Below are 115,343 nucleotides of genomic sequence, written 5' to 3'. Positions count from 1 at the left end.
GAGTAAAACTAACCTGCATAACGGCCTAATTGCAAAGGCTTTTTCTTACCTATAGGCTTTGATTATAGACAATAGGGCTATCTATTATTGTTACTATGTAATATATCGAGCCAGAAAGTTGCTCATCTATTTATGAATATCATTTAATTTTAAGGGTAACAGGTGGTATTTAACACAAGTTTATTTAGTTGATGAGGGGGGATATCTAGGGCTATAAGCAGTAATAACTGTACCATTTATCAATCTATTTTTCATTATCCTTGCTATATATCCTAACGTTTTCTAACGCAATTAAAATGTTACCCTAAACCGATGAAATTTAAAATTCACCATATAGAGCGTGGGCATAGACCGTTTAGGTTGTGCTTTTATTGCGGCTCCTTTAAAATAAAGTTGATCAGTGATTTATCATTGGTCTTGCCTCTTCTAGCGTTTGGTCGCGCTAGCAGAATACTCGGTTAGCTTTGGTCGGCGACCCGAGGTAAAGAAACCCATTTAGGTGGGTTTTTTTACGCCTATCAATCAACGCTTGTCAGCCCTAACTGGCTGGTCTTGCCTCTTACGTTAGCCTAACTCTTTTCCCTAGGTAGGCTGATTTTTAGGTTTGAACACTTATCTAAATACTTGCTGTGTTTGTATTAGTAGAAATAATATTAGCATCGATATTTTTATCATTCAATAGCATTGCTAATTTCTCTGGGCGATAAAAAACCGAAAATATTAGCGATAGTATTTAATTGATTGTTTTGGTTAAGCAAAATCAACCATTTTTATTGGAAGAGACTTTATGACTTTACCTATTACGCGTAAATCATGCATCTCAGCTTCTTCAATATAAAAAGTTTCATAGGCAGGATTATCAGATTTGACCGCAAGCTTCCGGCCTTTAACTCGCTGTAATCGTTTTATGAATAGGGAGCTTTCAAAACTAAATACATAGACGCCATCCCCATCAAAAAAGTCACTGTGTGTATCAACGAAAACAACATCCCTAGGATTAATTGCCGGAGACATGCTATCGCCGCTGATATTAATCATCTCAATTCCTTTAAGACTTTTACGACCAAATAACTCAAAAATTTTTTCGGAAGAGAATTCTATTGATTTTATGGTGTCAGGGAAGTCATTATTAATAAAACCACCGGGACCTGCTTTTGCATATATATCCATTAATCTCAATGTGTTGTGATCGCTTCTAATCGATTGTTGTGGGTGAGTGGTATCTTCACTTCTATTTGTTGACCTGACGTAATCGAGTAAAATTTTTAATTCGGGGTTGATATCTTCAGGCTTAACACGAAGTAAAGCGGCAAATTTTAATGTGGTATCTGTATTTAACGCAGTACGGCCATTGAGATACTGGCTGACGGCTCCTTGCGTAGAAAAGCCAAGTGCCTCAGCTGCTTTTTCTTGAGTTAAGCTGAGAGATTCACGTTTGCTTTCCCAGATATTACGTAAATTTTGGGCTGCTATTTTGTCTGATTCTGAAATTTTTCTATTCATATCATCTATTTTATTTGTATTGCTAATATTATGCCACTAGTATTGCTATTATTTTTCGTCATTAGTACTGCTAATGTTGAATCGTTAAGTAAAAAAGGAGCTAACAAATAAGATTAAATATTTACCTAAAAAATAACAGTAACTTAATCAGTCTGAATTTGCTCAAACCATTGGCGTGATACAGGGCTATATCAGCTAAGTCATCAAAGGTAACTCCATTCCAAAATGTTGTAAAGGCATTGGCTGGGCATCAAAAACAAGCGGGTTATTAGACCACTTTCTTTATAACCCGAAGTGAGGTGATTTGATTTATCTTTTAATCGTTTAATACATCGCTTAAAAGTTGAAATATATGCACTTGGAAAAAAGAAAATCGCTCCCATCATATGGTTATATATTTTATAACGGATATAAGGCCGTCTTGTCATAAGGTTATTAGATGTCGTTAGTTGGAGTGAAAATGAAAAAATCGGTTTATAAAGCAAGTGGTTTATGGAACCAAGAATCTTTCATAACTCTTTTTGTCGCAACAAGCGAAAAAGATGTACTTTCAACAATCGTATTTTGGGCAAATCTTGGTGGCGCTCGAGTCGATGAGCTATCTATCGAGCGTTATTGCTCAGTGCATTAACCAAACTAAGATGAAGTGGCAGGCCAATGACAAAAAACAGTAACAGAACGTAAAGCTGAATAACGTAAGCGGCAAAAAGAATCAGGCATTACTGAGGCTGAGTTATTTCTTGGTAAGCAGGGGGGTAAAAATGCTTCAAAGAAATTGTGCATTACGTAGAGCCAGTAGAGAGCCTTGTAAGAATGCGAATTTGATTCGAATGGATGACATACTGTGATGCTATTCGGCTCTAAACGAAACAATAGGATATCTAAGTTGTTATCATAGACGACTGTGGAATAGGTAGGTTAAACACACAAAACACTGTTTATTTAAACAGTGTTTTGTGTATAATCCATTTATTGGCTTGAACACCCAATCTAAATACTCGCTGTGTCTACTGAGAGAAAAAGTATGGCACAGTATAGCTTTATCAAAATATCTAACGGCTCTCTTGTTTCGGCTTCCCGCCCAGCAAGGGAATTCATGCACGTCAAAATCAAGTGTGGTGGTGTGCTTTCGGCTGATTTCAAGAAAGACCGCGATTCACGACGCCATCGCAACTACTCCGCAATACTCAATTTAGGGGATAAATATTGGCAGCCAATTGGCGACAATACTCCAATTGATAAATTCTTTAATGCTCTCCGTTATTGGTTAGTAGAACAATTGGGCCATTATGAAACCTTTGAAATGTCTGATGGCAGCCTACGCCGTATCACCCAATTAATCAGTTTTACCAAAATGAACGACCTAGCTTTTGGTGAACTCTACAAAGCCACCCTCGATGTACTTTGGAACTGTATTTTATTTCGTAAAATTCCCACCCAACAGGTTGCTGAAAATGTGGCAGCTCAGTTATTAGATTTTATTTAGAGGCAAGACCAATGAAACTCGAAAATGCACTGAAAAACTTTCACCCCAAATCACCGATATTTAGCGATACTGCGAGCAGTACATCACCCGACCGTTTAACTGGAACGGACATCATAGCTGCTATGGGGATGATTGATCCTCAGGCTAAGTTTGGCATGACGGCTTTTCTCGCTAAAAATGATGTCAGCGAAGAGGATAAAATTTCTACCATAGAAGCCTTGACGCAATATGCGAAAAAACAGACCCCAAAGCTGGTAGCAAAAGCTGCAGGTAAAAAACTAGGTCATTGTTTAATCATATTGGCCAAAATCGCATTTGAGGACTACGCTCGTTCGGCAGGTTCCGTTTTCCCATGTTCAACCTGTAGCGGCAAAGGGATGATTGATAAACAAGTCACTACAACAAAATATTCAACAAGAGACGCTGTCTTTTCCTCCTTTACCAAGGACAAGCCCAAACGATATACAAATACTGAGCGTGAGATCGTGGAAACTGAAAAAGTGATTTGCCAGTCATGTAAGGGAAAAGGCCAGTTAACACAGCGCTGTCGATGCAAGGGGCGGGGGAAAGTACTGGATGAAGCACAAACAGAACGACAGGGCGTCCCAGTATTCAAAGATTGCCCACGGTGTGCAGGCCTCGGTTTTAAGCGCGTTCCCTCATCTGTCGCATATAATGCAATAAAGCACTTGGTACCAGAGCTTAACGAAAGAACATGGCGCCGAAATTGGAAACCGTTTTATGAAACATTGGCCAGCAAATGTTTCATTGAGGAAAGTATTGCAGAGCAGGCGTTTAGCAAAGCGATAAAATAAACTGATCAAATAAACAGTAAAAAGCTTGCATTTTGTCCGAAGCTGGTTTATTATTTTTCCACAATGGACATTCTATACCTAATTAAGTAAATCGATGTCTCATTTTACCAATTCAAAACCTCGCGATTGCGGGGTTTTTTTATATCTAAAAACCTCAACAAGTGTTTCGTTTTCTTAAGAGTAGAACCTCACTTCGGCAGGGTTTTATTTTGTGATCTTCTGTGGTTTAGCACGATAAGTGAGGTTTTAAGTGAAAGTCTGCATTATAGGCATTTCTGGCGCAGGGAAAACAACGTTAGCTAAAAAATTAGCCATTGAACTGAATGTCCCTACTTATGCGTATGATGATATATATTGGAATAAAAGGAGTGGAGAATATATTAAAAATACTCCTGAGATAATTAATTCACTTGTTTCTGCCATAAAATCGGAAAGAGATTGGATAGTTGAAGGCGCGTATGATCGTCGGATGCTCCCATTCTTTGAAGACTGCTCTTTGATTATTAGATTGAAGATCCCATATCGGATATGTGTGTTAAGAATAATAAAGCGTTACCTACTTGCAAAAATAACAAAAACAAGACATAAGGAAACGATTCTAAATACCATTGAATTACTTCGCTTTGCAAAGCGATTTGATAACCAATTAAATGTTTTTTTTGATTCAAACCCAGCTGTTATGCATAAGATAGTTGAAGTTAATAACACTAAGCAGTGTTCACTAGAAATTAAAAAACATTTAAATGAAACTTCATAATTTAAAGGGGACAGTGATGCCATTTTCTATGTTTAACCGACTAATATGTAAGGTAACCCTTACAAGTTCAGTGATCTAGTCTTGTGGATAGCTTATATTCAAGAGGTCGCCTAGTGCGGCTTTTTTTGTCTATAGTAAAAAGCTAATTTCTAGTTAATTTTTTATGGATAAAATAGCAATTCTTAAATTAAGCTAAAATTGAGTGGGTTAAATTTTTTATTCTAATAGTTAGTTTTTAATTGATATTAAGATTCATGCCTTTTAATTTATTAAATGTAATAATTTCCTTTCTTGTTTATTTAAAAAAAGGATGTTTTTATTGTGAGTATTTTCAAATTTAAAAAAATAATGGCTATCACTATCTTTTCTTGCTCATTTTCAAGCTTTGCTGCAAATCCACCGTTACAATTTCACATTCACGGTTCTTTTGAAGAGGTTGTTCCTCCGTGTAATTTGACAAGCGAGTCGAGCTTTAATTTGGGTTTTGATACCATTCCAACATATGTAAATATTGGATACGAAACGCAAGCCGAGTTTGTCAGAGTAAGTTATCAATGTATGCAGGATGTTAATGTTAAAGTTTATTTTTCTGATGCTGCCCATAAACTTTCTAGTGCAGCATATCAAACGACAGCGAGCCATATTGGGGTTAAAACTAAAATAAATGGTCAAATATTAAATCCCAATGAAAAACTAGAGTTTAAGTCTAAAGCAGGAGCATCAGAAATCCCAGTTGAAGTTAGTTTAATAAGGCTAGCAGAAACACAAGGTAATGGTGGTAGTTATGACTTTAATTTAACGGGTATTATTGAGACAGAGTATAACTAATATTTTAATTAGTATATTGTGTGCTGCTTTTCTATTAAATTCTTCAAGGTCACTTAGGTGGCCTTTTTTATTAACTCAACCTCAGGCACTCCGTAGGGGGTGAAATCATGCGTATGGATAAATACAGCAACGCAGCCTACGGCAGTGCTGGGCTTACAGCATTCTTTGCAAGTCTATCACTTTATGAGTGGGGCTTTATTATCGGGATGGCGTTTAGCATTATTCTTGGTCTTATTACCTTTTTTATGAATCGACGAGAGCAGCGAAAGCGAACACGTTTATTTGAAGAACTCGTTAATAAAACTGACCCACAAAACCCCTCAGCCACTGCACGAAAAGCTGCCGAACTTATGGCGAAAGCGCCTAAGGATATCTAATGTCACTCAAACAAAAACTCACTGTGCTTGTTGGTGCAGGGGCTTCGGCTATCGGTTTAGCCGTGATTGCGCATTATGAGGGGGTTAGATATGAGCCCTACGAGGATGTTATTGGTGTACTGACGGTCTGCTATGGGCACACAGGGAAAGATATTGTTCCCAATAAAACTTATACCAAAGAAGAATGCAATGAGCTGTTAGAGCTGGATTTTATGAGAACCAAATTACAGGTAGACCGCCTAGTTAAAGTCCCTGTTGATGAGCATACAAAAGCCGCGCTTTATTCATTTGCTTTTAATGTTGGCACTGGCGCATTTGCTAAGTCGACCATGTTGAAAAAGCTTAACGCAGGTGACCAATACGGTGCTTGTGAAGAACTAAAAAGATGGGTTTACGCGGGGGGCAAGGTATGGCGCGGGTTAGTGAACCGCAGAGAAGCGGAGGCTGCAATATGTCATGGAAACCTGTAGTCGCTGCAATTTGCATTGTGCTATTTGCGATAGCAATGATTGCGTTCGGTGCTTATCGTCTAACAGACAACACATGCAGTATTGATAAAGCCAGTTTAGAAAAACGCTGCCAAAAAGCTATCGACCACTATAAAGGTCAGCAAGTTAATTATTAGTCTTCTCTATGGTAACCGCCATGAATAAAGTCAGAGCATTGTTATTTATCGCTGCATGGGTAGCCATATGGGGAATGTGGAAACAACACGAAAGGATAGGTGAGCTAAACACCAAAAATGCTGAACTACTCGTTGAACTAGCTGAGCAAGTTAAAATAAATGAAGATTACCAAGAGCGCGTTCAAGCGCTTCATAAACTCGATACTAAACATATCCAAGAGCTAACAAATGCAAATGCTGAAATTGATAAGTTGCGTATTGCTGCTGAGCGCAATCCTGAGCGGGTGTACATCAGAGCCAGTTGTCCGAAAGTCGAAACCAATTCCACCTCCCGCGTGGATGATGGAACAACCGCCAGACCTACTGACTCCGCTAATGTGACGTTTAAACGTTCTCTCTTCCCTGATACAGCGGCCATTAGTGCGTTGTATCCTAATCTCCACCGCATATAAGGTTTTTACTATGCCAATTAAACAAACACGATACGTTGATATTGCATCGGCGGTCATTGGTGCGTCTGCTGTTCCGATGCGCAAACTGACTGCACGTTTATTTTCCACCAACCCGAAAATTCCTACGGGTAAAGTATTGGAATTTACCAGTGGCCAAGTCGATGAGCTATTAGGTATTGATGCGCCAGAGGCTCACTTTGCGCGGCAATATTTTAGCTATGTCAGCCCTGCACCAGTCAGTAAACCCAAAGAATTACAAATTGCCGCCTATGAGCCAGTAGGGCGTGCGCCTACGCTCTTTGGTGCAAAAGCGGCCGCATTAGTGGATTTAAAAATCATTACCGATGGCACGCTATCGGTCACGATAGGGGCTGTAACTAAAAGCTATAAAGATATTGATTTATCAGAAGCAAAATCGTATTCGGATATCGCGTCTACAATTCAAAGCAAGCTTAATGCTGAGAGTGAACCGCAGTTTTCCAGTAGCTATCTGACGTTTAATGCACTGGAAAGCGCGTTTGAACTCAGTGGCGGTGTTCAGGAAAGTGCATCGATAAGTGTCGAGTATTCTGCGCTGGCTGAAGCCATGGGGCTTTCTTCCGGTACGGCATCGGAGGGGAATCCCGCGCAAACGCCTTTAGAGGCTTTCATTGTTGCCGAGCAAGTTTCAGATTCGTTTGGTAGCGCGACATTCCTTGACGAAATGCCATTAGAACAAGCGGTTGCTTTAGCTCAGTATGTTTCGGGTGAAAACGTCAAGTACCAGTTACACCTTAATGTTAGTAAAAATAAGGTTGAAGATTTTAGTGCAGCCTTGATGGGAACGGCTTCTGTTGGGTTAAACCTCAAAACGGATGATAGTTTCTTTATCCAAGCCCTACCCATGGCAGTTATGGCGGCAACGGATTACGACCGCACTAATGCGACGACAAATTACATGTTCCGCCAGTTTAGTATTGCGTTTCCTGCCCAAGTCACTACCGATAAAGATGCGGATCGCTACGATAAGCTTCGTGTGAACTACTACGGTCAAACCGCGGTTGCTGGTTCACAGATTCGCTTTTATCAACGTGGTTTTCTGTGTGGCGGGCCATCGAACCCGCTGGATATGAGTGTGCATGCCAATGAGCAGTGGTTAAAAGCTTATATTGCGCAGCAATGGTTTAGTGTGTTACTCGCGACTCGCGGTGTACCAGCCAACAAAGATGGTGAAGCTCGTGCACTGATGGTTATTGCAGGGGCTGTTACTAAGGCATTGGATAACGGCACAATTTTAGCGGGTAAAACGCTGACTGAAGTACAAATATTGGCGATTGCTGATGCGTCTGGGGATGACCTTGCATGGTATGACGTGCAGGACAAAGGTTATTGGTACAACGCACAGATTGTTGAAAGTACAGGGGAAAATGGTTTACCTGAATACGTCATGAAATACGTGCTGATTTACGGAAAGGGTGATTGGGTACGTAAAGTCGAAGGCTCACATAACTTAGTATAAGGAATTGATAATGAGTGATATTTCTGCAACAGGCTTGAGTTTCACTATTCAAGCGAGCAAAACCTTTCCTGCGGGAATTTTAATTACCTCTTTTGCGGATGATGCCGACCCGTTAGATTTACCGGCGGTGGATATTGCACAAACGGGTATGGATATTAATGGCAACTTGGTGAGCTGGTCTGCCCCGACCCCACAAACGGTCACCATCAACGTATTAGCGGGTAGTGAAGAAGACCAAAACCTGTCTATTTTGTTCGAGGCCAACATCGCCAAAAAAGGTCGTCGCCATGCAGGGGATGTCATTACTTTTGTCGCATCTTATGGTGATGGTTCAACGGTGACAGCGCGTAACGGCAAAATTACGAACGGTAGTCGTGGCAACTCAGCCGCCTCGGCAGGGCGTTTGAAATCCAAAGCCTATACCTTTGTGTTTCAGGATTTTGACAGTACACGCGTACGTTAATTTTTCATCCATTTATGGCGGGGAATCCCGCCTTTTTTATCGGTATTTACCATGTTAATAAAGCCTAAAGAAGTGGCCATCAAAGATGTTGATGGCGTTGAAAAAATTTTTGTGATTAGTCGGTTACCTGCTACGGTTGGTCGTGAAATCCTAGCCAAATACCCATTATCTAATGCCCCTAAAATTGGTGACTATGAGGTCAGCAAAGAAGCCATGTTAAAAATGATGGCTTATGTGTGTGTAGTTATCGATGATGAGGAAATTCTGCTTAAAACCCAAACATTGATTGATAACCATATACCTGATGGTGAGTCGTTGATCCGCCTAGAGTTGGAAATGCTGAAATATAACACCAGTTTTTTCGGCAACGACGGGAGTCAAGGTTTCCTCCATTACCTACTCAGCAAGGTAAGTGGTTCACTCCCGTCGATTATAAAAACGCTGATGGCTTCTTTGCCGTCATCATCAGCGAGCGACTCGCCACCTTCACCGAACTCAAAAACTCAGTAGATTTAGAAGAAGCACTGGATCTGTGGGAAATTGCTATCACGAATCGTTATAACGAAGCTTTAGCAACATCACAGAAATGAGTGATATGACTTTAAAGTTCTCCATAGTGTGCTTTACTTAATATGTCATTAACTTATTGGTGAATATATGAAAAAGTCTATTGCAGTATTAGCGGCTATCGTATTACTTTCTGGTTGTAAAGTGGATGTGGTGGCTAAAGTTAATACGGACGATCTTCTTTCCTTAGATCACAAAATAGTGCAGGGAAATATTAATGTAGAGGTTCCTTCATGTAATGACTTTGAGGATTCGAGAAAAGAGTCTAAGAGCTTAATCCAGATAAAGGAAAAGCTTCCCACTATATTTAAAACCGTTGAATTTAAAGAATGTTATAAGCAGAAGTTTAATTCTTATGCTAGTTTTTCTGTACCAGTTGGTATTGGTAGTTTTGTTGGGGAAGCAAAAACAGTAGATACTGAAATTTATGTTTTCTCTAATAAAATTACTTATGCAGGTATTGTTTTAGACGATGATGCAGCAAAGAGATTAGCAAGTGCAAAGAAAACCTCTCCTGGCGAATTAAATCTTGCGATGACGCTGGTTTTGGAAAAAGGGAAACAACCCATTCCGAACATTGCAGCAATTGGTGTATATATGACCGGTATAGAGTCTAAAAATTCACCGATCTCAATAGGCAGAGTTAAAATTGAAGCCAAAGAGATTAAACTCAGATTATCAGATGTTTCTAATTCGATGATTGAAAGTGGCAAGATTACGTCAGTTTTAGTGAAGGCAGAGTATTTAGAACAACTGCTCACACAATTGAAGGAATAATTGCCATATATAACAATTTAAACCGCCTCTCAGGCGGTTTTTTTATGTCTAAAAAAGGTGATTTATGTCGTTAATGGATACGTTTGTTCAAGTCTTTGAGTTTGATACAAAGCAAGCGGATAGTGCCTTTGAAAAAATCCGGCGTTCTACGGATGACATTATCGCCGATATGAAACGAGTCAGCGAAAATGCAAAAGGCGGGATCGCTTCGTTAACCGATTTTCTTTCCCAAGTAACTTTGTCACTGCAAGTGGGGGCGCAGAGTGCAAAAGTAGAGCTCCACCTTGATGCGCCTAAAAAAGAAATGGTGGCCTATTTGGATGAAATGAAAAACTATCTTGAATATGTCAAATCACTTCATCAATCAAATGTGCTTTCTATTGAAAACAACAAGAAATTGGTCACCGGCATACAAGCGTTGGAATCTAATATTCAACGCACGGAAGGTTCATTGGCTGATAAGGTCATGGTGACGAGTAAGGCGGCAAACGAAGCGAAAAATCTTGCTAATAACAATGATCAGCTTGCTAAATCAGCCGATGGTGTGGCGAACCATTATGATAAAGCAGCCCACTCACTATCTGGGTTTTTAGGCAAAATAGCCAATATGTTTGGGGGGGGATTAACCATTAGTCATATTGCCTCCTTTATTCAGTCGGCTGCTGAAGACATTAATTTATTATCGCAATCAGCAGATGCATTAAATTTGCCCGTTGAAGTGGTTGATGCTTTTGGCAAGGTAGTCACGTCGATGGGAGGAGATGCACAAGGGGCCCGCGATACCTTGATGGATATGTCTAACAGTATCCGTGTAGCCTTACAAGATACGTCGTCGGGCAAAGCTGAGGTATTTAACAGTTTAAAAATCAGCTTAAAAGATATGCAAGGTGATTCTATTGATGCGATGGAAGGGGTGTATCGTTTATCAGATGCCGTACAAGGACTGAGCAAAAAAGAAGCCATATTGCGCATTAAAGAAGTCGGTATTACCGATAATAAAATCATTGAATCCATCTTAAAAGGGCGGACTGAACTCGAAGCATTAACCAAAAAGCAAAAAGAAAATGGCGTCGTAACTAAGGAATTAGTATTACAAGCGCAAAAATACAAGCAAGTGACTGGCGGGTTAAAAACGGTATTTAATAGTGTGATGGTCAGCATTATGAATGCGGCTTTACCTGCACTTACCCAAGTGCTTGCTTGGGGAGAAGCTTTTGTAGATTTTTGCCGTGACAATCAAGGTTTTGTTACGGGGTTTTTTATTGCCATTGGTACCGCAGCATCTGCCGCAGGAATATCAACATTAGCCGCTATGTGGCCTATCTTAGCGATTAGCGCAGTTGTCGTGCTCCTTGCCGCTGCCTTCGCACTGGTTTATGACGATATCATGAATTTTATTGACGGTAATGATTCCATGATAGGTCGCATATTGGATAAATACCCTGCCTTAAAAACGGTGATTATGGCGTTATGGGAAGCCTTTAAAGCGTATTTTGACTTTATTATTGCTGTCTCTAACGCAGTTTCCGATGCGGCTGTTACTGCCTTTAATTTGATTATTGGTGGTGTTAAACAACTGTGGACATGGCTTAATGAATTTATTGATGGGCTTTCAGTCTGGGGTAAGGCGTTTGAAGATGTGTTTGATACTGCTTCTGATGCCGTTGTCGGGATTTTTAAATGGCTTTGGGCTCAAATTAAGCAGTACCTTGGCTGGATCAATGACGGTCTTGATGCCATTAAAAAAGGTTGGAGCACAGTTAAAGGTTGGTTTGGTTTTGATGATGCCGAAGTCACCCAAACGGTTGAACGTAAAATGTCAGCGGACGGTACGATTGAACACCGACTGCCAGAATCGCCTCAGTTATCGGAAGAGGATGCGATGAAACTGCTGCAAGGGGCAAATCACTACATAAGTAGCATTTCATCTAATCCACTAAACTCAATGACCAGTCAGGCTATAAATAACACATCCAACTCGACCAATGAAACTAACATCTCAATTGGTGAGATTAAAGTGGAAACACAAGCTACAGATGCTCAAGGTATGGCGAGAGATAGCAAGGATGCTATTGCCTCTCATTGCCAAGACCTTGGTCATCAAATGAATTCGGGGCTAGGCAAATGATCACTGAAGTTAAAATATTCAATACAGATAATTTCACGGCATTATTTGAAACGGTTAATCCAATGCAAATTAATGTGAGCGATGGACATAAAGCAACACAGTTTGCGGTTGAATCAGGAGAAACGCGCAGTGACCATATTGTGGAGCAACCCGTTGAGATTAGCATGGATCTCATACTGACTGGCGAGATGAAAAGCACCTTTGAAATCATGCAGCAAGCTTATGATAAACATCAATTAGTGGGGGTTCAGACTCGCGTTAAAACTTATCAACCCATGCTGTTAGTCAATTTCAATCACACTGAAATTCCAGATATGGCAGACGCAATTAAGCTCACTTTACGTTTTACTGAGTGGCGAACGGTTGAGCCTGAGTATGGGGATTTACCGCCACGAAAAGTGACTAAAAAAGAGCAATCTAGCACAGTAAATCGAGGGAAAGTTCAAACGGTCACAGTATCTGACCAAAAGAAAAAATCGACAGCGGCAAAAATGGTCGACGGTGATTTAAAACTAGGGGGAGGATAATGCAAGAAATTCCATTAAATACTGTACCGAATCAACGCGTACGCATTAGCCTTAGCGGAGAGGAATGGGAACTCACTTTCAAGGTGGCACGAAATACAATCTGTTGTGATATTAAACGCAATGATGTCGTTTTATTGCGAGGCATTCGAGCTATACCTAATCAACCTTTGATCCCTTATCGCTATCTATCTGCTGGCGGCAATTTTGTGTTTATCACTGATAATGATGAATACCCGTGGTGGGAACAGTTTGGAAAATCTCACTATCTGGTGTGGTGGGGGAATGACGATGATTGATTTACGCCGTATTCGTATCGGCATTGAAGTCAATGAGCGACTACAGTGGTATGAAGGGCTGCGTATTCGTGCTAATGGCACCAAGTATGCTAATTCGTTACAAAATGAATGTACGGTGAATATTGACGGATTGAATGCGGATACGCGCAATATGTTACTTACGGAAACCAGCCCATATGCTAAAGCGAAAAAACCACACCGATTAATTTTAGAAGCAGGGCGCGTTAGTACGGGGGTATTTCGCATTTATGTCGGGGATATCGTCAGCGCAGAAATTGCCTCTCCGCCAGAGGTAACTCTCACCTTAAAAGCGAAAACTAACAATGGTAACGCACGGGATATCGTGTCTTCATCGGCCGGTGCCATGAGCAAAATGAGTGAACTAGCCAAGAATATCGCCCAAGATTGTGGCGTTAAATTGGATTTCCAGGCTACCGATAAGAATATTGCTAATTGGTATTTTTGTGGCTCCGCGTTAAAGCAAGTGGAGCGGTTACAAGATGCCGCGAATGTTAAAGCGTTTATTGATGATGACACTCTCTATGTGAAAGATAGGGATAAAGCATTAAACGGCCGTCTGCGTATTCTCAATCAAAAAACAGGCATGGTAGGTATTCCTAAAGCTAATGAAAAAGGCGTCGATGTCACTTATTTGATTGATAGTGGCTCCATATTGGGGGGAATGTTACGCCTTGAAAGTCAGTTTAACCCTGCTTTAAACGGTGATTATATTATTGAGCAACTCAAGTTCGATATTGCTTCCCATGACGACCCTTTCTTTTATCAAGCGATCTGCAAAAGAGTATAAACCATGAACCAACCAAATAATGATATTGCTAGCGAAGGCAGCTTGGCAGGGCAGTTTATGGCTGCGTTTCGTAACTTATTGATGAATATTGATGACATGCTACCGGCTACAGTGGTGAGTTATAACGATAAAACCAATCGAGCTGTTATCAAACCGTTAGTGATGATGGTTTCTACCGAGGGGAAAAAAATTGGGCGTGCTTCGGTAGCGAACATCCCGGTTTTCCGCTTTGGAGGAGGAGGTTTTTTTATCCGAATGCCCATTAAAGCAGGGGATTTTGGTTGGCTCAAAGCCAATGACCGCGATATCAGCTTAGTCTTTCAACGGGGCGGTTTAGAAGATGAACCGAATACAGCGCGCTTACATACTTTTAGTGATGCTATGTTTTATCCGGACACACTTAAAGGCTGGCTGATTGATGGAAAAAATACCGATGCGCTAGTCATTCAGTCTATGGATGGCTCAGTATGTTTGTCATTACATGAAGGAAAAGCTGTATTAGATTCACCCATTTTTGAGGTTAATGTGCCTGAAACCACCTTTAACGGTAATGTCACGATCAATGGTAACCAGGCGGTGAATGGAAACAGCGACTCAAACGGTGGCACGATGAAACATAATGGTAAGGATATTGGCTCAACGCATAAACATAGTGGTATTCAAAGCGGTAATAGCAACACAGGAGCCCCAATATGATGACCTTCGATGTTAACGACAATAACGATATTTATATTGGCAGTAGTGGCGACTTAGCGATAGCAAACGCTGAAAAAGCAACGCAAAACCGTTGCGAGCATTACGCCAAAGCGATACGCGGTGAAATGTTACATAAGCTAAATTCGGGGCTCCCGTATTGGAAAACAACCTTTGGGCGGCAAGTGGACGTGCCTTTGTTTGAGTCTGCTTTTCGCAGCCGAATGGGGGAACTGGATGATGTGACCTCCGTGGTGTCATTTTCGGCAGTGATGGCGGATAACACATTGAATTATACCGCGGTGATCCAAACTATTTATGGGGAGATAACACTTAATGGCTGATTATCAATATATTACATCACAAGGTGTCATTGTGCCTGATACCAGCACTTTACGTGATGAGGTCGAAAATGAATTTAAAAACCTCTTTGGTCAACAACTCGATGTGTCACCTGAAACGCCGCAAGGTGCACTTATCACCATGGAAGTTGAGAATCGGGATGCAATCGCACGAAATAATGCCGAGCTAGCCAATCAAATTAACCCTGATTTAGCCGGTGGTATATTTCTCGATGCAATATGGGCGTTAATGGGCGGTCAGCGTTTTGATGCGACCCATTCATTTTTGACACAGGTTAAATTCACCGGTACTGCCGACACCTTGATCCCTAAAGGGTCGCAAGCAGCAACGCTGAGTGGTGATTTATTTGAAACCACCAACACTCTGATTATTGGTAAGGATGGCACTATTACAGGGGATATGCGCGCCATTAAAACGGGGGCGATTGAGTGTGGGATTGGGCAACTGAATAAAGTGGCTAGCTCCGTATTAGGTTGGGAAACCGTTTATAACCCGAGTAATGCAATACTGGGGAGAAATGCGGAATCAGACTTACAGGCAAGGCGGCGGCGTAAGCAGACATTAGCTAAGAACACGGTCAGCGTGGGTGAAGCGATTACCTCTGCATTATATGAACTAGAAGGTGTGCGTTCCCTTGCTTATAGAGAAAATCATACCAGTCAGCCGATGGTTTTTGAGGGGATCACCCTAGTGCCTCATAGTATTTATGTGTGTGTTGAAGGGGGAGATAAAGATGCGATTGCTCGTTCGCTATTACGTACAAAAACGCTAGGAGCAGCTTTTAATGGCAATGAAGAAGTTAATGTTTTAGACACAATCAGCGGCCAAACTTATCCCGTTAAGTTTGATCGGGCGAAAGAGATTGTGTTGTTTTGTCGTGTGACAGTAAAAAAAGCTACCGTTGATGCACAAACCATTATCCCAGCTGCGGTTGAGTCATGGGCTAATGGGGATATCGATGGTGAGGGGGGTTTAGTGGTTGGGCGAGATGTTTCGCCATTTGAAATATCAGCGGGTATTAATGCGGTTGAGCCTCGCTTATTTATTACGCATGTTGAGCTTTCAACCGATGGCAAAGCTTGGTCATCGAATAACTATAAAATAAATATGAATGAGGTGGCAAGAATCAAACGCAGTGCAGTACAAGTGGTGATGGTATGACGAAAATCCAATCGTTTGATTTCCATTCAGATTTATTGCGTGCCATTCTTTGGCAGTATGAAGATGCTGAAAATCTTAAGGCATTAGCACAATATAAAGCGAATTACTTTGAACGTGCGACAACGCAGTTTTGGAGTGGTTGGTATCGTGATGTGTTCAATATTGATACCGCTAATGAGTTAGGTTTAAATATTTGGGCACGTATTCTTGATGTACCACTGGGGATTGATGTTTCTCCTAGTGATATAACGAAAATTGGTTTTGGTTTTGGCAAAAAGAAAGCCAATTTTAACGCTAATTTTCGGCGTAATACCGATTACACCTTATCCCTGACAGTTGAGCAAAAGCGTCTGGTTGTGCGTATGCGTTATTTTAACCTGACGCGAAGCCCAACGGTTACCAATATAAATCAGTTCCTTAAACAGTTTTTCTGGCAAGCAGATAGCAAAGTGTTCGTGCTAGACCCGCTGGATATGAGTTATCTGTATTATGTGTTTAGTTTCAATCCTGACGAACGTTTACGGGTGCTTCTTGAAAATTTTGACCTAATGCCTCGCCCATCTGGGGTTGGGGTTAAATATCGTATCGTGACGAAGAAATCGTTCGGTCACGGCCAACATCGTAAAAACTTCCTCAGTAGTAATTTCGGAGCATAAAATCCATGACAAAAATATTTAAAATCCCCTTTGCAACACAAGGGGACAGAACTTCTATTCCTGATGATGTACAAGCGGATGGCGCAGTATCTTACACGCAGGGCTATAGTTATGATTATGAGCGCGACCAAATAACGGACCCTGCGGCGAAAGATATTGAACGTGAAAAGATGAACGGTATGTTTCACGATATTACGGAGGCGATTGGTGAGCTGCAAAGTTTGGGGCTGCCTAAATGGGCAGCAGAAGCTAAACCATACCCGATCCGCGCCATTGTTTATCATAAAAATAAGGCATGGCAGTCGAAAGTTGAGAATAATAGCAATGAACCAGCTGCTGGAGCAGCATGGCATGAATTAAAAGCAGATTTAACTGCCAGCGATATCAATGTTTATAATAAAACCGAATCCGACAAGCGTTTCCAGCCATTAGGTAATTATCTTCCTGCTGGTTATAGCTATTCAAAAGTGGAGTCCGATACTCTTTATCAACCTAAAGGTAACTATGCCCCTGCTGGGAACTACGCACTTAAGGGGGAAAGCTACACCAAAGCAGAAGCAGATGGGCGATATCAACCCAAAGGCAGTTATCAGCCTGCGGGGGATTATGCGACGAATAGTGCTTTAACTAACGGCCTAAATACTAAGCTTAATATCAGCAGTGTTGTTCAGGCAACGGGCAGTTCAACAACGGCGGTCATGAGTCAAAAAGCAGTGACTGACGCCTTACAAAATGCGGTTAATCTTAATACAATTTACCCAGTTGGTATTGTGGTGTGGTTTGCTCAAAATAAAAACCCAAATACATTATTTCCTGGCACGAAGTGGCAATATATTGGTGAAAATAAAACGATTCGATTAGCCAATTCGAGTGGTAATAACGTGTTAAGTAGTGGTGGTAGTGATTCGATTAAGTTAACGGAAGCACAATTACCTGCACATAATCATAGCTTCTCAGCAACAACCAGTAGTTTTGATTATGGGACGAAAACGACAAACTCGAATGGTAATCACAATCATAGTGTTATTGCAGATGATGCAGGTTCGGGATCAGGTAATTTCGGGCGGGGTAATAACAATCGACGAGCCATTAATCAATCTGCGATGGGATTAGCTGGCGCTCATACGCATACAGTCGCGATTGGTGCTCACAATCACACTCTATCAGGTACAACAGGTAATAAAGGTAGTGCTGCTGTAATTACAGTAACCAACGCCTATATTATGTTAATGGGGTGGTATCGTATCTCATAAGTAATTATTGAAGCTAAAGTGGCGCAGTCAGTGCCACTTTTTGATTGCTGTTTATATAAATCAATTAGTTGACTAAATAATTCTAATCATTCACTGTTAATTTTAGATACAAATACATTTGTATCAACTATGAACTTAAAACTGTCGTAATTGTATTCTGAACAAATATTAATATGGGATGCTCTATCACATGTAAGGAATCAATGATTAAAAACGTATAAAATTTAGTATACTTTCTTCTATTAGAGAATATTGTGCGATATTTTAAAATAGCCTGAATATTTCATCTTTATATAATATTAATTTTTTTCATCATAGTGCATCCAGTCGTTAATATTATTTTCTACTTCCCACTCCTTAATTTTACGTATTATTGACTATTAATCGAGATATAAATGATTAATTCAGTGTTTGTCTTATTGTTTTAATTACTTTAATACAGTGAAATACCGTTGCCAAATACAAGGAGATATTATGTATATTAATTTTGCTTATGATATGGTAAACATAGGTTGGTTAACATTTATTATCTTTATGCCTATAGACCCTGTTTTTTCCTATTCTGCGCTATTGGAAATAACGACACTCTCGGTAAAGTAACCTTATTATAATCGGTTAGATAGAGATTGAGGTAACAACAATAATCACATATAAAGCAGCTATGACCAAAACAGCACCAATGATTGTCCTAGCAAAAAGGCAGCTAAGGCTGGTTGGCGGCGATTTAGGGAGTAGCGCTGAAAAACTCCAATAAGCAAGAACGAGTAATAAAAAAGCAAAAAACAAAAGATAAGTAATGGTGAATGCCACTTTGAGTCCCCTTAAATTTAATATGATTAAGTCTAAGGTATTTGGGGTTTATATGCGATAAGAAAAAATGCAGAAAATTGATGGTAATAATATAACTCGCAAAATTTAATATTTAAGCAAGTTGGTTTAAATTATTTTGAATGTCAACATTTCCTATCTTACTTATAAGATGCCAGTAAGCCTGTTCGTTATTAACGTATAACATTAACATGTTCTTGTTTGACCTGCCTCTCAGGCTGATCAGCCAATTGCATAGAGATGGGAACTGAAATGTTGAAATCCAGCAGCCAAGCTAGTTTAATACTACTATTCGGCTGCCCTTCATTAATCACACAGTACTCAACTGATCCAGAATAGAAATAAATACTATGTAAAACTTTGAGGCTCTTCTAAATTAAACTGTGATTGTCCTTTAGATTTTGCAGACTTAAAGTGAAAGATCCCAAAAAAGCTGACTTTCCTCAGACGCATGACCAATCTTTCGTATTAGGGAAAAAGGAATCGAGTTACTCTCATCGAGAGTCTTTCCGATAATATTAGCAGCATTTAGGTAGTCATATCTCAGTCCAAAGCTGGCCACCATAGTAGGTTCCGCTGAGTGAGTACGATCTAAGAGTGCTTGATTGAACTCGATAAACTGAACGAGCGTGGCACCTGCGGCTTTTAATCCAGTGAAAATAGAATCAAACAGTTCCGGATGGAGTGCTCGTGTAAACACTGCGATAGTCTGGCCCTTAAGATCCGCAGGCTTCAGATTATTGACCTTCGCGAGGGGATGATTGGCAGACATCAGTAGTTCAAGCTTGAGCTCACAGAGTAACATTGTCTCAATTTCAGAATGGTGTACTTCACCCAACACAAAAGCAAGGTCTAAACCCCCCTTCAGAACCCGATCAATCAGCCCTGAGCTCCAGCCAATATCGAGTTCAACACTGATATCGGGATAAATTAACGCAAATTGTTCGACCAGCTCTTGTCTGCGAACAATGTGGTTGCCGTAAGGAGGAGAACCAAGCCTAAGGTGACGCTCATCTCGATGTTGCAATTGGGACGCAAGAGCTTCGGTCAGCATCATTGATGCGTGTACGCCGCGTGCTGCTTGAAGTAGCTCGTAGCCCTGTTTGGTTAAGGCAATATTACGTGTGTTCCGAGTAAATAGGGGAAACCCTAACTGCTCCTCAAACTTTTTCAATCGGGCAGACAGCCACGGTTGAGCTACATGTAAACGCTCAGCTGCTCGAGTGAATGAACCTTCCTCAGCGATTATCGCAAACTGCACCACAAGGCGCGGATCAAGCTTCATTGAGCAATTCCTCATTTATATCGCAGAGATCTGCATGTTGTAGCGTAATGTTTAATGACCGTCGCATTTTAACTAAATCCTATTGGAATTATAACGAAATCTTAACCGCTATACTGTTAGCATGTATATTGTTATTTATACGAAATTTGACTTAATTACGAGAAAATTCGTCTTAGACATGGCTTCTTGATAGAGGGATACTTCCATCGAAATCTGTACTAATCCACTACTGGTAAATTGGTTTGGCGTACGGCCACAATTGTTAGCATTAGTGTGAAATAAACAAATTTGGAGGAATGCATGGACACGAAACAGAGGTTCGACCAACTTAAGAATACGGAACGCCTCAATGACGAAATTCTGTTTGAATTCTTTGATTCGCTTTCACCCGTTTCTACAGATGAAGTTCTGGGGCGCTGGAAAGGCGGTGATTTCAATACAGGGCACTGGTGCAATCGTGCTCTGATAGAAAGGAAATGGTACGGAAAGTGGTATCGTAGCAAGATGGACGCAGTGCCACTTATCTGTTATGACGACCAAAATCGCCTATTTTCAAGTCAGGCAATGAAGGGTGAAGCCTCGCTTTGGGATGTAGAATTCCGTGGAAAAGTCTCGACTACCATGATCTACGATGGTGTGCCTATCTTCGATCATTTACGTAAAGTTGATGAAAACACACTGCTCGGCGTCATGGATGGTAAATCGTTGGAGGGCTCCCCTGATATTGTTGATAACGGCAAGTACTACTTTTTCTATCTTGAAAAGGTAGATAGTTTCCCAGTCGAATACGTGGAAGAGTGAAAAACTGTTTATGTGGGCAAACGCGGCTATTGCTCGCCGCGAACAAGCTCAAAAGCAGTGTTGAGTGATTTGAAATTTGGATAGGAGAATCCATGATGAAAGCCGCTGTACTCAATACGCCTAACGGGCTCTTTTCGATTGAGAATATTGAGATTGACCACCCGAAAGGGCGCGAGGTTCTGGTGGAGGTCAAAGCATCTGGCCTTTGCCATACGGACTTACATATTGCAGAGAATAACTACGGCTTTCCGCTGCCAGCCGTACTAGGGCATGAACTAGCTGGAATTGTCAAAGAGATAGGCCCTGAGGTCAGAGAGTTCGCTATTGGTGACCATGTGGTTGGTTCTCTGGTTCAATATTGCGGCCATTGCGAAGCCTGCTTGGACGGACGAACTTACCAATGCGAACATCCTGAGGAAACTATGCGAGGTGCAGGGGAGGGACAGCGTCTAACCCTTAATGGTGAGCCAGTTTTACCGATGTTTGGTACTGCTGCTTTTGCAGAATTCACTTTGGTACATGAGAATCAGCTGGCCAAGGTTCCCAAAGAGTTACCTTTTCCTCAAGCTTCAGTTCTAGGCTGCGGTTGCGTAACAGGAGCCGGAGCTGCGATTAACACCGCTGCGATCAGACCAGGAGATACGGTCGCTGTGATTGGTGTTGGTGGCGTGGGTCTTAACGTCATCTCTGGCGCACGGCTTGCTGGAGCTACACGTATTATTGCCATTGATACTCAACCGGCTAAAGAGGAACTCGCTCGTCGGTTTGGTGCGACTGATTTCGTATTGGCGGGAGATGGTGATCATGTTGAAACGGTTCGTACCATGACGAATGGCGGAGTTTTACATGCTTTCGAGGTGGTAGGTGCAAAATCTACCATTGAGCAGTCTGTCAAGATGTTAAGAAAGGGAGGTACTACCTATGTGATTGGTATGCCGAAGCCAGATAACCCCATTAGTGTTGATGCCTTGGAGGACGTGTTGCTTAATCAGGCAACTATTAAAGGGGTTTACATGGGGTCTTCGAATATTAAGCATGATATTCCTATGTATGCCAATCTTTATTTACAAGGACGTTTTAACTTGGATGACCTCATTTCCAAACAGATCGATATCGATGAAATTAACGAAGCTTATCAGGAGCTTAAAAATGGCGGCATTGCACGAAGTGTAATCACCCGCTTCTGACCCAACTCATAAGGAAGCCGCATCATAGATTTCAGTCAAACGGATACATCCTGTACCTTTATTGGCAATGAGATTGTTATTTTAGGGGGCTTGTAAGGGCAATGTAAATCACGGCTTCTAGCCTGTGTTTATAAGACCTTTAAAACACTCTGAAAAACTTAAAATCACATAAAATCATGCAGTAAGGTATTATCTTACTGCATGAAATATTAAGGTGCCCTTCATGAATAATCACCACTTCGCGATAGGGATTTCATTGGCTTTGGGCATAGGTACACTATCAGCACAAGCTCAATCATCCGATGATAATGTGATAGTGACAACGATGATAGTGACAAAGCCAACTGGTTGTGTTGGCCCGGAGAAAAGGCGACGTCTGTAGATCTGATATGTGCTGTACACCACGGTTACCAAGACTGATGGTTCAACAACTATCGAAAACGTTAAAGTAAATCCCAACGCACCGATAGGTTATTTTTATGTCTATTTATACCGTCTTGCCTGCTATCTAGTTTAACGAGCGTCACCTTCCTCTAATCTAAGAATTTTTGTTTTAAATTCTAAAATTACCTTGTTATACCGAGGCACTTATTTGTTATTTTATAGTATTCTTGAACAATTACCTTTGCGTCTATAATAATGGGTTTTAATTTGGCATAGTTATTAATAATAGCAATTTAATTCTAAATTTAAATTGAGTAATTTTAATTTAGTCATTTTTAGATATTCATTTATGTATTTTTCGTATATGGCTAACGGATTGTTTTTGTGTTGCTAGTTTAAGGAAATAGCTACATATAATCGCAAATATACCACCAATCAATGTTTCCATTATTCTTTCAAGTAAAAGATGGTAATCGATATGGTTAAAGTAAATTGACATTTCTATTAAGGATAAAACAAGTCCTGTAAGGCAAAATGTGCCAAAAACGTTGTTTTTTTTGCTGTTACTTATTGGGATTAGAAAAGCAAATAGATATATCAAAGCAAAGCCAACATACGGCATAAAGGCAGTAAAATTAAACGTAAAATATAAAATAAAAACAACAAGTAATGTGCCAATAACTCGATCTCTAGTTAACTTAATGATGTTAGTTAATTTAGGATTTAACACAAATATATATGTCAGTGGTGCCCAGAAGAAATGGTCAATATTAATTGCTCTAGAGGTCAAAACACATAAAAGCAACCCAAAAGAATAGATTAGTGATTGAAAAATAAGGCTATATGATAATTTGTCTTTTTTTAGTGATATATACTTTTTTATTTGGAACATCGTAATTTTTTTACGGTTACTGATGGTGTAGCAAAATACAAGAGTTATGATTGTTCCTATCAGCAAGCCTATTACTAGGCCATCAAAGCTCGATTTGTTGAGTGTCGCCCCTATGATATAAAAAATCATGAAGTATTTAAATGACATATCCAATGAGGAGTCTATATTGTAAAACTGGTAGTAAATAAAAGGTGCTATGAAGAGAATTACCAAAAATAGGCTGCCGAAACCCAAAAAATAGCCTAAGGCAGATCCTATAAAGACAAAAAAAGAACACAGTAGTGAATAGGTGATATTTTTATATTGGCTAGCTTTATTAAATATCGTGTAGCCATGCAGGGTTGAGAGTGAACTCCATAGTGTTGCATCAATGCCAGCAATGTAATAAGTAATAATAAAACTTACTACGAGGCATAATGTGAAATAAAAGCTCTCTAAAAAATTAATCATAGATTTACCTAGTTACTAAATGAAAAAGCAAGGGCTCAGTTTGCTCGATGTTCAAATTATGACTAAATCAAAAAACACATGAAAAGAGCCTGTTAAAAGGTATAGTACTATATTTTCTATTATTTCCAATAAATAGCGTAAATACTTTTTTCATACACTATAGTTTTCACTCTTCAGTTTCAATGAGAATAATTGAATTACTGATATTTTATGAGAGATGTGTTTTTGGAGCACGTATTCAATTCGGTGAACAGTCTGTAAGATAGATATATTTATGCTCAAAGTCGATGTAAAATGCGCATTTTGCCAATCAACGCATCTAGTTAAAAAACATGGATAGCGAATTGTTGAGCATCAATGCTATCGCTGCCAAGCCTGCGCCAAAGATTCCAAGTAGATTATGAATATCGGGCTTGCCAATCTGGGAAAAAGGATAAAATTATTGACCTCACGGTGAATAATGCAGGTATTTGTGATACTGCCAGAACCCCCCAGCATATTTATTGAACGCGAACACGATCTATTATGATGGTCTACATATTGAATGCATGACCGTTTTTAGGGTGTAGATGCTCTAAATCATTACAACTTTTTTGTAATTTTAAAATCGTACCCGTGTTAACAACAATTTTAAATTTTTCAAATTGTTGTTTGAATTTTCCGTCGGGTTTCTAAATAGCCCGCCTCGCCCGTTAGGATGAGGTAATATTTTATGTGGAGGTGAGTATATTAATTGACAAGCATCTTTTTATGAATATACGGATATGATGATTCTGTATTTAAATAGTAGAAGTATTCCCGTATAAAGATCCCGTATCGCTGATAGTGTGCGAAATAGATTCCCGCCATCATTGAGAGGTCATTGAGATTTTTTGAAATCTTCTATGCGCTGGCGGAGTCTGAATTAGGCTTGTAGTACATTGATTATAAAATAATAAAATCCAATTCAACTTTTAATTTGGGCCTATTGTTGGGCCTAAAGTTTATTTTACTTTTTTGATGGCAGGCTCAAAATTTCGCTTGCCATCTTAACATATAGTAAGAGATTAATGAGAATTTTGTAGATTCAGTGTTTATATTCTCTTTACTGTATTAGCTATAAATTTCCTTGACTAAAGGTAATAACCCTAATGCTGTTAGTTGAATCTCTATCTCATTGGCTTTTTTGATATCCTCTTTATCTGAACCATCGAATACGTGGTCAGTACTGATAATCAGTGTGCCACTATTTTTATCATTTTCAATATCGATAAGTTGAGTCGCCATAGGTAATTGTTCTGGTATTATTTTTTTATTCAGAAAAAGCATCCAACCAACAGGTAATCTGTCAGGGAATACATTTTTTTATTGTATCTATATTTATTCGTATCAATTCGTATGCAAATTATTCTATATGCATCTAAATAATAATTTAGTGCATTAACTATAGCTGCTTGGCTAGGTACATTAATATTACGTAGCTTAAACTCTAGATTATATATCAGCCCACAACTGGTATATTTTATATCTAATGCTTTGTTTTCATTAGCCCATATAGATTCTGCCCAATCAAAATAAGGAATATTCTTCAATAAATCGGTTGGTGTATATTGGTTAAAAGCTTTCTTTTGTAATGCTTTTTCTAAAGTATCGCCTGTTAAATACCATGCGTCTTCATTTTCATGAGTGATCGACTCACAGGTTAAAATCATATGACTAAAAATATCAATTAATAGGGGGATTGACATTTCTTCATGTAGCTCGATATCTAATTTAATTGATAAATTCATAACTACCTCAAAATTATGGTGAAAAGTGTGTTCGTACTTGTGGTAATGGTTCTAATAATTCCTCACAAAGCTCAAACATTTTTTTATGTGAAAAATGCCAATCAATAAATGACCTTTTTTTAAACTGGCTAAAGCATAACCAATTTTGTTCTCCGGCTTGCTTAAGGATTTTATTATGCTCACCCATAAATATATTTGGCTCGCCTTGGCTATTGAAGAAAAAATCATAATTATCTTTCGTTTCAATAAAGTTACATTCACTGGGCACCCAACCGTCAAACTCCACTAAAGGATTTTTGGTTCTTGTTGGAACTGGGATTGTGCACTTCCATTCATCAATATATTTAAGTTGTCCTTCTGGAGAATCAGCCGTTACTATCACCGTATTACATATTCTCGCCTGATACTCATAAGCATTTGGAGAACGTGTATTGGTTATATAATTTTTATGAGGGATAATATAAGGGATAGCAGGACAGTCTTTGCACCCTTTACTAGCTTCAATTGCGGCAACGCCAATCGATGAACCAGCAACGGCTCCTGTCACTGATCCTTGTCCACTCCCTCGTTGACCATTTACACCGTCGTCATCTATCCCTCCACCAATCGCAATACTTTCATTACCCCATTCATCATCACTGCTTCCTGACGAAGAGGGAAAGCCGATTTTTGAGGCTTCTTGAGTCACTGCGGCTAGACCGCCCAGAGTCATTAACCCTGCGCCGGCAACTATTAATGGAATTGGCATGTTAAGTTCTCCATTCAATTAATTTCATGGCTATCCGTAAAAAATCTTGATACTGCTGCTCTGGCACGCGATTTTTTTCCTCAAGCATATTTCTAATTTCTGGCTTTAAATGAAAGTCGGGACAGCAAGCCTCGTAAAATAAAAATGACCTAATTAATGGCTCTTGAGTGAAACCGAGGGAGATAACATATTGAAATGCGGATTCTAAACGTTTATTCAATGTTTCGATGTTCTGGAGCTTATCCAAATGATGTTGATAAAAATCAGCACTCACTTGAACCACATAATCACTCTGTTCAATACTTTGAATTTTCTTTAATTGTTCTTCGCTAAACTGCATTTAACCCGCCTCCTTGTAATGCATAAAATCGTCCTTCAAAACGGTAATACCATGCAATGAGCGGCGTGGTTATTTCATGGAATTGTCCGGTTGTTAGAACTTGAGGCATATTGTGGGTTACACGAGGATCATAAAAGCGAAATAAAGAGGTTTTACCATCAGGCAAACTCACATTAAGCCGTTCAGAGAAGTGAGTCGACAATTTCTCAATTGATGAGTCACTGACTAGCCATGATAGTGCCGGCGATTCAGTTTCTAATTGAATTAAATCGGTCAGGAAATCACCTCGTTTGGTCACGTCAATTATCCATGGACCCGCCCATGCGATTTCCGAATCTGGACGTTGTTTAAAGAGTGGACTAGCGGTTCCATAACGACTCTGAAGTTCTTGACCAAAGTAACGTTCATATTGCAGACCACAGATTAAACAATAATGCTTTGCATCAGGATAGCGTTCAAAATAGTTAAAAATAGGATGCAGATTATGCATTTATGATTATCCTTCTCGAACAACTAGCATTTGCCCAGACTCAGCTGCTTTCATTAAGCAACTAATACAAATTTTATTTGTTAAAGCTGGAAAGATAGTTGAAGCTGTTTCCGGAGAGGCTGACCCACTTTCATCGCTATAGCAATCATGAATTGAATTAATAAATCGTGCATGACAAGGGCAGGAGCTAAAGCTTTCAAGTGTTCCAGCGTGTTTCCTATCTTCAAGCCATACACTATTTACACCCCCGAGAATTCGGTATGCTCCAGAATGTTTACCGCAACTGACCATATCACCTTCACGAGCACCAGCAACACCATACCATTGCATGGTATTGTCTCCTGTTAATATTTGTCCTCCGCAGGTTGTTCTATCGCCAACCCGCAAAAAATATCCTATAGCCATAATTTGTCCCTACGATAAAATTTATGCCAGCATTATTTTATACTTAAGTGAGATTTACAATACAAAGAATAAAACCTAACAAAATTAATTGGTTTTTATTACGTTATTATCATAAATAATTAGGGTTAGAGTAATGGTAGATATATGGTAAACAAAGATGGCAGATCATACAGTCTGCCACACGTTATTTTGGTAGAAAGCTAAAAAATAATTATTTTCCCCCAGCCACTGACATCTTCGCTAACTCTGGATTGTTCGCCTGAAAGATCGATAGCGGCAATTCAACCTTACGCTCGTTCTGATCTTCCACCGCTTTAACCACTTGAAACTCAGCAACATCCTCACACGGAATTTCCAATCCTGCAAAGGTAGCACGCGTTGCGCTAGAATCGCCGAAAGGTTCAACTTCCAGTACTGTATCCCCTAATACTTTACCTTTTCCATCTTTCATTCGCAGCGTGAGTTCAAGTGCGCCAAATTCGGCGTGGTCTAGAACCATATGGTTACCTCCATTATCGAGGGTAAATGAATAACCACAGTAGCCTTGGTTAATAAAGTTTGAGCTGGTATGTGTGATGCTTGCATAACGCTGTCGCTGTTGTTCTTCAGCCAAGCTAAATGTACTGACTGCCAATAAACTCATCGCAAATAGGCTTTTTATCTTATTCATTACGTTACCTTTTGTTATCTTGTATCGTCTTCGCTACCGCAAGTAACGGTAGCGAGAATGTCATTTATTGTTGGTTGGTTTGCAATCCACCTTTAGTACGGTCTTTTTCTTTCCAGCGCGGTCGGTTCTTACCTGAGAACTCTTTTTGCATACTCCAATATCCAATGGGGTAACGGGCTACAATCGTCCCGCCAACACCAATATCGACCGAAGAGTACTGACCATTATTAATCGTCCCTTTTTGGACATAGGCGTTAGGGCTACAAGTGCCCGTATCGCGTTGTTGCCAGTTTCCGTCAGTTCTTGCCACGATATAAAAATCACCAAATGCGCAACCTGACGCGGATTTATGATTCAGTACAGCAACATAATGCTTGGTTGAGCCCACAATCCTACAGGTACTGTTTTGGTTTCCACACACTTGCCATAAGGTTTTACCGCCATCGCCTTTATATTCCCAAATGGTATTTTTAGGGGGGGTGGCTGGTGGCAGAGGCGGGTGATGTCATCAACCACAGTGAGGCAAATACAGTTACAACTACATATCTTTTCATTATAAATTCCTATCAACATAAATAGAAACGTCAGATTGACGCTTGATGAACACCGTCTAATGGGTGCTTGGTTTTCCCTGATATGGTGTATTCGATGGTTATCTGGTGAGTTGTGAGTAAGGTATCCACAATAAAATTACAGACCATGTTTAATGTTATGGCTGATGGTTTAACCGCACTGAAATCCAGTGACGAAATCGTCGATGAAGATAAAAGGCAATGCCGCTGGCGATAAGTAAATCAACCAGCAATATCGTGGTGGCGATACTTTCAGTAAAACCGTATAGCCAACCTGATGACATGATAATCAGTAGGCTAGAAAGGGCTAATCCGATAATGATGGTAGAGATAATGGCAATTAATTTGGGGTTGAAATGGATTTTATAATCAATCCCCTTAAAGGCACTTAAAACCCACAAGCCTAATTGCGCCAAGAGTTGTGGAATAACCAACGCCAAGAGATATAAAACGAAGTACATCAATGTGATCCCATATGGGTTCATGATGAGGGCGATAAGTTGGATATGTGTTAGCAATACGCCAGTGATCCAAAGGCATAACAAGATACTGATAACGATAGCTATTCGTTCTAAACCCAATTGTAAGTGTGAAACGGTGTTCATATTTTTAAGCTTCCTTATGTGATGATGAATTCACGATGTGAGGGTTATTTTGAATAGGCATGATCCATTCGTGACCGCAATCGCGGCACATCCAGCCCGTACCCCATGCAATGATGTCTTGCTCAGAAGAACAGTGAGGGCAATGTGTGGGATGCGATGCTGGTGGGGTTAATAGCGTCATGGTCGGCTCCTTTCTTTGTGGGATGGAAGAGAGGTAAGTACTTGTGATATCAATCTAAAATGCGGTAATGCCGCGATAAAACTGTTTTGTTGTGACAGCTGCATCACTGTATGTTTCGGTGTGAAAGGGATATTGAGCGGCTGAACCTGTTGGATATCCTCCAACAACAAGACATGCACTTGCTGATGATATTCAGCCAATAAATACCATTGGCCTTCACGGTAAATCAGTTGATAAGGTTGTAGTGGATTAAAACGACGTTCAGGCGTAAGCAGGCTAATAGATTGCTTACTGGTAATGGCATACACCAATTGATAGAAATGGTCGGCATGCAAAGCCGAAATCTTATGGGCGTGATGCCAAATCAAACAAGGTGCATGGGGTTGTTGGGTTAACAGTAATTCCAGTAAGCGACTGTCTAGCCCCGGAAACAATCGCGTCATTCCAATCTGTTTCACAAAGGTCAGAACATCTTTGTCTCGATAAGCTTTTAGCGTATTGATAGGTAAGCGATAACAACCTTGCCGACCTTCTACCCCCAGATAAGCCAAACGTTCACGTAAATCGCGCTGTAACGTGCGTTCAGAAACATTGAACTCTTGGGCTAAACATGAGAGCACAAGGCTTTCACCCGCCATTAAACGGGCAATCAGTGCAGAGAGTCGCACAGCCATGCGGTCATATTTTCGGTTGGTCTGAAACATAACGTATTGTTCTCAATAACGGACGTTAGGAAATTAAGAAGTAAGGAAGTTTAACTTAGGGGATTGACAGGTTATGTCTGTTGGGAAAAATTCTCATTAGGCATTTTAATGAAAAATCACTATAAGTAATTCATTGATAAATAAGGTTATGCTGTTTATTTAAACGATAAGAAAGCAAGGCGTAGCGACACAACCTGTCAGGGCGGGAAAATTAGTTGGGTTGGCGAGTGGCTAGTTGGTTAAATAAGGTATCCGCCATCACCCACAGGGCTTTATTGAGTTTGATATCGCCATCAATTCCATTCACCGAACGAGTACGAGCGCGTTTACCTTTTGCAGTTCTGCCTGATAATCCCCCTTTAATCAAGTTCTCTTGTAAACGTTGGTACACCGTCCAAAGGTCTTCTTTCTTATCTTCAAAGCGTCGAGGCTGTAGAATTTGCTCTCGCGTGACGGGCTGGAACTCTTCACCAAAGCGGTAAGTCAACGCTGCTTCAGCAAAGGCTTGCTGAGCGGGCGGAGGTAGCAATAACGACTGCATATTTTCGCGTTTTTCAGCGACCTGCTCAAACGTATCGAGTACCTCATAGGCTCCTTCAATCACTTTACCCACCACATCCCCTTTATGGGGGATACGTACTTCCCCTAATACATCACCGCACACCAAACCGTTGGAGCACACGGCTCTAAAGAGTCCCGGCAATATCTGATAACTGCTTGAGCCATCATGGCTATTGAGCAAAATAATTTCAGGGACTTGTACGTCCGTGATTTGGTCATGACGACGCAACCTCAACATATGCTTTGTGTGCTCTCGACGGCTGATATCACGTACCCGAGTTTGGCAAGCAAAGAATGGATAAAAGCCTTCTTTTTGCAGGCTGTCTAACAAGCTGATGGTAGGAATGTAAATATAGCGTTCACTGCGTGAATCGTGTTTTTCTTCAGAAAATACGCTCGGTACAGTACGGAATAATTCTTCAATGGTCAGTGGACGGTCACGGCGAATACTGTTGGCAGAGCCAAAACGCGAAGCTAATAAACTCATGATAGACTCCTGATTAATCAATTAAATGGAAAATGGCAGCGGATTCGGGATATTGTGAAGCGTAGTCACGCAGCTGATAAAAGCGGTCGCATATCACTTCGCTTTCTGTTTGGAATGACCAGAGGCTGTACAGGATAAGGCATACGGCAATGCCTGCCGCCTCTTGGCTCACGGTGGCTTCATTGCCGTTGTGCATGTTGAATAAGGTTAAGGTGTCTACGTTGAGGTCGGGGTAAATAAAAGCACCACCATTACTGAGCGTGCCGTACTCCCAATAACCGCTACGGTATTCATCGCAGAATTGGCCCATCGTGGTAAAGATCACCACTTCAAAGGTAGCCCAGCCATTCACTGTACCAAAATGGTTGAACCAAAAATCAAGGCGTTGTTCATCAGGGACTAATTCCATTGTGATAGTAGATTCAGTTGTGTTGCTCATAAGTTGTAGCTCCAATAAAAAGAAATAAAAAAGCGCCAATCCCGTTAAGGACTGGCGCTGAGAGTGATAAATAATGAGTTAACGTAAGAAGTTAAAAGAACAGGCTCCACAGGGATTTAGCAACGGAAACGATGCTGTTTTTGACAGTGCTGAACGTATGTTTTATCAGTGGAGGTAATGGAATGATATCAATTAAGGTATCGACAATATCGCTGACACATTGCCCAAAATCGTTACGTGCAGAATTTTCCACAGATTGAGTCCGGTAAGTGTTGTTCAGCTGCCTAGTGACACCGCTACTGGCTTTCGCCGGTAACGCCTGTATTAATTGCTCTGCTAGTTCAGCGAGTTGATAGTTTTCGACCGCAGAAACTGTCATCACAGGGTGGTGAGGCTTAAAGGCTGTTATCATGGCTTGTTGCTTCAATTCTAAGTTAGCAGCTTGTTCACGGGATGGCTGGTGGCACAGTTCATCCCACTGGCGACAGGGCTCTATTTTGTCGACCTGATTCAATACAAACAGAAATCGTTCAGATTGGTAGCCACATTGCTCCGTAAGAAAGCGATAACACTGTTCATCAGAAGACCATGCCCTATCATCGGCTTTGAGTATCCAGATGATGAAGTCCAGTTCTGGTAATAAGTTGCGGTAGAGCTGGTGGTACTCTTTATCTCGCTCAAGGCTTTCCCCCACGCCGGGTAAATCAACAAAGATGAGTGTATGGTTGTTCATCGTCATACTGAAGCTCTTAGCCTGCCGTGTGCAGCCTGAAACATCACTCACAGGTGATAATGACGATTGAAATAGTGCATTGATCAGACTGGATTTGCCAGCACCTGTTTTACCCATTAGGCCGATGGTGGGGGAATAGTTGATTAGGTGGTTTAGTCGGTTGAAAAAAGAGGTTTGGAATAAATGAGGTAGAACAGATAATGTGGATTTAAAGTGAGAGTCTTGAGGCATATTACTCCTTGAAATAAAAGAAAATTATAGCTATTCAAGGATATAATATATATCTGAGATTTATTGAAATAATGCTAAGTTATAAAAAGGGACTGGCAACGATCAGTCCTAGTTTCGAACTGTCTGTAATTAACTCAATAAATAATGATTTATTGTAGTCAGCAATTTGCCCTCACTCGCCAAGACGGGAAATTGATTATAGAGCTGGCTGACAGGATGTGAGGTAGGTCAGAGAAGCTCTGTATGAGCTGCTGTTTTATTATTTATTAAATAATAATAAGTTCTCCATATTGTTCGAAAGATGCCTTTACATCGTAATTTCGAGTGTACACATTAACAATATGCCTTAAATAGTTTTTAAGCTCCCAATTAGTCGCCTCTACCGTTTCTTCATTTTCATCATATTGATAAACACGGTTAGGGGTATCAGAAGCAGTTAAAACAAAAAAATACTGTGTATAGCTTTCTACTGAGATAAAAAATGATTTTTGTTTCATCAAATCATATCTCTGAGCTGAGGGAAGCTCATATCGTAGAGCATCTTGATATAATACATTCCCCCTAACTGTTTGCCCATTTCTATAGAAAATAAGAGAGTCATCACCGAATAAACCCCCACTACAACGGCCAATAGCTGAGAGGAAATCATATAATTGTCCTTTTACTTCAATATCATATAATCGCTCAATTTTCTGGATCTCATCAACTGAATAACCTCGCATGTAGTTAGTATTGATCGGCAATTCTGGATAAACAGAATGTAGGTATTCAATTAGTTCATTGTTTATCATTCATTTTCTCCTGTAGAACTCCGGTCAGTTTCGTTCAGCATTTAAGGTACTACTTTGCGATTAGCGATGGTTACTATGTTTTTCGTTTCTTGATGACTGACTTTAAGGGTATGAAGTGGTCAATAAAATTTAGCTATATCTTATTGGTCTCGGTATCACTATATGTACTAGCCTACGACAGGCCGTACAGTGGTATGGGAACACAAAGTTATGATCTACAACATTTATGGCTTAAAGTCTGGATCTTCGTCATCATCATCCCAAAACGGGTGGGGTTCCATATAATCGCCGTTTTCAATGACTGAACACCATCCAAAATCGCTATAAAAAACGAAGAGATCAGCTACTCTGTATACACCTTTACTAATGCGATGTAATGTTATTAACGATGGTTCATTATAGATATAATTACCACCAACTCGGGCTATAACTCTTTGTTCGAATAATCTTTTATCATACTCACTCACTTCTCCAATAATTTTTGTTGATTCAATTTCAAAAACAATTTCAAATTTATTAGATACTTGTATGTGGCAAGGTATTTTTTCCTGTTGTTCTAGTTTACTAAACAATAAGTTATCTGGAAATTCGATTTGCAAAATCATTCCTAACATCATTTAAGCTTTTTTCTCCCTTCAACTCGACCTTTTCTGTATGCATCTATTTTTTACTAAAAATTCCTGCCATTACTTGAACTGACCCCAATTTAATTTTCCAATAATCACTTTTTAGTACTCGGTGACATTGTTATAAATGCATTATTGATTTACCCAGTCATTCATTTTGAATTGGATAGCTCAAGAAACATTCAGTGTAGCAAGTTTAAGTCAATGTGGCCTTCCTACTGACGAAAGGCCTAATCATATTAAATGATAACCATCATCTAAGCTTTTTCGCTCATTTCAATGGCATCTCGAAACATAGTATCCAGTATTTCAGTTGATTCTAATAGCGTCTCAAGGGCATTTCTCAGCGGAGAAAAAACATCATCTTCTACTGGGAATTCACCATTGAGTCCCCAACAATCCTCAAGTAATTTTAAATCAATTATAATGGGGAGAAAATAGTTACCCTTTCCTTGATCCTCGAAGCCCATTTTTATTAGCTTTTTTTATCTTCGTTATATTTTTTAGAAATTGAATTACTATAACTAGTCAGCTTTCTAGCCCCTCCGAAATGCGCGGCATTCAATTTAAATTCGAAACCAAAATTCCCTTGCTCGATTCCCTGACCTGTCAGAACGGCTAAGGTATAGTCGAGTTCTTCATCAACAGTTGTTCTCGTCCCAAACCAATATCTATAGTTTTCATTTTCAATGACCCAATCATTCTTCGCTAGCCAGCAATACTGTTTATTTTCATAATCGGCATCACCTGCCAACTTATTGTTTTTGATAAATCTGTCGATACACTTATCAAAACTTTTCCAGAAAGCAGGTTCTATATGTTGATCAAAATAAACAACTGCTTCGTTAAACATTTTCAGTTGTGAAAGAAGTTGTTTGCCCGCTTGGCGTTCTGCATCACTGTATTTATTCATATCTATTCCGTTACGTTAAAATTGACGAATTCGATTAAGAAAGCAAAACACGGCATATGCCGCCATTTGGCGTGACGGAGAGTAGCTATCAGCAGAAATGAATTCGTTATAGTGCGATTGCAAGGGATCTTCCAAACTACTAGCGAGTTGACGCCATGATAAACATGGTACATCTTCAGATTTAAAGTCTTTACCACGGGTCTGTGATTCTTTTCCTTGTGGCGTTAAAAAGACAACAGCCCATGGGCGTGGTATGGCTCGTTTTTTTGCTTCCCTACAGTATCGGGCTATTTGTTCCGGCTGTTCATTGGCATCAATTTTTACTTCAATGAATAGAAGAAAATTATCTGCGTCGATTTCTATATCAACACGATTGGTGCAATCGCCAGTTGGATTGGTTTCAACTTGCACTCGACAATAGCAATGATAATCTTCTGGAATATCATTTCTGTTGTGCCGTATCGTCTGTAGGAATGTTTGCAGCGGTAATCTACCGAAACCATGGGTTCCCTCAGGATCAAGAAGCCAAGCAAGGATGGCAGTGTTGCGAACTTCTTTACGTTCAAGGCCTGCGACTTCCCATGGATCAAAAGACAAAGCACGATGTTGTACTAATTTCAGTGGTTCAGAAAGTTGGTTGAAAAACTGAGTTAGCTCCGCAGTATTAATATCTATTTTGGAGCGATTTCTTTCTCTAGACCAATCGATATTTTTTGGCCATTGCTTAAAAAAATCTGGAAGCCAACTTGCCAGAGATGAATTGCGATGTTCCGTTAAGTTATCCATTCGGAATAATTCCTGTTGATGACTTGTGTATTTCAGAGTAATGAACGCTAAGGTTAATACTTCTGCTTACTTCTACAATCGATTATGCCAGTAAATAGATAGCTGGTCTGGAGTATGGGTAACAAATTGAACTAAGTACCCCAGTCAACACGATATTGCTATACAAGAATATAAGTAACTATAATCAGCTGGGTTGTCATTAAGTTAGGGAAATAATTAAGGTTCCTATGGAATATCAATTCAAATCATACAGTCAGGGTAACAAGAACAAAATAATTTCTGTTTACTGGGGCGTTGTTCTTGTTGTCATTTGGATAGCGTTCATGTATTGGTCAATAATATTAGGCCATAGAACAGTTATGTTTGAATGGTTTCCTCAATGGACTATTTCTATTACGTTTGCTGCTATTGTAAGTGTAATCGGTGGAGTTTGGAGCATTTTACGCCGCCCGCTAAAGCATGCATTTAAAAACGTTCTTCAGTCTGGATTTATGGCTCTTGTATTCATCGTTCCTGCGTTTGATGTGCTGACGTATTTACTAACAAACAAAACCATTCGCTACCAAACAGAATATGAAATTACATCACCGGGCCCCAGTACTAGCCGATTTAGCCGATGTGACCACGGTATATGGATCAAAGAAACCTATACAGGTCGTTGGAAATTACTTTGCATTAGCAATCCAAAATCGAAAACCAAAGAAAACACAGGTATGGTATGGGTTACAACAAAAACGGGCCCTATCGGCGCATACATTGTTGATTATCAGTTCTCCCCTTTGAATATTTAACTATGATTTATCTTTATGCTAATGCGGTTCTGAACAACTGTGACTAGATGGTTTTAGCGTGTATTACCTTGCATGGAAGTGAACATTATCAACTATGGATAACGGGAGGGATTATGTTACAACAAGATAGCCTTAAACAGGATGTTATTGCATCTGTAAAAAAATCATTAAATGTTGAACATTTTTACCACAGAATTAGACCTGATATTTCGCCATTCATTAGTGCAACGTCGAAGTTATTACTCAAAAACCTTGATGAGTGGGAACGTCTAATTCGTTGGCAGATTGATGCATTTCTCCTGCAAAATAACGCTCTACTGACTAAAGTTAATAGCCAATTAATTGGCTCTCTCAGATGGCTGGATTTATGTAATGCTGATGGCTTCAAGCGAGAGCGAGCACTAAAGATACTGACGGGTGGTGCACCAAACAGTTTTTTACTTGCGTTGATGTTTCGAAAACTGAATGACTGGGTGCCTGAAGTCAGAGTTGCTGCACGTAATGCATTGCCATTAATTGCGGAAAAAACAGATCCAGAGATTATCGTTGATGTCTTATTTATCATGCTTCCCTATTGGAACTCGTGGGGAAGGATAGGGGATGATGAAAAACAAATTCTATTGAGTATTATTGCAATGAATAAGGTTGCAGAATCTCTTAAAAATCGACTGATATTATCTACTTCAGGACCCGCTGCGACCATATTTGCACAGTCTGGGCGTGTTGATGTATTAGATAAATTTCTGACTGAAATTGCTGAATTATCGGTGCAGCCTGCCTTGCGAGCTAAAGCCTATCGTTGCTTATTAGAAAGCAAATTTGTTTGGGCTGAAGGATGTGAATTTAAATGGATAGACAAAAGGTATGGCATACGGCAACGAATTCCTGTTTTAAGGGAAAGAAGAATAGAGACTAAAATTCCTTTTATTGAGTATTTAAGAATGGCGGCAATTGATCGTTCTCCTATGGTTCGCCGTATTGCTGGAGAAATGCTAATCAAGCAGTTAGAAAATATTGGGGATGATGCGTTTAAATTAGCAGAATTGCTGGCATCCGATAAAACAGCCGCAGTAGCAGAACGAGGTCTGTTTGCATTAAAAGATTTAGCTAAGTAGATATAAATATATAACCATGTTCCAGTGGCGATTTAAATCGCCACCAAACCTATTCATAATTATTTCTGGCTATAGCTAATACTCCGTGAATTGCATTGTAGTGTTTTTAGCGTTTTGTCGTTAAGCAACTTAGCCTATTCATTAATGCAGTTCGGTCTAGTTCAAACGTTAATGAATTTTGATTTAAGCAATACCTACTGTTAGCTGGGTAGTGGACTAATGAGACAGTGGCTATTCAGTATTAGCTCCACCGCTTGAATAGTCTATTAGTATCGATATGTTGTATAGGTGGCCCGAAGGCCACCATAAGTATTATTAATACTGGCTACGTCCTAAACTACGACGCACAGGGCTGTACTGCTTGGAGTATTCTTTTGCTAAATAACTCAAACGTTTCATGACTAATTGGTAATCGTCAGAAAATGATGATGAAAGTTTATTTAAGCAATATCGGCAGTTTTCCGGGTAGTGTACTAATGTGCCTGTATCAAAAGAAGGATCAAATTCGAGCTGTAATGCATTGTACCAAGCTGTGGTGATCATGGTCCGTAAACTAGGCTCGGACAAATTGTAGTCCCCTAAGTGGTAGTATGCGTCTTTATTGAAGACTAAAAATACATGGTAGTGAGGGAATGTCGCGGTTGCAATTTCTTTTACCCACATATAACGCATGTTGTTTTCAAAAGTACGTTTACCTTGAAGCTTTTTACGGTGTTGATCGTGCTTAAGTTTAGCCTTTAAGGAATCAGTAAATCGGGATATAGGACTTCCTTCTAAATAAGGGAAACATGTCGGCATATCTCCATTATCGATAATAGGCGGAAAGTGAAGGTCAACTCGTATTACAGTGATACGAGAGTATTCCTTTAAAGCATAATTCAATGTATCAGCAATGCATTCTAGATAAAATTTATTATATTCATTTTTAGACATGAGTATTCCCTAGAGTAATATTAACTTACCCTTTAATATGATTAAAGTAATATAGGGATAGGGCAAAGGAGCTGCGTTATCCCTTTTTGTATAATTTAGCTAATAAGGTTTAAAATGGTTTTTTATTAAATTAGATATCGTCTCCTTGGTGGTTTTTTATGTAATGCATCCCTACTGTATTTTTATTATTTGCTAGTTATAATAGATGGTATATATAATACCTATCCAACACGAAAACTATATTTAGAGTCGCACTGTAACTGCATTTCCTATTAATTAATGACTCTGGAGTTAGCCCTATTCGAAAATATCTTTATTCCAGTGTCGCTTTATAGTTGAAAGACTAATATTAAGTTTATTTGCTATCTCCTGCTGTTTATATCCTTTGCACTTCAGCTCGTAAATATAATACTTATACTTACTTCCTGCTGGTCGACCTAATGACTTATTTTGGGATAACGAAATATAATGTCGCCTGCTTAGTTTTAGTGCTTCATAGCTTTCTTCTAAATCATTTAATAGATTCAGTACGTCTAGCAAGAAAAACTTCTGTTCAAATATATTCGTGATAGACTGATTAAGGATGATAACAGCCATACCAAGTTCGTGGCATCGAGATAAAATCTGTGCAGCCTGCTGAGTATTATTTCCTATATCATAGAGACTCCTTGTTATTAAAGTGTCTTCTGGTGTTAAAATATGGTCAATATGCTCCATAAGTTGTGGTGGAGGAAGTTTCACATCAAGCAATGATTGACGTTCAATGATAATATTATCCTTAACCTCAGGGCAAAACGTGACAATTTCCTGTGTGTATTGCTCAAGATTTGCTAAGGCGTCACTGTCATCATGTCTTACTCGGATATATGCATAATGGCTCATTTTATTCCCTTAGGTATCAAAAAACGTATTAATGACCTGTTATAGTGGGTTTATGATTATGGTGTTTGAGCTTGTGTCTATTCTTCTGTTGGCATTGTTCCTATCAATAACTCCAATTAGAATGCACTGATGATTTGTGTGATAAATGGGTATAAAAGCCTCATAGGTATGTTTTAACTGTACCTTACTTTTCTTTATCGCTTCTTCAGTGCCAAAGAAAACAATATCATTCATCGGTATGTTAATGATCCCATTAAAGTCAAAAACATAATTTTTATACTCAGTGTTTTTAATTAAAATCGTATTTGATAATCCACCTGCTTTATGTAGCTTATAGTGAACATGCCTATCAGTATAAATAAAGATAGCCTTCTTAATATTTGGTTCGCTAATGTAGTGTTCTAGTTCTTCTTGAATGCTTATTTTTTCTTTGATACCAACTTTAGGACTTTTAAATGCATGAGGATAAGCATGTTGATCAATAATGACACCTTTTTCTATTATGTGCGTTTGCCATATATCTAAAAGATGTTCAGCTAAAGAAAATGTAGATGCTTTTCCTTGATAATTCATTGAAGATTTATCTGGGGAAAATAATTTACTTTCAAGCTCATTAGTTAATTGAGTGTATTGGTTTATCTCTGAAAGTAATGGGCAAGCACTCTTTAATATACTAGATATTAAAGATGAACGTGAAGTTTTATGCTTACAGCAGTACTCATCTATCTGTTTTAAACTGTTTTCATTTTTTACAGTAATAGTTATCCGTTGAGACATGATAATTATCCTCTCTTAAGTTTTGTATAAATAATTTTTAACGTTATTGAATAGTCAATATTCGATATTTTAGGCCTGTTTTGGTTTTACTTCTTTAACTTCTTCACAATAATAAACATTCTCAATAAAACATTAGTATCGTTAATGATAAAATAATGACTAGCTAGGTTGACTCTCGTTGAAGTAACCAATCGTTGATTTCGGATTCGATCCAACCAACAGATTGCTTCCCTAATTTTTTTTGTTTAGGAAACGTTGGGTCATACCTTGGTGATGTTGGGTTGATCCAGTCATAGATGGTGGAACGACCGATACCAATACGTTCGATTACAGTGGGTAGTCGAAGAATCATGATATTGGATTGATTCATAGTGTGATTTCCTCTTTAAATTGAAGTGCTGTCTCGATGGGGAACAGTCTAGTAAAAATAAGAGGACGTAAATATACAGGAAACAAAATTATTCTTGTTTAAGAAAGACATAATTTTTATTGAGGTGTTAATTGATTGATAATAAAGAAGTGTTTTATCAGGCGCGAGTTTTTGTTGAAGCGAAACAGTGGCAGCTACATGACGAAATTTACAAAAAAGGGTGGCGAGGTTTAAGCGCAACGTCGAAAGAAAATGCAATAGACATGTTACAAATGAAAGATCCGAGAGTTTCTGAAACTGCAAATGAGCTCTATGAGAAAATAATGAAGAGTTCGAATCCATACAAACGTCTAGAAAAATACCTATCAACTGATCATGTAGAATTAACTAGAGTGCATTATGGTTCTAATGTATATCTTTTAAATACCATATTTTGGTCCTGCGTTACCTTTCATCTCGCAGTAAAGTTTCATAAGTTAAATCGCTCTACTGAGTTTGAAGTAATGGCGATGCAGTGCTTACTTAAAAGCCTGGAGATAGTTAGCGAAAGTTTTGGTTTAGGTGTTTATAGCTATTACAGTAAAGATTTAAATCGATTGAGGATGCAGCGTAGTGATGCTGCTAAAGAGGGGCGTAAGGCTCGAACCAACTTACTGAATCGGATAAAAAAAGAAGCAAGTGATTTACTTTATCTACATCAACCGCCTGATAAAAAATGGAAAAGTAAAACTGAAGCAGCTCAAGAAATTGAAGGTAAACTATGGAGTTTTATCCAAGAATTGGAAGAGAACGGTGAAAAAACAGATCTTGTTTGTGAGAGTTTAGATAAGACGATTGTACGATGGTCTAAAAAAGAAGGTGAAGTAAAATTAGCAATGGAAAAAACAGTTCAGATAAGAAAAAACTCAAATTCAAAGAAAGAAACAAAGAAAATTACAAAGGTTACCGCGGCTAGATAAAGTCTACTTTGTAGCCATGCTGTTATGCTATTGGTTTAGTTCTGGTTTTTCTGAACCAATAGTGTTACGACAGTTAGGCTGATCATAAATTTATTAGTCTTTACTGTGATTGTTCTACTCATTCTATACCTTATACATGCACTATTAGCTCAACTCGATATAATAGTTTCACTTCCGGCAATTTAAGTGCCAATATTTTCGTTAAAAAGTCTAAGCCATGGCAATTTTTGATATTGAAAAAGATGAATTACTTGGGTTATCTGATGTTCAGTTAGAAGAACTAATCGCTCGTCTTTCAGAGGCCGAAGTAGCAGCACATGGTCATAGTCCTGCTAGGGTAAATTGGTCTGGATCAATCAATGCTCCAGATGATGGTATTGATATTCATGTTAATGTTCCTGTAGGGCAATTAACTACAGGGTTTATTGAAAGACCGAATACAATCCTTCAATCAAAAAAACATTCAATGCCGAAGACTGCTATTACAAAAGAAATGGTTATTGATGGTGAATTATCATCAACGATTTCTTTATTAGCCGCACAAGGGGGAAGTTACATTATTGTCAGCTTAGCTGATGATTGCTCTCCTCCAATGCTAAAAGACCGTATTGAAGCCATGCAGGATGCAGCGAGCAGAGATCCTAATGGCAGTAATTTGCATTTAAACTTCTATGACCGTTCTAAGCTAGCTCAGTGGGTACGCCAACATTCGTCAGTGATGTTATGGGTGAAAAGGAAGTTGGGGCGAGGATACTCTGGCTGGCAGCCGTATGGGGCATGGAGCAATCCACCGCAAGGAGCTGAAGATACTATAATTTTCGCACAAGGTGTGAAGATCTCATTGCCATCAGGAAAAGGTCAGAATCTTAGTATTGAAGATGCAATCGGACCGATGAGAGACCTTGTACGAACGACTAATAAAGCAATTCGTATTACTGGGTTATCTGGGGTAGGAAAAACGCGTATCGTACAGGCACTTTTTGATGAAACTGTAGATACAGTTGGAACAGATGCTCTTAATAGAACAATTGCTGTTTATGTTGATACTGGTGCTGAACCAGAGCCGTCGGCTACAGTCATGTTGGAGAGGCTTATTTCTGAAAACCGACATTCAATTATGATCCTTGATAATTGTCCGTCAGACCTCCATGCAGATTTGGCTAAAAGGGTTTCTACTGCATGTGACAATGTAAAACTCATTACTATTGAGTACGATATTAGGGATGATAAGCCACAGACCACAGAGGTAATTCACATAGAGACAGTTGGATCCGAAGTCGCTGAAAAATTACTGCTCCGTCGTTTTCCTAATATAGGCCAGAATAATGCCCGTAGGATTGCAGAGTTTGCAGATGGTAATGCAAGAGTCTCTTTGGCAATAGCGGAGAGGGTGGAAGAGGGGGAAAGTTTGGCTCAACTATCTGACGCTCAATTGTTTAACCGTTTATTCGATCAGCGTAATCACCAAAATGATGATTTAAGGGAGCAAGCTGAAATATTATCTTTAGCATATTCATTTTCGATTTCTGATCTTGATGTTGGGGAAAGTGAATTAGAAGTATTGGGCTCTCTTTCTGGGTATTCTAAAAACCAATTATTCCGTACAGTCAAAAATTAATAGATAGGCATATTGTACAAAAAAGAGCTCATTGGCGAGCTATTTTACCTCATGCTATTGCGAACAGATTAGCATCATCAGCACTTGATAGCATCCCCACCGAACAGCTTAGGGCAACCTTTGAAGCATCGAACAATCAACGTTTATTAATGTCATTTGCTCATCGGTTAGGATTGTTACATGACCATCCTGTAGCCATCGAGATTGCTGAAGGTTGGTTACAACCTGAAGGACTGTTAGGGAAAATTCTAGAGCTAGATGATTCGCAAATAAGAATGTTGGAATATATCGCTCCAGTGGCGCCTGATACGTTATTGAACCGAATTCAGGTAGAACTCACTAACTCTAATTTCAACGAGTTAAAGCGCTATGACTCTCGTCGAACAACGACTATCAAACTACTGCAAGCATTAGCTTATGAGCCTAGAAACTTTGTGCAATGTGCTAAATTGTTAATTCGAATTGCAGATAATGAAAAAGAAAGTAATAACCACGATGATGCAGGGCAAAAGCTCACTAAATTCTTTCAGGCATATTTATCAGGCACTCATGCTTCTATAGAGCAGCGTATTGAGATTATGAATGAATGCCTTACTTCAGATATCGTTGCTCGTAGATCTTTAGGGCTTAAAATGCTTTCAACTGCTCTTGATGGTGGTTTATGGTCAGGTATTGGGTTGTATGAATTTGGTGCTAAGCCTAGAGATTTTGGATTCGAACCTGACTACGATGAACTGGTCGAGTGGCGTCATACTTTTATTAATTTTGCATTACAATTAGGGATTTCAAGTGATCTTGAGTTGAAAAACTGTGCCCGACAAATTCTGGCGAATCAGTTTAGAGGAATGTGGTTTCAAGAAGCAATGAGAGAAATACTTATCGATGTAGCTCGTAAATTGCATAATGACTCTCCTTGGGGAGAAGGTTGGAAGGCGATCCGTTCAGTTATTTATTTTGATTACTTTAAGAGCCAAGATAGTCAAAATTTAAAACAGATACCAGATAATCTCGTAGCCTTAGAGAAAGAGTTAGAGCCTAATAGCTTAATTTCAAAAACAATAACATTTGTTTTCAGTGGAGGGCGGGATTATTGGGCTCTTGATAATGATTTTAATCATAGTTCTGGAGATAAATATACTGACGCTCGAAAACGGCTTGACGCTAATGCTCAACGACTAGGTGAACTTTTTGCTATTTCAAGTCATAAGCTTTATGAGCTAGGTTCTAATTTGTTTTCTTCAGAGTGGATGCCTTATCGAGCTGCGTTTGGGAAAGGGTTAGCTAAAGGAACGTGCGACCAAAGAGTCTATTGGCAGCAACTTATTGACGAATTGGAACTACATCTTGACCTTAATAAAAATTTTTCAGTTTTGAGTGGCTTCATTGAAGAAGTTGATTTTGTAAATAAGGAATTGGCACAGGAGATACTGGATCAATGTGCACAACATAGTGATCTTAGAAAAGTATTGGTCGATTTACATCCTTGGAAGGGATTCGCTATAAATGATTTTAATCGCTGTATTGCAATTTTAAATGATTCAGACATTAGCCCATTCATGTATGGAGCGATCTTGTGGGCTGCTAAATACGCTGATTTACCTAGTGAGTGTATTCTTAATCTTACTTTAAGGCTTTTAAATAAACCAAATGGTGATGATGTAGTTTTAGATGGCCTTAGCATGAGGTTACATGACACAGATGAAGTAATCGATACTCTTGGTGCTGAATTTAGATTACTTGGTCTGAAAGCGGGAATATCGCGACTTAAGGGGAATGATAATGACTCTGGCGGTATGAGCGATTATAACATGGAGCATGTGATTAATGCTGCTTTACGTTTTGATGGTAACGAATCGGAAAAACTAGAGTGGTTAAATACTATTTTTGATGTAATTGACAATAGCTATGGTTGTCTTTACTCATTTGAAAATGTTATTGGGAAGACAGCTTCACTGATGCCAGAAGAATTTCTTAGTCGTGTTTTTGAGGGAACAGATAGGCAAAAACAGTCACGATTATATTTTATCCGTAGTGATGATAGGAATGGATCTGTTCTTGAAAAGATAGATAAGAATGTACTACTTGAATGGTGCTGTGACAAAAATGATAGCAGTATATTTGCGGCTGTAGCGACGGGCATAAACCTTTGGGTAAAAGATGAGATTACATCAGCAACGATCTTGTCTGAGGTGGCAATCAAATTATTAGAACTAGCACCTGAACCAAAAATTGTTTTAGAAGCTTTTGCTGCGCGTACAGCTCCTTCTAGTTGGTCTGGTAGTCTGGCAAATATAATGCAATCTAGAGCAGATGCAATTAGCCAGCTAATTACCCATGAGCGTACCGACATTTCTATAGCTACAAAGTCGGTAAATGAAAACCTGACTCGATGGATAGAGAATGAAAGAGTCCGTGAACGTAAGGATACTGAAGGACGTGAACAGCGATTTGAATAAACAGGATATAGAAAGAGTTGACTAAGACATTTTGTATAGTGTTTGTTCTTCGGTCGAGTTACTTAGTTCAATGGGTGTAATGAAAATTGCTCAAGACAAATATACTGACTCAGATTATCAGGCAAATAAATGCAGGTATGAAGTAATGATAAGTCAGAGCATGTAGTCAGTAATTGGGTAAGCGATTTACTGGACTTGTATTAGTTTATATTCGAGCAGCGTAGTACATACTAAAAACTGGCGGTCAGCTTTGAGCGGACATTAGTTTTGTAATAGTGATATCTTGACAATTGAAGAGAGTTCCATACAAGCCATTGATAATTTTTGTCTTAAGATTAAACTAATCACATATATCATTAATAATATTTCAGGGAACATAAGATGGCTTTGGAAGCAGGGGGTTATGCCGAAAAATTTGGCAATAGATATGAAGCTAACTGGGTGGCCTACCAACTGCTTCGCCTACTTGAAGAAAAAATTCATTGGATTACGATCGAACCTATTGGAGCTGACGAAGTTGGTGTTGATGTAATAATTGGTACGCTTCAAAATCAAACAGAGCATCATCAATGTAAAGCTGGCGTAGGTAATAACGAACATTGGACCTTATCTCAACTCAATGAATCCAATGTTTTTAACAATGCCCTATTTCAAATTGAACGTGGAATCACCGAGTTTCATCTTATCTCCCCCCTACCCAGTAAAAAAATGAGTGATCTCAGTGATAGTGCGCTTAATAGCAACATGATTCCAGATGATTTTATGAAGTACCAAATTAAAGTTAGCCAAGAACGTGAAAAAGACTTTAATGCCATTTGTAGTTATTTGAAATTGGATGTAAATATTCCTTCGGATATAAACAGAGCCATTCATTTTCTTCAAAAATTCAAGATTACCCCTTATATCATTAATCGTTATACTCAATATGAGCTTGAAGATAAAGCTTCTATGTTATTTTTAGATAATCCAGTAAAGCTACTCAGTTTTCTTAAAAATTATCCAGTCGAGTTTAACAAACTAAGGAAGAAAATAACCTTATCTGAGTTATTAGCAGATTTAAAAACGAGTGGTTTTGAACAAAAGATTGCACCCGAGGATCATAGAATTTCAACTGTGCTTGATATTCTTTCTACCGAGTTTGAAGAATCAATCAAACCTTTCCTTATTTGCAACACATTAATTCCGAGAAATGAATTAAATTCTATTACTAACTCAATTGAATACAATGCAGTAACCTTAATTAAGGCAGAAGCAGGAAGAGGAAAAAGTGCTTTACTTTTGGAATTGCATAACCATTTAAAAGCTAACAATATCATTTCGGTTCCTGTGAGATTAGATAGAAGACGCCCTGAACATAACATAAATGAGTTTGGAAAATCTTTAGGGTTTCCTTATTCTCCTGTTCATAGCTTAAATAAGTTTACATCACAACAAAAAATAGTGTTTATTCTTGATCAACTCGATGCCATAAGATGGACTGCATCACACTCAAATAATGCGTTAAATATCTGCCGAGAAGTCGTTAATCAAGTTATTAACGCAAGAAAAGAAGGAAAAGATATAAGTATTGTTTTAGCATCGAGAAATTTTGACTTAAATGAAGATATTGCCTTATCCAGTTGGTTAGAAAGTATTAACAACGATCGTTTAGATATCGAATTAACTCTTTTAGATGAAAACACAATAACCCCGTTAGTTTCACCTTATGAAACTTATGCTTATTTAGCGGAAGAAAAAAAAGAGATACTTAAAATCCCTTTATGGTTGGGTATTTACTTATCTATTGCTCAGCGTACTCAAACTGCCCCTCAATTTAATAATAAATTAGAGCTAGTCAAAAATTTTTGGGAGGATAGGCTAAATCAAATCAATCAGTGTGGAATAACAGAACAAGAAGCGACATTTCTTATTGACGAAGTTGTAACATTGATGATTCATCAATCACAATTATCAATTTCTGAAAATGTACTATCAACAGGAACGAAAAAACAGGTTGAGGCACTAATTTCTATTGGGTTACTCAGCAAGCAAAATCAAAGAATTAGCTTTCGACATCAAGCTTTATTCGATTATCAAGTAGGTGCCAAATTTTTTAAAGCTGGAAGTGAATCACCAGAAGGTCTCTTGGCAGTAATTGGTTCTTATGAGGAACAAACGCTAACAAAAAGAGAGCACCTCAAATATGCTTTAAATATGCTATTAGACTCGGGGCAAGCTGCATTTTGTCACTGTGTTGAAGTCATCTTATTCAATGATAATATTAGGTTCCATCTAAAATATTTAGTCTTAAACTCAATTAAAGAAATTAACAGTATCAAAAAACCCGCAAAATTACTTATTGATAAAATCATCACAGCCCCTCTGCTTTTTAGAAAGTTCCTCACGATAAGTTGCTATTCAAATATTGCTATTATTCGCCACCTTAGTGAAAACCAGAATATTTTAAAATGGCTACATAGTAACGATGATAATTTAATTAACCTTACTATCAATTTACTCCGTTCTATAGCCACAATTGAGCCCAAATTAATTACCAAAGAGCTATCGGCCTTCGTTGGGCAATCGGAGCAGTGGAATCAAAGGGTATACTCTGCATTACCATGGGACATTAAAGATGATACGGATGATATCTTTGAACTTCGGAAGAGATTACTTAATTTAGGTTGTACAGCAAGTTATATTGATTGGAAGTCATTGAGCAAAACACATCCATTACGTGCACTCTTTTTCATTGAATTAATATTGGAACATTATAGAAACGTTATCTGTGAATATCCATACTCCTCTAATATAAAAAATATTAATAAGATAACTCATCGTGACGGTTGGACTGATGATGATCTTAAAGAGGTTAAAAGGTTGGCAGTAGTAGCACCAACACAAACGATTGACCGTTTTCTTAAATATATAGATAGTGTTTTTAGTTCAAAACAGAATGAATATGCCATTAATCAATGGTTTGATCGATCTAGGCATATCAATTATCATGATGTAAGTAGTATTCGAAATGGACTCTTTACACTTATTGTGGCGGCAGGGCAACAGTTAGAGGCTCGCCCTGACACATTGCTAGATCTTATGACACCTTATATGGAAAAATCAAATGCTGTCATAACACATTTGGTTGCGACACTGTTATTGAATTTACCAAACCAATATGCAGATTTGGTCATAAGTTGGCTATTGGCTTCTCCGACAATCCGTTTAGCCTGTGGCAATGAATATATTGAACCTGTCTGGGTTTTACCAGGAAAACTCATAACTAAATTTTCCCCTCATTGTTCTAATGAGTTATTTATTCAACTAGAAAAAACAATTTATTTTTTTCCTTCTACAAAAAAAATCGAGCAGATAAAGTGGCGATTAGAAGATAGAAGAAGAGGAGTGTATTATAGTTATTGGGGGGAGTTGCAATATTTTCTATTACCAACATTAGATTGTCAACGCATATTGAGTGAATCAAAAAATTTAATGTCAATACTTTTGCGAAAATTTAGCTCATATACTGAGGCTGATTTTTGCCTTATTGATAATTATACAGGAGGACACATTATTTCGCCGTTACCTGACGGCAATAAACTTTCCAATAAAACATGGCGCAAGCTAATATTAACACCGGAGTTTAGATTTTCGCCTCATAAGTTAACTCAAGTCAGTGATGATGTTGCTTCTCAAGCCAATATTAGGTCGTTTGCTCGTGATTTACAGTCGAGTGTGATAAATGAACCTGTTCGTTTTGCTCAATTTGCGCTTTCATTACCTCAAACCATTCATAAAGAGTATATTGATGCTTTTTTTTATGGCCTAGCCGAGGCAAATAATAAACAAGTAAACGATAGTGATAAAGAATCTAAGGAAACTTGTCCTATAGAATTAATAGAGAAAGTGATTCTTCATTTCAATAATAAAGATTGCGAGTATTCTCTGGTTAGATTATTAAGCAGTAGATCTGTTAGTTGGTCTAGACAGATTATTGATATACTAGTAAATCTCGCAAAATATTCAACTAATCCTGAAACTGATCAATTAACTGTTTGGGATCCTAAAAAAGGAAAAATGACGGATCTCGCTGATGCTAACTCATTGCTTAGCACAACAATTAATTGCGTTCGAGGTATTGCTTACCGAGGGATTGCTGATATTTTTTGGAACAACGAAATATTTGCATTAGACAATCTTGAACTAGTCGATTGTGCAATTAATGATGAACATCCTTCAGTAAAAATCGCTGCTATTTTTCTTTTAATTCCATTACTAAATTATCATAATCATTACGCCCATGAAAAATTTATTGAGCTGTGTTACCAAGATCTACGTATGACATGTGGGCATGGTGCTTATCATTTCTTTAATCAAGGTTTTGAAGGAAAGCATCAATCACAATATATAGATTTAGTGCTATCAATGCTAAACTCATCCTATGATGAAGTAAAGAAACAAGCCGCTATACAAATATATGCTCGCTGGTTTTTTAATGATCTATTTGAGGAACAACTTAACACGATATTTCAAGGTGATAATATTCTAAAACAAGGATATGCATCTGTCGTTTGTCAGTTTCTTCGAGAAGATAAATACAATGATAAGATCGATAGAATAGAGTGTGCCTATCAATTATTAATCAATGATGATAATGATGAAATACTAAGAGAAATAGGAGTATGTGTTGGACATGAAAGCTATTGGCTCAAACCTAACGCAGATAAATTATTTAATCTTTTTGTTACATCAAAGTCTGTTAAGCATTCGTTATATCAACTATTTGATTCATTAGAAAAATATCCCAAAAATTTATCTAACTTAAGCGACCCTATTTTACGATTAGTAAAAAATATCACGGGCAATTACAGTGTAAATGATCAACCACTAAGAATGGATGTTCAAGAGTCAAGTCTACTTGCCGTTCTACAAAAATTATATGATGAAGCCACAGAAGACCAAGATAAAGAGGCTCTTAATATCTGTTTAGATATCTGGGATACATTACTGCAATCTGAAATGTATTCAGCTATTGGAGCAATAAATATACTAGATGGAGGTCTGCTTAGTTAAAGATGAATTAAACTCACTATGATTATAGCTTAGCTAGTAAGGTCATCTTGCTGTCTGTGCCAACTATGCTGATTTATCTGTACTATTTTATTTCACTACTGATTTAGTTTTGAGTCTTATATGGGTTCTGGTACAGAAGTGGGGTTTTGCTCAAAATATTTGACTTACTGTTTAGTAAATTTTTAAGAGTAAGCTCTATCTCATTTTCTATCCAAGAGTTTTTTCAATGAAATCAGATTCATTTATCAGACTTCGGCATAAGCTCATAACATTTATTTAAGACTATGACTTACTATTGACGCATAGCTATAGCTATGCGTCAATAGTGCCTGCCCAAATTTGAGCCGATACACATAAACTACCCAACTAGCGATATTCCCCTTATCCCGCCTTCTATAATACTTCCCTTGTCAGCTTCTTCAATAAAATCAGCCCACCATTGCATCATTGGGCGTCTTTGCTCTAAGTAATCACTGCGGTTATAGGCACGTCTCACTTCGTTTTTATCAACGTGGGCGAGGGCGGCTTCGATAACATCGGGTGGGAAACCTTGTTCATTGAGTGCGGTACTGGCAATTGAGCGTAGACCATGAGAAACCAAGACACCACCGAATCCAGCGCGTTTTAATGCTGCATTGACGGTTTGGCTATTCATCGGTTGGGTAGGCTTGATTCGGCTAGGAAAGATAAACTCACGATTACCACTTAATGGTTTCATTAGCTCTAAAATAGCTAAAGCAGCGTCAGATAACGGAACAGTGTGCTCACGGTTCATTTTCATTCTAGCAGCGGGGATCTTCCATTCCTTGGTTTCAAAGTTGATTTCGTCCCAACGGGCTTCAGCGGCTTCGGCAGGGCGGGAAATGGTAAGTAGCTGCCACATAAACAAACATCTGGTAGGCAATATAATATTAGCTGTACGCATTGTTTGCATGAGTTGCGGTAATTGCTCAGGGCGAATACTTGGCATATTCTTTTTCTTGGGCTTTTCAAAAGCTTTACCAATGTTGATACTTGGAACGGCATCAATTAAGCCAGTGTTTTGAGCATAGATCATCACTTCGTTGATTCGCTGGCAAAGGCGACGAACGGTTTCTAATGCACCTCTAGCTTGAACCGGTTGTATTGCTTGAACCAATATATGGGCTTTGATATCGGTAACGCTGATATCACCTATAGTGGGAAACACATCTCGTTCAAGTGAACGCCAAATATCGTTACCATAGTCTTCTGTTACAGTGGACTTCTTCACTTCCCACCAACGTTCAGCGACAAGTTGAAAGGTATTGGTTTTGGCCTCTTGAGAGTTCCTTATTTGATCTTTTTGGTATTCTTGAGGATCAATATCTTTTGCCAGTAATGAGCGAGACTCTGCTCTAAGTTTTCTAGCATCTGAAAGTGTGACAGCAGGGTAAGCCCCAAAGCTTTGTTTAGTCCTTTGTTTTGTATAAGGGCGGTAGTAACGGAATTGCCATAACTTGCTTCCGCTAGATTTGATTAGCAGTGTGAGTCCATCACCATCATACAGCTGATAGTCCTTGTCCTGCGGTTTAGCTGCTTTGATTTCGGTATCGGTTAATGGCTTAGTTTTTCTTGCCATGAAAAATCTCCATGCGTTTAGGCCCAACAAAGATGTTAGTTCTTTTCGTTGGGCCTATCAATGGGCCTAAAGGAATTAGCTTGGGTGGGATAAAATAGGACAGCGCAGGATATAAAAAAGCCCGCAACTCATTGAGTTAGCGGGCTTTTCAGTCTTCTTTGGACGTCCTTAGAAGATAATTTGGTGGAGCTGGCTTGAAGCTCCTCCCCAATGTAACTATTTGATTCTTCTATCTATGTCGATGAAGTTAATGTCACAATAGTGTGGCACAGAATAAAGAAAAATCAACTAATAGGTTTTACAACATGAGTACAATGCGGGTGGTCAGGAATTTTAGGAGTGTTATCCCCCCATACACCATTTTCATAAGAAGAAACGAGTAAATTTAGTAAGTGACTAATATCGTGTGATTTTCCAGCAAGAATTTGTGAGCAATTTGATGAAGCATCCTCATTCCTTGATGGCGGAACATAGCATTCTGTTCTTCCTTTACTTAATTCCATTTCCATAATGGATTGATTATAAAATCGGCTTAATTGTGTTCTCACTAGGCGTTCCGCCCAGCCTTTTGCAAAAACTCTATTATTATCAGGATAATTAGATGTATAGCGTTCAAGCTCTGACTCAGTAGTTGCAATAGCATCCGCTAAAGTTGATTGACCATTAACTAAATTAGTCAGTATTACTCTAAATTTATCTAACCGTCCTGATCCTTCTGTCACTTTTCCTACAATATTCTTTGTTTTAATTAATGAGATGATATGGTTTCTTAGTTCTACGTTATTTTTCAATGCACTAGGTATTTCTTCAAAGTCAGAGGCGTACATAATCATATTCAATTCCTTTTTGTAATTTAGTTAACTATCAGGATTTTGTTTGTAATACTCATTCAATCCGTCAGTGTAACCTTGATAATAGGCAACTTTCGGGCTTCTATGGCGAACTTGACCCGCTTGGCTTTCCAATATTGAATCTATTGCATCAGATGCGCTTGGGTCACCATTCTTAATACCTGCGTCATAACCTAATTCATAAGCACAGCCAGCACACCTATGTCTGAATGGATGGCTTTGATCTTCAGGAAGTGCTGCAAATAGGTTGTTATAGCGATGAGGTTTTTGACATGTGGACATAATTAAACCTTGAATTTATGATGAGTGTATATGGTTTAATTGGGGGAATATTGTTAGTTTCAAGGTCAAGTTAGCATCAACTTAAGTAATATTTTGAAAGTGTGATCTATATCGTTTTTGATGTGTAAAGAAGTTATTGGATATGAGTTTAACTCCCACTTAAGGAACTGAACTCATCGTGAGGGAAAATAGATAGTAAGCTGCACGTTGTTAGTTATTAATTCATCACCGTAGCTTTGATATTGGCTATTTCTTCATTAGTTAACATATTTTGCTGTTTTAGCTTAGCTATTTCAGCAAGAAATGTCAGGTGATCATCATTTATGTTCTTGCCAGTAATGCTTTTGATTAACTTGCCTTTCTGATGGTTAAATTCTTCTTCACTCAACATGTCAGCATTTCTTAGTGAGGTCAGCTTTGTTAGTGTTGATATGAACTCTTCTGGGTCAAACAGCCTTTCTTTGTCTTTATGCTTTTCTGTAAGGTAAATCATACTAATAGAGCCAATGATTGAAGCAATTATGACATAGATGCCCGTTGCTCCATGGTAGATTAAATAGTCCCTATAGCGTGAATGCCTTTCAATATCAAACAAGTTCATGGTCACAAATGGGGTTGCAGCTAATAACATGATAATTAACAGAAATAGCATTGTAGATTTGTTATGTGGCTTTTTACCTTTAGTTAGCGTTTTAACGCCAATACTAATGCAGATCGGAGTAGCAATCACTAGGATATAGAGTAGTGTGTCATTGATTTTGAACATGTAATACAGAGAGATAGCGACACCAACGATAATGTATAATACTCCTTGGAATTTCCCTGTTGTTGACTCGATATTATCAGCAAATGCCTGACTGAAACATGCTGAAATACACAGTGAAGTAATGAACAGTGAGATTCTGGCAAATGTCGCGTTACTATTGGAGTAATAAGGGTCGAAGCTATGAACCCCTATTATTTGTTGGATATAGAATATTGAGCCGATAGCAGCTAAGCAGGTAATGATTACCCATAGTTTTGATGCTTTGTTCATTTAGTTGACCCCTATTGATATTTTCTTGCCTTACATGGCACCCATACATTGCTATCACTTATGAAGAATGCAGGGATAGTATGAATTATCAGTACCTTGGCGGATACTTGACTATCAGCGAATACAAGCGTTGTTCGGTCGTGTTTATCATTCTCGGTTTTTATGAGTGGTAACTTATAAATTCCCTCAATTGAAAGCAGCATGTCTTTATCTAATGTTGCATGAATGCCGTTTTCACATTGCAACCACATGCTAATTGGGGCTGGAAGTGCCAGCCCGTAAGCGCTATAGAGCAAAACTAGACAGAATATGATTTTCTTCATCGCTTACTTTCCAGTAAATCAGGGCGATTTGTCCTGATGATGCGGTAAATGCTTGTAATCCCAACGCCTAGCTGGCGGGATATGGCGGGTTTAGTTAACCCTTGCTCAAGCAGCTCGATAATTTCATCGGTTTTTTCTCTGGCAGTGGGCTTCCGCCCCTTGTATCTCCCCTTTAGTTTAGCCAGTGCGATACCTTCGGCTTGACGCTCAAGCATTATTTCACGTTCGAAGGTTGCAATTGCACCAATCATGGTTAGCATAAGTTTGCCCGTAGGCGTTCCTGTATCGATCCCTAGGTTCATTATCTGTAGTCGGACATGTTTAGCATCCAAATACTCGGAGATCTCCAGCAGATGCTTTGTGTTGCGTGCTAGACGGTCTAACTTGGTAACTTTGACCGTGTCACCATCACGCACGTATTCCAGCATTGCTGTGAGTTCTGGGCGGTCATCTTTCGCACCGCTGATGATTTCTTTAAAAACCTTCTCGCAGTCCTGTAAAGCGTTGAGCTGAGCGTCAAGGCTTTGACCACGGGTTGATACTCTGGCGTATCCGATAATTGCCATTGTTGTTCTCCATTCGACCCAATAGACCATGCTAAGCTGTACGACAGACCAAATATGTCGAACTAGCCCTGAGGCAGGACTTTGAGCTGCATTTTGCTGTTTATCTAGATTCATGCACTTGATGCATGAACAGTGGTAGGGGGAAAGTGTTAGGTATTTGCGTTAGTTGAACAGTAATCCGTAAACGCTCGAAAGGTTGCGGTAAGAAAGGTTATCGCTGCTTGTTTTAATGCTTGAAGTAGTAAAGCCCAAACCATTTGTAGCCTCCATGACCCCTGATTAGTTGAATCGTACATAATTTAACCTTAGTAGTGTGAATGTACTTTCCTTGTACCTTTACTGGTTGATTTTGTTGAGAGCTTCACGGTTTCTTGCGTTGGGAATGCTTATGGCTGTGCAATTTTGGGCTAGAGGGGATCTTAGTGAATACTTTGATGGTATCAACCAAATCGAAGGAAAGCATATACTTAAGATCGGGAAAATGAGTATATAGATAGATAGGGAGGGAGTTGACTATATAGGGTATATGTTTCAGTTGTAAGTGTGTTGAAACGTAGAATTTTGAAGAAAGCCGCATCGTGGCGGCGATCTTCTTGCAACATTTAGCTACGACATCGACGGTTTAAGGTTGACTGGCTTATGTTGATACTTCTTTCCCCTGAATATTCAATTTGCAGCCGATTAAGAATGCCTTTGATCTCCTTCATATACTGCTTTGGATGCAGGAGCAAGAAAGCGTATGGGTTATGATTGATCTTGTAGGCTCTTTTTGAAGATTCACGGGTAATTTTTAACCTTGATGTCGAACGTGATTCTACTGCATGGCGAATGCATTTTGCATAGAAGGTTGATAGGCTGCAAATTTCTTGTGTTTGCCTTACCGCATTTAGCCAAATGCCAGATTCGCTATGTTTGACCCGAAAGTAAGTCATTTCAGGATGATATTTCTTAAACCAGCGGTCTCTTATGGGGTCATTATGTTGATAGTATGCTTTCTTTTCGTGAGCAGCTTCATCAAATTCAATGACATACTCATAAAGTTTATCAGTTACTAGCTTAATATGGATATCGGTACGGTATCGCCCTATGGTTTTTTGAGGCGTAATCGTACACGTACCTTCATTAGGATAAATTTCATGTAGAATTTCCGTTAGCTGAGCATAAAACGCATCTTCGAACTTAGAGCGATACGCTTTGACTGGAAGGCATGTTTGCGTATGCTCTTCTATCTTTTCTATCGCCTTCTGATATCGACCACTTTTAGAATTATATGTGAGCAATACCAAGGCTTCTTCGGCTGTTACGGTATCATCTGACGTTAAACTGTCGAAAATTTCAGGGCGACATAGCTGTTTAACCTCGTCTGGAGCCTTAGCCGCCTGTTCTCGAAGTCTATCAATCCACTGTTGCGGGCGTTGTCTATCGGGTTCAACATACTGATAGAGGTCTCTAATCTTTATTTTGCCATCACGGAAATTGGGTCGATATCTTAAATAGCCTTGTCGCATCAGTTATTGCCCCCATTCCATCTGTAACGCCTTATTTTGTTATGTGGTAACAGCGAAATTATAAAGCATAAAGAATTGTCAGCTTGTGACTTTGTTTCAGTGGAAGATATCGAATGTTTCATAAGGCTTTACCTGAGCAATAATGGCAGAAAAATCAACTTTGTTTACGAGTTCATGCATGGCTTGTTGTTCCTTTGGTAAGGCTTTACCGTAAGAACTGGTTTGATGCCCCATAATCTTATTCAAATATTCATCAGACGGGTGCAGTGCGAGCAGCTTATCTCTAAAGTAATGACGAAAACTATAGAGTGTGACGTGCTCAGGGAGCGATTGACGGTCTCGTAAATTACGGTTGAACCATTCACCGGGCTTGGTGGCAAAAGAGTCCTGAATGAGCGTAATTTCAGGGAACAGACGTGTATCTTCACGGTGTGTGCCTGCTTTATCGTTCACAAATACCAAGAAGCCTAAGTCAATAAGTTGTTGATGGATAGGGATGTAGCGTTTGGCATTCGGTGTTTTCAACCGCTGCTTTTCATATCGGTTATCCACACGAATACACCAAATGTCATTTACCTTTTCAATGTCATTAATGAACAACTGGCAAGCTTCACCGGGACGCATGCCGGTAAATAAACACAATAGCGGTAACCAAAAGTGGTAAGGCTGTTGTATCTTCTTGGTTTTGACGCCTTTATGCATCGTAAACAGGGGATGCTGAAAAACTTGTATGGCTTCCTCGTCAGTGATGACGGCTCTATCGTCTTTATGGTTAACGCGTGGAGCCGGAAGCGGTTCTTGAGGGATAGGATTGCGGGCTAAATACCCTAATTTCACTGTCCAATCAAAAAACAGGGATACTTTTTGCAGGTGTGAATTCGCCGTTTTTACAGATATGGTTGGAACATTGGGGTATTTTTTTATGATTTCACTTAGTGGTTGAGCCTGCATCTCCTTTGCTGTAACGCCGCTCGGGAGAGTCTTCAAGCACTCTCGGAAGTGTCTACCTTGCTCGGGTGTAATCGTATCAACAAGCACATCACCAAAGTAGCTAATCGCTAAGGAGAGGGCGTGAGCATACTTGGTTTTGGTCTTTTGGCTGTGTTTTTTTTCCTGATTTTCTTCTTTATATTCGCTAATCAGTTTAGATAGGGGGTAACGTGGCTTATCATTAATGATTGATTCAACCTCAAAGGCTGTGGGGCAGTTAACCAGTCAGGTGTTGGGTTTGATAAATACGTATTGAGTCGTTGATAGTGCTGCAAAGAGGCTTGGTCAACCATAAGAGCCAGTTGTTGATAGTCTTGTTCGGTTAAATTAGAGGTGACATCCAATTGTTGCCCTTGGATTTCATCTAATAAGGTGGCGGCTATTCTCTGGTTTTTGGCATTATCCCGATACTCTTTCTTAATAATCCGTTTGTGATGAAACTCGATAAGCCCTGTAGAGACGTGCTGTAAATCATTGAGTTCATCGATGCCCTTATCAAGGTTGCCATGAAAATCATCCATTTCACGCTGCCACCATCTGTTGACTAATAACTTGAGTTGCTGCTGAAAAAAGGCAATGTGTTCCTTGGTCATTTTCGGGCTTCCTGAATATTGGACTTGCCAGTGATTATATTGACTATTGAGGATTAAGGCTAATGATCGAGCTGCATGCAGTTGCTTAGTTTTGAGGCTTAAACGGATGTCATAGCGGGTGTTTGTGGTCGGGATGGTTTTACGAAACCACCACGTATTAGCACGTTGGTAAAGGTAGTGGGGGAGTTTTAATGTCGTCATGCGGTACATTCCTGCGGCACAATTTCGACATGATAGAAAGAAAAACGACCTGAAACTTGTTAAGAATCAGGCCGTTAGATAGTGGTGGAGCTGGCGGGAGTTGAACCCGCGTCCGAAATTTCTACATCCTCGGTACTACATGCTTAGTCTAGTCTTTAAATTCATTTGCCAGCTGCGGACAGACACGCCACTAACAAACTATCCTGATTAAGTTTAACGCTGCAACCCCAGGCAAGGCATTCACGCGATCTCTTTTGGGTTTGACCTCTCTTGATCCCCGTCCTAAGAGCGGAGGCTAGGGAGAGAGGGCTCTAAGCAGGTTATTAAGCTGCTAGTGCGTAGTTTTCGTCGTTTGCGACTATTTTTTTGCGGCTTTTTACGAGGCCAACCGCCCCTCGGCATGCACCTTGGGTTTCGCAAATCCCGTCGAATCCAGAATCAGCCCCAAGTTGTTGAGCACAGTATAACAGAAAATTATCCTATAAAGCTAGAACTTAGCGATTAGAATGTTTCATTATACGTGCTTTATCGAGTTGCCATTCACGATCTTTGATATCAGAACGTTTATCATGGGCTTTTTTACCCCTTGCAACACCAATTTTGACTTTACACCATGCATTTTTCCAATAGAGGGAAAGTGCAATAACGGTATACCCTTCACGATTAACTTTGCCGTAAAGTGTGTCTAATTCACGTTGATTCAGAAGTAGTTTTCGGCTACGGGTTGGATCACACACTACATGGGATGATGCAACAGTAAGTGGTGTAAAGTTTGCACCAAATAAGTAGGCTTCACCGTCACGTAAAAGCACGTAGCTATCACCAATATTGGCTTTGCCAGCGCGTAGTGATTTAACTTCCCAACCTTGTAGGGACAAACCCGCCTCGAACTCCTCTTCGATAGAATATTCGTGGCGAGCACGCTTGTTCATAGCAATTGTTGCTGAACCGGGTTTATATGGTTTTTTCTTTGTCATAGTGCAATCATTATACTGTAAGCTGAGTTGAAAGAAATCTTTCTAAGCTGATATTTTTCTGATTGTGCAAATCTTGCCCTGTATGGGTTTTGTTTTTTGTTTAACCAGTCAATGATGGTATTATATGCTCAGTTTTTGGGGATAGGAATTGATATGCCACAGATTAGTCGCTCTGCGTTAGTCCCTTTCAGCGCAGAACAAATGTATAAACTCGTCAATGACGTTATTTCATACCCAAGTTTTTTGCCTGGGTGTGTAGGTAGCCGAATTATTAGCCACAGTTCTGATGAAATGACAGCTTCAGTTGAAGTGTCAAAAGCGGGGATCAGCAAAACCTTTATTACTAAAAATGTACTTGAGGATAACAAGTGTATTCACATGCAGTTGGTCGAAGGGCCATTTAGCAAGTTATCTGGAGGGTGGAAATTTATTCCTTTAAGTGCTGATGCATGCAAAATCGAATTTCATCTTGATTTTGAATTTACTAATAAATTAATAGAGTTAGCATTCGGTAAAATTTTTAAGGAATTGGCGAACAACATGGTTCAAGCCTTTACTTTAAGAGCTAAGGATGTTTACAGTGTCTGAGCTTAGTATCGAAGTAACCTATGCATTGCCGGAAAAACAATTTTTGTTATCAGTGAAGGTTGCTGATGGTACAACAATTGAGGATGCAATAATTGCCTCTGGAATTCTTGCGTTGCGTGATGATATCGATTTAAAGAAAAATAAAGTGGGTATTTATAGCCGCCCTGCAAAGTTGACAGATAAAGTGCAAGATGGTGATCGGATTGAAATTTACCGGCCTTTAATTGCAGACCCGAAAGAATTACGTCGAAAGCGCGCTGAAAAATCTAAAGAAACAAAAAATAGTTGATAGAGCTAATATGATTTTGATGAACCGAGCGATAGCTCGGTTTTTTTGTTATGTAGACTTAATATCTTCAAATTGCTTTGGAAATAAGAGTGGTATAACAATGTTCATTCAAAATAACTACCTGTTCAAATATGTAGTTAATGATACAGGTAGATAGTTTCATAAAGCCCTAACTATATGATTAGTCAGCTGACTTGGTCTCGGATGCTTTAGTTTCAGCGGCTTCCATTGACTCTTGGGCTGCAAGGTTTTTCTCATTTTTGATATCAGTTAAAATACCATTGCGATCAAAAATTAGAGTTAAAGTCTCTTGCTGAACTGGGTCATGCCCGAGCTCTTGGCGGAAAACATAATACCAAGTCTGAGTACCAAACGGGTCGGATAACATTGGTGTGCCCAAAGTGTAAGCGACCTGTTGCTGTGTCATTCCTTTTTGGATCTTGGCAACATCTTTCGCTGTGAGGTAATTACCTTGGTTAATGTCAGGGTGATAGACAAGACGTTCCATCATTGAACAGCCCGTAGACATTAATGCGAGTGATAGTGCAGCAGCAGTTAACAATTTATAACGCATGGATATCTCATTCCTTTTGGAGTCAGAACATCAATGATAATCGACATTGATACATTTTAAAACCTTCCTTATCGACTCTAAGACCACATGAGCGTAAAAAAGTTGTCAAAAATTACGCTGCGAGTAATTCTTTTGCATTTGCCAGTGTATTTTTTGTGACTTCTGAACCGGCAAGAAGTCGGGCAAGTTCTTGTAACCTTGATTTTTTGTCCAGTAATTGCATATGTGTTTCAGTTTCTACGCCATTGGTTTCTTTACTGACATAAAAATGATGATGACCACAACCAGCAACTTGCGGTAGATGGGTTACACACATAACCTGCGTCGACTCACCTAATTCACGTAATAATTTACCAACAATCGCTGCTGTTGGCCCACTGATACCAACATCGACTTCATCAAAAATTAAGGCTGGGGTGTCCATTTTTTTAGCGGTAATAACTTGGATAGCTAATGCTATGCGTGATAATTCACCGCCGGATGCAACTTTACTTAAAGCTTGATGAGGCTGACCGGGGTTAGTCGTAACATTGAATTCAATCTTACAAGCACCGTCGATTTGCAACTGTTCCGGAACAAATTTTACATTAATAGTAAACAGGCCGTGGGGCATAGATAGTTGGTGCATGCTATTGGTAATTAATGAACTTAACTCTTGGGCATAATGCAGGCGCATGTGGTGTAAGCGCTTAGCGCAAGCTAATGCTTTTTGGTGATCATTAATAACTTGAGCATTTAATGCTTCACAATCTTCATTTTGATTGGAAATTTGTTCTTGCTCCTTTAGTAACTGTTGAAATAGTTCTGGTAGTGCTTCAGGAGTAACATGATGTTTACGCGCTAGGCTAATTTGTTTAGAAATGCGTTGTTCAAGTTCAAACAAGCGATTGGGGTCAAGTTCGTACTGATCGCAATAATGTTTTATTTCATCACTGACTTCACTGACTTGGATTGAAGCCTCTTCGAGCATATCCAGTAACCCTGAAAACTTAGGATTGAGAGTGACTAATTCAGATAACTCATTTTTTGCCATGCTCAACAGGCCCATCACGTTGGCTTCATCATTGTCTGATAATATTTGAGCCGCAGTTTGCCCAAGCGTTAAAAACTGACCATAATTTGCTAATTGTTTATATTCTTGGTCAATTTCTTCAAATTCCCCTTGGATGGGCATAAATTCATTTAATTCTTTCAAATGATATTCTAATAGCTGCTGACGAGCTTCATATTCTTGCATTTGTTTTTGAAAAATGGCCAATTGCTGGCAAGAGTTATGCCAAACCTGCCAAGCTTGTTTCATTTGCGAGAGTAGTTCTTGTTGATTTGCATAGGCATCTAGTAGTGATTTTTGGTGAGTATTATCAAGTAATAATTGATGAGCGTGCTGACCATGGATTTGGATTAGTAAAGCACCGAGTTCCCTAAGCTGCGAAAGAGGTACGGATATGCCATTAATAAAGCCACGGGAGCGGCCATCAGAAGATATTGTACGGCGTAATAGGCACTCATTTTGGTTATCAAGTTGATGTTCAGCTAACCAATTTGCGGCCATTTTTGCATCTGCAAGGGAGAAGCGGGCGCACAAATCTGCACGTTGAGTGCCAGAGCGTACCATATTGGCTTCCCCACGTTCCCCTAAACACAGGCCGAGCGCATCAATAGCGATAGATTTACCCGCACCTGTTTCACCTGTGATGGTGGTCATGCCATTACGAAAATCAATTTCTAATTCACGAACGATAGCAAAATTATTGATGGTTAATTGAGTAAGCATCTGCGCTCTCCTGTAAAAATACACACCTGTGTTTTCATACAGTTTAAACTGTTTTTTTATACAGTAAAGAGGTAGCGCAAAAAAATTAAAAAGTTTTTTTAGCCCATCCTAATTTTGAACTTAACGTATTGAAATAGTTATAGTCTTGGGGGTGAACTAGGTTAAGGTTTTTATTACTGCGTTTAATTATAACCTCTTCACCATCTTGAATTGGCAGCATAATTTGGCTGTCACAACTGACTTCATAGTCGATATTTGTGCGTAAAAACTTTAAACGGATACTGCTATCACTACTAATAACGAGTGGCCGTGATGATAGGGTATGAGGGAACATAGGGACTAAGACAATGGCGTCTAAATTAGGCGTTAAAATAGGGCCTCCCGCAGAAAGTGAATAGGCGGTAGAGCCAGTTGGAGTTGCAATGATTAAGCCATCAGAGCGCTGAGAGAATGCGAACTTTTCATCAATATAGACTTCAAATTCGATCATATGAGCGACTTTACCTGGGTGCAGAACAATTTCGTTGATTGCAGTACTTTTCCGTGATTTTTGATTACTTTTGATAACCTGAGCTTCTAATAGAAAACGTTTTTCTTCGCGATATTCACCTTCAAGGACCCGAGAAAGCTGCTGTAAGGCATTATCAGGGTCGAGGTCAGTTAAAAAACCGAGGTTACCCCGGTTTACGCCGATAACTTTATTATTATAGCGGGATAAAATGCGAGCAGCACCCAGCATGTTGCCATCACCCCCAACGACGACGACGAGGTCTGCTTGTTGGCCGATATCGGTTAATGACCCTGTATTGGCATTAGCCAGCTTCAGATCTTTGGCAACTTGTTTATCAATAATTGCATGGTAATTTTTTGAAATTAGCCAATGATAAATTAATTCATGAGTTGCCAATGCTTCCGGATGCCTTGGGTGCCCGACAATGCCTATCGTTTTAAATTGTGATTGTGGTGTATTATTGCCCTTTCGCATACTTTTTTGGCCTCTCATTGTATGACTTCCCTTGAATCCCTGTATTAGATCCCCATAATACTCTCATATAGGGGATTAATGCTAAATACGCGGAGATATTCATGAGTAGTAAAGACCAAAACATGCATGATGAGCAAGCTTTTGAGCAAAATGAATCACAAAAAGTTCAACAAGAGCAAGAAGCTGAAGTTCAGCAAGCTGATGAAATGCAAGCAAACGAAGAAGCGTTAGCAGCGCGTATTGCTGAGCTTGAGCAACAGCTTGAAGCATCAAGAAAAACTGAGCGTGAAGCCATGTTGCGCGCCCATGCTGAAATCGAAAACATTCGTCGTCGGACGGAACAAGATATCGAAAAGGCGCACAAATTTGCTCTTGAAAAATTTTCTAATGAACTATTACCAGTTATTGATAATTTAGAGCGTGCTATTGATGCGGCAGACCGTGACAATGAACAATCTAAAGCAATGGTAGAAGGGTTAGATTTAACGCTGAAAACATTCTTAGATGCAGTGGCGAAATTTGGCATTGAACCAGTAGGCGAAGCGAATGTACCGTTTAACCCTGAGGTTCATCAAGCAATGACGATGATAGAATCGCCTGATCATCAAGCAGGTCATGTTATTGATGTGATGCAAAAAGGCTACACGTTAAATAACCGTCTATTAAGACCAGCAATGGTCATCGTGTCGAAATAACGATAATGATAATTAAATGGGATGCACAGGCATCCCATTTAATTACTAGTATTATTGAAAATCAATTGTTTGATTTTATTGTTTTCTTGTTCTGCTTTTCTAGCCCATTACATCGTATTTTATTCGTTGATGACTGGGTTCCAGTCAATAGGTGTTTTGCCTTCCCGTTCTAAGATGGTATTTGTTTGGGAAAAATGTCCGCAACCTAAAAAACCACGGTGCGCTGAAAGTGGCGATGGATGTGGGGCTTTAAGGACGTGATGGCGCTTAGTATTAATTATTTTGCCTTTTTTCTGTGCGTGGGCGCCCCATAATAGAAAAATGACCCCCTGAGTATTTTCATTAATAGCTTCAATAACTTTATCTGTAAAGGTTTCCCAGCCTAGATGAGCATGGGAATGTGCATTACCTTGCTCTACCGTCAGTACGGTATTGAGTAATAAGACACCTTGCTTAGCCCAACTCAGTAGATAGCCATGATCAGGGCGTTGAAAACCAGCGATATCTTTCTCCAGTTCTTTATACATATTAACTAAAGAAGGTGGCGGTTTTACCCCTGGGAGTACCGAAAAAGATAGGCCATGGGCTTGACCAGGTCCGTGATAGGGGTCTTGACCTAAGATAACCACTTTGATGTCGGCAAGTTCTGTATAACGAAAAGCATTAAAAACATCATCTTGTGGTGGATAGATAACTTTACCTTTTTTACGTTGATCAGCAACGTAAGCAAGTGTTTCCTTGAAGTAAGGCTTGGATTTTTCTGGGCCAATGACATCGTGCCATGTGATAGGTTCTGACATGAAGTATTCCATAATAATGAATCTATGACAGTCCAATTTATAACTGAACCAGTTGATACCCTAAGCTTACTGGTTCATAGGCAAGAGATAAAGCCCTGATATTGATTATAGTATTTAAAATATTTTTTAAAGTTTATGAAAAAAATTAAAAAACAAACGGATTAATTTTGATTTAAATCATAAAGTTGAACTGATCTGTTTAGTTACTGCGCGAAATAATTGATAAATATCAAAGAAACTCAGGGGTTCAACTGGTATAAAATGACTATATACATTGGTTAGACCAAATATCCAATTGCTAGTTTTTATAAGATTGATGGTTAATGCAGTTTCGGTTAATAAAAACCGATTGCAATCAAGTTCGAACGTGGAGGTCGACATGATTACTGGTATTCAAATTACTAAAACAGATAATGCAGCATTATTAAATTCTTTCTGGTTACTTGATAACGAGAAAAATGAGGCTCGTTGTGTTTGTGCAAAAGCGGATTATAACGAAGGCCAAATCGTCGCGAAAGACGAATTAGGTGCTTTTGAGTATCGTGAAGTCCCTTTGGAGATGAAGCCAACAGTTCGTGTCGAAGGTGGCCAGCACTTAAATGTGAATGTTTTAAGCCGTGAAACATTAGAAGATGCGGTTAAAAACCCAGAAAAATACCCACAATTAACCATCCGTGTATCAGGTTATGCAGTACGTTTTAACTCATTAACCCCTGAACAACAGCGTGATGTTATTACCCGTACTTTTACTGAAAGCTTATAATAAAATTTAGTATAACTACGTTAAATACTGTGTAATAAATTCTAAAGCCATTGTTATCAATGGCTTTTTATTTGCGACTAATAAAGTAGATTATTTCTCTCCTTGGCTATTTGTATTCCAATATTCTTCCAACACAATATATTTGTTAGGAGGAATTTATGCCTTTTTTAACGCCAGAAACGATATCCTCTAGAGATGAGCTTTCTCTTGCTCAAGAAAGTTTAGATATATATTTACAACATCAGCATGTAGAAAATCAGCCTTGCGGGGGAAATTTGTGGCCCCCAAAAATATTAAAAAATGACTTTTTAGGTCGGGATGCACAGCCGAAAGACTATATATTAGCGTTACTTTCACAGGGGGCTTACAATAAAAATTGGCAGACAATACAAGAGATTGAAAGATTAGATGATAGTGAATTGAATAAACTGGGAATAAGTGCTGAATTATTAAGTGATAAGCAGACAGGGTTCCAAGCTAATATTTGTCGGTTTCATGATTTATATATTCTTTGTTTTAGTGGTAGCAATGATATCAGCGATTTTTATGCAAATATCCGCCAAGGAATTGGTTTGTATGAATCTCAATATTTTCAAGCCGTGAGTTTAATGAATGTTTTATCAAATGCAGTTAATGGAAATACAATCTGTACAGGGCATTCATTAGGTGGAGGGCTATCGTCTATTGCAGCATTGGCAAGCAATTCTCCTTGTATTGCATTTAGCCCAGCAGGGCTATCTAAGAGCACTGTTAATAAAGTCGGCATAGATTACCACATGGCTGAAAAAGTGGCTCAGGAAGGACTAATACGTTTTTATACTGTGCAGTATGACTGGCTTGATTCATTACAAAATTCTTTACCAATCCCTTCTGCGTTGGGAAATTGTATTAAAATGCCTTATAGCGAACAGAGTTCTTGGAAAAATTGGCTACCACACCGTTTATTAACAAGAAGTTTTATTGCACATACAATGGTTAAAATTATTAAAATGATGTGTATGCATAAACCGTGGAATAATTGGAATGCCCTTACTGGAGAATATAATAAAATACAAGAAATACCATTAACTGTATTCCCTAACCCTGAAGAACAACAAGTATTAAATTGGCAAGAAGGGTGTAAGAAAGCGATTAAAGCAGGGGATATTAATGAGTTTTCAGCTATTTTAGTTCGACATCATAAACCTAGCGATATTGACTTTTTAGCTCGGCAATCAGTTAGTGCAATGAATGGGCAATTTATGCAAGTTTTAATTGAATCTCAATATGGGCAATTAATTAAAAGTATGCAATCAAAAGAACAAAAAAGTATTTTGCATTTAGCTGCACAAAACGGCCAAGTCATGCAATCTCAAATCTTATTAAAGAATGGTGTAACGGTAAATATTAGGGATAGTTTAGGCAATACTCCCTTACATGATGCAGTGAATAGCCATGCACTTGAGGTGGCAGAGTTATTGTTAGCAAATGGAGCTGATTGGCGAGTTAAAAACAATCAAGGCTTAGACTGCAAAGACATTCTCAATAATCATATTATTAAACCAGAATTGTTAACCCATGAGGGAAAATTTATGCGTGAAAAAGTGTTTAATATGATGAAATAATAAAAAAACGGGTCGAAACCCGTTTTTATTTACTTAGTTTGCTCAGGTGTTGTCGGTGCAATTGGAGCACGGCGTTTCCCAATATTTTTCTTATCGCGATGGCGTACTTTTTCTTTCTTTTTAGTTTGTTCTTCTTTTTTCTTTTCCTTGCGTTTTGCAAGGACTTTCTTCGACGGTTTAGGCTTATTCAGCATTGCCTCTGAAGGGGCTTTCGTGGTCGGACGCAAAGAGTCAACAACACGAATTTTAATTTGGTCTTCAATATAGCGAGTTATTTTACCCAGCAGTGGAAAGTCGTGAGCTTCAACTAAGGAAATTGCAACCCCTTTGCGGCCTGCGCGACCCGTACGACCAATTCGATGTAAATACACATCAGCTGTACGTGGTAAGTCAAAGTTGAACACATGGCTGACGTTATCGATATCTAAACCACGGGAAGCTACATCGGTTGCAACTAATACTTTAACTTGGCCATCAACTAAACGGCGAACAGCTTCGTTACGTTTAGTTTGCGGCATTTCACCTTCAAGGTAACATGGTTCAATACCTGCTTCACGCAGCCATTGAACGACTTCACGTAAGCGTTCGCGTTTACGAACAAACACAATCGCTTTTGTTACCTCTTCTTGTTTTAACAAGTGGCATAGTAAAGCTGTTTTATGTTCTAGTGTGTCGGCTCGGTAATGAAATTGTTGAATTTTTTTGCGTTCGCGACGAGAAGGGTCTGCATCAATTTCAATGGGTTCTTCTAATAACCTTTCTGCAAAATCACGGATTGCTTCGCCTTCCAGAGTTGCAGAGAAGAGCATAGTTTGTTTGCGCCAGCGCGTTTCACCAGCAATGGTTTCGATATCATTCGCAAACCCCATATCTAACATGCGGTCTGCTTCATCAAGGATTAAAATTTCAACGGCCCGGCAGTCAAAGTTTTCTTCTTTGATATATTGGAGTAAGCGACCTGTTGTGGCGACAACGATATCTTGATTTTCGCTGAAAACCTCAGCATGGTTCATATAAGCGACACCACCAGTAATCGTTGCAATATCTAGGTGATTATGTGCGCATAATTCTTTTGCTTGTTCAGCAACTTGCATGGCTAATTCACGAGTTGGTGTAACAACCAGAACTCGAGGTGGCCCTGATTTTTTTCTTGGAAAATCAAGTAAATGTTGAATCGCAGGGATTAAAAATGCGGCGGTTTTACCTGTTCCAGTAGGGGCTGAACCTAAAACGTCTCGGCCATCCATTGCAGCAGGAATAGCCGCGGCTTGAATAGCCGTTGGGCGTTGATAGCCTTTATCCGAAAGCGCATTAATTAGGCTTTCGTCAAGTTCAAGTTCAGAAAAAGTGGATGCAGTCATGATATACCTCTATTTGGGGCGCTGATTATAAACAGGTTAGCAAAATTGTTCACCTGAAAAATCAGCTTTCCTCAATTGTAACTGTTTTTAAAGTAGACAGGGAGTGATATATCAATGAAAGTAGGTAGGGTTTAGGCTGGATAACACCATTGAAAAGGGAGGAGAACCTCCCTTTCGAAATGATTAGCTAAACATATTAATAAGCCAAGTATGGTAAGGTATCCCGACTAAATCAATGAGTACTGCACCACTCAATGGGACAATCATAAAGGCTTTCATGGAAACATGTTTATAACGCTCACAAACGGAAGACATGTTAGCCATCGCATTTGGCGTAGCTCCCAGCCCGTGGCCCATTAAACCAGCACACATCACGGCGGCATCGTAATTCTTACCTAGCAGTCTAAAAATAACAAAGACAACTAATAACGTTAATATAATAACTTGCGCTAATAGGATGGTAAATAATGGTAGTGCAACTGTTTTCAACTCCCAAATTTTTAATGACATCATCGCCATTGTTAAAAATAAGCCAAGGGAGACTTCTGATATCAGGTCAACCGATTTTTGGTTGATGCGGAATAATTCAACTTGGTCGTTAATATTGCGGATAACAATAGCGATGATCATTGCGCCTACATAACTCGGTAATGAAAAGCCTGTTGCCTTAGTAAATTGTGCCGAGGCGAATTGACCAATTACCATGATCCCCAGTACTAACGCGAGCATTTTTAAAAAAGCATGGGCATCGATAGATTCGATTTTCCCTGCGATGGTTTCAGGTATTTGAACTCGTTCTACATTTTCATCAGCTTGAATGCGAACGTTAAATTTCTTGATCAAAAATGAAGCGACTGGCCCACCGAGTAGACTTCCCGTTATTAAACCGAAAGTTGCGGCGGCAATAGCGGCGACTGTCGCTGATTGCACCCCTAAGCTTTCTGCCATACCACCAAAAGCAGCCGCACCACCGTGCCCTCCTGTTAGAGAAACACCGCCAGCCATAATGCCGATAACAGGTTCAACACCTAATAAATGGGCAAGCCCTGCACCGAAAGTGTCTTGGAAGATAACCACAAACCAGCAGATGAAAAGATAGATAAATAGTAACCGACCACCACTTTTCAAAATACGGAAGCTACCGTCAATCCCAATAGTGGTAAAGAAGGCAACCATTAAAAAGGTTTGTAAGCTGGTATCAAAATTAATCTCGGCTAGATTGAATGATTTAAGTCCCCAGATAATCAAACTAACCAGAAAACCGCCAATAACAGGGGAGGGAATACAAAAACGTTGTAGCCAATCAATACGTTTTTTTAAGTGGATCCCCATCAATAGGCAGATTACTGTTAGAAATAGGGTGGAGAGCGTGTCGAGGTGTAGAATCATATTTTTCCCTTTTTAACTGTTGTCTTTCACGCTACAGCGTTGTTAGCCGCGCTCCGCTACCCTAGTCACATACTTTTGTATGCTCCTAGGGATAACGTCACTTGCCGCCTAGCTGTAACGGGAAATTCAATAGTTAAAAACCATTAAGATATTGCGCTACAGCTAATTTGATAATCAATTTCAAAGCTATTTTTATTGTGGTGCTCGAAAGTAAGTTATCTTAACAGCGTGAGAAACAGTGTATTTATCAGTCGAATTGTTGTGTTGTTTTATTAGAATAAATATTGGTAAATCAAATAAGCTGCGAGTTTGGCGGTATGGTTATCAATATCAAACTCAGGGTTACATTCTGCGATATCAAAAACGGCAATTTTTTGGCTACTTTTGATAATGGCAAATAGTTCATCAAAAATTTCAGTAGAAATACCTTTCGGTGCTGGTGCACTAACGCCTGGCGCAATGGCAGCAGAAAATACATCTAAATCGACGGTGACATATAAATAGTCGACATCGTCAATGAATTTTTTAATTTTTTCAATTGCTTGAGGTAGCTTGGTATAAGCTAATTCTTTATCGCGGATATATTGGCAACCTAACGTATCAGCGGTATCGAATAGGACTTTTGTATTGCCATGATCTGCGATGCCTAAGCATAAGTATTTGAAAGGACGTTGGTATTGCTGACATAACATGGCAGATTGCAAAAATGGCGTGCCGGAAGTGGCAATAGGGGCTTCGCGTAAATCGAAATGCGCATCAAAGTTAATAATACCAATTGTTTTACCCGCTTGATATTGTTCAACATAGTCAAACAGGCCTTGGAAGCTGGCAAATGCCACTTCGTGACCACCACCTAGGACGATAGGTTTTTGGTTAGCAGATAATATAGCTACTAATTCATCAGATAGACGGCGTTGTGCGGCTTCGAGATCACCGTCATCACAGCTAATTGTCCCGTTATCTTTGATGGCAAGTGGTTGATGAATTGGCAACCCTGCAAGTTGGCTGCGAATAGCATTTGGACCCGCTTTGGCCCCCTGACGGCCTTTATTACGTCTAACGCCTTCATCGGACGCAAAACCAATTAAGGCAAATTTAGCAGGAGCGTGTTGGTTAATGACCTGATGGATGCGCAAATGTTCTTGTGTTTCACCATCTGTGCGCCCTTGCCATTGGAAAGCTTGTGTCATAGTTACTCCAGGTTAATTAATTTAGTAATGTTATGGGCTGTTTGGCAAGTATGCGTAATAAATTCATCGACGCGATGAGTGGAACGGAATTCAGGCGCCATAACTGAAATTACAGCTAAAACATCATTTCCTTTGAAAATAGGGGCAGAAACCCCCAATACGCCCTCGTCAATTTCACTGATAGACACGCCATAGCCTTGTTTTTGTATCTGCAGTAGGTCTTGTTGTAATTTAAATTTACTTTGCTCATGTGCTAATTGTTTCGCGTGTGTTTCAAATACATGGGTTTGGTATTGTTCATGACGAAAGGCCAGTAACGTTTTTGCACTTGCTCCTTTTATTAAGGTATTACCACGACCAATAATAAAAGAGCAGCGTAAGGCCTGTTCACTTTCAATCATGTCTACACAAATAGTTTCCCGTAAGTTTGAAGTAATTATCGCCACGGTTTCTTGCGTTTTTTTCGCTAGCTTTTGTAGCTCTTGTTTAGAAGCTCCCATCAATAAACTGTGGTGATAGTATTTTTCTTGGTTTTTGATACTCTGCGAACCGACACAATAAGTGCCATATTGTTTTGCATAAGAGACAAATTCCCAGTTTATGAGAATTGCCAGCAACCGATAAACTGTCGATAATGGGATGCCTAATGCAGATGAGATAGCCTGAGGCGTCACCGGAGATGCACTGGTTGTGATATATGACAAGATGTCTAGGGTTCGATTTATACTATTCATTGCATCTCCTTTTTTTGAACTTAGCAGTAAAAAAAATTCGTCTCAAATATTATTCTCATAATATAAGAATAATATTGTAGCGAATAGGTTAAATTATCATTTTTATTTGCTCAAAATGAGTACGATAGAATAAATATTGTCCAATTAGAGTGTTTGCATGTGTGAACTAAAACAAAATTACCGCAAAGGTGGGTTTACTTTTAAACAGTTTTTTGTCGCACATGACCGATGTGCAATGAAAGTGGGGACTGATGGCGTGTTGCTGGGGGCTTGGGCACCCGTAAAAGGGGTTAGAGCAGCTTTAGATATTGGCAGTGGTAGTGGCTTGATAGCCCTGATGTTAGCCCAAAGAAACCCAACATTGCGTGTTGATGCCGTCGAATTAGACCATGAGGCAGCGGCGCAAGCACAAGAAAACTTTAATGAATCACCTTGGGCGGAACGCTTACATATAATTAACCAAGATATTATTACTTATAGCCAGCATTCGCAGACTCAGTATGACTTGATTGTGAGTAACCCGCCTTATTTTGAACCTGCGGTCGCATGCCGTGATAAAAAACGAGACCAAGCAAGGTATACATGTGCTTTAACCCATGATGTATTGCTAAAAAGTGCGAAGTCCTGTCTTGCTCCCCATGGGCTGTTTTGTTTAGTCTTACCATACGAAGTTGGGGAGAGATTGCAGGATATGGCAGGGAAATCTGGCTGGTTTACAGCTTTTCGCGTCGATATTAGCGATAAACCTAAAACTGGTTATCACCGTATGCTGCTGGGTATTCAATTACAGGAAGCATCGGTACAACAAACATCTTTAGCGCTAAAAAATGAAAATAATGAATATACCGAAGCATTTCGTAAACTTATTCAGCCATTTTATTTAAAGTACTAAGCTATATACCGTGAAGCTAGCTAAAGAAAAGCCGACACCAGTGCCGGCTTTGTGACCCTCTATTCAGGTATTAAAACGGTAGGCCCTGAATTTGGTGATGGGTCTGGATAATCAAGTGTATAGTGTAACCCACGGCTTTCTTTGCGCTCTAGCGCGCAACGTACCATTAATTCAGCAACTTGAACGAGGTTTCGTAATTCCAGTAAATTATTTGAAATACGGAAATTCGCATAGTAATCATGGATTTCTTGCTGTAATAGATGAATACGACGTAAGGCGCGCTCAAGGCGTTTGGTGGTTCTAACGATCCCCATATAATCCCACATAAATAGGCGTAATTCATGCCAGTTATGTTGGATTACAACCTGTTCATCCGAATTATGCACTCGGCTTTCATCCCATTCAGGCAAATAAGGGATCTCATCGATCTGTTTTATGGTTTTATTGATGTTTTCTGCTGCTGACCAGCCATATACAAGGCATTCTAAGAGTGAATTTGAGGCCATACGGTTTGCACCGTGTAAACCGGTGTAACTCACTTCCCCTATAGCATATAAGTTGGTGATATCGGTCATACCCATTTTGTCCACAATGACGCCACCACAAGTATAATGAGCCGCAGGCACAATTGGGATTGGCTCTTTTGTGAGATCTAACCCTAGAGTCATTAGTTTCGCATAAATGGTTGGGAAGTGGTTTTTTATGAAATCATCAGGCTTATGGCTGATATCCAAATACATGCAATCAGCACCAAGGCGCTTCATTTCATGGTCAATTGCCCGAGCAACAATATCACGAGGAGCAAGTTCGCATCGCTCGTCATAATCTGGCATAAAACGACTACCATCAGGGCGTTTTAAATAAGCCCCTTCTCCGCGCAATGCTTCTGTTAGTAAAAAATTACGTGCTTGCGGGTGGAATAAACAGGTTGGGTGGAACTGGTTAAATTCAAGGTTAGCAACACGGCAGCCGGCTCTCCATGCCATTGCGATGCCATCGCCAGAAGAAATATCAGGGTTTGTCGTGTATTGATAAACTTTAGCAGCACCTCCCGTTGCTAACACAACTGTTTTTGCTCGGATTGTTTCGACTTGTTCTTTTTGGCGGTTCCAGACGTAGGCACCTAAAATACGAGAAGAGTTGGCTGGATTAGAAAGGATAAGGTCAACGGCGTTATAGCGTTCTTTAATATGTATATTAGGGTGGGCAATGGCAAGATCGACTAAAGTTGTTTCAACTTCCTTACCTGTGGCATCCGCATGATGTAAGATCCGCCGATGGCTATGACCCCCTTCACGGGTTAAATGATATTGTGTTTCGCCGCTTTCGGTGATTTCGGTGTCAAATAAAACACCTTGGTCGATCAGCCACTGAACACAATGCTTAGCGTTTGAGGCAATAAATTCAACCGCTTCTTTTTGGCAAATACCCGCACCAGCGATGAGGGTATCTTCAACATGAGATTCAATACTGTCGGTATCATCAAAAACGGCGGCAATACCACCTTGTGCGTAGTAGGAAGCCCCTTCACTGAGGTTGCTTTTGCTGAGAATAGTCACTTGATGAAAGGGGGCGAGCCGTAAGGCAGCTGAAAGTCCTGCGACACCACTCCCAATGATTAAGATATCAGTGTAATGCTGTGTGGATGCGTTCATAAGTGTTTGCGTGTATATAATAGTATGTATTGAGTTTTTTATGTTAGCCTATTGGATTGTCTATTGCTATTGATGGATTGCTGTTTAGTAAACATGTATTGACCTAAGTCTATTTACATATTCAAATTGGTTTCGTGTGGTGGTAATAGTATTTATTTACAAAATTCGTATGCTGTATTCATGAGAGACGGAAATGTTATATACAGTTGTTTTAATGAAGATCTTTTAGGATCATCGAAACAGCAACGTTGGCCGTTTTGTAAATTATTGACTATTTTTTTAGATTTAATTGAACTTCAACTAGTTCTACTACTCAAAGTAGTGCTTGCTTTAGGAAGGGAGAACATGATCAAGTTAACATATTATCAGCCTGAATTCGGGAGATACTTCCTGGAATGAGCGAGCAATTAACTGACCAGATATTGGTTGAGAAGGTGCAAAAAGGCGATCAACAAGCTTTCAACTTACTGGTAATAAAATATCAGCATAAAGTTGCAAGTCTAGTCTCTCGCTATGTGCCGCAGGCCGACGTCCCTGACGTGGCTCAGGAGTCATTTATAAAAGCGTATCGTGCCATCGGGTCATTTCGTGGTGATAGCGCATTTTACACTTGGCTTTATCGTATTGCGGTTAATACGGCTAAAAATTATTTAGTTGCTCAAGATAGGCGTCCACCCGCGTCAGATCTCGAAGCGAGTGATGCAGAAAACTTTGAAACCGCTGGTGCTTTAAAAGAAATTTCGAACCCAGAGAACTTAATGTTGTCTGATGAATTAAAGAAAGTCGTTTTTAAAACCATCGAATCATTGCCAGAAGATTTAAGAATGGCAATTACGCTTCGCGAACTAGATGGTTTGAGCTATGAAGAAATCGCAGAAATTATGGATTGTCCTGTTGGCACTGTACGTTCGCGTATTTTTAGAGCAAGAGAAGCGATTGATAATAAAGTACAACCTCTGATTCAACAGTATTAGTATTGTTAAATCAGTCAATTAACTATAATTGTGATGCAATTAACTGAAGGTAATTGGGCATGCAAAGAGAGAAACTTTCCGCAATGATGGATGGCGAAGTTCTAGATTTAGAACTAGTAAACGCCATTTCACGTGATTCAACGTTAAAGCAACGTTGGGAGAGCTATCATCTTATTCGTGATACTCTACGTAACGAAACTAGCGAGGTCATGCATTTTGATATTGCTAGTAAAGTTGCGGCAGCACTAGAGAATGAAGCTGTGCGTATTAATCCTCAGGTAGTTGTTGAATCGCAGCCTGAACCTGCGACTTGGGGAAGCTTCCCATTCTGGGGCAAAATTCGTCCTTGGGCGAGCCAATTAACCCAAATTGGTGTGGCAGCTTGTGTTTCACTGGCTGTGATTGTTGGTGTTCAACAATATAATCAAAGTGATGCTGTTGATTCACCAGTTGATGAGCCTATGTTTAACACAATTCCAGTAGGAAGTGGTGCGCCAGTAAGCTTAAATATATCTGATAATCAACTGTTTGGTAACGAGCAACAACTGCAACAAGTTGAGCAGCAAAATCAACGTATTAATGCAATGTTGCAGCAGTATGAAATTGAAAGACGCTCAATGTTGAATCAGAATCAGCAATATCAAGAACCTGCACAAGCTGCGTCTTCAGCAGGAGTTAAATTGCAATAATGAATAAATGGTTATCCGTCATCTGCCTGACGGGCAGCCTGATTGTTTCTAATCAAGCTTCGGCATCTGAACAAGATGCCGATGTTCTTTTTAAAGAAATGGGAAATGCTGCCCAAGCTCTCTCTTATGAAATGTCATTTGTGACATTTAACCCTCAATCAATTACTCCTGTACGTTATCGCCATACTATTATTGATGGTAAGCCTGTTTCTCAGATGATCCAGATGGATTCGTCACGACGTGAAATTGTGCAAAAAGGTGACAGCATTAGCTATTTTGAGCCAGGGTTTGATGCATTTAGCTTAAATGGCAAAAATATTGTTGATAACTTACCTTCGGTAATTTTTGCTAATTATCAACAAATTAAACCGTATTATAATTTTATTGATGCAGGGCGCACTCATATTGGTGACCGACCTGCATTAGTGATCCGCATAATATCGAAAGACAATTCACGTTTTAACTATGTAGTATTGATCGATGAAGAAACGAAATTACCATTACGTATCGATCTTCTCGATAATAATAGTCAAACACTTGAACAATTTCGTGTGATCTCAACGGTACTCGATAGCAAAACAGTGAAAGATTCGTTGCTTACCTTGAGCAAGGTAAATATGCCGCCTTTATTGATTTCGCCCAAAAATGGCAATCCCTCATTTAAGTGGCAAATCGGTATGTTGCCACCAGGCTTCGAAGAAATATCGCGCTCTTCACGTAAATTAGCTGAAGACGATATAGTCGAAACGGCGATGTTTAGTGATGGTCTATTTACCTTTTCTGTTAATGTGACAAAATCTGCAAAAGGCCCGTTGTTAGATCAACCCTTACAAAATGGGCGTCGGACAATTTATACGATGGCGCAAAAACAACATGTGGTCACTATCATCGGTGAATTACCGTTGGCAACCGCACAAGTCGTGGCGGGTAGTATTCAGTTCCGGGAGTAAGTTATGGTAAAAGAGTGGGCAACAGTAGTCCGTTGGCAAAACGGTAGGGCGTTATTGCGCTATGGTTCTTCATCTGGCTGTGGAAGTTGCGGTGCTCGTAAAACCTGTGGTTCTTACGCATTAAGTAAAATAGGGCCAAATACGGAACATGAATTAGAAATTGCGATTGAACAGCCACTGGTGGTAGGGCAAAAGATTGAGGTCGGTATTCCAGAAGGTAGCTTGATCCGCTCTGCACTATTAGTTTATTTAACGCCTATTTTAGGGTTATTTATTTTTGCAGGTCTAGCGCAATCATTTAGCTTAGAACAGTTTTGGATAGCTATGTCTGGTGTGGCTGGTGGTGTAATTGGCTTTTTTATAGCACGTAAGTTGGCGTCAAAATGGCGTGATGACGAAGCTTTTCAACCTGTGGTTTTACAAATTGGGTTACCTCCGACAGAGCTTTCGATACAAGTTAATTGCTAAATTTCAATGGCTTGTATTCGAAATATAAATTGGTACTATCACTAAAAAGGGAAACATGTAGTTTCCCTTTTGCGGTTTAAAGCTTATTAATAAATGGATGATTAGCAATTCATTGGCTTTTTAGATTATTTTGAGCAGGAATGAAAATAGTATAAGCACGGTGGTATAAAACAGTATATTTTACAGGGGAGTTAGCGATAAATTACGATAACTAACTTATTAACCTTATACAGGTTTACAGTTGTTTTACATTGAATCTTTGTGTTAGTGGGTTCTTGTATGTAAAATGCTGCTAATTAACAATCTTGTGATAATCATAGCATTTTAGTTTTGTCGCGATATTTGCACAAAGCTGATTTTGTAAGGCAATTTAAAAGAAGATATTACCTTGAAAATCAATAACATAAGAAACTTTTCTATCATTGCTCATATCGACCATGGTAAGTCTACCTTATCAGATCGTATTATTCAGATTTGTGGTGGTTTAACAGATCGTGAAATGGCGGCGCAGGTTTTAGACTCAATGGATTTAGAACGTGAGCGTGGGATCACCATTAAAGCACAGAGTGTTACACTCGATTATACCGCTGCGGATGGTGAAACATACCAATTAAATTTCATTGACACACCTGGCCACGTTGACTTCTCTTATGAAGTATCACGCTCATTAGCAGCATGTGAAGGTGCCCTGTTAGTGGTTGATGCAGGGCAGGGGGTTGAAGCTCAAACACTTGCAAACTGTTATACCGCTATTGAGATGGACCTAGAAGTTGTTCCTGTTTTGAACAAAATCGACTTGCCTGCGGCAGACCCTGAGCGTGTTGCGGATGAAATAGAAGATATCGTGGGGCTCGATGCACATGATGCTGTTCGCTGTTCAGCAAAAACAGGGATTGGCGTTCAAGATGTGATTGAGCGTCTGGTTAAAGAGATCCCCCCACCAGAAGGTGATGCGGATGCGCCTTTACAAGCCTTAATCATTGACTCATGGTTTGATAACTATTTAGGTGTTGTTTCATTGATCCGTATTAAAAACGGCTCCTTGAAAAAAGGCGATAAAATCAAAGTCATGAGTACAGGTCAAGTGTATAACGCTGACCGCCTTGGTATTTTTACACCGAAGCGAATTGACCGCGATGTATTAAATTGTGGTGAAGTAGGCTGGTTAGTATGTGCGATTAAGGATATCACTGGGGCACCAGTAGGTGATACTTTAACAGGTGCTCGTAATCCTGCTGAAAAAGCGCTGCCTGGCTTTAAAAAAGTAAAACCACAGGTTTATGCAGGTTTATTCCCTGTAAGCTCTGATGACTATGAAGCTTTCCGTGACGCCCTTGGTAAACTTAGCCTGAATGATGCATCATTATTCTATGAGCCAGAAACGTCTACGGCACTCGGTTTTGGTTTCCGTTGTGGTTTCCTTGGCTTATTACACATGGAAATCATCCAAGAGCGTTTAGAGCGTGAATACGACCTTGACCTGATTACTACTGCACCAACGGTAGTGTATGAAGTAAAACAAACCAACGGTGAAATTGTGTATGTAGATAGCCCTTCGAAGCTACCTGCATTGAATAATATTGAAGAACTGCGTGAGCCAATTGCAGAATGTCACATGCTGATGCCTAAAGAGTATTTAGGTAATGTGATTACATTGTGTGTTGAGAAACGTGGTGTTCAGACCAATATGGTCTATCATGGTAATCAAGTATCGCTTACTTATGATATTCCAATGTCTGAAGTTGTTCTGGACTTCTTCGATCGTTTGAAATCAACCTCTCGTGGTTATGCATCGTTGGATTACGCATTTAAACGTTTCCAACCATCGGATATGGTGCGGGTCGATGTTCTTATTAACAACGAACGTGTTGATGCCCTCGCCTTGATTACTCACCGCGGAAATTCACAACATCGTGGGCGTGAACTTGTCGAAAAAATGAAAGAACTAATACCTCGCCAACAATTTGATATTGCGATTCAGGCGGCGATTGGTAACCATATTATTGCTCGTTCTACAGTTAAACAACTACGTAAAAACGTGCTTGCCAAGTGTTATGGCGGTGACGTTAGCCGTAAGAAGAAACTGTTACAGAAGCAAAAGGATGGTAAGAAGCGGATGAAACAAGTAGGTAATGTTGAATTACCACAAGAAGCGTTTCTTGCTATATTGCATGTTGGTAAAGACAACTAAGTTTACAAGGAGACTCAATGGCTAACACCTTTGCCTTGATCCTAACACTGGCAACATTAATCACAGGGATTATATGGTGTTTAGACAAGTTTAAATTTGCACCTGCTCGTAAAGCGAAGCTAAAGCAATTACAGGATGCGACTAACGGTGCAGTGAGTGAAGCGGATGTTGCGAATGCAGTTCGCCGTCCTTCATGGCTTGAAACAGGGTCATCTATTTTCCCTGTGTTAGCTATTGTGCTGGTTGTCCGCTCATTTATTTATGAGCCATTCCAAATACCTTCAGGGTCAATGATGCCAACTTTATTAGTTGGCGACTTTATGTTGGTTGAGAAATTTGCTTATGGGCTAAAAGACCCAATTACGCAGACGACATTAATCGAAACTGGTAAACCTAAACGTGGTGATATTGCGGTATTTAAATACCCGAAAGATCCAAATGTTGATTTTGTAAAACGTGTGATTGGTATGCCTGGGGATAAAATCGTTTATAACCCAGATGCGAAAGAACTGACTATTTACCCAAATTGTGCTGATAACAAGTGCACGGAAAAACTCCCTATTACTTATGGTCCATTGGCACCGAGTGAATGGACGATGTTTTTTGATGTTGATTCTGTTGTTGACAGCCAAAAGGGTAATTATGAAATCCCATTGGACGAAGCATTACCTAGAAATGCACTGCGCCAGTATGAGCGTAGCGAAAAATTAGGCACCGTTGAGCATCAAATCCTAATTATTCGCCAAGCTATTACTGAAGCAAGGTATTTGCAACCGGGTATGCCAAAGAATGAATGGATTGTGCCTGAAAAGCATTATTTTATGATGGGTGACAATAGGGACAACAGTTCAGATAGCCGTATGTGGGGCTTTGTTCCTGAAGAAAACCTAGTTGGTCGAGCTGTGTTTATTTGGTTAAGTTTGGATAAACAAGAAAACGAATGGCCTACAGGTATTCGCTTTAGCCGAATTGGTCCACTATAATCTTATTAATTGGATCTGCCAAACGGTGGTTGTGCGGGTTTTCATTTGAAAATCCGCATAATCCGAAGCATTATTATTTTACCCAGTGTACAATATAGTTTAATTAATATTATTGGCTCTCCAATTATTAACCCTCCTTTATAATGCATGGTAACTAATGGTATTTTATAATTAGTTCTACTGAGCTGTATAAAATGTGGGTTGACTCGGGAGTCAGTGCAAACGCAACAGTTTTGTAAAATGGCTTATTTTACAGGTCTGTTGCGTGTGCTTTTTTATCAAATAAAAATGGTTGGGCGCACATGAACCCCTCTTTACTAGAAAGATTACAGCGTAAGCTTGGTTATCAATTCAATCAAAATGAGTTATTAATCCAAGCCTTAACACATAGAAGCGCAAGCAGCAAACACAATGAGCGCCTAGAATTTCTAGGGGACTCAATATTAAGTTTTGTTATTGCAAATGACTTATATCATCGTTTCCCTAAAGTGGATGAAGGTGATATGAGCCGAATGCGAGCAACACTTGTGCGTGGAAATACATTAGCGGAAATTGCCCGTGAATTTGAACTCGGTGAATGCTTGCGTTTAGGGCCGGGGGAATTAAAAAGCGGTGGGTTTCGTCGCGAATCTATCCTTGCTGATACTGTTGAAGCACTGATCGGTGGTATTTTTTTAGATAGTGATATTCAAACGATCGAAAGAATTATTTTAGATTGGTATCAAAGTAGACTGGATGAAATCAGTCCGGGTGATAAACAAAAAGACCCGAAAACAAGGTTACAAGAATATCTGCAAGGGCGTCATTTACCATTACCTAACTATCTAGTTGTTCAGGTAAAAGGTGAAGCTCACGATCAAGAATTTACGATCCACTGTCAAGTCAGCGGTATTGAACAGCCTATTAATGGGGTTGGGTCAAGTCGCCGTAAAGCAGAGCAAGCCGCCGCAGAGCAAGCATTGAAAATTTTGGAGCTTGAATGAGTGAATTACAATCCCACTGTGGCTTTGTGGCTATAGTTGGGCGGCCAAATGTTGGTAAATCAACATTATTAAATCAATTACTGGGGCAAAAAGTTTCGATTACATCGAGAAAGCCTCAGACGACTCGCCATCGTATTATGGGGATCCATACAGAAGATAATTACCAAATTATTTATGTAGATACTCCAGGGTTACATATTGAAGAAAAACGAGCTATTAACCGTTTAATGAATCGAGCCGCATCGAGCTCAATTGGTGACGTGGAATTAGTTATTTTTGTGGTTGAAGGCACTAATTGGACGCCTGATGATGAAATGGTATTGACTAAGCTATCTAGCTTACGTTGCCCTGTTATTTTAGCGATCAATAAAATTGATAATGTGGTCGATAAAACGATATTGTTGCCGCATATCGGTATGATTAGCCAGAAAATGAACTTTTTGGATGTTGTTCCTATCAGTGCGGAGAAAGGCACGGGTGTAGATACAATTGCTAAGATTGTGAAGCAACATATACCTGAAGCGACTCACCATTTCCCTGAGGACTATATCACCGACCGTTCCCAGCGTTTTATGGCATCGGAAATCATCCGTGAAAAGCTAATGCGTTTTCTTGGGGATGAATTGCCATACTCAGTGACTGTAGAAATTGAACAATTTAAAGTGACGGATTCGGGTATATATCATATCAATGGATTGATTCTGGTTGAGCGAGAAGGCCAGAAGAAAATGGTGATTGGTAACAAAGGTAGCAAACTGAAAACCATTGGTACTGAAGCACGTATTGATATGGAAAGAATGTTTGATAATAAAGTACACCTTGAGCTTTGGGTTAAAGTTAAATCTGGTTGGGCTGATGACGAAAGAGCATTGCGCAGCCTTGGTTATGTCGACGACCTCAAATAATTGGTGGCAGAATGAGTGGTTGGCAACGTGCGTTTGTACTCCATTCAAGGCCTTACAGTGAGACAAGCTTATTACTTGATTTTTTCACTGAAGGTGAAGGGAAAATTCGCTTGCTTGCGAAAGGTGCTCGCCGTAACCGCTCACCATTAAGAGGCTGTTTACAGCCTTTCACACCTTTGCTGATCCGTTGGGGAGGCAAAGGTGAAATCAAAACACTCATTAATGCTGACCCTGTTTCCTTGGCTTTACCTTTAACGGGGACGGTTTTATATAGCGGTTTATACCTTAATGAATTAACCGCTCGAGTATTAGAATTTGGCACACCTTATTCAGCCTTATTTTTTGATTACCTTTCTTGTTTGCAAATACTCGCAGCAAGTGAACAGACCCCAGAATTTGCTTTACGCCAATTTGAATTGGCGCTGCTTTCCTACCTTGGTTATGGGGTGGATTTTCTACACTGTGCAGGCAGTGGAGAACCAGTTTCCGATACTATGACTTACCGTTACCGTGAAGAAAAAGGTTTTATTGGTAGTTTAATTGTTGACCAGCTCAGTTTCACAGGTAAGCAACTTAAAGCACTGGCTAGTAGAGAATTCCCAGATGCTGATACATTGAAAGCAGCCAAACGCTTCACTCGCATTGCCCTTAAACCCTACTTAGGTGGAAAGCCCTTAAAAAGCCGCGAGCTATTTCGCCAATTTACCTACTCGCCTAAAGTGCAGAATAAGCCCAATTAAATATATTGTTATTTTAATGATTGAATGACCCCATATATTAAATATATTGATTATGGTTATTCGCCCCTTTTTTATTATTTTTACTGAAAGTCTTCGCTTTGAACAACGTGAATTTATCATTTCAATAAAATTCTACGAAGCGCTTCGCAAAATAAAAGTGTAACCATTGAAATAGGGCAATTAAGCTGGAATTCACCTCGAATGATGAGAGATTTATTCCCTCAAGACGGCAAATTACAGTAGGATAGAAGGGAGAGTTGTTTGTTATCGTTTATTTATTGGGAGAAAAAAATGGCTGAGCTTTTGTTAGGTGTAAATATTGACCACATTGCAACTGTTAGGAATGCAAGAGGCACTCAATATCCCGACCCTGTACAAGCTGCTTTTGTCGCTGAGCAAGCAGGGGCTGATGGCATCACGGTGCATTTACGTGAAGATCGTCGCCATATTACCGATAGAGATGTCGCCCTTTTAAATGAAACCATTCAAACTCGAATGAATCTTGAAATGGCAGTAACGGATGAAATGGTTGAGATAGCCTGCCGTATTAAACCTGCATTTTGTTGCTTAGTCCCTGAAAAACGTGAAGAAGTCACCACTGAAGGTGGCTTGGATGTCGCAGGTCAAAAACAAAAAATAGCTGATGCCGTTAAGCGCCTTTCTGAAGCGGGTATTTTAGTTTCATTATTTATTGATGCAGATCACGAGCAAATCGATGCGGCACAAGAGTGTGGGGCACCATTTATTGAGATCCATACTGGGGCTTATGCAGATGCGAAAACAGAACAAGAGCAAGAGTTAGAATTTCGTCGTATTCGTGATGGTGTGGTATATGCCGCAGGTAAAGGTATTAAAGTGAATGCAGGTCACGGGTTGACTTACCATAATGTTCAGCGTATTGCCCAATTACCGGAAATTTATGAGCTAAATATTGGTCATGCAATCATTGGTCGTGCTTTATTTAGCGGGTTAGCACAAGCCGTTGCTGATATGAAAAAAATATTATTAGAAGCGCGTAAATAATGGCGATTGTAGGGTTAGGTACAGATATTGTTGAAATAGCACGCATTGAGTCTGCAATTGAACGCACAGGTGACAGCCTAGCGAACAGGATACTGACAGAAAGCGAGTTCGTTCAATACCAAAAACAATCAAAGCCAGCGCGTTTTTTGGCAAAACGTTTTGCAGTCAAAGAGGCTGCTGCAAAAGCATTAGGCACAGGAATACGCAATGGTTTAGCATTTACCCAATTCGAAGTGACAAATGATAAATTGGGTAAGCCATTACTTAATTTAAATGGCGCTGCGCTGGAACTTGCAGGTAGCTTAAAAGCAACACATTTCCATGTTTCGATTACAGACGAACGCCACTATGCCGCTGCTACAGTCATTATTGAAAGTAATCTTTAAATAATGCTATGCCTAGCTGCCAGAAAATCTACTGGCAGCTTTCTAAGCATTAAAGCTCAATAGCGAGGGGAGGTTAATTGGGGTTAAATTTTATCAGCGTGGTGAATTGCAACAAATTTGTCCCATAACTGTTCTTCAGTTTCAATATGTTGAGGGTCGGTGATGATTGTGTTTGTTATCGGGCAGACAGATTGACACGTAGGTTTGTCATAATGGCCTACGCATTCAGTACACAGGCTGGAGTCAATTTCATAAATTTCATCGCCCATAAAAATTGCATCATTTGGGCATTCTGGCTCACACATATCGCAGTTGATACATTTTTTAGTAATTAATAATGACATATCAATAATTTACACTTAAATAAGTTAATAATTAGCAACTTATACCTTGCACTTATTCGTTACTTTCGTCTGGTATTTGTGATTTTATACAGTATATTTCATATTGAAAAATCTAAATTCGTAACACAAAACTCAACGCATCCCTTTTTATAGCTTAGAAAATACCTAGTGAGTGCACTTAAAGTAGAGTGCTTTGTTATATAGGGGCATTTCAATGTCAGTAATGTCGGATAAAGCAACACAAAACTTAAAATCACCATCAGTTGATGAATATTTAGGTGCTTTACTGCGCTAGGAGCCATGCAAGCCCACTTATACAAGTACACACATGAGGTTTGTATTACTGCCGCTAAAATCATTTTAAATCATCTTAACAAGCTACGTCGATCTAAATACGAAGAATCACACTATCTATGCATTGATTTCAGTGAAGCAGGTAAGGTTACTATATATGCGGAGCTTCTGAAACAGATGAATTTAAAAGGTAGTAAGTTAGGCGAGTCTCTGTCAATTGTGTGAGAAAAAACAAAACTAATCAGAATAATGCTGGCAAGACTAAAAGATAAAGTGAACCTGCTTTGGCAGGTTTTTGTTGCCCAAGCCATAGATGATCTAGCTAGCTTGGGCAATAAATTATTTATTCGATTCTATTTTCTTATCCTGCTCATATAACTTAGCGCCTTTAGCTCGAAGTTCTCCATCGACAATTTCGATAGAATCAGCTTCTACAATAATTTTTTCCTGTGGTTCATTGCTAGATTGCTTCCCGTTTAATTTGATAGTGATTTCAGGAGCATTGATAACACCCTCTTTGACTTCTACCGATTCAGATGAAGTTTGTATGGAATTGGCCATAGCGAACGTAGATAGTGTGACTGAAATTACAGCTAAAGGTGCAATATATTTGCGCATAAAAAAACACTCCATTGTGATGTATAAAACGGGATGCTATCAAATGAAGGTTAAATGGGTTACAAGTTATGTAAAGGTAGTTAGTTTAAGTGTGTCTAGCGAAACTCGGCAGGTTTGCTTCAATTTGCATTTCCTCTACGCTAACATCACTGAAATTAATTAATGGGATGGTGTGAGATGAAAAGGATACTAGCAGTTGTGTTGTTCATATGTTTTCAATCGTCTGTAATGGCGACTACCTACAGCTTGGATGAACTACAGGCGATGTTAGATAACAATAAAAAGCCAGAAGTAGTAAGCCCTTATAAGCAACTCATAAAAGTTAAAGGGCTAGGTGATTTTAAATCTTGCAAAGAGTGGCAAAAAGAACAATTAATACCTTATGCTGTGTATCCACAGAAAATAGGGGCTTCAATGGAGAAGTTATATTCTATTAGGGTGTTGATGGAGGATAGAACACTAACATTCAATTGTATTGATCTGGACAATGTGTCCGGTACTATAAATGAAGCAATGTACAAGTAATTTAGCCCTTACCTGTTGTCAGGTATTTCACTCAAATTTGAGGGACTGCTTACTCATAATCTATGCTCCTTTATCTGACGAAGTGGCTAAAGTTATTAATTATGAGGAACGACCTCCCCTAAATAACTTGTTATGCATGAAGTAGTTATTGATATATCGCCAATTAAATTGCTGATAAAAATTGAGTTGAATTATTAACCTTGAATGTAAAAGAAAATTAAGTGATTAATATTTACCGATAACATTCACTTGAATAAATATTTTCAGACAACAAAAGTTATGGTAGTAATAATAAAAAATTATTAGGGTATGGCTATGTTTGAAAACCTAGGTGTATTGAATTTTTGGACGTATTTGGCAGGGTTAATATTAATTATCATTGTACCGGGGCCAAACTCGCTTTATGTATTAAAAACAAGTACATCACATGGTACTCGAGCAGGGTACCGCGCTGCAATAGGGGTATTTACTGGGGATGCAATCCTGATTTTCCTTTCTTTTATTGGTGTCGCATCACTGATTAAAGCATCACCGACTCTATTCACCATTGTTCGTTACTTAGGGGCTGCTTATTTATTGTATTTAGGCTGCAAAATTTTGTATGCTACTTTTTTACAAAAGAAATCAATGTCTTCTGAACAAAGTACGATAGAAATTAAAGCTGAGAAATATTTCACTCGGGCTTTAGTACTCAGTTTAACTAACCCTAAGGCCATTTTATTTTATATTTCATTTTTTATTCAGTTTATAGATTTTAATTATTCTCATGCATGGGTACCTTACTTGGTATTAGCCACCATTTTGGAAGCTGTTAGCTTTTTATATCTGAGCTTACTGATTTTTAGTGGTTACTTAATTGCGCGTTTTTTACGTGAAAAACAAGTGCTGGCGAAGTTAGGAAACTGTACGGTTGGGGCGTTCTTCATGGGGTTTGCCGCAAAATTAGCTATTTTTAGCAATTAGCTGAAGATGATACGGGTGTCGACTATTTCAAATTGCAGTCACTCTAACATTTCGGGATAATCAATACATAAAATGTATTGAACAGAGGTAAGAGTGACGCAAATAGAAATTGATGAGTTTTGGATGCAACAAGCCCTAGAGCTAGCGTTGAAAGCGCAAGAGATAGGCGAAATCCCGGTGGGGGCGTTACTTGTTAAAGATAATCAACTAATTGCTTCAGGCTGGAATCGTTCCATTATTGACCACAACCCGACAGCCCATGCTGAAATTATTGCTTTGCAACAAGCAGGGCAAGCTCTGAGCAACTACCGTTTATTAGATACCACATTATATGTCACATTAGAGCCTTGCATCATGTGTGCAGGAGCGATAATTCACAGCCGAATTGGTCGTGTCGTGTATGGCGCTAAAGATTTTAAAACAGGGGCTTGTGGTTCTTATATTAATATTATGGGGCAAGCTGGGTTAAATCATTATGTGGATGTGACTGGCGGAGTCTTAGCCGAAAAGTGTTCTTCAATGCTTAGTGCTTTTTTTAAAATGCGCAGAGAGCAGAAAAAAGCACAAAAGCGTCAACAGAGTTAGCGGTGTTATTTCACTATCCGATTTGCTATTAATTCGTAGGTTTAAAGCGGGTTATCTGGGGATTTAAGTGGTGGAACTGGTACTGGGTTATCAGTCTCTGTTTCATCTTGTAATGAATAAGGCGAAATCAAATAATGGCCTAAGGATAGCTTTTCCATGTTATGGATTTTAGGTGTTTGGTTAGAGGAGCTCATCGCCCCCAGGTTTTTAATGCTAACTTTTTCTGTAGTAGGTGACTGATTTTCAGTTGGGTTAGCCCCTGTAGTTTTTAAGTTATCAGGCGAAATCAAGTAAGTTAATGACTTTTGAGCAATATCAAGCGTATGTTGTTTTCTTTCTCGGCTTTGCAAATAACCGACTAGGCTTTGATGATATCGACGAATATTTTCAACATAGCGATAAGCCTCATGCCCACGAGCATAGCCATAGGTTAGCTGTGAATAATATTTCTTTTGGGTCAGTAATGGTAACCGTGCTTTAACATCAAACCACCGATTTGGGTCCCCACCTAGCATTTCCGTTAGTTTACGCACATCCTGCATATGGCCATATCCCATATTATAAGCTGAAAGAGCGAACCAAATTCGGTCATCTTCTGCGATGGTTTCGGGTAACCGGTCCATTATATAAGCAATATAAGCAGCACCGCCTTTAATACTTTCTTCTGCGTCTAACCTATCGGCAATTCCCATCGTTGCTGCCGTTGGCTTTGTTAACATCATTAAGCCACGAACCCCGGTAGGAGAAGTTGCAAGGGGGTCCCAGTGAGATTCTTGCCATGCAATTGCTGCGAGTAGTTTCCAATCTATCTCTTGGGCATATTTTTCAAATAAAGGTTGGTAGTCAGGTAGTTTATTATCGATAGCTTTAATAAATGCCATGGTATCAAAGTAATCGAATGACTCTACGTGGCTAAAATACTTTTCATTTAACCGTGCTAATAATTCACTTTCATTGCTGAGATTGAAAAAGTCCAGTAATGCGGCATCTAAGCTATTTTCTTGACTACGTCGCATATACCAGGTAACAGCATGGTCATCTAATAGGTCAAAAGCGACAGCAATTTGAGGATGGATGCGCTGCTGTAAAGCGATGGCGATAGAATCTTCTAGTGTATAATCGATTTCACCATCAGCTAGCATCTCAAGTATTTGATTTGTAGTATATTGAGATGTTTCTTCCCATTTTAGATTTGGGTATTCCTTAGCAAGCTCCTTTAGCGTGCTAGCATGGGCGGTACCAGAGGTGACCAGTAGTTTGCCATCAATATCATTGAAAGATTTTGGCCTCGTGGTTCCCTTTCTATATACGAGTTGCTGGGTGACATTAAGGTAACTTGGTCCAGTTTTAGTTTTTGCTAACCTTTCTTTATTATAAAGTAGCCCAGCGACAGCGATATCTGCATCCCCATTTTCAAGATCATCAAAAATCTGCTCAAAATTTGGGCGAATGGTGATTTTTAGTTTAACACCAAGATATGAGGCAAACCCTTGGGCGAGTTCATAGTCAAATCCGCGCAACTGTTTTTGCTCATCTATATAGATAAGTGGTGAGCTAACAGCACTAATACGTAATTCACCTTGAGATATAATTCTATTAATTTGTGAATCTTGTGTATTTGGCCAACGGACGTTAAAACCAATGACCATTGTAGCCAGTAGCGTGATAACTAGGATGATTAGATAGTTAACTTTTAAGTTATTCAAATAATAGTTTCTCGTGCATTAACTGGTGCTGGTATACCTAAAAAGAGTATGGCTAAGTAATGGTTATAATTCCAGTGGTTGGCTATTTTGCTCAACAATCAAGATCGGTGCAACCTATATTATCGTATTTAGCACATAATAATATTTAACTAACCGCTTCATTTTTAATCACGCAAACGGTTTCGTATTGATGAACATTGCTCTATAATGTCCTTCGGTTTCCCTGCTTTATGTTCAGGGCTGGCGTTTAAAAGAGAGAAATTAAGACTATGGAAATTTTGCGTGGTTCACCTGCTCTATCAGCATTTCGTATTACCCGCCTTTTGGCGCTGTTCGCAGAAAAACAGCTCCCTGTTACGGATATTTATGCTGAATATATGCACTTTGCTGAGCTGTCAGCGCCGTTAAGTGAAAGTGAGCAAGGCAAACTGAGCAGTTTGTTAAAGTATGGTCCTTCTCTGGCGGAGCATGACCCATTCGGTAAGCTGATTCTAGTGACCCCACGTCCGGGGACGATTTCTCCATGGTCTTCTAAAGCAACGGATATCGCGCATAACTGCGGTCTTACTCAAGTGAAACGTATTGAACGCGGAATTGCTTACTATGTTCAAGGGGACAACTTAACCCAAGAACAATGGCATGATGTAATCACTATTTTGCATGACCGCATGATGGAAACTATTTTTTCTTCTTTTGAACAAGCCAGTGCGTTGTTTGCGCAGCAACAACCAGCTCCCATGAAAGTGGTTGATATTATTGCTGGTGGACGCCTTGCATTAGAAACAGCAAATAAAGAAATGGGGTTAGCATTGGCTGATGATGAAATAGATTATCTGCTAAATGCTTTTACAGGCTTGAAGCGTAACCCAACAGACGTTGAATTATATATGTTTGCACAAGCAAACTCAGAACACTGCCGCCATAAAATTTTTAACGCAGATTGGGTTATTGACGGTGAAGAACAGCCGAAATCGCTGTTTAAAATGATTAAAAATACCTTTGAGAAAACACCTGATCACGTTTTATCTGCATATAAAGATAATGCTGCGGTAATGGAAGGCTCATCAGTTGGCCGCTTCTTCCCTGATCCAGAAGGGCGCACTTATCGTTATCATCAAGAAGATGCACATATTTTAATGAAAGTAGAGACACACAACCACCCAACGGCAATCTCTCCGTGGCCTGGTGCTGCAACAGGGTCTGGTGGTGAAATTCGTGATGAAGGGGCCACAGGTCGTGGTGCAAAACCAAAAGCAGGCTTAGTTGGTTTTTCTGTTTCTAACTTACGAATTCCGGGCTTTGAGCAGCCATGGGAAGAGGATTTCGGTAAACCTGAGCGGATTGTTACTGCGCTGGACATTATGATGGAAGGGCCTCTTGGGGGGGCGGCATTTAATAATGAGTTTGGCCGTCCTGCGTTATTGGGTTACTTCCGTACCTATGAAGAAAAAGTTAACAGCCATAATGGTGAAGAATTACGAGGCTACCACAAACCAATTATGCTAGCGGGCGGTATTGGTAATATCCGAGCGGACCATGTTCAAAAAGGTGAGATCACCGTAGGTGCTAAATTAGTAGTACTTGGCGGCCCTTCCATGAATATTGGTTTAGGGGGAGGTGCTGCATCATCTATGGCGTCAGGTCAATCCGATGCTGATTTAGATTTTGCCTCCGTGCAACGTGATAATGCAGAGATGGAGCGTCGCTGCCAAGAGGTTATCGATAGGTGTTGGCAGCTTGGTGATGATAACCCAATCTTATTTATTCATGATGTGGGCGCTGGTGGTCTGTCAAATGCTATGCCTGAGCTAGTCAGTGATGGGGGCCGTGGAGGTCGCTTTGAACTGCGTAAAATCCTCAATGATGAGCCGGGAATGAGCCCATTAGAAGTGTGGTGTAATGAGTCACAAGAACGCTATGTTATGGCTGTTTCACCAGAACAGCTTCCTGTATTTACGGCAATTTGTGAGCGTGAGCGTGCGCCATTTGCAGTGATTGGTGAAGCAACAGAAGAACGCCATTTAACGCTAAATGACCAGCATTTTAATAATCAACCTATTGATATGCCGTTGGATGTGCTACTGGGTAAAACGCCGAAAATGCTTAGGGATGTGAAAACCCTGAAAGCAGAAGCCGATGCATTAGATAGAACAACGATTAACCTAAATGAAGCGGTTAAACGTGTACTTCATTTACCTGCGGTGGCTGAGAAAACGTTCTTAATTACGATTGGTGACCGTACCGTTACCGGGATGGTCGCTCGCGACCAAATGGTCGGGCCATGGCAGATCCCTGTTGCAGATTGCGCAGTAACAACAGCAAGCTTAGATAGCTACTATGGTGAGTCGATGTCTATCGGCGAAAGAACGCCGGTAGCACTATTAGATTTCGCGGCCTCTGCACGTATGGCTGTCGGTGAAGCGTTAACAAATATCGCCTGTTCTTACGTTCAAGATTTAAAACGCGTCAAATTGTCAGCAAACTGGATGGCAGCAGCAGGGCATCCAGGGGAAGATGCTGGGTTATATGAAGCGGTTAAAGCCGTCGGTGAAGAGCTTTGCCCTGCATTAGGGTTAACCATCCCTGTTGGTAAAGACTCAATGTCAATGAAAACACGTTGGCAACATGAGGGTGAGGAACGTGAAATGACGTCACCACTCTCATTGGTGATCACTGCATTTGGGCGTGTAGAAGATGTGCGTTTAACAGTGACTCCTGAATTAAAAACATCGACAGATAACGCATTATTATTGATTGACCTTGGTCAAGGCCACAATGCATTAGGTGGTTCTGCACTCGCACAAGTTTATCGCCAATTAGGCAACAAAGCCCCTGATGTACGCAGCCCTGAGTTGCTGCTCGGCTTCTTTAATACTGTGCAGAAATTATTATCAGAGCAAAAATTACTCGCTTATCACGACCGTTCAGATGGCGGTTTGTTTGTCACATTAGCGGAAATGGCTTTTGCAGGGCACTGTGGGATCAATGTTGATATTAGCTCATTCGATGAAGACACTCTTGCCGCGTTATTCAATGAAGAACTTGGAGCTGTGATCCAAATTAATGGCGCGGATAAATCTTATGTAGAAGAATGCTTTGCTCAGGCTGGCTTGGCCTCTTGTATTCATTATTTGGGGACGGCGACGCAAGATGATGCGGTGATAATTAATAGTCGCGATACGGTGGTTTATCATGGCTCTCGTAGCCAACTGCGCCAATGGTGGGCTGAAACAACATGGCAAATGCAACGTCTGCGTGATAACGAAGTGTGTGCTGATGAAGAGCACGCGATGAAACAAGATGACCAAGACCCTGGTTTACATGCTCATCTGACTTTTGATATTGAAGATGACGTCGCCGCGCCATATATTTTATCAGGTGTACGTCCAAAAGTGGCGGTATTGCGCGAACAAGGTGTTAACTCTCATGTTGAAATGGCAGCCGCTTTTGACCGTGCAGGTTTTGATGCGGTTGATGTTCATATGAGTGACTTGTTAGCGGGGAATTTATCCCTGAGTCAATTCCAAACACTGGTAGCTTGTGGCGGCTTCTCTTATGGTGATGTATTAGGGGCGGGGGAAGGTTGGGCAAAATCAATTTTGTTCAATAATAAAGTTCGTGATGAGTTTGCGGCATTCTTTAATCGTCCTGATACCTTATCCTTAGGGGTCTGTAATGGTTGCCAAATGATGTCAAACTTACATGAGCTGATCCCAGGAGCAGAGTACTGGCCACGTTTTGTTCGTAACCGCTCAGAACGTTTTGAAGCCCGCTTTAGTTTAGTTGAAATTGCGAATAGCCCGTCATTATTGCTGCAAAATATGGCTGGCTCTCGCATGGCGATAGCGGTTTCTCATGGCGAGGGGCAGGTAGAGGCTCGTGGTGCGGCACATTTACAGCAGTTAGAAGACAATGGGCTAGTAGCCATGCGTTTTGTGAATAATTATGGTCAAGTGACTGAGCAGTATCCAGCTAACCCGAATGGGTCAGTTAATGGGATCACTTCGGTTACCACAAAAGATGGGCGAGCCACTATTATGATGCCTCACCCAGAGCGTGTTTTCCGTACGGTGAGTAACTCATGGCACCCTGAAAACTGGGGAGAAGATAGCCCATGGATGCGAATTTTCCGTAATGCACGTAAACAATTAGGTTAATAGTTAATTAAGGTTGTTTATCAGGCCAGTTGATTTTTCTTCTGGCCTGTTTTTTTAGCGAGTGGGGGCGAAAACACTATTTCCAAAAGCGATTGATTTGTTCACGCAATGCTTCTGCGGTCTGCTTCCCTGTTTCACCAACTAAGGCTCTCCCAGCGATAAACGCTTTCGCTTTGATGCCATTGAATAAGTGGATATCCTCAGGAACGATACCGCCAGTGATAGACAGTTCTAGCCCAAGGTCAGAAAGCTGACGCATTTTTTCAATATCTTCGTTAGTCCAACCAATACCAGCGAGTTCAGCATCACGAGACCGGTGGTATATGGCTTGTGAGATACCAAGTTCAACCCAGTTTTTAGCATCTTCAAATGTCCAATTACCATAGATTTCGATTTGGATTTCCCGGTTAAATTCATCGGCGACTTTTTTACAGGCGGCGATAGTGGCGATATGAGCCGCCGCGGAAACGGTGATCCAATCTGCACCAGCCTCAAAGGCCATACGGGAAAGAATGGCACCGCCATCGGTAGTTTTCATATCACAAACAATAATATGGTTTGGGTATTGTTTGCGTAACGTGGCAACGGCATTCATTCCTTCCGCAAAGGCTAAAATTGTTCCTACTTCAATAATATCGACAAAGGAGTGCACATTTTCAGCGACGTTTAAAGCGGATTGTAAGTCAGTTTGGTCTAATGCAATTTGGATCAAAGGTTTGGTCATTGTGATTGTCCTAGAATATTTTCACGTATCAAACGCGCAAGGCCATCACCATTGTTATCTGTAGCACAAACGACATCTGCGTGGGATTTCACGGTATCATCGGCATTCTTCATTGCAACTCCTAAGCCCGCTAGCTCAATCATGGAGATATCGTTGTGATTATCGCCGACAGCGATAACTTGGTTTGGTTGATACCCCAGAGAGTTAAGGTGTTCAGCTAAACGTATTCCTTTATTATTGCCTTTAGCGGCGAAATCGAAACGGTTTGACCATGACTTTTCTGCATTAAAAGTTTGTTTTATCCAAGGGGAATTCAAGAAACGTTGTAATGTAGCGGGTTCACCTTCGACAACAAACTTCCAAATATAGTCAGCGTGCTGGACTTGTTCTTCAAATGAATCAATACGATAAATTTTGGGTGGATGGGCCATTGTTGGGTCGTTAGCCCATTGCTCCATTGCATTCATGTAATCGATAGGATCGACTTTTGAATACACCATGGCATCAGTGATATACATCACCATTTTCAGCTTGTCTTGTTGCGCGAGTTCGATAAAAGTGAGTGCATTTTGTTTGGTGAGTGCATTGTGCGTGATAACTTTTTCGTTTTGGTAATCATAGATATAAGTACCATTGCAACAAATAATAGGCGTGGTTAGCCCTAGCTCATCATAATAAGGGCGAGCAGCGGTATGATGGCGTCCCGTTACAATCATAACGTGACATTGCTTTGTTGCTGCCTGAATGGCTTGTCTGACTTCAGGGTGAATTGTGTGATCCTGAGTGAGTACGGTGCCATCCAAATCAAGTGCTAATACTTTATACATAGTGGATTACCTCTATAGCTAATTAGTGATTTTCTTTTGTTATCATTAAATTAGCATAATGCTTGATCAATAACCTGATAAACATCATCAATCGTTCGACAGCGGCGCAATTTATTGAGGTCAACGCCTGTTTCACTGTCTTCATCATCAAGAACGCGAGTGACTTCCATTAAGCCTTCCATGTGTTCATCTGATGAACTGCCAGCAAGAGTGATCAGCACATCGACGGGTTCCTCTTCCCCATCAAAAATAATGGGGCTTTCTAATGTGACAAGGGCAAAAGCCGTGCGGATCACACCATCTTCAGGCCTAGCATGGGGAAGTGCGAGATTGGGCGCGATACAAATGTAAGGACCGAGTTTTTCGACGCTACTGATAATCGCATCATGGTAGGCGGGTTTGATTGCGCCAGAAGCGACCAGCATATCCGTACCGATTTTAATGGCATCACGCCAGTTGGTTGCGGATGCTTGTAGCTGGATTGAATTATTATCAATTAATGACTGTTTAAACCCCATCATTGTCTTCCTTTTAATATTAAATGAACATTTAAGGTCATAATTCCTCAGTGATGCTATTTATTTGCTAGAAAATTAGTATGAATAATACTGAGCAGTTCATCACCAAACGAATGTGGATTGAGCATATTTTGTACGCCTAAAACAAACTTGCCTTCACCTGGGTCCATCTCAGCACTTAGGTGTTTTGAAGAAACGATAATATCTGTTGCCGTTAATTTTGACTTATAGTCAGATACTGCGCAGGAGTCCATTACATGGGGAATGCCTTTTTTCTCAAGGTATTGACCAATTTTCATTTTCATCATCATTGATGAACCTTGTCCATTACCGCAAACGGCTAAAATCCTAACGGGTTTAACACTGGGGTTTTCAAATGTAGCTTCGGGTGGTTCTTCAGTTTCTTCTAGCTCAGTAATAGGCCCTAAAGCGGCTTGTGCATCTTCCTCTGCGCGTAGTTTTTTAGCCGCAAAGTACATATAGACAACGGCTAACGCCACGACAACAAAGAAAAACATTTTTGAAAATGATAACCCTTGCATAATAACAGGGAAGGCTAATGCCCAGTCGGCCATACCCATCCAGCCGCTGAAATCAGTGCCTTGGCGGTTAATCAAATCAATCGCCCATGCCGAGCCTAATATTTCTATGACTCCCATGACAAAACATACTTTCATCACGGCTTTCCAGCCCCCAAAGTGGTTAGCGAAAATACCGATAGTGGCGTTTGAGAAAAACATCGGGATAAAGCCTGGGATAATCATAATAGGGGAGCTAAATGCCAGCATACCGAGTACGGCAACAAATTGGCCAATTGCCCCCCACATAAAGCCAAATACCATTGCATTTGGTGAAAAGGCGTAGATAGCCGCACAGTCAATCGCGAGCACTGCATTTGGGATCACTCGTTCTGAAATACCTTTAAAAGCTTCCGATAATTCAGCCACAAACATACGCACGCCGGTTACAATAATTTGAATGGCTACCGCAAATTTTAGCCCAGTCTCAATAATATAGATGGTCCAGTGTGTTGTGCCTGCCATTGATTGTAGGTTTGGAATGCCGAAGGAAATCAGGATAACCCCAAAGAACAAGGTCATCACAATCGCTGTTGCAGAAATACTATCGTGGAAGATGTGTAACCATTTTGGTAAGTTTAAATTATCTACGCTGTCTTTTTTATCTCCTAATTTTGGTGCGACTTTAGTGGCTATCCATGAGGCAAATTGTTGCTGGTGGCCAATTGAGAAACCAGCCCCACCAGTGACTTCCTGCGTAGGTTTAAACATAATATTGGAGGAAATCCCCCAATATAACGCCATTAAAACCGCAGAGTAGATAATGGTTTCCCACATACTTGCGCCAAGTACAAAATAGAAAACAGCAATCAATCCTGCTTGCTGGAACATGATATGTCCCGTCAGCATGATGGTGCGGATACCGGTAATACGGCGAAAGAGTACCAGTAGGATGTTAAGTGCAAGTGCTAACAATACCGTATAACCCACCCATGAATAGTCATCCCCCATGGTTTCCATAGTGGCCATCATGGAGGTATAAGGGTCAATGACTGAACCGGTGAGGCCATGATATTCAGACATTTTTTCAATCACGGGTTTGAAGCTGGAGACCAGAGTACTGGCACCAACACTGACTAACATAAAGCCGACAATGGTTTTGATTGTTCCTTTAAGAATTGTGGTACCGTCACGCTTCAAAAGCCAGTAACCAATAAAAGTGACTAAGCCTAATAATAGAGGCGCTTTTGTCATTACCTGGCTGTAAAAAATATAGAAAGCGTCGTATAAAAAATCCATATTTTTACCTCTAATCAAATTGTTTTTGTAATTTATATGGGGTAGAGATTAATCATATTGATCGTATCTGGTGTTCTTGCGATATAATCATTTTAAACCTATAAAATGTCGTTAAAAAACCAAAAGTAATCATATGTAATCACCGTCTGATCTTTTATGATTGTTTGCATTTGTCTGTTTTTTTACCAGCAAAAAAATAAATAAATGGCGACTTGATCACGTAAAATTTAAAAATATCAATAAAATCAATGCTATTTTTTTATTCATAGTAAATATTTGTTTTTTGTTGCGACAAAGGTTGACAACTAATAGCGAGATAAATAGAATCAAAACCAATCACAAGTAATCAAACTTAATCATAGGGTGATTACTTATTAACAGGACGATAGTTATGAATGAAGTGCAAAGACACAATGAAATATTGTCTTTATTAGAAACAAATAGGGTGATCAACGTTTCTCATATTACCGATCACTTTAATGTGTCTCCTGCAACGGCTCGTCGCGATATTTCTAAGTTAGATGAGCAAGGTAAGTTACGAAAAGTCCGTAATGGTGCAGAAAGAATTGAAAATAAAAAGCGTAAGTGGACACCGTTAAATATTAACAGTACTGACCACTACGAGGAAAAATCACAAATAGCGGTTAAGGCGGCAGAAATCTGTTTACCCGGTGAGAGCGCGGTAATTAACTGCGGTTCAACAGCGTTCCTTCTTGGGCAGCAATTGTGCGGGAAAAACGTACAGATAGTGACCAATTATTTTCCGCTAGCAAGCTATTTAATAGACCAAGACCACGACGATGTTATTTTAATTGGTGGCCAGTACAACAAGGCACAAAATATTTTTTTAAACCCAGCTCTGAACAGCTTAATGGGTTATGCAGGTAACTGGATGTTTACATCGGGCAAAGGCTTAACAGAGGCCGGCTTGTATAAAGCGGATATGTTAACGGCGGTGGCTGAACAACAGATGCTTGACCAAATCGATAAGCTCGTGGTGGTGGTTGACAGTTCTAAGGTGGGGCATCGAACAGGAATGCTCTTTTGCCCAGCAAATAAAATTGATGTTTTAATTACTGGAAAAAACGCTAACCCTGAAGTTATTAAAGCCATTGAAGCACAGGGAACACGGGTCATACTGGTCTAATTCCTTCATATATTTGGTTTATTGAATTTAATCCTATCTTGCTAAGAGCCTTAATGCTCTATTAAGGCTCCAAGCTCCCTACATTCAAAATTCTGGAAAAAGGTATTAATACTATGAGTAAAGTAAATGAAATCACACGTGAATCTTGGATTTTAAGTACGTTTCCTGAGTGGGGAACTTGGTTGAATGAAGAAATTGAAAAAACGGCTGTTGAGCCAAACACATTCTCAATGTGGTGGTTAGGCTGTACAGGAATTTGGCTGAAAAGTGCAGGTAATACCAATATTTCTATCGATTTTTGGTGTGGGACAGGTAAAAAAACGCAGAAAAATCCGTTGATGAATAAGCAACACCAAATGATGCGCATGGGAGGGGTAGAAGCATTACAGCCTAACCTAAGAACCTCTATTTTTCCTCTCGACCCATTTGCAATTAAACAAATTGATGCGGTATTAGCCTCCCATGACCATGCCGACCATATTGATGTCAATGTCGCAGCCGCAGTATTACAAAATTGCGGTGAACACGTTAAATTTATTGGCCCGCAAGCTTGTGTTGATTTATGGACCAAATGGGGCGTTCCTACAGAGCGTTGTGTTGTGGCAAAGGTGGGGGATGTGATTGAAGTCGGAGACATGAAAATTCGTGTACTCGATTCTTTCGACCGTACAGCACTGGTTACGCTACCGCAAGGCGTGTCTTCTTATGATAAAGAAATCCTAGATGGTATGGATTACCGTGCGGTGAATTATTTAATTGAAACAACAGGTGGTTCTATTTATCACTCAGGTGATTCTCACTATTCAAATTATTACGCAGCACATGGTAACCGTTATAATATTGACGTGGCATTGCTTTCTTTTGGAGAGAACCCCCGTGGAGTCACGGACAAAATGACTTCATCTGATATTTTGCGTGCTGCGGAGTCACTTGATTGCGAGCGAGTTATTCCATTCCACCATGATATTTGGGCCAACTTCCAAAATGACCCACGTGAAATAGAAGTTTTATGGAATATGAAAAAAGAGCGTTTACAATACAAATTTGCGCCGTTTTTCTGGCAGGTAGGTGGTAAGTATACTTACCCAACAGATAAAGACCGCATACATTATCAGCATTTCCGTGGCTTTAATGATATTTTTAAAAATGAACCTGAACTGCCATATAAAGCATTCTTATAATTAATCCTGCTATTAAAAACCAGCGTTTAAGGAGACTTAAGCGCTGGTTTTTTTATGAGGTTTAAAATAGCATGCATATATTTAAATAATATGAATTATCAGTATTTTTTATTGTTATATGGTTAGTTTTTTTGTTTCTCTATTGATATTGACTGTCTTAATTTAATCATTTTTAATCTTAATGTTATCAATGTGGATAATATTTAATTAAAATTACATTTATTCTAGGTGAAAATATGGAAAATGAAATAATATTACATGATTTAACTGAGCGTATATCTTCAATTAGCGAAGAAATTGCGATGTATAATGAAGATGAAGAAGTTATATTAGAGTCGTAAAGATTGAAAAAAAGCAGAGTTTTAGTGCTGGGAATGGGTGGATGGGGAACATGGTGCTCATTACAACTTGCATTAATGGGGGTTGGAACGTTAAGGATTGTTGATGGTGATATTGTCGAATTATCAAACCTAAATAGACAAGTCTTATATACAGAGGAGGATATCGGAAAAAGAAAAGTTGACTCAGCTGAAAATGGGATATATAAGCATAATAAACACACTAAAATAGAAAAGTTTTTTGAATTTTTAACGCCAAATGAAAATAGAATTAATGATTTACTTAATAATGTTGATATGATTTTACTTGCATGGGCAAGTTTAGGCTACTACAAAAAAAATACGGTAGAGGAGGTAATACACAAAGTTGCTATTGATAAATCGATACCTATCATTGAACTTGGTGGGGACCCACATGAAATATCCATAGGACCTATTTATTTAAATAATCAAATAGGGAAAACATACTTTGATGTTAAACATCAAATTAAAAAAACATTCTATAGTGATGACCCGACAGTGAAAGAGTTTCAAGAAGCAAGAATGAAGCAACAGTTTTTAAATGGGGTGAGAACTGTTAATGCTTGGCAAAGCTCACCATCACTAGCTGTAATGTCAGGGTTAGTGGTTGACCAAGTAATTAAAGTTATTACTAAATATGATGCTATCTCATTGGAAGGAAGGAAAGTTACAATCTCACTTAGGGACTTGAGTTTTTCAGAGGAGAATCTGTTTAATGGGGATAAGTAAGCATAACAAAGAATTTTTAAGTAATGGGTATACTAGTTTTTCAATAAAAGATTTTTTTCCTGAATTTGAAGTTAATTTAAATTTAATTAATAATATTGAAGAGGATAAATGGAGTTTTATTATAAAAAATAGGCGAGGGGTAAGCGATTTTTATCTTTCTGACACTGATATAGAGAGTATCAATTATGAAAAAACAATAGCATTTGAGGATAGAGATAATGGCGAGTTTTCATTTTCATTTAGAAGAATATGCTTTGATGAAATTAAAATAATTTTAGTTGATTTAATTGCGGTTGTTGATGATGTTAAATTTAAAGATTTTTTATGGAGTATAACTGGAAAGAAAGTAAACATGATATCAAACATATATTTAAGCAAGTTTGATAAAAATGATTTTTTAACTACACATTGTGACTCCGATGATGGTATAGGCATCGTGATTAACTTAACAAAGGAATGGGAAGCGAACTATGGAGGGTTAACGATGATATTAGATAACGAAAAAAAAGAAATTTTAGAAACATTTATCCCATCATATCTAAACATTTTAATTTTTGACACAAAAAAAAGAAAAATCCCACATTTTGTTTCTACAGTAACATCTAATAAAATAAGCAAAAGAATGGCATTAGTTGTGAGGTATAATGAAAAAGATTAAAGTGCTTTTTTGTGCTACTTTAATGTCATTAATATGGGGGAGTGCATTTCCAATATCAAAACTGGCAATTGACCAAGTAGGTGTTTGGGGTTTTAGAATCTATTCATTAGTTATTTCAGTTGTTTTTTGTGTTTTGTATTTTTCATTATTGGTCGATATCGGTTTAATATTCAATGCTTTTTAAAAAGTATCCCACTTGGTTTTTTGAATGTTTTTTTGGTTCCTATATTAAATAGTTTGGCGTTAAAGCATACTGAAGCGGTAAAGGCGTCTGTACTTGTTTATACAATGCCAGTAATGGCAACACTCTTGCTGGGCATAATGAATAAACATATTGAATTTCGTTCAATAATTGTGTCTTTATTATGTATTAGTGGTATTTTTATATTTATAGCGCCATCTGGCATAAGCATTGGCGAAGCGATAATTCTATTAAGTGCACTCATGTGGGCGATAGGAACCATTTTATCTGAAAAAATCGTCTTAAAAATAAACCTAACTTCAAAAGTATTTTACCAAAATATAGTCTCATTGATTTTTCTTGTATTGTTAATGCCATTTTTAGATGTTGATGTAAACATATTGAGTAATATACATCCTGAATTTCTTTGGACTGTATATATTCCAATTATCTATATGGGGCTGGCTAATGGGGTGATTGTTTATATTCTTTGGTATTACATGATAGGGCTCGGCGGTGTTAAACTGTCATCATACTCAATTCTTATTTCACCAATCATTAGTGTCATGATCTCATCTTATCTTTTAGATGAGTCTATGACAATTTCAATGATAATCGGTATGTTATTTATTCTTTTAAGTATGTTAATTATTTTTTTAGAAAAAAATAAAGTTTGATATTCAAATAACGGCTTACATGCTTTTAGTGATTAAACTTCCTATCGGTGCTGCGTACTCCTCCACCCTAAAGGGCGGAGGGGCGACGAGTTATTCACAAATGCCAAGTTATTCTGTTGTTAGCTAAGCTAGTCTTTAATGCTCCTTAACGTGGTTACTTCCTTGTACTTTACTCTGGTATTTCACTTACCTGTTGCCTAACCACATTAAGCATTATTTAAAGAGTGGAACATTACTCAAGAATAAACATGCCATAGGGGTGGATCTGTAAATAAAGGTTTTCCCCTACTGTTGGCTGCAATTGTGTGGCATTAATTTGCAACAACATGGATTGACCATGCCAATCAACAGTGACCTCATATTGAGGCCCCATATAAGCCACATGAGTGACAGTACAGCGTTGGCTATCGTCACCTTGTAAGCTAAGTGTGATAGCTTCAGGGCGTACACCGACAGTGATTTCCGTATTATCCGTTGCTAGTTGTGCTGGGCGAGGTAAGTGATAATTAAAAATATTTACTGAATCATGAGTCAGTGTGGCAGGGAAAATATTCGCATCTCCCATAAAGCTGGCCATGAACCTTGAGGCAGGCTGACGGTACAGTTCTTGTGGAGAACCTAATTGCATGATTTTCCCTTTGTTCATCACCAAAACCATATCGGAAACGGCGAAGGCTTCACTTTGGTCATGGGTCACGTATAACGAGGTGATGTTAAACTGTTGCTGTAATTCACGGATTTTTTCACGCATGCTACGGCGTAAATTGGCATCTAAGTTACTTAATGGCTCATCAAATAACAACACTTTAGGTTTGAGGATCAAGGCACGAGCTAAAGCAACACGCTGTTGCTGGCCACCAGAAATTTGGTCAACAAAACGGTCAGCAAAGCCAGCTAAATCAACCAATTCTAGTGCTTCGTCAACACGTTTTCTGATTTCAGCTTTAGGTAAGCCTAACATTTTCAAACCATAACCGACGTTGTCCCCTAACGACATATGAGGGAATAGGGCATATGATTGGAAAACCATACAAATATCACGTTGTTGGATTGAACGATCGGTAACATCCTCACCATCTATAAACATCCGTCCTTCTGTGGGTTTTTCTAACCCTGCGACTAAACGTAATACCGTGGTTTTACCACAGCCAGAGGGACCTAATAAGGTCACCATACTACCTTGTGGAATAGAAAGACTTAAATCGTCGATGACCGTATTGGTACCAAAGCGTTTAGTCACATTTTTTAATTCAACAAAATTATGTTGTGTCATGTCAGTTACTCCATGATAACTGTGCATTTTTGGCTTTGGAACGTGAAACACGGGCTTCGCCAATTAAATAGTCAAATAAGAAAATAATGGCCAACATGACGACAATCAGTATTGAACCATAAGCAATTGCCACGCCGTATTCACCATCCTCAACACGATTAAGAATGTAGGCAGTTGCTACGCGAGTATCGGGGGTTACCAAGAATACAATGGCACTTACTGTCGTGATCGCTCGCACGAAGCTATAAATCAAAGCCGATAAAATCGCAGGGCGCAGTAATGGCAACAGGATAAAGAAAATGGTGCGCATGGAGCCTGCCCGTAAGCTGAGTGAGGCTTCATCTAACGATTTATCAATTTGCCCTAAGCCCGCAATACCGGCACGGATACCGACCGGAACATTACGCATGGTCATCGATATAATGACGATAGCTGCGGTACCAGTTAAGTAAAATGGCGAGTCATTAAAGGCTAAAATGTATGACACACCAGCCACTGTTCCCGGTACGGCAAAGCACAGCATGGTGGTAAATTCGATGGTTTTTTTACCACGAAAATCTTGGCGAACGACGATATAAGCAATTAACAAGCCGAGTATGGCGGTGATTGGTGCAGCAATACCCGCGTACAGAAGAGTATCTAATAAGGATGGCCATGCGCCGTCACTCATACCTTGACCGAATAACTTAATAAAGTTATCGAAGGTTAATGTGTAATCAACGCCCCAGTTTACCGTGAAGCTACCATAGAAAATACTACCGTATAACAATACGTTAAAGGCAACCCAAATAGCTAAGAAGGTAGTTACAGTAGCAATTAATGACACAGGTAATGGTTGTACATCACCGCGATACGATTTGCCCGAAACAGTGACATAGGAACGCTTACCTATCCACATATATTGAACGCAGAACACTAATAGTGAGAAAACTAATAGTGATGCACCCAAGGTACTTGCTGCTTGATAATCGAGCTGAGAACCTGTGATATAAAAATAAATTTGTGTTGCTAGAACATCGAAGTTACCGCCTAACACTAATGGGTTACTAAAATCGGCTAATGACTGAACGATGACAATTAAGAATGCGTTAGCCAGTGCAGGTTTCAGTAATGGCATAAACACATTAAAAAAGGTTTGGTAGCGGTTAGCTCGTAAGGTATACGAAGCTTCTTCTAATGATGGATGAATAGTTTTAATTGCCCCATCCAAAATCATAAATGACATAGGGGTAAAGGCGAGGACTTGAGCTAGCCAAATACCAGTAAAACCGTATAACCAGTTGGTATTTTCTAACCCCATATAGGCCGCGAGAAATTCGGTGATATACCCAGAACGCCCCATCATCAACGTAACACCCAAACCGACAACGAATGGCGGAGTTACGATGGGTAATATTGAGAAAATACGGCCAATAATTGCGGAGCGTTTCGCAATACGAGTGGTGTAAATAGCTAAAATTAAACCAAAGAAGGTACAGCCAGCACCGACCGCCAATGATAAAAAGATTGAGTTAATAATGACTTGAACAATATGTGATTGTGTCAAAATCGCTACAAACGCAAAGGGAGCAAAATCGCCATTACCATCGGTGAACATGGGAATAAAAATAGCTACGCTCGGAAAAACAATAAACAGCGCAATCAGGGTGACAACAGTGATGAGTGAACCAATAACAAACTGGTCGCCACCAAGCCATTCAAGGCGTGTTAGTGCGAGAGTCATCACCATGCCAAGGGCGATAAATAACACTATCGAAGAGTAGCCTAAGCCTTTTCCTTCAAGATAAGAGGTCAAAATGACTACAGCAACCGTTGCTACTGCAATGCCAATATCCAAATAATGGCGAGTTTTATGATAGCGATCCGCAGGTGTTAACGGGCGAATAAATAAAATAGAAGGCAATAAATACCAAAGCCAACTAATGTTTAAGCTGCTCCAACCATACGCGGCAAGGATTTCATCTTGCGTAGAATCAAGTAAGCCATAATCAAGGCTCCAAGAAGGTAGCAAAGCAAAACCAATCCAAGCTAATAACAACCAGAAAAAGGTGCTATCTCGCTTTTTAGGTGGTGTCAGTGTTAGGGTTTGAGACATAGATCCCCCTAAGCTCATTATATTTTGTGTAAGCAGGGTGTTTAGCCATGACACAAACTATTTTGAGCTTAATTAAATTAATTTTTATTTTAGTTAAGTAAGTGCTCAATGCGGCGTATTAACGCCGCACCAAATTGTTATTTGCTCATTTTTACTTCAGTAACCCATTTATTGATCAGATTTTTACGGACATCTGCATCCCCGTATTTATCCATATCATAGTTAATTAGGTTTAAGTCATTGAGTTTTAATGAAACTGGGGAAGACTCCGCAGTGGTATTGGTTAAAATCTGGTAAGATTTACCTTCTTTCCAACTAAGTTCTTGCGCTTCTTTAGAGAGGACAAAATCAACGAATAGTTTGGCGTTATCCATATTGCGCGCATTTTTAAGGATACTGATACCGCCAATTTCATAGCCTGTACCTTCACAAGGTGCAATAAGCTCTAATGGTGCGCCATTTTCGACTTCTAATGAATAATCATGTAAGAACCCGATACCAATAGCAGACTCACCTCGAGCCGCATTACGTGCCGGTGCAATCCCTGACTTGGTGTATTGTGAAATATTCGCATTCAGTTTTTTCAGATAATCAAAAGCTTGTTCATTTCCCCATAGCTGGTCAAAAGTGGCCAGTGCGGTATAAGCTGTCCCTGAGCTTTGTGGGTCAGCAATTTGAATTTCGCCTTTATATTCAGGTTTAGTCAGGTCTTTCCAGCAAGTTGGGATAGGTAAACCTTTTTCTTTTAAGCGGTCTTTATTTACGCCAAAGCCTAAAATACCAATGTAAACCGCGGAAGAATAGTTCCCTTTACGTTTCGCAGGGTCTTGGAACTGAGGCATGATTTCAGATAATTTTGGCGATTTATAGGGTTCGAGTAAATCCATTTCCCCCGCCTGTGAATGAGGGTCTAATGTACCGCCATACCATACATCAGCTTGTGGATTGCGTTTTTCTGCTTCAATTTTAGCTAAAGTACTGCCAGAACCGTTACGAACAAATGTGGTTTTGACATCGTATTTTTTCGCGAAAGCTTGGGTTTCTGTTTCGCACATGGCATTAGTTGCGCTACAGTAAACCACCAGACGGCCTGCGGCATTTGCAGTGGTAGTGATTGCTGCAAGTGACAAACCCGCAGCGATAAGCGTAGAGAGAGTTTTCAGTTTCATTGTCAGTCCTTTTTTCAGGTTTTATTATCAGAGGGTGAAACAGTGCCTGCTAAGTGCTCCCGTTTGCTGACATTGGCAATCAAAAGAGGCATTAGCAGTAGCCCCATCAGAGCCGCTGCACTGGCGAGCAAGGTAAACATCCCTGACCAACCATAACGTGCAATGACCTGAGAGAGTGGCCATCCAGCAATTGCGGCACCTAAATAGGCGTACAAGCCAAGATAGCCTGTTACCGCTCCAGCTGCTTTTTTATGACAATATTCTGTTGCAGCTAGACCGATTAACATTTGTGGTCCAAAAACAAAAAAGCCGATAGCAAAAAAACATACAGCCAATAATGCATAATGATGAATTGGCGTTAACCATAAGGCGCTGACTGAAACACACAGGCCCAATGAAAACAGTAAAATCATGGGGGCGCGTTGGCCGCGAAACAAAAGGTCTGAACCCCAGCCAGAACAAAGAGCCCCTAATAAGCCACCTAATTCAAATAACGATAATGTTGCGTTAGCACTCAGTAAGTTGGTACCGTGTGTTTCTGTTAACCATAGGTTTCCCCAATCATTTATTGCCATGCGGATCAAATAAACTAAGATATAAGAGAAACCTAATAACCAAATCATGCGGTTAAAAACAATGCTCTCTTTTAAAATCAAGAGCATTGGCATTGGCGGAGACAAACGCTCTTGGCGTAATTCCAGCACATCTTTTCGCCATTGGCCCACGCTAGGAAGATTCTCTTCTTGTGGTGTTCCTCGTAACTGACTACATAGCCATAAACCAACAACCACGCCAATTACCCCAGGAACAATTAAAGCCATCTGCCAGCTATATTGGGTGGCTAATAGCGCTGTCAATAAAGGCAGCAGCATTCCACCAAGGTTAATCGAGATATTCCATAACCCCCACCAAAAGCCACGTTCATTGCGTGAATACCAATGGGTTAAGATACGTGCGCAAGGAGGCCATCCCCAACCTTGGAAAAAACCATTTAATGTCCACACCACTAATAAAGCAGGGAACGATAAGCAATAGGCGAATACGATATTTAGCAACCCAGTCATCACTAAGCCTGCCCCCATAAACCAGCGATATCCTGTAATATCGTGAAAAATACCCGATAAAAACTTTGAAATACCGTAGGTAAGGTAAAACGCAGTGGCTATCCAGCCGATATCGCTTTTATCGAGAAACAATTCACTTTGCATAACTGGCATCACGAAATTAAAGCTTTTTCGTGTAAGGTAAAAAGTGGCATAACCAATAATCATTGATAGCATTAAGCGGCGACGCCAAAAACGATAAGTGTTATCCAGACTCAACGTGTCATTACCTGTCATGGTGTTGTTTCTCTTGTTTGGCAAATGTAATCAAGTTTTTAACAAAAAGGATGAGAGAAGGTATTAGAGGGGTAGGAATAATTCCTAGTTTTGCGATGTTTTATCTCAAAATGTGGGCAAGTTAACACTTATTTTCGTTCCATTTTGGGTAGTTAACGTCCAATCACCGCCTAAGGCTCTGACTCGTTCTTCAATACCACGTAAACCAAAGCCGCTGGTTCGTTTACTAAAAGGAATACCAACGCCATTATCATCAACGATAAGCTGGATCTGGTCATTTACTTGTTCAAGTGATATATGGATTTGAGTGGCTTTCGCATGCTTACTGATATTGTTAAGTAACTCTTGGACTAGCCGATATAGTGTAAATAAAACCGTTTCGTTTATTGGTGTTTCTTGTAAACCGTAATGAAAATGGCATTGAATATTCCTTTCAGGGAAGGAAAACTCAGCAATTAAGTGTTTAAGCGCTTTTTCCAAGGACATTTCTTCTAGCACGGGCGGGCGTAACTGGCGCAACAATTGCCGTGTAGACTGGTGAATTTGCTGCGCGAGTTCATTAATTTGGCTCGCTGCTTGCTGGCCAAGTGGATCAGCGGCAGTTTTTTTGACTAACATTGATTGAATTTGGATGGCGGTAATATTTTGGCCGATTTCATCGTGTAACTCACGGGCAATCGCTTTTTTAATATCTTCTTCGGTATGGACTAATTGGCGCATTAAATCACGACGAGCTTTTAGCTCTTGTTCTAAACGTTGGCGGTAACGTTGTAAATTGCTAGCAAGTTGTTTTTGACGGCTAATGGCAATCCCTAATCCAATACCAATAAGGGCTTGGGTACTTAAGAACATCTCTAGCTCTTCTAAATCAGCGAAGGCACCGTGGAATTGCCGAGCAAAAGTAATAATTAAACTCCCTAATAGAGCGGAAAGTACTCCACCTTGCCAGCCATAGCGATAGGCCATAAAAACATTAGGAATAAATACCAGTAGGACAATTAAACGCTCTATTTCAGGCGCAAAAAAGACTTGAGCGCTTAAACCGACAACACAAAACAAAAAGCACCAGACAATCAATGAAGTACGTAATTGCTTATCAGGAGTCCCATAGTCAAGTAACATTTGGTAGTGCTGTTCGTGTAGATATTCATAAATTAGGTAAACAAATGGGGATAGCAAAATTCCGCCAGTGAATGTCGTTAAAAATAACTGGCTAACGGAATAGGGGGATAACCAACCAAATAATAACGCATGCAGAATGCTATTTGCAGCCACACCGGCGAGCAACAGTAATAAACGTTGCCAATATAAAGTGTATCGCCACCAGATATCTTGAATAATAAAAGCGACTCCAAGGCTGAGCAATGGAGAGAGTAATAAAATAGGTTGAAACAGTAATTGTTCTTCTGATAGCCAAAGATTGAGTATTCCTTCACTGAGTAGCAGTGTTGGCCAATAGCGTCGCCAAAGGATGATCATTAAAGCGAGTCTTAACCCTTGAGGAAGAAATAATGTTGCTTGAAAACTATTTTGGCTCAAATAAAAACCGATGATCCACAACCCAACCCACAATAATGAATAGGTAAAAAGTAGAAATGTGGATTGCAGTGTTAATCGCAGGCTTTTATTCATCATAAATTATCGAGAAATCAGGTTGTGTTCTAATGCATAATGAACCAGATCGATGGTATTTTCACACTGTAATTTACCGAGTACATTAGCACGGTGCACATGAACAGTTTTATGGCTCAATTCGAGTTGTTCAGCTATGACCTTAACGCTTAACCCTGATACTAATAAATCAAATACTTCGCGTTCACGAGGGGTAAGCTCTTGAATTCCTTTTTGTTGCTGCGGTGAATGGCGTAAAGCTCTCATGGCATCTGAACATAGGTAGCAACCTCCCTGATGGACAGAACGAACAGCTTGGACTAATTCTTCTGGTCCGCAGCGTTTCGTTAAATAAGCGCTAGCCCCCGCATCTAACGCACTTTGAACAAAAGCCGGCGTGTCATAAATACTTAAAATAATTGTACGGAAGTCGGGCTTTTTCTGGCGTAGACGCGTGAGTAATTGCAAGCCGTTTTCATCAGGCATAGAAATGTCCATAATGGCCACATCTATATCAAGGTTAATTAGGTTTGGCCAAGCTTCTTGGGCATTTGCATATTGCCCAACCACTGAAATATCACTTTCTAAGGTAAGCAATTGAGCGAACCCAGACCGTACAACAATATGGTCATCAATTAAGGCGATTTTTATCATTTGGCTTTATTATTTTAATGTGTAGTGTGTTACTCAGTCTTATATCAAGATGGGAAAGGATAATCTATAAACATCATTTAGAATTCTGATATTCATCAGAAAAGCAGAGTATAAAAGGAGGAGGAAAGGCGAGCCCACAATAGGCAATGACTTAATCGTACAAGGTAATAAAACTAAGGCTTAATGCTTTATTACCTGAAGAGTTAGCCCTTACTTAGATGATTAAACAGGCAATACTTCAATGATATAAACGTGGGTATCCGTGTCTATGATTCGGTTAAGTTTTAACCCAGACTTGGCAAATAGCGCTTCAAACTCTGCTTTTGTATGCCCGCCGCCATCCGCGGAAAGGTTGATACAGAGTAAATCCAATTCTTTGCCAAAATAGGGTTTGTCATCATCACCAATAACACAATCGATCAAGAGTAATTTAGATGATTGCTTCATGGCACGGCGGATAGTTTTTAGGATCTCAACAACTTTGTCATCTGGCCAGTCATGGCTGATATACTTAAGTAAAAATATATCGGCTTCTGGGCATTTTTCAAAGAAAGAACCGGGGCAAGTTTCCCAACGAGAGTCATCTTCTAATAAGTGTAAGATATTATTTTCTAAAACATGTTCCCTATCAAATAGAATACCTTGAACTGTTGGGTTGTTTTTCAGTACTTCGAGAAGTAAACCACCAAAGCCACCCGCAATATCAGCTACAACAATATTTTCATTGAAATCATAATGCCTAACTACAGAGTTATTTTCTATCGCTGAAAATGATGACATACCATTATGGAAGTTGTCGGGTAAGTTGGCATTTTTCTCCCAATATTCAAAGAAACTACCGCCAAATAAATCTTCAAATACCGGTTTTTTTAATGCGATATCACTTAATTGATAAGACGGCATCCAAAATGTTTGGTCTGTTACCATGAGTATCGCTTGGCGTAATGAAAATGGATGATCAGCCTTTAGAAATTCGGCTTCAGGGTTTAAGGCAAAACGCGAGTCACCTAGAGAGGTAAAAATCCGGTGGCTGGCAAGCAGGCGCAGTATTTGGCGAATTGTTCTTTCTCTGCAACCGAGTTCTTGTGCTAGCTGCTCTGACGTTTTGGGGCCACTCTCTAAGTGTTCAGCTAAATTAAGTTTTGCAGCTGCACGTAATGCAGCTTGAAACATGAAACCAATTGTTTGCTGTAAAACGTATACGCCAGCACTGAGGTCATCTGGTTTGTTAGTTACCGTTGAAGAGTCTTTCATTTGACATCCTATTATTGTTTAAAAAAAGGTCAATTGATTTGTTCTTTTTAAGTATTATATTACTTTGCGGAAAAAGCAAACCATATAAAAAGAAAATGCGAGAATTTCTTATCTTAATGTATTATAAGTAATTATTTTTTTGATTATCTGCTTTGTTATGGATTGTCAAATTAGAGTCAATATTTTATTTCACACATAAAATATAAATATATTTAATGTAACTTAACTGAAATATCAATAGGGTTAACTAGGTTTTTCCCCCTCTAATACGGGGTGTATAAAATTAACGACAGACCAGTATTGCCACTGTCGCCAAATGGAGACACTTATCTTGTTGATATTTAAGGTTATTTTATTTTTGGTGCTAGAGTGTCTTAAATTAGCGACAATACGATGAATGGAGAACACTATTTTTGTGTACTTAAATCCCGCAAAAGAATGATTTAATATATTTTTTGTTATTATTCAAAGTGATGAGTGTTTTCTTGAAAAGTTGGCATGGCTTGTGCATAATAATACTCAGTTGCTCATTCAATTTATTATGTAGGTCCATAATTAGTTGGGTACATACCACATAAAGCAAGAATGACGCCAAAGTAAGGTGCCTACCGTCCAACAGCACAGATACTCGCCTTCGGGCCTTATCAAACACAGGGCGACACGTTGAGTGAGGCACCACCTATATGATTATCTTTATTGTAAAGACATAGTCATATAAAAGAAGTAATCCATCGCTGGCGGGGTAGAGTCCAATACTCTATCCCGCCTTCCTGTTTATCTCCCCCAATCTATCGAACCGCTGTGTTGCTATCTCAGTGTAGTTTCCCCAAAGATCATCTTAAGTGATTGGTTGTTGAAATGCGCTTTTGCTATTTATTTATCAATAGATATGCGTGGCTAAAAAGCCCCGACCTTTATTTAGAGAGGTTGGCATGTTGATTGCTATCACATTATACACTTAGTCTGATTTCAACATTGCGGTATACAGAATTGTGATTCAACTACCCGTCCTACAAAGAGTTCTGTTACCATTAAAAAACGTTTAATGAGTATGAGATGAATGCATTGAGTAAATGGCGTTTTTTCCCGCGCTCCTTGCGCCAATTGGTTGTTATGGCATTCTGGTTGGTATTATTACCACTCTTAGTGTTAGCTTATCAGGCTTACCAAAGCTTAGAGCAACTGAGTAATCAAGCAGCCGATATCAATAAGACCACATTGCTTGACGCAAGGCGCAGTGAGGTCATGAGTAGTCTCGCCTTGGAAATGGAGCGTAGTTATCGGCAATATTGTGTTTTACAAGATGCGACACTACAGACACAGTATCAAAAGCAATTTGTTGACTATGAACAGATGCTTGAGCGCCAAAAGACGATTTTACCGAAAGACTCAGATACCTCTAACCTGTCTAAAATATTAGGGCAACTTAAAGCAGTTACTTGTGAAAATAACGAACCAACCCAGAAAGTTGTTCAAGCATTGGAACAATTTTCCGCTGAAAATGCACTTTTAATTCAAGAAACAAGAAATGTGATTTTTAGTCGTGGAGAGCAATTACAAAAAGCAATTGCCAATAAAGGGCAATTATTTGGTTGGCAAAGTTTAATCCTCTTTTTATTGAGCGCATTACTGGTCACTTTATTCACAAGGATGATTATTGGTCCGGTGATGGTTATTGAGCGAATGATTAACCGCCTCGGTACTGGTCGAACCTTGGCGAGCAATATAGAACGCTTTAAAGGCCCTCGAGAGCTGCGTACTATTGCTCAGCGGATCATCTGGTTGAGCGAACGTTTGGCATGGCTTGAATCTCAACGCCATGAATTTTTGCGTCATATTTCACATGAATTAAAAACGCCTTTAGCCAGTATGCGAGAGGGAACAGAGCTTCTTGCGGATGAGGTTGCTGGGCCATTAACGGTCTCCCAAAGGGAAGTTGTCGAAATCTTAGATCATAGCAGTAAGCACCTTCAGCAACTTATTGAACAACTTCTTGATTATAATCGCAAATTGGTAGATAACCCACCTGAAGCACAATTAGTCGATTTGCAAAAGCTGATTGACGATATTGTAAATGCACATAATTTACCGGCGAGAGCGAAAAATATTAAAACGGACGTGCGTCTAAAAGTTGAAAGTTGCTTAGCAGAACCGACACTTCTTGGGCGTGTAATCGATAATATCTACTCCAATGCGGTGCACTATGGCAGCGAATCAGGTAATATTTGGGTTTCTAGTCGTAGGATAGACAATAAACTTCTGATTGAAGTTGCTAATACAGGTACTCCAATCCCAGATTCTGAAAAAAGCATGATATTTGAGCCTTTTTATCAAGGTTCATTACAAAGAAAAGGTGCTGTTAAAGGAAGTGGATTAGGGCTAAGTATTGCACAGGATTGCATCAAACAAATGGGGGGAGAGCTCTCCTTGGTGCCTCATAAATCAGCAGATGTTTGTTTTAGAATTGAACTGCCTCTAACAGCAGAGAATGAATAATGGTAAATCGGTCTACAGAACTTTTAACCGTACTTTGTAATAAAGTCGCGTTTAATAAACAAAAG

121 protein-coding genes, 1 other RNA gene and 1 pseudogene are annotated in these 115,343 nt (G+C 39.5%); 61 read left to right on the top strand and 62 right to left on the bottom strand.

The window, feature by feature from the left end:
• Positions 1–750: 750 nt before the first annotated feature.
• Entirely contained in the window at positions 751–1,503 is a 753-nt protein-coding gene (locus tag RB151_RS14620; protein WP_071548264.1) for a LexA family transcriptional regulator, read from the bottom strand.
• Positions 1,504–1,963: 460 nt separating this feature from the next.
• On the opposite strand from RB151_RS14620, the gene RB151_RS23485 reads away from it, so the two are divergent.
• From RB151_RS23485 to RB151_RS14515, 22 genes are all read left to right on the top strand, one after another.
• Positions 1,964–2,134 carry a hypothetical protein gene (locus RB151_RS23485; RefSeq protein WP_164975505.1) on the top strand — a complete coding sequence of 57 codons (171 nt, stop codon included), beginning with the start codon at positions 1,964–1,966 and terminating at the stop codon, positions 2,132–2,134.
• A 393-nt stretch (positions 2,135–2,527) separates the two neighbouring features.
• Positions 2,528–2,989, top strand: coding sequence for a DUF1367 family protein (locus RB151_RS14610; RefSeq protein ID WP_042844962.1), 462 nt, complete (start codon positions 2,528–2,530; stop codon positions 2,987–2,989).
• An 11-nt stretch (positions 2,990–3,000) separates the two neighbouring features.
• Entirely contained in the window at positions 3,001–3,804 is an 804-nt protein-coding gene (locus RB151_RS14605; protein WP_048607795.1) for an antitermination protein, read from the top strand.
• Positions 3,805–4,054: 250 nt separating this feature from the next.
• On the top strand, positions 4,055–4,561 hold the full coding sequence (locus RB151_RS14600) for a hypothetical protein (RefSeq protein ID WP_042844959.1): 507 nt from the start codon (positions 4,055–4,057) through the stop codon (positions 4,559–4,561).
• 321 nt (positions 4,562–4,882) lie between these two features.
• Positions 4,883–5,389, top strand: coding sequence for a hypothetical protein (locus RB151_RS14595; RefSeq protein ID WP_042844957.1), 507 nt, complete (start codon positions 4,883–4,885; stop codon positions 5,387–5,389).
• Positions 5,390–5,496: 107 nt separating this feature from the next.
• Positions 5,497–5,766 carry an HP1 family phage holin gene (locus tag RB151_RS14590; protein ID WP_042844233.1) on the top strand — a complete coding sequence of 90 codons (270 nt, stop codon included), beginning with the start codon at positions 5,497–5,499 and terminating at the stop codon, positions 5,764–5,766.
• On the top strand, positions 5,766–6,236 hold the full coding sequence (locus RB151_RS14585) for a lysozyme (protein ID WP_048607794.1): 471 nt from the start codon (positions 5,766–5,768) through the stop codon (positions 6,234–6,236). The genes RB151_RS14590 and RB151_RS14585 overlap by 1 nt, the downstream gene beginning before the upstream one ends.
• Positions 6,218–6,391, top strand: a complete 174-nt coding sequence (locus tag RB151_RS23480) for a hypothetical protein (RefSeq protein ID WP_167363357.1) — start codon at positions 6,218–6,220, stop codon at positions 6,389–6,391. Before RB151_RS14585 ends, RB151_RS23480 begins: the two co-directional genes overlap by 19 nt.
• A gap of 20 nt (positions 6,392–6,411) precedes the next feature.
• Positions 6,412–6,843 (top strand): lysis system i-spanin subunit Rz, encoded by a 432-nt coding sequence (locus RB151_RS23735; protein ID WP_423810731.1) that lies wholly within the window; start codon positions 6,412–6,414, stop codon positions 6,841–6,843.
• Positions 6,844–6,853: 10 nt separating this feature from the next.
• Positions 6,854–8,341 (top strand): DUF3383 domain-containing protein, encoded by a 1,488-nt coding sequence (locus tag RB151_RS14575; RefSeq protein ID WP_071548263.1) that lies wholly within the window; start codon positions 6,854–6,856, stop codon positions 8,339–8,341.
• Between the two features lie 10 nt (positions 8,342–8,351).
• Complete coding sequence (locus RB151_RS14570) at positions 8,352–8,804, top strand: phage tail fiber protein (protein WP_071548262.1); 453 nt, start codon at positions 8,352–8,354, stop codon at positions 8,802–8,804.
• Positions 8,805–8,855: 51 nt separating this feature from the next.
• The gene (locus RB151_RS14565; RefSeq protein ID WP_071548261.1) at positions 8,856–9,314 is read left to right on the top strand and encodes a hypothetical protein; all 459 of its coding nucleotides are present in this window, start codon (positions 8,856–8,858) and stop codon (positions 9,312–9,314) included.
• A 147-nt stretch (positions 9,315–9,461) separates the two neighbouring features.
• Positions 9,462–10,148 carry a DUF7424 family protein gene (locus RB151_RS14560; RefSeq protein ID WP_071548260.1) on the top strand — a complete coding sequence of 229 codons (687 nt, stop codon included), beginning with the start codon at positions 9,462–9,464 and terminating at the stop codon, positions 10,146–10,148.
• Positions 10,149–10,212: 64 nt separating this feature from the next.
• A complete protein-coding gene (locus RB151_RS24380; RefSeq protein WP_071548259.1) occupies positions 10,213–12,276 on the top strand; it encodes a hypothetical protein in 2,064 nt (687 codons plus the stop codon).
• Positions 12,273–12,803 carry a phage baseplate protein gene (locus RB151_RS14550; RefSeq protein ID WP_071548258.1) on the top strand — a complete coding sequence of 177 codons (531 nt, stop codon included), beginning with the start codon at positions 12,273–12,275 and terminating at the stop codon, positions 12,801–12,803. The genes RB151_RS24380 and RB151_RS14550 overlap by 4 nt, the downstream gene beginning before the upstream one ends.
• Positions 12,803–13,099, top strand: coding sequence for a phage baseplate plug family protein (locus RB151_RS24375; RefSeq protein WP_071548257.1), 297 nt, complete (start codon positions 12,803–12,805; stop codon positions 13,097–13,099). Before RB151_RS14550 ends, RB151_RS24375 begins: the two co-directional genes overlap by 1 nt.
• Positions 13,092–13,907 (top strand): baseplate hub protein, encoded by an 816-nt coding sequence (locus RB151_RS14540; RefSeq protein WP_071548256.1) that lies wholly within the window; start codon positions 13,092–13,094, stop codon positions 13,905–13,907. The genes RB151_RS24375 and RB151_RS14540 overlap by 8 nt, the downstream gene beginning before the upstream one ends.
• Before the next feature lie 3 nt (positions 13,908–13,910).
• Complete coding sequence (locus tag RB151_RS14535; RefSeq protein WP_071548255.1) at positions 13,911–14,603, top strand: Gp138 family membrane-puncturing spike protein; 693 nt, start codon at positions 13,911–13,913, stop codon at positions 14,601–14,603.
• A complete protein-coding gene (locus tag RB151_RS14530) occupies positions 14,600–14,944 on the top strand; it encodes a hypothetical protein (RefSeq protein WP_071548254.1) in 345 nt (114 codons plus the stop codon). The genes RB151_RS14535 and RB151_RS14530 overlap by 4 nt, the downstream gene beginning before the upstream one ends.
• The gene (locus RB151_RS14525) at positions 14,937–16,124 is read left to right on the top strand and encodes a baseplate J/gp47 family protein (protein WP_071548253.1); all 1,188 of its coding nucleotides are present in this window, start codon (positions 14,937–14,939) and stop codon (positions 16,122–16,124) included. Before RB151_RS14530 ends, RB151_RS14525 begins: the two co-directional genes overlap by 8 nt.
• A complete protein-coding gene (locus RB151_RS14520) occupies positions 16,121–16,780 on the top strand; it encodes a DUF2612 domain-containing protein (protein WP_071548252.1) in 660 nt (219 codons plus the stop codon). The genes RB151_RS14525 and RB151_RS14520 overlap by 4 nt, the downstream gene beginning before the upstream one ends.
• Before the next feature lie 5 nt (positions 16,781–16,785).
• Positions 16,786–18,033 (top strand): phage baseplate protein, encoded by a 1,248-nt coding sequence (locus RB151_RS14515; protein ID WP_071548251.1) that lies wholly within the window; start codon positions 16,786–16,788, stop codon positions 18,031–18,033.
• Positions 18,034–18,648: 615 nt separating this feature from the next.
• On the opposite strand, the gene RB151_RS14510 is transcribed toward RB151_RS14515, so the two are convergent.
• Together RB151_RS14510 and RB151_RS14505 are read right to left on the bottom strand one after the other, a co-directional pair.
• Positions 18,649–18,843 (bottom strand): hypothetical protein, encoded by a 195-nt coding sequence (locus RB151_RS14510; RefSeq protein ID WP_042844950.1) that lies wholly within the window; start codon positions 18,841–18,843, stop codon positions 18,649–18,651.
• 427 nt (positions 18,844–19,270) lie between these two features.
• On the bottom strand, positions 19,271–20,146 hold the full coding sequence (locus RB151_RS14505) for a LysR family transcriptional regulator (RefSeq protein WP_071548250.1): 876 nt from the start codon (positions 20,144–20,146) through the stop codon (positions 19,271–19,273).
• Between the two features lie 300 nt (positions 20,147–20,446).
• Here RB151_RS14505 and RB151_RS14500 point away from each other — a divergent pair, with 300 nt between their 5' ends.
• From RB151_RS14500 to RB151_RS23350, 3 genes are all read left to right on the top strand, one after another.
• On the top strand, positions 20,447–20,947 hold the full coding sequence (locus RB151_RS14500; RefSeq protein WP_042844948.1) for a DUF4334 domain-containing protein: 501 nt from the start codon (positions 20,447–20,449) through the stop codon (positions 20,945–20,947).
• 92 nt (positions 20,948–21,039) lie between these two features.
• Positions 21,040–22,134, top strand: a complete 1,095-nt coding sequence (locus tag RB151_RS14495) for a Zn-dependent alcohol dehydrogenase (RefSeq protein ID WP_197679462.1) — start codon at positions 21,040–21,042, stop codon at positions 22,132–22,134.
• Between the two features lie 223 nt (positions 22,135–22,357).
• Positions 22,358–22,516: a hypothetical protein gene (locus RB151_RS23350; protein WP_158516029.1), complete on the top strand. Its 159-nt coding sequence runs from the start codon at positions 22,358–22,360 to the stop codon at positions 22,514–22,516.
• Positions 22,517–22,861: 345 nt separating this feature from the next.
• Here the strand turns inward: RB151_RS23350 and RB151_RS14490 are convergent, their stop codons facing one another.
• Entirely contained in the window at positions 22,862–23,860 is a 999-nt protein-coding gene (locus tag RB151_RS14490; protein WP_042844947.1) for an FUSC family protein, read from the bottom strand.
• A gap of 274 nt (positions 23,861–24,134) precedes the next feature.
• On the opposite strand from RB151_RS14490, the pseudogene RB151_RS23725 reads away from it, so the two are divergent.
• A pseudogene (locus tag RB151_RS23725) lies at positions 24,135–24,346 on the top strand (IS1-like element transposase); the annotation flags it as partial.
• 606 nt (positions 24,347–24,952) lie between these two features.
• Here RB151_RS23725 and RB151_RS23720 read toward each other — a convergent pair.
• From RB151_RS23720 to RB151_RS14400, 19 genes are all read right to left on the bottom strand, one after another.
• On the bottom strand, positions 24,953–25,126 hold the full coding sequence (locus RB151_RS23720; RefSeq protein WP_336431467.1) for a hypothetical protein: 174 nt from the start codon (positions 25,124–25,126) through the stop codon (positions 24,953–24,955).
• 29 nt (positions 25,127–25,155) lie between these two features.
• Complete coding sequence (locus tag RB151_RS14475) at positions 25,156–25,629, bottom strand: hypothetical protein (protein WP_071548248.1); 474 nt, start codon at positions 25,627–25,629, stop codon at positions 25,156–25,158.
• Between the two features lie 13 nt (positions 25,630–25,642).
• Complete coding sequence (locus RB151_RS14470) at positions 25,643–26,377, bottom strand: Tox-REase-5 domain-containing protein (RefSeq protein WP_042844903.1); 735 nt, start codon at positions 26,375–26,377, stop codon at positions 25,643–25,645.
• Between the two features lies 1 nt (position 26,378).
• Positions 26,379–26,717: a hypothetical protein gene (locus tag RB151_RS14465; protein ID WP_071548247.1), complete on the bottom strand. Its 339-nt coding sequence runs from the start codon at positions 26,715–26,717 to the stop codon at positions 26,379–26,381.
• Positions 26,707–27,207, bottom strand: a complete 501-nt coding sequence (locus RB151_RS14460; protein WP_071548246.1) for a DUF4123 domain-containing protein — start codon at positions 27,205–27,207, stop codon at positions 26,707–26,709. The genes RB151_RS14465 and RB151_RS14460 overlap by 11 nt, the downstream gene beginning before the upstream one ends.
• 6 nt (positions 27,208–27,213) lie before the next feature.
• Positions 27,214–27,612: a PAAR domain-containing protein gene (locus tag RB151_RS14455; protein WP_042844900.1), complete on the bottom strand. Its 399-nt coding sequence runs from the start codon at positions 27,610–27,612 to the stop codon at positions 27,214–27,216.
• Between the two features lie 211 nt (positions 27,613–27,823).
• On the bottom strand, positions 27,824–28,282 hold the full coding sequence (locus RB151_RS14450; RefSeq protein ID WP_071548245.1) for an IrmA family protein: 459 nt from the start codon (positions 28,280–28,282) through the stop codon (positions 27,824–27,826).
• A 64-nt stretch (positions 28,283–28,346) separates the two neighbouring features.
• Complete coding sequence (locus tag RB151_RS14445) at positions 28,347–28,670, bottom strand: hypothetical protein (protein WP_237071454.1); 324 nt, start codon at positions 28,668–28,670, stop codon at positions 28,347–28,349.
• Positions 28,671–28,991: 321 nt separating this feature from the next.
• On the bottom strand, positions 28,992–29,459 hold the full coding sequence (locus RB151_RS14440) for a hypothetical protein (protein ID WP_071548244.1): 468 nt from the start codon (positions 29,457–29,459) through the stop codon (positions 28,992–28,994).
• Between the two features lie 4 nt (positions 29,460–29,463).
• Complete coding sequence (locus tag RB151_RS23475; protein WP_167363356.1) at positions 29,464–29,640, bottom strand: hypothetical protein; 177 nt, start codon at positions 29,638–29,640, stop codon at positions 29,464–29,466.
• Positions 29,637–30,344 carry a helix-turn-helix transcriptional regulator gene (locus tag RB151_RS24370; protein ID WP_071548243.1) on the bottom strand — a complete coding sequence of 236 codons (708 nt, stop codon included), beginning with the start codon at positions 30,342–30,344 and terminating at the stop codon, positions 29,637–29,639. The genes RB151_RS23475 and RB151_RS24370 overlap by 4 nt, the downstream gene beginning before the upstream one ends.
• A gap of 211 nt (positions 30,345–30,555) precedes the next feature.
• Positions 30,556–31,392 carry a DUF932 domain-containing protein gene (locus tag RB151_RS14430; RefSeq protein WP_071548242.1) on the bottom strand — a complete coding sequence of 279 codons (837 nt, stop codon included), beginning with the start codon at positions 31,390–31,392 and terminating at the stop codon, positions 30,556–30,558.
• A gap of 13 nt (positions 31,393–31,405) precedes the next feature.
• Positions 31,406–31,831, bottom strand: a complete 426-nt coding sequence (locus RB151_RS14425; protein ID WP_071548241.1) for an antirestriction protein — start codon at positions 31,829–31,831, stop codon at positions 31,406–31,408.
• Positions 31,832–31,922: 91 nt separating this feature from the next.
• On the bottom strand, positions 31,923–32,795 hold the full coding sequence (locus tag RB151_RS14420; RefSeq protein WP_071548240.1) for a GTPase family protein: 873 nt from the start codon (positions 32,793–32,795) through the stop codon (positions 31,923–31,925).
• Positions 32,796–33,061: 266 nt separating this feature from the next.
• Positions 33,062–33,586 carry a hypothetical protein gene (locus tag RB151_RS14415; RefSeq protein WP_237071452.1) on the bottom strand — a complete coding sequence of 175 codons (525 nt, stop codon included), beginning with the start codon at positions 33,584–33,586 and terminating at the stop codon, positions 33,062–33,064.
• Between the two features lie 224 nt (positions 33,587–33,810).
• A complete protein-coding gene (locus RB151_RS14410; protein ID WP_081363955.1) occupies positions 33,811–34,203 on the bottom strand; it encodes a hypothetical protein in 393 nt (130 codons plus the stop codon).
• 266 nt (positions 34,204–34,469) lie between these two features.
• Entirely contained in the window at positions 34,470–34,682 is a 213-nt protein-coding gene (locus RB151_RS23715) for a hypothetical protein (RefSeq protein WP_237071450.1), read from the bottom strand.
• A gap of 5 nt (positions 34,683–34,687) precedes the next feature.
• Positions 34,688–35,125, bottom strand: coding sequence for a hypothetical protein (locus tag RB151_RS14405; protein ID WP_237071448.1), 438 nt, complete (start codon positions 35,123–35,125; stop codon positions 34,688–34,690).
• A 15-nt stretch (positions 35,126–35,140) separates the two neighbouring features.
• The gene (locus RB151_RS14400; RefSeq protein WP_071548239.1) at positions 35,141–35,911 is read right to left on the bottom strand and encodes a PD-(D/E)XK nuclease family protein; all 771 of its coding nucleotides are present in this window, start codon (positions 35,909–35,911) and stop codon (positions 35,141–35,143) included.
• Between the two features lie 227 nt (positions 35,912–36,138).
• On the opposite strand from RB151_RS14400, the gene RB151_RS14395 reads away from it, so the two are divergent.
• The gene (locus RB151_RS14395) at positions 36,139–36,702 is read left to right on the top strand and encodes a hypothetical protein (protein WP_071548238.1); all 564 of its coding nucleotides are present in this window, start codon (positions 36,139–36,141) and stop codon (positions 36,700–36,702) included.
• A 113-nt stretch (positions 36,703–36,815) separates the two neighbouring features.
• Positions 36,816–37,817: a hypothetical protein gene (locus tag RB151_RS14390; RefSeq protein ID WP_071548237.1), complete on the top strand. Its 1,002-nt coding sequence runs from the start codon at positions 36,816–36,818 to the stop codon at positions 37,815–37,817.
• 315 nt (positions 37,818–38,132) lie between these two features.
• Here RB151_RS14390 and RB151_RS14385 read toward each other — a convergent pair whose 3' ends face one another.
• From RB151_RS14385 to RB151_RS14370, 4 genes are all read right to left on the bottom strand, one after another.
• Entirely contained in the window at positions 38,133–38,750 is a 618-nt protein-coding gene (locus RB151_RS14385; RefSeq protein ID WP_071548236.1) for an inovirus Gp2 family protein, read from the bottom strand.
• Positions 38,751–39,047: 297 nt separating this feature from the next.
• Complete coding sequence (locus tag RB151_RS14380; RefSeq protein WP_071548235.1) at positions 39,048–39,632, bottom strand: recombinase family protein; 585 nt, start codon at positions 39,630–39,632, stop codon at positions 39,048–39,050.
• A gap of 39 nt (positions 39,633–39,671) precedes the next feature.
• Positions 39,672–40,409, bottom strand: coding sequence for a hypothetical protein (locus RB151_RS14375; RefSeq protein WP_071548234.1), 738 nt, complete (start codon positions 40,407–40,409; stop codon positions 39,672–39,674).
• 163 nt (positions 40,410–40,572) lie between these two features.
• On the bottom strand, positions 40,573–40,779 hold the full coding sequence (locus tag RB151_RS14370) for a helix-turn-helix transcriptional regulator (protein WP_048608913.1): 207 nt from the start codon (positions 40,777–40,779) through the stop codon (positions 40,573–40,575).
• A gap of 131 nt (positions 40,780–40,910) precedes the next feature.
• On the opposite strand from RB151_RS14370, the gene RB151_RS14365 reads away from it, so the two are divergent.
• The 4 genes from RB151_RS14365 to RB151_RS14355 all read left to right on the top strand — a co-directional run bounded on the left by RB151_RS14365 (position 40,911) and on the right by RB151_RS14355 (position 50,864).
• On the top strand, positions 40,911–41,738 hold the full coding sequence (locus tag RB151_RS14365) for a hypothetical protein (RefSeq protein WP_071548233.1): 828 nt from the start codon (positions 40,911–40,913) through the stop codon (positions 41,736–41,738).
• A gap of 217 nt (positions 41,739–41,955) precedes the next feature.
• Positions 41,956–43,356, top strand: coding sequence for a hypothetical protein (locus RB151_RS24365; RefSeq protein WP_336431466.1), 1,401 nt, complete (start codon positions 41,956–41,958; stop codon positions 43,354–43,356).
• A gap of 149 nt (positions 43,357–43,505) precedes the next feature.
• Positions 43,506–45,812, top strand: a complete 2,307-nt coding sequence (locus RB151_RS24360; RefSeq protein WP_336431465.1) for a hypothetical protein — start codon at positions 43,506–43,508, stop codon at positions 45,810–45,812.
• A gap of 381 nt (positions 45,813–46,193) precedes the next feature.
• Positions 46,194–50,864, top strand: a complete 4,671-nt coding sequence (locus tag RB151_RS14355; protein WP_071548232.1) for a hypothetical protein — start codon at positions 46,194–46,196, stop codon at positions 50,862–50,864.
• Between the two features lie 358 nt (positions 50,865–51,222).
• Here the strand turns inward: RB151_RS14355 and RB151_RS14350 are convergent, their stop codons facing one another.
• From RB151_RS14350 to smpB, 12 genes are all read right to left on the bottom strand, one after another.
• Entirely contained in the window at positions 51,223–52,464 is a 1,242-nt protein-coding gene (locus tag RB151_RS14350; protein ID WP_071548231.1) for an integrase, read from the bottom strand.
• Positions 52,465–52,748: 284 nt separating this feature from the next.
• Positions 52,749–53,297, bottom strand: coding sequence for a hypothetical protein (locus RB151_RS14345; protein WP_071548230.1), 549 nt, complete (start codon positions 53,295–53,297; stop codon positions 52,749–52,751).
• A 24-nt stretch (positions 53,298–53,321) separates the two neighbouring features.
• On the bottom strand, positions 53,322–53,597 hold the full coding sequence (locus RB151_RS14340) for a hypothetical protein (protein ID WP_036895421.1): 276 nt from the start codon (positions 53,595–53,597) through the stop codon (positions 53,322–53,324).
• 217 nt (positions 53,598–53,814) lie between these two features.
• Complete coding sequence (locus RB151_RS14335) at positions 53,815–54,633, bottom strand: hypothetical protein (protein ID WP_071548229.1); 819 nt, start codon at positions 54,631–54,633, stop codon at positions 53,815–53,817.
• 11 nt (positions 54,634–54,644) lie between these two features.
• Positions 54,645–54,956, bottom strand: a complete 312-nt coding sequence (locus tag RB151_RS24355; protein WP_071548228.1) for a hypothetical protein — start codon at positions 54,954–54,956, stop codon at positions 54,645–54,647.
• A complete protein-coding gene (locus RB151_RS14325) occupies positions 54,953–55,522 on the bottom strand; it encodes a recombinase family protein (RefSeq protein ID WP_071548856.1) in 570 nt (189 codons plus the stop codon). Before RB151_RS14325 ends, RB151_RS24355 begins: the two co-directional genes overlap by 4 nt.
• 149 nt (positions 55,523–55,671) lie before the next feature.
• Positions 55,672–55,818 carry a hypothetical protein gene (locus RB151_RS23345; protein WP_158516028.1) on the bottom strand — a complete coding sequence of 49 codons (147 nt, stop codon included), beginning with the start codon at positions 55,816–55,818 and terminating at the stop codon, positions 55,672–55,674.
• 306 nt (positions 55,819–56,124) lie between these two features.
• A complete protein-coding gene (locus tag RB151_RS14320; RefSeq protein WP_071548227.1) occupies positions 56,125–57,030 on the bottom strand; it encodes a hypothetical protein in 906 nt (301 codons plus the stop codon).
• A gap of 96 nt (positions 57,031–57,126) precedes the next feature.
• Positions 57,127–58,017, bottom strand: coding sequence for a site-specific integrase (locus RB151_RS14315; protein WP_145927304.1), 891 nt, complete (start codon positions 58,015–58,017; stop codon positions 57,127–57,129).
• 152 nt (positions 58,018–58,169) lie between these two features.
• Positions 58,170–58,814, bottom strand: coding sequence for a hypothetical protein (locus tag RB151_RS14310; protein WP_071548225.1), 645 nt, complete (start codon positions 58,812–58,814; stop codon positions 58,170–58,172).
• An 82-nt stretch (positions 58,815–58,896) separates the two neighbouring features.
• Positions 58,897–59,260, bottom strand: a transfer-messenger RNA (tmRNA) gene (gene ssrA, locus RB151_RS14305).
• Positions 59,261–59,308: 48 nt separating this feature from the next.
• On the bottom strand, positions 59,309–59,791 hold the full coding sequence (smpB, locus tag RB151_RS14300; protein WP_042844751.1) for an SsrA-binding protein SmpB: 483 nt from the start codon (positions 59,789–59,791) through the stop codon (positions 59,309–59,311).
• A 153-nt stretch (positions 59,792–59,944) separates the two neighbouring features.
• Here smpB and RB151_RS14295 point away from each other — a divergent pair, with 153 nt between their 5' ends.
• Both RB151_RS14295 and RB151_RS14290 read left to right on the top strand, forming a co-directional pair.
• Positions 59,945–60,379 carry a type II toxin-antitoxin system RatA family toxin gene (locus tag RB151_RS14295; RefSeq protein ID WP_197679461.1) on the top strand — a complete coding sequence of 145 codons (435 nt, stop codon included), beginning with the start codon at positions 59,945–59,947 and terminating at the stop codon, positions 60,377–60,379.
• Positions 60,363–60,668: an RnfH family protein gene (locus RB151_RS14290; RefSeq protein ID WP_208292020.1), complete on the top strand. Its 306-nt coding sequence runs from the start codon at positions 60,363–60,365 to the stop codon at positions 60,666–60,668. The genes RB151_RS14295 and RB151_RS14290 overlap by 17 nt, the downstream gene beginning before the upstream one ends.
• Before the next feature lie 181 nt (positions 60,669–60,849).
• Here RB151_RS14290 and bamE read toward each other — a convergent pair whose 3' ends face one another.
• From bamE to nadK, 3 genes are all read right to left on the bottom strand, one after another.
• Entirely contained in the window at positions 60,850–61,242 is a 393-nt protein-coding gene (gene bamE, locus RB151_RS14285; RefSeq protein WP_042844747.1) for an outer membrane protein assembly factor BamE, read from the bottom strand.
• 112 nt (positions 61,243–61,354) lie between these two features.
• Positions 61,355–63,016, bottom strand: coding sequence for a DNA repair protein RecN (recN, locus tag RB151_RS14280; protein WP_071548224.1), 1,662 nt, complete (start codon positions 63,014–63,016; stop codon positions 61,355–61,357).
• A gap of 85 nt (positions 63,017–63,101) precedes the next feature.
• Positions 63,102–64,001, bottom strand: coding sequence for an NAD(+) kinase (gene nadK, locus RB151_RS14275; protein ID WP_042845373.1), 900 nt, complete (start codon positions 63,999–64,001; stop codon positions 63,102–63,104).
• A 101-nt stretch (positions 64,002–64,102) separates the two neighbouring features.
• Here nadK and grpE point away from each other — a divergent pair, with 101 nt between their 5' ends.
• Positions 64,103–64,696, top strand: a complete 594-nt coding sequence (grpE, locus tag RB151_RS14270; RefSeq protein ID WP_042844743.1) for a nucleotide exchange factor GrpE — start codon at positions 64,103–64,105, stop codon at positions 64,694–64,696.
• 119 nt (positions 64,697–64,815) lie between these two features.
• On the opposite strand, the gene ung is transcribed toward grpE, so the two are convergent.
• The gene (gene ung / locus RB151_RS14265; protein ID WP_048607890.1) at positions 64,816–65,496 is read right to left on the bottom strand and encodes a uracil-DNA glycosylase; all 681 of its coding nucleotides are present in this window, start codon (positions 65,494–65,496) and stop codon (positions 64,816–64,818) included.
• A gap of 379 nt (positions 65,497–65,875) precedes the next feature.
• On the opposite strand from ung, the gene grcA reads away from it, so the two are divergent.
• Both grcA and RB151_RS14255 read left to right on the top strand, forming a co-directional pair.
• Complete coding sequence (gene grcA / locus RB151_RS14260) at positions 65,876–66,259, top strand: autonomous glycyl radical cofactor GrcA (RefSeq protein ID WP_042844740.1); 384 nt, start codon at positions 65,876–65,878, stop codon at positions 66,257–66,259.
• Between the two features lie 158 nt (positions 66,260–66,417).
• Complete coding sequence (locus tag RB151_RS14255; RefSeq protein ID WP_071548223.1) at positions 66,418–67,863, top strand: ankyrin repeat domain-containing protein; 1,446 nt, start codon at positions 66,418–66,420, stop codon at positions 67,861–67,863.
• Between the two features lie 29 nt (positions 67,864–67,892).
• Here RB151_RS14255 and srmB read toward each other — a convergent pair whose 3' ends face one another.
• The 4 genes from srmB to RB151_RS14235 all read right to left on the bottom strand — a co-directional run bounded on the left by srmB (position 67,893) and on the right by RB151_RS14235 (position 72,537).
• A complete protein-coding gene (gene srmB, locus RB151_RS14250) occupies positions 67,893–69,224 on the bottom strand; it encodes an ATP-dependent RNA helicase SrmB (RefSeq protein WP_042844736.1) in 1,332 nt (443 codons plus the stop codon).
• Between the two features lie 183 nt (positions 69,225–69,407).
• Entirely contained in the window at positions 69,408–70,613 is a 1,206-nt protein-coding gene (gene gltS / locus RB151_RS14245) for a sodium/glutamate symporter (RefSeq protein ID WP_042844735.1), read from the bottom strand.
• 272 nt (positions 70,614–70,885) lie between these two features.
• The gene (gene hutG, locus RB151_RS14240; RefSeq protein ID WP_071548222.1) at positions 70,886–71,803 is read right to left on the bottom strand and encodes a formimidoylglutamase; all 918 of its coding nucleotides are present in this window, start codon (positions 71,801–71,803) and stop codon (positions 70,886–70,888) included.
• A gap of 2 nt (positions 71,804–71,805) precedes the next feature.
• Positions 71,806–72,537 carry an IclR family transcriptional regulator gene (locus RB151_RS14235; protein WP_042844731.1) on the bottom strand — a complete coding sequence of 244 codons (732 nt, stop codon included), beginning with the start codon at positions 72,535–72,537 and terminating at the stop codon, positions 71,806–71,808.
• Between the two features lie 157 nt (positions 72,538–72,694).
• Between RB151_RS14235 and trmN the strand changes: the two genes are divergently transcribed.
• On the top strand, positions 72,695–73,429 hold the full coding sequence (gene trmN / locus RB151_RS14230; protein ID WP_042844728.1) for a tRNA(1)(Val) (adenine(37)-N(6))-methyltransferase TrmN: 735 nt from the start codon (positions 72,695–72,697) through the stop codon (positions 73,427–73,429).
• 59 nt (positions 73,430–73,488) lie between these two features.
• Here the strand turns inward: trmN and nadB are convergent, their stop codons facing one another.
• Positions 73,489–75,084, bottom strand: a complete 1,596-nt coding sequence (nadB, locus tag RB151_RS14225) for an L-aspartate oxidase (protein ID WP_042844726.1) — start codon at positions 75,082–75,084, stop codon at positions 73,489–73,491.
• Positions 75,085–75,479: 395 nt separating this feature from the next.
• Here nadB and rpoE point away from each other — a divergent pair, with 395 nt between their 5' ends.
• From rpoE to acpS, 11 genes are all read left to right on the top strand, one after another.
• Complete coding sequence (gene rpoE / locus RB151_RS14215) at positions 75,480–76,058, top strand: RNA polymerase sigma factor RpoE (RefSeq protein ID WP_042844720.1); 579 nt, start codon at positions 75,480–75,482, stop codon at positions 76,056–76,058.
• A 59-nt stretch (positions 76,059–76,117) separates the two neighbouring features.
• A complete protein-coding gene (rseA, locus tag RB151_RS14210; RefSeq protein WP_042844719.1) occupies positions 76,118–76,747 on the top strand; it encodes an anti-sigma-E factor RseA in 630 nt (209 codons plus the stop codon).
• Positions 76,747–77,697, top strand: a complete 951-nt coding sequence (gene rseB / locus RB151_RS14205) for a sigma-E factor regulatory protein RseB (protein WP_042844718.1) — start codon at positions 76,747–76,749, stop codon at positions 77,695–77,697. Before rseA ends, rseB begins: the two co-directional genes overlap by 1 nt.
• A 3-nt stretch (positions 77,698–77,700) precedes the next feature.
• On the top strand, positions 77,701–78,165 hold the full coding sequence (rseC, locus tag RB151_RS14200; RefSeq protein WP_042844716.1) for a SoxR-reducing system protein RseC: 465 nt from the start codon (positions 77,701–77,703) through the stop codon (positions 78,163–78,165).
• A 394-nt stretch (positions 78,166–78,559) separates the two neighbouring features.
• Positions 78,560–80,356, top strand: coding sequence for a translation elongation factor 4 (gene lepA / locus RB151_RS14195; RefSeq protein WP_042845371.1), 1,797 nt, complete (start codon positions 78,560–78,562; stop codon positions 80,354–80,356).
• A gap of 17 nt (positions 80,357–80,373) precedes the next feature.
• The gene (gene lepB, locus RB151_RS14190) at positions 80,374–81,339 is read left to right on the top strand and encodes a signal peptidase I (RefSeq protein WP_042844715.1); all 966 of its coding nucleotides are present in this window, start codon (positions 80,374–80,376) and stop codon (positions 81,337–81,339) included.
• A gap of 302 nt (positions 81,340–81,641) precedes the next feature.
• Positions 81,642–82,322 carry a ribonuclease III gene (rnc, locus tag RB151_RS14185; RefSeq protein WP_042844714.1) on the top strand — a complete coding sequence of 227 codons (681 nt, stop codon included), beginning with the start codon at positions 81,642–81,644 and terminating at the stop codon, positions 82,320–82,322.
• Positions 82,319–83,227, top strand: coding sequence for a GTPase Era (gene era / locus RB151_RS14180; protein ID WP_042844713.1), 909 nt, complete (start codon positions 82,319–82,321; stop codon positions 83,225–83,227). The genes rnc and era overlap by 4 nt, the downstream gene beginning before the upstream one ends.
• Positions 83,228–83,238: 11 nt before the next feature.
• The gene (gene recO / locus RB151_RS14175; RefSeq protein ID WP_042844712.1) at positions 83,239–83,967 is read left to right on the top strand and encodes a DNA repair protein RecO; all 729 of its coding nucleotides are present in this window, start codon (positions 83,239–83,241) and stop codon (positions 83,965–83,967) included.
• Positions 83,968–84,258: 291 nt separating this feature from the next.
• The gene (gene pdxJ, locus RB151_RS14170) at positions 84,259–84,990 is read left to right on the top strand and encodes a pyridoxine 5'-phosphate synthase (RefSeq protein WP_042844710.1); all 732 of its coding nucleotides are present in this window, start codon (positions 84,259–84,261) and stop codon (positions 84,988–84,990) included.
• Positions 84,990–85,376: a holo-ACP synthase gene (gene acpS / locus RB151_RS14165; RefSeq protein WP_042844709.1), complete on the top strand. Its 387-nt coding sequence runs from the start codon at positions 84,990–84,992 to the stop codon at positions 85,374–85,376. Before pdxJ ends, acpS begins: the two co-directional genes overlap by 1 nt.
• An 83-nt stretch (positions 85,377–85,459) precedes the next feature.
• Here the strand turns inward: acpS and RB151_RS14160 are convergent, their stop codons facing one another.
• Positions 85,460–85,720, bottom strand: a complete 261-nt coding sequence (locus tag RB151_RS14160; protein ID WP_042844708.1) for a YfhL family 4Fe-4S dicluster ferredoxin — start codon at positions 85,718–85,720, stop codon at positions 85,460–85,462.
• A gap of 633 nt (positions 85,721–86,353) precedes the next feature.
• Entirely contained in the window at positions 86,354–86,632 is a 279-nt protein-coding gene (locus RB151_RS14150; protein ID WP_042844707.1) for a hypothetical protein, read from the bottom strand.
• Between the two features lie 228 nt (positions 86,633–86,860).
• Here RB151_RS14150 and RB151_RS14145 point away from each other — a divergent pair, with 228 nt between their 5' ends.
• The 3 genes from RB151_RS14145 (at position 86,861) to tadA (ending at position 88,705) form a co-directional block, all read left to right on the top strand.
• Complete coding sequence (locus tag RB151_RS14145; protein ID WP_158516027.1) at positions 86,861–87,157, top strand: hypothetical protein; 297 nt, start codon at positions 86,861–86,863, stop codon at positions 87,155–87,157.
• 315 nt (positions 87,158–87,472) lie between these two features.
• Positions 87,473–88,120: a leucine efflux protein LeuE gene (leuE, locus tag RB151_RS14140; RefSeq protein ID WP_042844705.1), complete on the top strand. Its 648-nt coding sequence runs from the start codon at positions 87,473–87,475 to the stop codon at positions 88,118–88,120.
• Between the two features lie 93 nt (positions 88,121–88,213).
• On the top strand, positions 88,214–88,705 hold the full coding sequence (gene tadA, locus RB151_RS14135) for a tRNA adenosine(34) deaminase TadA (RefSeq protein WP_042844704.1): 492 nt from the start codon (positions 88,214–88,216) through the stop codon (positions 88,703–88,705).
• A 41-nt stretch (positions 88,706–88,746) separates the two neighbouring features.
• Here tadA and mltF read toward each other — a convergent pair whose 3' ends face one another.
• Entirely contained in the window at positions 88,747–90,411 is a 1,665-nt protein-coding gene (gene mltF, locus RB151_RS14130; protein ID WP_071548221.1) for a membrane-bound lytic murein transglycosylase MltF, read from the bottom strand.
• Between the two features lie 269 nt (positions 90,412–90,680).
• On the opposite strand from mltF, the gene purL reads away from it, so the two are divergent.
• Positions 90,681–94,568 (top strand): phosphoribosylformylglycinamidine synthase, encoded by a 3,888-nt coding sequence (purL, locus tag RB151_RS14125; RefSeq protein WP_071548220.1) that lies wholly within the window; start codon positions 90,681–90,683, stop codon positions 94,566–94,568.
• Between the two features lie 76 nt (positions 94,569–94,644).
• On the opposite strand, the gene RB151_RS14120 is transcribed toward purL, so the two are convergent.
• Genes RB151_RS14120 through RB151_RS14105 form a run of 4 tightly spaced genes read right to left on the bottom strand, consistent with a single transcriptional unit; the run spans position 94,645 to position 98,454 of the window.
• Positions 94,645–95,292, bottom strand: coding sequence for a 3-keto-L-gulonate-6-phosphate decarboxylase UlaD (locus RB151_RS14120; RefSeq protein WP_048607868.1), 648 nt, complete (start codon positions 95,290–95,292; stop codon positions 94,645–94,647).
• Positions 95,289–96,119, bottom strand: coding sequence for a Cof-type HAD-IIB family hydrolase (locus RB151_RS14115; protein ID WP_048607865.1), 831 nt, complete (start codon positions 96,117–96,119; stop codon positions 95,289–95,291). Before RB151_RS14115 ends, RB151_RS14120 begins: the two co-directional genes overlap by 4 nt.
• Before the next feature lie 50 nt (positions 96,120–96,169).
• The gene (locus RB151_RS14110; RefSeq protein WP_042844695.1) at positions 96,170–96,637 is read right to left on the bottom strand and encodes a PTS sugar transporter subunit IIA; all 468 of its coding nucleotides are present in this window, start codon (positions 96,635–96,637) and stop codon (positions 96,170–96,172) included.
• 56 nt (positions 96,638–96,693) lie between these two features.
• The gene (locus RB151_RS14105) at positions 96,694–98,454 is read right to left on the bottom strand and encodes a PTS ascorbate-specific subunit IIBC (protein WP_042844692.1); all 1,761 of its coding nucleotides are present in this window, start codon (positions 98,452–98,454) and stop codon (positions 96,694–96,696) included.
• A 391-nt stretch (positions 98,455–98,845) separates the two neighbouring features.
• Here RB151_RS14105 and ulaR point away from each other — a divergent pair, with 391 nt between their 5' ends.
• The 7 genes from ulaR to RB151_RS14075 all read left to right on the top strand — a co-directional run bounded on the left by ulaR (position 98,846) and on the right by RB151_RS14075 (position 103,386).
• Positions 98,846–99,601 carry an HTH-type transcriptional regulator UlaR gene (gene ulaR, locus RB151_RS14100; protein WP_042844690.1) on the top strand — a complete coding sequence of 252 codons (756 nt, stop codon included), beginning with the start codon at positions 98,846–98,848 and terminating at the stop codon, positions 99,599–99,601.
• Positions 99,602–99,714: 113 nt separating this feature from the next.
• The gene (gene ulaG / locus RB151_RS14095) at positions 99,715–100,782 is read left to right on the top strand and encodes an L-ascorbate 6-phosphate lactonase (RefSeq protein ID WP_071548219.1); all 1,068 of its coding nucleotides are present in this window, start codon (positions 99,715–99,717) and stop codon (positions 100,780–100,782) included.
• Positions 100,783–101,018: 236 nt separating this feature from the next.
• A complete protein-coding gene (locus RB151_RS14090; protein WP_071548218.1) occupies positions 101,019–101,123 on the top strand; it encodes a pantocin A family RiPP in 105 nt (34 codons plus the stop codon).
• A 3-nt stretch (positions 101,124–101,126) separates the two neighbouring features.
• Positions 101,127–101,870, top strand: a complete 744-nt coding sequence (locus RB151_RS14085) for a ThiF family adenylyltransferase (RefSeq protein ID WP_225832970.1) — start codon at positions 101,127–101,129, stop codon at positions 101,868–101,870.
• Positions 101,857–102,528 carry a 2OG-Fe(II) oxygenase family protein gene (locus RB151_RS14080; protein ID WP_048607861.1) on the top strand — a complete coding sequence of 224 codons (672 nt, stop codon included), beginning with the start codon at positions 101,857–101,859 and terminating at the stop codon, positions 102,526–102,528. Before RB151_RS14085 ends, RB151_RS14080 begins: the two co-directional genes overlap by 14 nt.
• Positions 102,515–102,712 carry a hypothetical protein gene (locus RB151_RS24350; RefSeq protein WP_237071549.1) on the top strand — a complete coding sequence of 66 codons (198 nt, stop codon included), beginning with the start codon at positions 102,515–102,517 and terminating at the stop codon, positions 102,710–102,712. Before RB151_RS14080 ends, RB151_RS24350 begins: the two co-directional genes overlap by 14 nt.
• Positions 102,655–103,386, top strand: a complete 732-nt coding sequence (locus RB151_RS14075; RefSeq protein ID WP_071548216.1) for a DMT family transporter — start codon at positions 102,655–102,657, stop codon at positions 103,384–103,386. Before RB151_RS24350 ends, RB151_RS14075 begins: the two co-directional genes overlap by 58 nt.
• 232 nt (positions 103,387–103,618) lie before the next feature.
• Here RB151_RS14075 and fbpC read toward each other — a convergent pair whose 3' ends face one another.
• The 7 genes from fbpC to RB151_RS14040 form a co-directional block, all read right to left on the bottom strand.
• Entirely contained in the window at positions 103,619–104,659 is a 1,041-nt protein-coding gene (fbpC, locus tag RB151_RS14070; RefSeq protein ID WP_042844680.1) for a ferric ABC transporter ATP-binding protein, read from the bottom strand.
• A gap of 1 nt (position 104,660) precedes the next feature.
• Positions 104,661–106,754, bottom strand: a complete 2,094-nt coding sequence (locus tag RB151_RS14065; protein WP_071548215.1) for an ABC transporter permease — start codon at positions 106,752–106,754, stop codon at positions 104,661–104,663.
• A gap of 137 nt (positions 106,755–106,891) precedes the next feature.
• Positions 106,892–107,923, bottom strand: coding sequence for an ABC transporter substrate-binding protein (locus RB151_RS14060; protein WP_042844675.1), 1,032 nt, complete (start codon positions 107,921–107,923; stop codon positions 106,892–106,894).
• 14 nt (positions 107,924–107,937) lie between these two features.
• Positions 107,938–109,263, bottom strand: coding sequence for an MFS transporter family glucose-6-phosphate receptor UhpC (gene uhpC, locus RB151_RS14055; RefSeq protein WP_071548214.1), 1,326 nt, complete (start codon positions 109,261–109,263; stop codon positions 107,938–107,940).
• A gap of 105 nt (positions 109,264–109,368) precedes the next feature.
• On the bottom strand, positions 109,369–110,895 hold the full coding sequence (locus RB151_RS14050; protein WP_042845368.1) for an MASE1 domain-containing sensor histidine kinase: 1,527 nt from the start codon (positions 110,893–110,895) through the stop codon (positions 109,369–109,371).
• Positions 110,896–110,901: 6 nt separating this feature from the next.
• On the bottom strand, positions 110,902–111,528 hold the full coding sequence (locus RB151_RS14045; protein ID WP_042844669.1) for a response regulator transcription factor: 627 nt from the start codon (positions 111,526–111,528) through the stop codon (positions 110,902–110,904).
• 222 nt (positions 111,529–111,750) lie between these two features.
• Positions 111,751–112,782, bottom strand: coding sequence for a methyltransferase (locus RB151_RS14040; protein WP_042844666.1), 1,032 nt, complete (start codon positions 112,780–112,782; stop codon positions 111,751–111,753).
• Between the two features lie 1,056 nt (positions 112,783–113,838).
• On the opposite strand from RB151_RS14040, the gene RB151_RS14035 reads away from it, so the two are divergent.
• Positions 113,839–115,278, top strand: coding sequence for a sensor histidine kinase (locus tag RB151_RS14035; protein WP_071548213.1), 1,440 nt, complete (start codon positions 113,839–113,841; stop codon positions 115,276–115,278).
• Positions 115,279–115,343: the final 65 nt, after the last annotated feature.

It is taken from the genome of Providencia rettgeri (assembly GCF_001874625.1).
Lineage (GTDB): Bacteria > Pseudomonadota > Gammaproteobacteria > Enterobacterales > Enterobacteriaceae > Providencia > Providencia huashanensis.
This window is presented reverse-complemented; position numbering and strand designations above follow the sequence as displayed.

Coding starts and splice junctions, on each gene's coding strand:
- RB151_RS14620 (WP_071548264.1), bottom strand. CDS start 1,503: ATGAATAGAAAAATTTCAGAATCAGACAAAATAGCAGCCCAAAATTTA.
- RB151_RS23485 (WP_164975505.1), top strand. CDS start 1,964: ATGAAAAAATCGGTTTATAAAGCAAGTGGTTTATGGAACCAAGAATCT.
- RB151_RS14610 (WP_042844962.1), top strand. CDS start 2,528: ATGGCACAGTATAGCTTTATCAAAATATCTAACGGCTCTCTTGTTTCG.
- RB151_RS14605 (WP_048607795.1), top strand. CDS start 3,001: ATGAAACTCGAAAATGCACTGAAAAACTTTCACCCCAAATCACCGATA.
- RB151_RS14590 (WP_042844233.1), top strand. CDS start 5,497: ATGCGTATGGATAAATACAGCAACGCAGCCTACGGCAGTGCTGGGCTT.
- RB151_RS14585 (WP_048607794.1), top strand. CDS start 5,766: ATGTCACTCAAACAAAAACTCACTGTGCTTGTTGGTGCAGGGGCTTCG.
- RB151_RS23480 (WP_167363357.1), top strand. CDS start 6,218: ATGTCATGGAAACCTGTAGTCGCTGCAATTTGCATTGTGCTATTTGCG.
- RB151_RS23735 (WP_423810731.1), top strand. CDS start 6,412: ATGAATAAAGTCAGAGCATTGTTATTTATCGCTGCATGGGTAGCCATA.
- RB151_RS14575 (WP_071548263.1), top strand. CDS start 6,854: ATGCCAATTAAACAAACACGATACGTTGATATTGCATCGGCGGTCATT.
- RB151_RS14570 (WP_071548262.1), top strand. CDS start 8,352: ATGAGTGATATTTCTGCAACAGGCTTGAGTTTCACTATTCAAGCGAGC.
- RB151_RS14565 (WP_071548261.1), top strand. CDS start 8,856: ATGTTAATAAAGCCTAAAGAAGTGGCCATCAAAGATGTTGATGGCGTT.
- RB151_RS14560 (WP_071548260.1), top strand. CDS start 9,462: ATGAAAAAGTCTATTGCAGTATTAGCGGCTATCGTATTACTTTCTGGT.
- RB151_RS24380 (WP_071548259.1), top strand. CDS start 10,213: ATGTCGTTAATGGATACGTTTGTTCAAGTCTTTGAGTTTGATACAAAG.
- RB151_RS14550 (WP_071548258.1), top strand. CDS start 12,273: ATGATCACTGAAGTTAAAATATTCAATACAGATAATTTCACGGCATTA.
- RB151_RS24375 (WP_071548257.1), top strand. CDS start 12,803: ATGCAAGAAATTCCATTAAATACTGTACCGAATCAACGCGTACGCATT.
- RB151_RS14540 (WP_071548256.1), top strand. CDS start 13,092: ATGATTGATTTACGCCGTATTCGTATCGGCATTGAAGTCAATGAGCGA.
- RB151_RS14535 (WP_071548255.1), top strand. CDS start 13,911: ATGAACCAACCAAATAATGATATTGCTAGCGAAGGCAGCTTGGCAGGG.
- RB151_RS14530 (WP_071548254.1), top strand. CDS start 14,600: ATGATGACCTTCGATGTTAACGACAATAACGATATTTATATTGGCAGT.
- RB151_RS14525 (WP_071548253.1), top strand. CDS start 14,937: ATGGCTGATTATCAATATATTACATCACAAGGTGTCATTGTGCCTGAT.
- RB151_RS14520 (WP_071548252.1), top strand. CDS start 16,121: ATGACGAAAATCCAATCGTTTGATTTCCATTCAGATTTATTGCGTGCC.
- RB151_RS14515 (WP_071548251.1), top strand. CDS start 16,786: ATGACAAAAATATTTAAAATCCCCTTTGCAACACAAGGGGACAGAACT.
- RB151_RS14505 (WP_071548250.1), bottom strand. CDS start 20,146: ATGAAGCTTGATCCGCGCCTTGTGGTGCAGTTTGCGATAATCGCTGAG.
- RB151_RS14500 (WP_042844948.1), top strand. CDS start 20,447: ATGGACACGAAACAGAGGTTCGACCAACTTAAGAATACGGAACGCCTC.
- RB151_RS14495 (WP_197679462.1), top strand. CDS start 21,040: ATGATGAAAGCCGCTGTACTCAATACGCCTAACGGGCTCTTTTCGATT.
- RB151_RS23350 (WP_158516029.1), top strand. CDS start 22,358: ATGAATAATCACCACTTCGCGATAGGGATTTCATTGGCTTTGGGCATA.
- RB151_RS14490 (WP_042844947.1), bottom strand. CDS start 23,860: ATGATTAATTTTTTAGAGAGCTTTTATTTCACATTATGCCTCGTAGTA.
- RB151_RS23720 (WP_336431467.1), bottom strand. CDS start 25,126: ATGGCGACTCAACTTATCGATATTGAAAATGATAAAAATAGTGGCACA.
- RB151_RS14475 (WP_071548248.1), bottom strand. CDS start 25,629: ATGAATTTATCAATTAAATTAGATATCGAGCTACATGAAGAAATGTCA.
- RB151_RS14470 (WP_042844903.1), bottom strand. CDS start 26,377: ATGCCAATTCCATTAATAGTTGCCGGCGCAGGGTTAATGACTCTGGGC.
- RB151_RS14465 (WP_071548247.1), bottom strand. CDS start 26,717: ATGCAGTTTAGCGAAGAACAATTAAAGAAAATTCAAAGTATTGAACAG.
- RB151_RS14460 (WP_071548246.1), bottom strand. CDS start 27,207: ATGCATAATCTGCATCCTATTTTTAACTATTTTGAACGCTATCCTGAT.
- RB151_RS14455 (WP_042844900.1), bottom strand. CDS start 27,612: ATGGCTATAGGATATTTTTTGCGGGTTGGCGATAGAACAACCTGCGGA.
- RB151_RS14450 (WP_071548245.1), bottom strand. CDS start 28,282: ATGAATAAGATAAAAAGCCTATTTGCGATGAGTTTATTGGCAGTCAGT.
- RB151_RS14440 (WP_071548244.1), bottom strand. CDS start 29,459: ATGAACACCGTTTCACACTTACAATTGGGTTTAGAACGAATAGCTATC.
- RB151_RS23475 (WP_167363356.1), bottom strand. CDS start 29,640: ATGACGCTATTAACCCCACCAGCATCGCATCCCACACATTGCCCTCAC.
- RB151_RS24370 (WP_071548243.1), bottom strand. CDS start 30,344: ATGTTTCAGACCAACCGAAAATATGACCGCATGGCTGTGCGACTCTCT.
- RB151_RS14430 (WP_071548242.1), bottom strand. CDS start 31,392: ATGAGTTTATTAGCTTCGCGTTTTGGCTCTGCCAACAGTATTCGCCGT.
- RB151_RS14425 (WP_071548241.1), bottom strand. CDS start 31,831: ATGAGCAACACAACTGAATCTACTATCACAATGGAATTAGTCCCTGAT.
- RB151_RS14420 (WP_071548240.1), bottom strand. CDS start 32,795: ATGCCTCAAGACTCTCACTTTAAATCCACATTATCTGTTCTACCTCAT.
- RB151_RS14415 (WP_237071452.1), bottom strand. CDS start 33,586: ATGATAAACAATGAACTAATTGAATACCTACATTCTGTTTATCCAGAA.
- RB151_RS14410 (WP_081363955.1), bottom strand. CDS start 34,203: ATGATGTTAGGAATGATTTTGCAAATCGAATTTCCAGATAACTTATTG.
- RB151_RS23715 (WP_237071450.1), bottom strand. CDS start 34,682: ATGGGCTTCGAGGATCAAGGAAAGGGTAACTATTTTCTCCCCATTATA.
- RB151_RS14405 (WP_237071448.1), bottom strand. CDS start 35,125: ATGAATAAATACAGTGATGCAGAACGCCAAGCGGGCAAACAACTTCTT.
- RB151_RS14400 (WP_071548239.1), bottom strand. CDS start 35,911: ATGGATAACTTAACGGAACATCGCAATTCATCTCTGGCAAGTTGGCTT.
- RB151_RS14395 (WP_071548238.1), top strand. CDS start 36,139: ATGGAATATCAATTCAAATCATACAGTCAGGGTAACAAGAACAAAATA.
- RB151_RS14390 (WP_071548237.1), top strand. CDS start 36,816: ATGTTACAACAAGATAGCCTTAAACAGGATGTTATTGCATCTGTAAAA.
- RB151_RS14385 (WP_071548236.1), bottom strand. CDS start 38,750: ATGTCTAAAAATGAATATAATAAATTTTATCTAGAATGCATTGCTGAT.
- RB151_RS14380 (WP_071548235.1), bottom strand. CDS start 39,632: ATGAGCCATTATGCATATATCCGAGTAAGACATGATGACAGTGACGCC.
- RB151_RS14375 (WP_071548234.1), bottom strand. CDS start 40,409: ATGTCTCAACGGATAACTATTACTGTAAAAAATGAAAACAGTTTAAAA.
- RB151_RS14370 (WP_048608913.1), bottom strand. CDS start 40,779: ATGAATCAATCCAATATCATGATTCTTCGACTACCCACTGTAATCGAA.
- RB151_RS24365 (WP_336431466.1), top strand. CDS start 41,956: ATGGCAATTTTTGATATTGAAAAAGATGAATTACTTGGGTTATCTGAT.
- RB151_RS24360 (WP_336431465.1), top strand. CDS start 43,506: ATGTCATTTGCTCATCGGTTAGGATTGTTACATGACCATCCTGTAGCC.
- RB151_RS14355 (WP_071548232.1), top strand. CDS start 46,194: ATGGCTTTGGAAGCAGGGGGTTATGCCGAAAAATTTGGCAATAGATAT.
- RB151_RS14350 (WP_071548231.1), bottom strand. CDS start 52,464: ATGGCAAGAAAAACTAAGCCATTAACCGATACCGAAATCAAAGCAGCT.
- RB151_RS14345 (WP_071548230.1), bottom strand. CDS start 53,297: ATGATTATGTACGCCTCTGACTTTGAAGAAATACCTAGTGCATTGAAA.
- RB151_RS14340 (WP_036895421.1), bottom strand. CDS start 53,597: ATGTCCACATGTCAAAAACCTCATCGCTATAACAACCTATTTGCAGCA.
- RB151_RS14335 (WP_071548229.1), bottom strand. CDS start 54,633: ATGAACAAAGCATCAAAACTATGGGTAATCATTACCTGCTTAGCTGCT.
- RB151_RS24355 (WP_071548228.1), bottom strand. CDS start 54,956: ATGAAGAAAATCATATTCTGTCTAGTTTTGCTCTATAGCGCTTACGGG.
- RB151_RS14325 (WP_071548856.1), bottom strand. CDS start 55,522: ATGGCAATTATCGGATACGCCAGAGTATCAACCCGTGGTCAAAGCCTT.
- RB151_RS23345 (WP_158516028.1), bottom strand. CDS start 55,818: ATGTACGATTCAACTAATCAGGGGTCATGGAGGCTACAAATGGTTTGG.
- RB151_RS14320 (WP_071548227.1), bottom strand. CDS start 57,030: ATGCGACAAGGCTATTTAAGATATCGACCCAATTTCCGTGATGGCAAA.
- RB151_RS14310 (WP_071548225.1), bottom strand. CDS start 58,814: ATGACGACATTAAAACTCCCCCACTACCTTTACCAACGTGCTAATACG.
- smpB (WP_042844751.1), bottom strand. CDS start 59,791: ATGACAAAGAAAAAACCATATAAACCCGGTTCAGCAACAATTGCTATG.
- RB151_RS14295 (WP_197679461.1), top strand. CDS start 59,945: ATGCCACAGATTAGTCGCTCTGCGTTAGTCCCTTTCAGCGCAGAACAA.
- RB151_RS14290 (WP_208292020.1), top strand. CDS start 60,363: ATGTTTACAGTGTCTGAGCTTAGTATCGAAGTAACCTATGCATTGCCG.
- bamE (WP_042844747.1), bottom strand. CDS start 61,242: ATGCGTTATAAATTGTTAACTGCTGCTGCACTATCACTCGCATTAATG.
- recN (WP_071548224.1), bottom strand. CDS start 63,016: ATGCTTACTCAATTAACCATCAATAATTTTGCTATCGTTCGTGAATTA.
- nadK (WP_042845373.1), bottom strand. CDS start 64,001: ATGCGAAAGGGCAATAATACACCACAATCACAATTTAAAACGATAGGC.
- grpE (WP_042844743.1), top strand. CDS start 64,103: ATGAGTAGTAAAGACCAAAACATGCATGATGAGCAAGCTTTTGAGCAA.
- ung (WP_048607890.1), bottom strand. CDS start 65,496: ATGTCAGAACCTATCACATGGCACGATGTCATTGGCCCAGAAAAATCC.
- grcA (WP_042844740.1), top strand. CDS start 65,876: ATGATTACTGGTATTCAAATTACTAAAACAGATAATGCAGCATTATTA.
- RB151_RS14255 (WP_071548223.1), top strand. CDS start 66,418: ATGCCTTTTTTAACGCCAGAAACGATATCCTCTAGAGATGAGCTTTCT.
- srmB (WP_042844736.1), bottom strand. CDS start 69,224: ATGACTGCATCCACTTTTTCTGAACTTGAACTTGACGAAAGCCTAATT.
- gltS (WP_042844735.1), bottom strand. CDS start 70,613: ATGATTCTACACCTCGACACGCTCTCCACCCTATTTCTAACAGTAATC.
- hutG (WP_071548222.1), bottom strand. CDS start 71,803: ATGACACAAGCTTTCCAATGGCAAGGGCGCACAGATGGTGAAACACAA.
- RB151_RS14235 (WP_042844731.1), bottom strand. CDS start 72,537: ATGAATAGTATAAATCGAACCCTAGACATCTTGTCATATATCACAACC.
- trmN (WP_042844728.1), top strand. CDS start 72,695: ATGTGTGAACTAAAACAAAATTACCGCAAAGGTGGGTTTACTTTTAAA.
- nadB (WP_042844726.1), bottom strand. CDS start 75,084: ATGAACGCATCCACACAGCATTACACTGATATCTTAATCATTGGGAGT.
- rpoE (WP_042844720.1), top strand. CDS start 75,480: ATGAGCGAGCAATTAACTGACCAGATATTGGTTGAGAAGGTGCAAAAA.
- rseA (WP_042844719.1), top strand. CDS start 76,118: ATGCAAAGAGAGAAACTTTCCGCAATGATGGATGGCGAAGTTCTAGAT.
- rseB (WP_042844718.1), top strand. CDS start 76,747: ATGAATAAATGGTTATCCGTCATCTGCCTGACGGGCAGCCTGATTGTT.
- rseC (WP_042844716.1), top strand. CDS start 77,701: ATGGTAAAAGAGTGGGCAACAGTAGTCCGTTGGCAAAACGGTAGGGCG.
- lepB (WP_042844715.1), top strand. CDS start 80,374: ATGGCTAACACCTTTGCCTTGATCCTAACACTGGCAACATTAATCACA.
- rnc (WP_042844714.1), top strand. CDS start 81,642: ATGAACCCCTCTTTACTAGAAAGATTACAGCGTAAGCTTGGTTATCAA.
- era (WP_042844713.1), top strand. CDS start 82,319: ATGAGTGAATTACAATCCCACTGTGGCTTTGTGGCTATAGTTGGGCGG.
- recO (WP_042844712.1), top strand. CDS start 83,239: ATGAGTGGTTGGCAACGTGCGTTTGTACTCCATTCAAGGCCTTACAGT.
- pdxJ (WP_042844710.1), top strand. CDS start 84,259: ATGGCTGAGCTTTTGTTAGGTGTAAATATTGACCACATTGCAACTGTT.
- acpS (WP_042844709.1), top strand. CDS start 84,990: ATGGCGATTGTAGGGTTAGGTACAGATATTGTTGAAATAGCACGCATT.
- RB151_RS14160 (WP_042844708.1), bottom strand. CDS start 85,720: ATGTCATTATTAATTACTAAAAAATGTATCAACTGCGATATGTGTGAG.
- RB151_RS14150 (WP_042844707.1), bottom strand. CDS start 86,632: ATGCGCAAATATATTGCACCTTTAGCTGTAATTTCAGTCACACTATCT.
- RB151_RS14145 (WP_158516027.1), top strand. CDS start 86,861: ATGGCGACTACCTACAGCTTGGATGAACTACAGGCGATGTTAGATAAC.
- leuE (WP_042844705.1), top strand. CDS start 87,473: ATGTTTGAAAACCTAGGTGTATTGAATTTTTGGACGTATTTGGCAGGG.
- purL (WP_071548220.1), top strand. CDS start 90,681: ATGGAAATTTTGCGTGGTTCACCTGCTCTATCAGCATTTCGTATTACC.
- RB151_RS14120 (WP_048607868.1), bottom strand. CDS start 95,292: ATGACCAAACCTTTGATCCAAATTGCATTAGACCAAACTGACTTACAA.
- RB151_RS14115 (WP_048607865.1), bottom strand. CDS start 96,119: ATGTATAAAGTATTAGCACTTGATTTGGATGGCACCGTACTCACTCAG.
- RB151_RS14110 (WP_042844695.1), bottom strand. CDS start 96,637: ATGGGGTTTAAACAGTCATTAATTGATAATAATTCAATCCAGCTACAA.
- RB151_RS14105 (WP_042844692.1), bottom strand. CDS start 98,454: ATGGATTTTTTATACGACGCTTTCTATATTTTTTACAGCCAGGTAATG.
- ulaR (WP_042844690.1), top strand. CDS start 98,846: ATGAATGAAGTGCAAAGACACAATGAAATATTGTCTTTATTAGAAACA.
- ulaG (WP_071548219.1), top strand. CDS start 99,715: ATGAGTAAAGTAAATGAAATCACACGTGAATCTTGGATTTTAAGTACG.
- RB151_RS14090 (WP_071548218.1), top strand. CDS start 101,019: ATGGAAAATGAAATAATATTACATGATTTAACTGAGCGTATATCTTCA.
- RB151_RS14080 (WP_048607861.1), top strand. CDS start 101,857: ATGGGGATAAGTAAGCATAACAAAGAATTTTTAAGTAATGGGTATACT.
- RB151_RS24350 (WP_237071549.1), top strand. CDS start 102,515: ATGAAAAAGATTAAAGTGCTTTTTTGTGCTACTTTAATGTCATTAATA.
- fbpC (WP_042844680.1), bottom strand. CDS start 104,659: ATGACACAACATAATTTTGTTGAATTAAAAAATGTGACTAAACGCTTT.
- RB151_RS14065 (WP_071548215.1), bottom strand. CDS start 106,754: ATGTCTCAAACCCTAACACTGACACCACCTAAAAAGCGAGATAGCACC.
- RB151_RS14060 (WP_042844675.1), bottom strand. CDS start 107,923: ATGAAACTGAAAACTCTCTCTACGCTTATCGCTGCGGGTTTGTCACTT.
- uhpC (WP_071548214.1), bottom strand. CDS start 109,263: ATGACAGGTAATGACACGTTGAGTCTGGATAACACTTATCGTTTTTGG.
- RB151_RS14050 (WP_042845368.1), bottom strand. CDS start 110,895: ATGAATAAAAGCCTGCGATTAACACTGCAATCCACATTTCTACTTTTT.
- RB151_RS14045 (WP_042844669.1), bottom strand. CDS start 111,528: ATGATAAAAATCGCCTTAATTGATGACCATATTGTTGTACGGTCTGGG.
- RB151_RS14040 (WP_042844666.1), bottom strand. CDS start 112,782: ATGAAAGACTCTTCAACGGTAACTAACAAACCAGATGACCTCAGTGCT.
- RB151_RS14035 (WP_071548213.1), top strand. CDS start 113,839: ATGAATGCATTGAGTAAATGGCGTTTTTTCCCGCGCTCCTTGCGCCAA.